Annotated in this window: 100 protein-coding genes, 1 tRNA gene, 1 other RNA gene and 1 pseudogene (2 of these 103 cut by a window edge); 51 read left to right on the forward strand and 52 right to left on the reverse strand. The window is 41.6% G+C overall.

Annotation, left to right across the window (positions count from 1 at the left end; genetic code table 11):
* The 5 genes from ACXAC4_RS02205 to ACXAC4_RS02225 all read left to right on the forward strand — a co-directional run.
* Positions 1 to 370, forward strand: the 3' end of a protein-coding gene (locus ACXAC4_RS02205; protein WP_475158696.1) for a phosphoglycerate kinase. It extends 809 nt beyond the left edge of the window; 370 of the gene's 1,179 nt are visible here — the last part of the coding sequence; the start codon falls outside the window, past its left edge; the stop codon is at positions 368 to 370.
* 155 nt (positions 371 to 525) lie between these two features.
* A complete protein-coding gene (fba, locus tag ACXAC4_RS02210) occupies positions 526 to 1,590 on the forward strand; it encodes a class II fructose-bisphosphate aldolase (protein WP_058028826.1) in 1,065 nt (354 codons plus the stop codon).
* A 543-nt stretch (positions 1,591 to 2,133) separates the two neighbouring features.
* Positions 2,134 to 2,823, forward strand: a complete 690-nt coding sequence (phoB, locus tag ACXAC4_RS02215; protein ID WP_058028827.1) for a phosphate regulon transcriptional regulator PhoB — start codon at positions 2,134 to 2,136, stop codon at positions 2,821 to 2,823.
* A gap of 27 nt (positions 2,824 to 2,850) precedes the next feature.
* Positions 2,851 to 4,158, forward strand: a complete 1,308-nt coding sequence (gene phoR, locus ACXAC4_RS02220) for a phosphate regulon sensor histidine kinase PhoR (RefSeq protein WP_390446820.1) — start codon at positions 2,851 to 2,853, stop codon at positions 4,156 to 4,158.
* A 104-nt stretch (positions 4,159 to 4,262) separates the two neighbouring features.
* Positions 4,263 to 5,231 carry a PstS family phosphate ABC transporter substrate-binding protein gene (locus tag ACXAC4_RS02225; protein ID WP_058028829.1) on the forward strand — a complete coding sequence of 323 codons (969 nt, stop codon included), beginning with the start codon at positions 4,263 to 4,265 and terminating at the stop codon, positions 5,229 to 5,231.
* Positions 5,232 to 5,295: 64 nt separating this feature from the next.
* Here ACXAC4_RS02225 and ACXAC4_RS02230 read toward each other — a convergent pair whose 3' ends face one another.
* The 8 genes from ACXAC4_RS02230 to sfsA all read right to left on the reverse strand — a co-directional run bounded on the left by ACXAC4_RS02230 (position 5,296) and on the right by sfsA (position 11,714).
* Complete coding sequence (locus tag ACXAC4_RS02230) at positions 5,296 to 5,520, reverse strand: hypothetical protein (protein ID WP_349284539.1); 225 nt, start codon at positions 5,518 to 5,520, stop codon at positions 5,296 to 5,298.
* A 14-nt stretch (positions 5,521 to 5,534) separates the two neighbouring features.
* Positions 5,535 to 6,383: a pantoate--beta-alanine ligase gene (gene panC, locus ACXAC4_RS02235; RefSeq protein ID WP_475158703.1), complete on the reverse strand. Its 849-nt coding sequence runs from the start codon at positions 6,381 to 6,383 to the stop codon at positions 5,535 to 5,537.
* The gene (gene panB, locus ACXAC4_RS02240; protein ID WP_349284537.1) at positions 6,383 to 7,177 is read right to left on the reverse strand and encodes a 3-methyl-2-oxobutanoate hydroxymethyltransferase; all 795 of its coding nucleotides are present in this window, start codon (positions 7,175 to 7,177) and stop codon (positions 6,383 to 6,385) included. The genes panC and panB overlap by 1 nt, the downstream gene beginning before the upstream one ends.
* A 21-nt stretch (positions 7,178 to 7,198) precedes the next feature.
* Positions 7,199 to 7,687, reverse strand: coding sequence for a 2-amino-4-hydroxy-6-hydroxymethyldihydropteridine diphosphokinase (folK, locus tag ACXAC4_RS02245; RefSeq protein ID WP_475158704.1), 489 nt, complete (start codon positions 7,685 to 7,687; stop codon positions 7,199 to 7,201).
* Positions 7,684 to 9,051, reverse strand: a complete 1,368-nt coding sequence (pcnB, locus tag ACXAC4_RS02250; RefSeq protein WP_475158706.1) for a polynucleotide adenylyltransferase PcnB — start codon at positions 9,049 to 9,051, stop codon at positions 7,684 to 7,686. The genes folK and pcnB overlap by 4 nt, the downstream gene beginning before the upstream one ends.
* A 439-nt stretch (positions 9,052 to 9,490) precedes the next feature.
* Positions 9,491 to 10,384, reverse strand: coding sequence for a tRNA glutamyl-Q(34) synthetase GluQRS (gene gluQRS / locus ACXAC4_RS02255; protein ID WP_475158708.1), 894 nt, complete (start codon positions 10,382 to 10,384; stop codon positions 9,491 to 9,493).
* A 9-nt stretch (positions 10,385 to 10,393) separates the two neighbouring features.
* Positions 10,394 to 10,837 carry an RNA polymerase-binding protein DksA gene (dksA, locus tag ACXAC4_RS02260; RefSeq protein ID WP_138479827.1) on the reverse strand — a complete coding sequence of 148 codons (444 nt, stop codon included), beginning with the start codon at positions 10,835 to 10,837 and terminating at the stop codon, positions 10,394 to 10,396.
* Positions 10,838 to 11,009: 172 nt separating this feature from the next.
* Entirely contained in the window at positions 11,010 to 11,714 is a 705-nt protein-coding gene (sfsA, locus tag ACXAC4_RS02265; protein WP_475158711.1) for a DNA/RNA nuclease SfsA, read from the reverse strand.
* An 82-nt stretch (positions 11,715 to 11,796) separates the two neighbouring features.
* Between sfsA and pepB the strand changes: the two genes are divergently transcribed.
* The gene (gene pepB / locus ACXAC4_RS02270) at positions 11,797 to 13,092 is read left to right on the forward strand and encodes an aminopeptidase PepB (RefSeq protein ID WP_404391476.1); all 1,296 of its coding nucleotides are present in this window, start codon (positions 11,797 to 11,799) and stop codon (positions 13,090 to 13,092) included.
* A 90-nt stretch (positions 13,093 to 13,182) separates the two neighbouring features.
* Here pepB and ACXAC4_RS02275 read toward each other — a convergent pair whose 3' ends face one another.
* The 5 genes from ACXAC4_RS02275 to gpmM form a co-directional block, all read right to left on the reverse strand.
* Positions 13,183 to 13,602 (reverse strand): CBS domain-containing protein, encoded by a 420-nt coding sequence (locus ACXAC4_RS02275; protein WP_475158712.1) that lies wholly within the window; start codon positions 13,600 to 13,602, stop codon positions 13,183 to 13,185.
* Between the two features lie 79 nt (positions 13,603 to 13,681).
* Positions 13,682 to 14,452: a divergent polysaccharide deacetylase family protein gene (locus tag ACXAC4_RS02280; protein ID WP_475158714.1), complete on the reverse strand. Its 771-nt coding sequence runs from the start codon at positions 14,450 to 14,452 to the stop codon at positions 13,682 to 13,684.
* Positions 14,453 to 14,503: 51 nt separating this feature from the next.
* Positions 14,504 to 15,733, reverse strand: coding sequence for a S41 family peptidase (locus ACXAC4_RS02285; protein WP_475158715.1), 1,230 nt, complete (start codon positions 15,731 to 15,733; stop codon positions 14,504 to 14,506).
* Between the two features lie 40 nt (positions 15,734 to 15,773).
* Positions 15,774 to 16,907, reverse strand: a complete 1,134-nt coding sequence (locus ACXAC4_RS02290; RefSeq protein WP_475158717.1) for a murein hydrolase activator EnvC family protein — start codon at positions 16,905 to 16,907, stop codon at positions 15,774 to 15,776.
* Positions 16,907 to 18,451: a 2,3-bisphosphoglycerate-independent phosphoglycerate mutase gene (gene gpmM / locus ACXAC4_RS02295; protein ID WP_475158718.1), complete on the reverse strand. Its 1,545-nt coding sequence runs from the start codon at positions 18,449 to 18,451 to the stop codon at positions 16,907 to 16,909. Before gpmM ends, ACXAC4_RS02290 begins: the two co-directional genes overlap by 1 nt.
* Positions 18,452 to 18,666: 215 nt before the next feature.
* Between gpmM and ACXAC4_RS02300 the strand changes: the two genes are divergently transcribed.
* The 4 genes from ACXAC4_RS02300 to gpsA are packed head-to-tail and all read left to right on the forward strand — an operon-like array spanning position 18,667 to position 20,900.
* Complete coding sequence (locus tag ACXAC4_RS02300) at positions 18,667 to 19,098, forward strand: rhodanese-like domain-containing protein (RefSeq protein WP_475158720.1); 432 nt, start codon at positions 18,667 to 18,669, stop codon at positions 19,096 to 19,098.
* Positions 19,099 to 19,111: 13 nt separating this feature from the next.
* A complete protein-coding gene (gene grxC, locus ACXAC4_RS02305; protein ID WP_349284526.1) occupies positions 19,112 to 19,369 on the forward strand; it encodes a glutaredoxin 3 in 258 nt (85 codons plus the stop codon).
* Positions 19,370 to 19,405: 36 nt separating this feature from the next.
* Positions 19,406 to 19,888, forward strand: coding sequence for a protein-export chaperone SecB (secB, locus tag ACXAC4_RS02310; protein ID WP_138479843.1), 483 nt, complete (start codon positions 19,406 to 19,408; stop codon positions 19,886 to 19,888).
* A gap of 4 nt (positions 19,889 to 19,892) precedes the next feature.
* Complete coding sequence (gene gpsA / locus ACXAC4_RS02315) at positions 19,893 to 20,900, forward strand: NAD(P)H-dependent glycerol-3-phosphate dehydrogenase (RefSeq protein WP_475158723.1); 1,008 nt, start codon at positions 19,893 to 19,895, stop codon at positions 20,898 to 20,900.
* A gap of 79 nt (positions 20,901 to 20,979) precedes the next feature.
* On the opposite strand, the gene ACXAC4_RS02320 is transcribed toward gpsA, so the two are convergent.
* Entirely contained in the window at positions 20,980 to 24,636 is a 3,657-nt protein-coding gene (locus ACXAC4_RS02320; RefSeq protein WP_475158724.1) for an EAL domain-containing protein, read from the reverse strand.
* Positions 24,637 to 24,724: 88 nt separating this feature from the next.
* Positions 24,725 to 25,189, reverse strand: coding sequence for a tRNA (uridine(34)/cytosine(34)/5-carboxymethylaminomethyluridine(34)-2'-O)-methyltransferase TrmL (gene trmL, locus ACXAC4_RS02325; protein ID WP_138479849.1), 465 nt, complete (start codon positions 25,187 to 25,189; stop codon positions 24,725 to 24,727).
* 102 nt (positions 25,190 to 25,291) lie between these two features.
* Here trmL and ACXAC4_RS02330 point away from each other — a divergent pair, with 102 nt between their 5' ends.
* Positions 25,292 to 26,191, forward strand: coding sequence for a cation diffusion facilitator family transporter (locus tag ACXAC4_RS02330; protein ID WP_421963619.1), 900 nt, complete (start codon positions 25,292 to 25,294; stop codon positions 26,189 to 26,191).
* On the opposite strand, the gene ACXAC4_RS02335 is transcribed toward ACXAC4_RS02330, so the two are convergent.
* The 3 genes from ACXAC4_RS02335 to ACXAC4_RS02345 are packed head-to-tail and all read right to left on the reverse strand — an operon-like array spanning position 26,143 to position 29,166.
* On the reverse strand, positions 26,143 to 27,108 hold the full coding sequence (locus ACXAC4_RS02335) for an alpha/beta fold hydrolase (RefSeq protein WP_475158727.1): 966 nt from the start codon (positions 27,106 to 27,108) through the stop codon (positions 26,143 to 26,145). The genes ACXAC4_RS02330 and ACXAC4_RS02335 overlap by 49 nt on opposite strands.
* On the reverse strand, positions 27,105 to 28,502 hold the full coding sequence (locus tag ACXAC4_RS02340) for an ATP-binding protein (protein WP_475158728.1): 1,398 nt from the start codon (positions 28,500 to 28,502) through the stop codon (positions 27,105 to 27,107). Before ACXAC4_RS02340 ends, ACXAC4_RS02335 begins: the two co-directional genes overlap by 4 nt.
* On the reverse strand, positions 28,483 to 29,166 hold the full coding sequence (locus ACXAC4_RS02345; RefSeq protein ID WP_475158731.1) for a response regulator: 684 nt from the start codon (positions 29,164 to 29,166) through the stop codon (positions 28,483 to 28,485). The genes ACXAC4_RS02340 and ACXAC4_RS02345 overlap by 20 nt, the downstream gene beginning before the upstream one ends.
* A gap of 150 nt (positions 29,167 to 29,316) precedes the next feature.
* On the opposite strand from ACXAC4_RS02345, the gene ACXAC4_RS02350 reads away from it, so the two are divergent.
* Positions 29,317 to 29,757 carry a Spy/CpxP family protein refolding chaperone gene (locus ACXAC4_RS02350; RefSeq protein WP_475158732.1) on the forward strand — a complete coding sequence of 147 codons (441 nt, stop codon included), beginning with the start codon at positions 29,317 to 29,319 and terminating at the stop codon, positions 29,755 to 29,757.
* A 268-nt stretch (positions 29,758 to 30,025) separates the two neighbouring features.
* On the opposite strand, the gene yacG is transcribed toward ACXAC4_RS02350, so the two are convergent.
* The 7 genes from yacG to nadC form a co-directional block, all read right to left on the reverse strand.
* Positions 30,026 to 30,265 carry a DNA gyrase inhibitor YacG gene (yacG, locus tag ACXAC4_RS02355; protein WP_138479860.1) on the reverse strand — a complete coding sequence of 80 codons (240 nt, stop codon included), beginning with the start codon at positions 30,263 to 30,265 and terminating at the stop codon, positions 30,026 to 30,028.
* Positions 30,266 to 30,359: 94 nt separating this feature from the next.
* The gene (pilB, locus tag ACXAC4_RS02360) at positions 30,360 to 32,042 is read right to left on the reverse strand and encodes a type IV-A pilus assembly ATPase PilB (RefSeq protein WP_475158734.1); all 1,683 of its coding nucleotides are present in this window, start codon (positions 32,040 to 32,042) and stop codon (positions 30,360 to 30,362) included.
* Between the two features lie 135 nt (positions 32,043 to 32,177).
* Entirely contained in the window at positions 32,178 to 32,786 is a 609-nt protein-coding gene (gene coaE / locus ACXAC4_RS02365; RefSeq protein WP_475158735.1) for a dephospho-CoA kinase, read from the reverse strand.
* A 27-nt stretch (positions 32,787 to 32,813) separates the two neighbouring features.
* A complete protein-coding gene (locus ACXAC4_RS02370; protein WP_475158737.1) occupies positions 32,814 to 33,704 on the reverse strand; it encodes a prepilin peptidase in 891 nt (296 codons plus the stop codon).
* 35 nt (positions 33,705 to 33,739) lie between these two features.
* Positions 33,740 to 34,975: a type II secretion system F family protein gene (locus ACXAC4_RS02375; RefSeq protein ID WP_475158738.1), complete on the reverse strand. Its 1,236-nt coding sequence runs from the start codon at positions 34,973 to 34,975 to the stop codon at positions 33,740 to 33,742.
* 51 nt (positions 34,976 to 35,026) lie between these two features.
* Positions 35,027 to 35,527, reverse strand: a complete 501-nt coding sequence (locus tag ACXAC4_RS02380) for a pilin (RefSeq protein WP_475158740.1) — start codon at positions 35,525 to 35,527, stop codon at positions 35,027 to 35,029.
* Positions 35,528 to 36,087: 560 nt separating this feature from the next.
* Positions 36,088 to 36,954 carry a carboxylating nicotinate-nucleotide diphosphorylase gene (gene nadC, locus ACXAC4_RS02385; protein WP_475158741.1) on the reverse strand — a complete coding sequence of 289 codons (867 nt, stop codon included), beginning with the start codon at positions 36,952 to 36,954 and terminating at the stop codon, positions 36,088 to 36,090.
* 128 nt (positions 36,955 to 37,082) lie between these two features.
* Between nadC and ampD the strand changes: the two genes are divergently transcribed.
* Positions 37,083 to 37,652 (forward strand): 1,6-anhydro-N-acetylmuramyl-L-alanine amidase AmpD, encoded by a 570-nt coding sequence (ampD, locus tag ACXAC4_RS02390; protein WP_475164034.1) that lies wholly within the window; start codon positions 37,083 to 37,085, stop codon positions 37,650 to 37,652.
* A 7-nt stretch (positions 37,653 to 37,659) separates the two neighbouring features.
* Positions 37,660 to 38,511 carry a beta-lactamase regulator AmpE gene (gene ampE, locus ACXAC4_RS02395; protein WP_475158744.1) on the forward strand — a complete coding sequence of 284 codons (852 nt, stop codon included), beginning with the start codon at positions 37,660 to 37,662 and terminating at the stop codon, positions 38,509 to 38,511.
* A gap of 28 nt (positions 38,512 to 38,539) precedes the next feature.
* Here ampE and ACXAC4_RS02400 read toward each other — a convergent pair whose 3' ends face one another.
* Positions 38,540 to 41,044, reverse strand: coding sequence for a PilZ domain-containing protein (locus tag ACXAC4_RS02400; protein ID WP_475158745.1), 2,505 nt, complete (start codon positions 41,042 to 41,044; stop codon positions 38,540 to 38,542).
* A 203-nt stretch (positions 41,045 to 41,247) separates the two neighbouring features.
* On the opposite strand from ACXAC4_RS02400, the gene radA reads away from it, so the two are divergent.
* Positions 41,248 to 42,618, forward strand: a complete 1,371-nt coding sequence (gene radA / locus ACXAC4_RS02405; RefSeq protein ID WP_475164036.1) for a DNA repair protein RadA — start codon at positions 41,248 to 41,250, stop codon at positions 42,616 to 42,618.
* Positions 42,619 to 42,633: 15 nt separating this feature from the next.
* The gene (locus ACXAC4_RS02410; RefSeq protein WP_475158747.1) at positions 42,634 to 43,557 is read left to right on the forward strand and encodes a hypothetical protein; all 924 of its coding nucleotides are present in this window, start codon (positions 42,634 to 42,636) and stop codon (positions 43,555 to 43,557) included.
* A gap of 76 nt (positions 43,558 to 43,633) precedes the next feature.
* On the opposite strand, the gene ACXAC4_RS02415 is transcribed toward ACXAC4_RS02410, so the two are convergent.
* A complete protein-coding gene (locus ACXAC4_RS02415; protein WP_475158749.1) occupies positions 43,634 to 44,131 on the reverse strand; it encodes an RDD family protein in 498 nt (165 codons plus the stop codon).
* Between the two features lie 252 nt (positions 44,132 to 44,383).
* Here ACXAC4_RS02415 and ACXAC4_RS02420 point away from each other — a divergent pair.
* A tRNA-Leu gene (locus tag ACXAC4_RS02420) sits at positions 44,384 to 44,468 on the forward strand.
* A gap of 294 nt (positions 44,469 to 44,762) precedes the next feature.
* Here the strand turns inward: ACXAC4_RS02420 and fldB are convergent.
* A complete protein-coding gene (gene fldB, locus ACXAC4_RS02425) occupies positions 44,763 to 45,284 on the reverse strand; it encodes a flavodoxin FldB (protein WP_475158751.1) in 522 nt (173 codons plus the stop codon).
* Between the two features lie 79 nt (positions 45,285 to 45,363).
* On the opposite strand from fldB, the gene xerD reads away from it, so the two are divergent.
* Positions 45,364 to 46,290 carry a site-specific tyrosine recombinase XerD gene (xerD, locus tag ACXAC4_RS02430; protein ID WP_475158753.1) on the forward strand — a complete coding sequence of 309 codons (927 nt, stop codon included), beginning with the start codon at positions 45,364 to 45,366 and terminating at the stop codon, positions 46,288 to 46,290.
* A 59-nt stretch (positions 46,291 to 46,349) separates the two neighbouring features.
* Here the strand turns inward: xerD and ACXAC4_RS02435 are convergent, their stop codons facing one another.
* Positions 46,350 to 47,498, reverse strand: a complete 1,149-nt coding sequence (locus ACXAC4_RS02435) for a hypothetical protein (protein WP_475158755.1) — start codon at positions 47,496 to 47,498, stop codon at positions 46,350 to 46,352.
* A 109-nt stretch (positions 47,499 to 47,607) separates the two neighbouring features.
* Here ACXAC4_RS02435 and ACXAC4_RS02440 point away from each other — a divergent pair.
* The 5 genes and pseudogenes from ACXAC4_RS02440 to lysS form a co-directional block, all read left to right on the forward strand.
* A pseudogene (locus ACXAC4_RS02440) lies at positions 47,608 to 47,832 on the forward strand (tyrosine-type recombinase/integrase); the annotation flags it as partial.
* A gap of 59 nt (positions 47,833 to 47,891) precedes the next feature.
* On the forward strand, positions 47,892 to 48,629 hold the full coding sequence (gene dsbC / locus ACXAC4_RS02445; protein WP_138562678.1) for a bifunctional protein-disulfide isomerase/oxidoreductase DsbC: 738 nt from the start codon (positions 47,892 to 47,894) through the stop codon (positions 48,627 to 48,629).
* Positions 48,630 to 48,773: 144 nt separating this feature from the next.
* Entirely contained in the window at positions 48,774 to 50,501 is a 1,728-nt protein-coding gene (gene recJ, locus ACXAC4_RS02450; RefSeq protein WP_475158756.1) for a single-stranded-DNA-specific exonuclease RecJ, read from the forward strand.
* A gap of 295 nt (positions 50,502 to 50,796) precedes the next feature.
* A protein-coding gene (prfB, locus tag ACXAC4_RS02455) for a peptide chain release factor 2 (protein ID WP_130256774.1) occupies positions 50,797 to 51,895 on the forward strand; the annotation gives its coding sequence in 2 pieces (ribosomal slippage) (positions 50,797 to 50,871 and positions 50,873 to 51,895; 1,098 coding nt in all).
* A 27-nt stretch (positions 51,896 to 51,922) separates the two neighbouring features.
* A complete protein-coding gene (lysS, locus tag ACXAC4_RS02460; RefSeq protein WP_475158758.1) occupies positions 51,923 to 53,464 on the forward strand; it encodes a lysine--tRNA ligase in 1,542 nt (513 codons plus the stop codon).
* 133 nt (positions 53,465 to 53,597) lie between these two features.
* On the opposite strand, the gene ACXAC4_RS02465 is transcribed toward lysS, so the two are convergent.
* From ACXAC4_RS02465 to ssrS, 3 genes are all read right to left on the reverse strand, one after another.
* Complete coding sequence (locus ACXAC4_RS02465) at positions 53,598 to 53,819, reverse strand: hypothetical protein (protein ID WP_475158761.1); 222 nt, start codon at positions 53,817 to 53,819, stop codon at positions 53,598 to 53,600.
* A gap of 28 nt (positions 53,820 to 53,847) precedes the next feature.
* Positions 53,848 to 54,075, reverse strand: coding sequence for a hypothetical protein (locus ACXAC4_RS02470; RefSeq protein WP_475158762.1), 228 nt, complete (start codon positions 54,073 to 54,075; stop codon positions 53,848 to 53,850).
* Between the two features lie 157 nt (positions 54,076 to 54,232).
* Positions 54,233 to 54,415, reverse strand: a non-coding RNA gene (gene ssrS / locus ACXAC4_RS02475) — 6S RNA.
* 241 nt (positions 54,416 to 54,656) lie between these two features.
* Between ssrS and ACXAC4_RS02480 the strand changes: the two genes are divergently transcribed.
* Genes ACXAC4_RS02480 through ACXAC4_RS02495 form a run of 4 tightly spaced genes read left to right on the forward strand, consistent with a single transcriptional unit; the run spans position 54,657 to position 58,881 of the window.
* Entirely contained in the window at positions 54,657 to 55,214 is a 558-nt protein-coding gene (locus ACXAC4_RS02480) for a UPF0149 family protein (RefSeq protein WP_475158763.1), read from the forward strand.
* Positions 55,214 to 56,524: a Xaa-Pro aminopeptidase gene (gene pepP, locus ACXAC4_RS02485; protein ID WP_475158764.1), complete on the forward strand. Its 1,311-nt coding sequence runs from the start codon at positions 55,214 to 55,216 to the stop codon at positions 56,522 to 56,524. Before ACXAC4_RS02480 ends, pepP begins: the two co-directional genes overlap by 1 nt.
* A gap of 9 nt (positions 56,525 to 56,533) precedes the next feature.
* Positions 56,534 to 57,715 (forward strand): 2-octaprenyl-6-methoxyphenyl hydroxylase, encoded by a 1,182-nt coding sequence (gene ubiH, locus ACXAC4_RS02490; protein WP_475158766.1) that lies wholly within the window; start codon positions 56,534 to 56,536, stop codon positions 57,713 to 57,715.
* Positions 57,715 to 58,881 carry an FAD-dependent monooxygenase gene (locus ACXAC4_RS02495; RefSeq protein ID WP_475158767.1) on the forward strand — a complete coding sequence of 389 codons (1,167 nt, stop codon included), beginning with the start codon at positions 57,715 to 57,717 and terminating at the stop codon, positions 58,879 to 58,881. The genes ubiH and ACXAC4_RS02495 overlap by 1 nt, the downstream gene beginning before the upstream one ends.
* A gap of 894 nt (positions 58,882 to 59,775) precedes the next feature.
* Here the strand turns inward: ACXAC4_RS02495 and ACXAC4_RS02500 are convergent.
* Positions 59,776 to 60,621: a LysR family transcriptional regulator gene (locus ACXAC4_RS02500; protein WP_058028876.1), complete on the reverse strand. Its 846-nt coding sequence runs from the start codon at positions 60,619 to 60,621 to the stop codon at positions 59,776 to 59,778.
* Positions 60,622 to 60,749: 128 nt separating this feature from the next.
* On the opposite strand from ACXAC4_RS02500, the gene ACXAC4_RS02505 reads away from it, so the two are divergent.
* The 4 genes from ACXAC4_RS02505 (at position 60,750) to gcvP (ending at position 66,068) form a co-directional block, all read left to right on the forward strand.
* On the forward strand, positions 60,750 to 61,322 hold the full coding sequence (locus ACXAC4_RS02505) for a hypothetical protein (protein ID WP_475158769.1): 573 nt from the start codon (positions 60,750 to 60,752) through the stop codon (positions 61,320 to 61,322).
* A 124-nt stretch (positions 61,323 to 61,446) separates the two neighbouring features.
* Positions 61,447 to 62,529 (forward strand): glycine cleavage system aminomethyltransferase GcvT, encoded by a 1,083-nt coding sequence (gene gcvT / locus ACXAC4_RS02510; protein ID WP_058028878.1) that lies wholly within the window; start codon positions 61,447 to 61,449, stop codon positions 62,527 to 62,529.
* 56 nt (positions 62,530 to 62,585) lie between these two features.
* The gene (gene gcvH, locus ACXAC4_RS02515) at positions 62,586 to 62,975 is read left to right on the forward strand and encodes a glycine cleavage system protein GcvH (protein WP_058028879.1); all 390 of its coding nucleotides are present in this window, start codon (positions 62,586 to 62,588) and stop codon (positions 62,973 to 62,975) included.
* Between the two features lie 201 nt (positions 62,976 to 63,176).
* Positions 63,177 to 66,068, forward strand: coding sequence for an aminomethyl-transferring glycine dehydrogenase (gene gcvP / locus ACXAC4_RS02520; protein ID WP_475158771.1), 2,892 nt, complete (start codon positions 63,177 to 63,179; stop codon positions 66,066 to 66,068).
* 815 nt (positions 66,069 to 66,883) lie between these two features.
* On the opposite strand, the gene ACXAC4_RS02525 is transcribed toward gcvP, so the two are convergent.
* A complete protein-coding gene (locus tag ACXAC4_RS02525) occupies positions 66,884 to 69,172 on the reverse strand; it encodes a tetratricopeptide repeat protein (protein WP_475158772.1) in 2,289 nt (762 codons plus the stop codon).
* 374 nt (positions 69,173 to 69,546) lie between these two features.
* Between ACXAC4_RS02525 and ACXAC4_RS02530 the strand changes: the two genes are divergently transcribed.
* The 3 genes from ACXAC4_RS02530 to ACXAC4_RS02540 all read left to right on the forward strand — a co-directional run bounded on the left by ACXAC4_RS02530 (position 69,547) and on the right by ACXAC4_RS02540 (position 75,716).
* Positions 69,547 to 70,518: a transposase gene (locus ACXAC4_RS02530; protein ID WP_475158774.1), complete on the forward strand. Its 972-nt coding sequence runs from the start codon at positions 69,547 to 69,549 to the stop codon at positions 70,516 to 70,518.
* 363 nt (positions 70,519 to 70,881) lie between these two features.
* Complete coding sequence (locus ACXAC4_RS02535) at positions 70,882 to 72,672, forward strand: hypothetical protein (RefSeq protein ID WP_138562894.1); 1,791 nt, start codon at positions 70,882 to 70,884, stop codon at positions 72,670 to 72,672.
* A 905-nt stretch (positions 72,673 to 73,577) separates the two neighbouring features.
* Positions 73,578 to 75,716 (forward strand): winged helix-turn-helix domain-containing protein, encoded by a 2,139-nt coding sequence (locus ACXAC4_RS02540; RefSeq protein WP_475158775.1) that lies wholly within the window; start codon positions 73,578 to 73,580, stop codon positions 75,714 to 75,716.
* 174 nt (positions 75,717 to 75,890) lie between these two features.
* On the opposite strand, the gene ACXAC4_RS02545 is transcribed toward ACXAC4_RS02540, so the two are convergent.
* Positions 75,891 to 78,740: a M16 family metallopeptidase gene (locus ACXAC4_RS02545; RefSeq protein WP_475158777.1), complete on the reverse strand. Its 2,850-nt coding sequence runs from the start codon at positions 78,738 to 78,740 to the stop codon at positions 75,891 to 75,893.
* Between the two features lie 499 nt (positions 78,741 to 79,239).
* Positions 79,240 to 80,790, reverse strand: coding sequence for a serine hydrolase (locus ACXAC4_RS02550; RefSeq protein ID WP_475158778.1), 1,551 nt, complete (start codon positions 80,788 to 80,790; stop codon positions 79,240 to 79,242).
* A gap of 187 nt (positions 80,791 to 80,977) precedes the next feature.
* On the opposite strand from ACXAC4_RS02550, the gene ACXAC4_RS02555 reads away from it, so the two are divergent.
* From ACXAC4_RS02555 to ACXAC4_RS02565, 3 genes are all read left to right on the forward strand, one after another.
* Complete coding sequence (locus ACXAC4_RS02555) at positions 80,978 to 82,459, forward strand: LytTR family DNA-binding domain-containing protein (protein ID WP_475158779.1); 1,482 nt, start codon at positions 80,978 to 80,980, stop codon at positions 82,457 to 82,459.
* Positions 82,460 to 82,656: 197 nt separating this feature from the next.
* A complete protein-coding gene (locus ACXAC4_RS02560) occupies positions 82,657 to 83,163 on the forward strand; it encodes a P-loop nucleotide/nucleoside kinase family protein (RefSeq protein ID WP_475158781.1) in 507 nt (168 codons plus the stop codon).
* A gap of 116 nt (positions 83,164 to 83,279) precedes the next feature.
* Complete coding sequence (locus ACXAC4_RS02565) at positions 83,280 to 83,756, forward strand: hypothetical protein (RefSeq protein ID WP_475158783.1); 477 nt, start codon at positions 83,280 to 83,282, stop codon at positions 83,754 to 83,756.
* 188 nt (positions 83,757 to 83,944) lie between these two features.
* Here the strand turns inward: ACXAC4_RS02565 and upp are convergent, their stop codons facing one another.
* The gene (gene upp, locus ACXAC4_RS02570) at positions 83,945 to 84,574 is read right to left on the reverse strand and encodes a uracil phosphoribosyltransferase (protein WP_475158785.1); all 630 of its coding nucleotides are present in this window, start codon (positions 84,572 to 84,574) and stop codon (positions 83,945 to 83,947) included.
* 372 nt (positions 84,575 to 84,946) lie between these two features.
* Between upp and ACXAC4_RS02575 the strand changes: the two genes are divergently transcribed.
* The 6 genes from ACXAC4_RS02575 (at position 84,947) to ACXAC4_RS02600 (ending at position 91,972) form a co-directional block, all read left to right on the forward strand.
* Positions 84,947 to 86,011 (forward strand): hypothetical protein, encoded by a 1,065-nt coding sequence (locus ACXAC4_RS02575; RefSeq protein ID WP_475158786.1) that lies wholly within the window; start codon positions 84,947 to 84,949, stop codon positions 86,009 to 86,011.
* 567 nt (positions 86,012 to 86,578) lie between these two features.
* On the forward strand, positions 86,579 to 87,031 hold the full coding sequence (locus ACXAC4_RS02580; RefSeq protein WP_475158788.1) for a hypothetical protein: 453 nt from the start codon (positions 86,579 to 86,581) through the stop codon (positions 87,029 to 87,031).
* Between the two features lie 425 nt (positions 87,032 to 87,456).
* Positions 87,457 to 87,894: an acyl-CoA thioesterase gene (locus tag ACXAC4_RS02585; RefSeq protein ID WP_475158789.1), complete on the forward strand. Its 438-nt coding sequence runs from the start codon at positions 87,457 to 87,459 to the stop codon at positions 87,892 to 87,894.
* Positions 87,895 to 88,259: 365 nt separating this feature from the next.
* Positions 88,260 to 89,255, forward strand: a complete 996-nt coding sequence (locus ACXAC4_RS02590; protein WP_475158790.1) for a fatty acid desaturase — start codon at positions 88,260 to 88,262, stop codon at positions 89,253 to 89,255.
* Positions 89,256 to 89,589: 334 nt separating this feature from the next.
* Positions 89,590 to 90,366 carry a helix-turn-helix domain-containing protein gene (locus tag ACXAC4_RS02595; protein WP_475158792.1) on the forward strand — a complete coding sequence of 259 codons (777 nt, stop codon included), beginning with the start codon at positions 89,590 to 89,592 and terminating at the stop codon, positions 90,364 to 90,366.
* Between the two features lie 70 nt (positions 90,367 to 90,436).
* Positions 90,437 to 91,972 carry a serine hydrolase domain-containing protein gene (locus tag ACXAC4_RS02600; RefSeq protein ID WP_475158793.1) on the forward strand — a complete coding sequence of 512 codons (1,536 nt, stop codon included), beginning with the start codon at positions 90,437 to 90,439 and terminating at the stop codon, positions 91,970 to 91,972.
* Between the two features lie 447 nt (positions 91,973 to 92,419).
* Here the strand turns inward: ACXAC4_RS02600 and ACXAC4_RS02605 are convergent, their stop codons facing one another.
* Positions 92,420 to 92,734 carry a hypothetical protein gene (locus ACXAC4_RS02605; RefSeq protein ID WP_475158795.1) on the reverse strand — a complete coding sequence of 105 codons (315 nt, stop codon included), beginning with the start codon at positions 92,732 to 92,734 and terminating at the stop codon, positions 92,420 to 92,422.
* Between the two features lie 723 nt (positions 92,735 to 93,457).
* Here ACXAC4_RS02605 and ACXAC4_RS02610 point away from each other — a divergent pair.
* The 3 genes from ACXAC4_RS02610 (at position 93,458) to ppiC (ending at position 96,355) form a co-directional block, all read left to right on the forward strand.
* On the forward strand, positions 93,458 to 94,930 hold the full coding sequence (locus tag ACXAC4_RS02610) for a serine hydrolase (protein WP_475158796.1): 1,473 nt from the start codon (positions 93,458 to 93,460) through the stop codon (positions 94,928 to 94,930).
* A gap of 509 nt (positions 94,931 to 95,439) precedes the next feature.
* The gene (locus ACXAC4_RS02615; protein ID WP_475158797.1) at positions 95,440 to 95,985 is read left to right on the forward strand and encodes a hypothetical protein; all 546 of its coding nucleotides are present in this window, start codon (positions 95,440 to 95,442) and stop codon (positions 95,983 to 95,985) included.
* Positions 95,986 to 96,076: 91 nt separating this feature from the next.
* Positions 96,077 to 96,355 (forward strand): peptidylprolyl isomerase PpiC, encoded by a 279-nt coding sequence (ppiC, locus tag ACXAC4_RS02620; protein ID WP_138479960.1) that lies wholly within the window; start codon positions 96,077 to 96,079, stop codon positions 96,353 to 96,355.
* Positions 96,356 to 96,407: 52 nt separating this feature from the next.
* Here ppiC and ACXAC4_RS02625 read toward each other — a convergent pair whose 3' ends face one another.
* On the reverse strand, positions 96,408 to 97,259 hold the full coding sequence (locus ACXAC4_RS02625; protein ID WP_475158799.1) for an alpha/beta hydrolase family protein: 852 nt from the start codon (positions 97,257 to 97,259) through the stop codon (positions 96,408 to 96,410).
* 58 nt (positions 97,260 to 97,317) lie between these two features.
* Between ACXAC4_RS02625 and ACXAC4_RS02630 the strand changes: the two genes are divergently transcribed.
* Entirely contained in the window at positions 97,318 to 97,695 is a 378-nt protein-coding gene (locus ACXAC4_RS02630; protein ID WP_475158800.1) for a MerR family transcriptional regulator, read from the forward strand.
* A 486-nt stretch (positions 97,696 to 98,181) separates the two neighbouring features.
* Positions 98,182 to 98,952 carry a DUF4097 family beta strand repeat-containing protein gene (locus tag ACXAC4_RS02635; protein ID WP_475158802.1) on the forward strand — a complete coding sequence of 257 codons (771 nt, stop codon included), beginning with the start codon at positions 98,182 to 98,184 and terminating at the stop codon, positions 98,950 to 98,952.
* Between the two features lie 93 nt (positions 98,953 to 99,045).
* On the opposite strand, the gene ACXAC4_RS02640 is transcribed toward ACXAC4_RS02635, so the two are convergent.
* The 6 genes from ACXAC4_RS02640 to ACXAC4_RS02665 form a co-directional block, all read right to left on the reverse strand.
* On the reverse strand, positions 99,046 to 100,839 hold the full coding sequence (locus tag ACXAC4_RS02640; protein ID WP_475158803.1) for an ABC transporter ATP-binding protein: 1,794 nt from the start codon (positions 100,837 to 100,839) through the stop codon (positions 99,046 to 99,048).
* 160 nt (positions 100,840 to 100,999) lie between these two features.
* Positions 101,000 to 101,947, reverse strand: a complete 948-nt coding sequence (gene speE, locus ACXAC4_RS02645; RefSeq protein ID WP_475158805.1) for a polyamine aminopropyltransferase — start codon at positions 101,945 to 101,947, stop codon at positions 101,000 to 101,002.
* A gap of 20 nt (positions 101,948 to 101,967) precedes the next feature.
* Positions 101,968 to 102,405 carry an adenosylmethionine decarboxylase gene (gene speD / locus ACXAC4_RS02650; RefSeq protein WP_475158806.1) on the reverse strand — a complete coding sequence of 146 codons (438 nt, stop codon included), beginning with the start codon at positions 102,403 to 102,405 and terminating at the stop codon, positions 101,968 to 101,970.
* Positions 102,406 to 102,602: 197 nt separating this feature from the next.
* The gene (locus ACXAC4_RS02655) at positions 102,603 to 104,342 is read right to left on the reverse strand and encodes a hypothetical protein (protein ID WP_475158808.1); all 1,740 of its coding nucleotides are present in this window, start codon (positions 104,340 to 104,342) and stop codon (positions 102,603 to 102,605) included.
* Between the two features lie 119 nt (positions 104,343 to 104,461).
* Positions 104,462 to 105,310 carry an HAD family hydrolase gene (locus ACXAC4_RS02660; RefSeq protein WP_475158810.1) on the reverse strand — a complete coding sequence of 283 codons (849 nt, stop codon included), beginning with the start codon at positions 105,308 to 105,310 and terminating at the stop codon, positions 104,462 to 104,464.
* Between the two features lie 167 nt (positions 105,311 to 105,477).
* Positions 105,478 to 106,386 (reverse strand): LysR substrate-binding domain-containing protein, encoded by a 909-nt coding sequence (locus ACXAC4_RS02665; RefSeq protein ID WP_475158814.1) that lies wholly within the window; start codon positions 106,384 to 106,386, stop codon positions 105,478 to 105,480.
* A 116-nt stretch (positions 106,387 to 106,502) separates the two neighbouring features.
* Here ACXAC4_RS02665 and ACXAC4_RS02670 point away from each other — a divergent pair, with 116 nt between their 5' ends.
* Complete coding sequence (locus tag ACXAC4_RS02670) at positions 106,503 to 107,369, forward strand: pirin family protein (protein WP_475158816.1); 867 nt, start codon at positions 106,503 to 106,505, stop codon at positions 107,367 to 107,369.
* Positions 107,370 to 107,433: 64 nt separating this feature from the next.
* Here the strand turns inward: ACXAC4_RS02670 and ACXAC4_RS02675 are convergent, their stop codons facing one another.
* Positions 107,434 to 107,640 carry a hypothetical protein gene (locus tag ACXAC4_RS02675; protein WP_475158819.1) on the reverse strand — a complete coding sequence of 69 codons (207 nt, stop codon included), beginning with the start codon at positions 107,638 to 107,640 and terminating at the stop codon, positions 107,434 to 107,436.
* A 219-nt stretch (positions 107,641 to 107,859) separates the two neighbouring features.
* Positions 107,860 to 108,726 carry an AraC family transcriptional regulator gene (locus ACXAC4_RS02680; protein ID WP_475158821.1) on the reverse strand — a complete coding sequence of 289 codons (867 nt, stop codon included), beginning with the start codon at positions 108,724 to 108,726 and terminating at the stop codon, positions 107,860 to 107,862.
* Positions 108,727 to 109,051: 325 nt separating this feature from the next.
* Between ACXAC4_RS02680 and ACXAC4_RS02685 the strand changes: the two genes are divergently transcribed.
* Both ACXAC4_RS02685 and ACXAC4_RS02690 read left to right on the forward strand, forming a co-directional pair.
* Entirely contained in the window at positions 109,052 to 110,101 is a 1,050-nt protein-coding gene (locus ACXAC4_RS02685; RefSeq protein ID WP_475158824.1) for an MBL fold metallo-hydrolase, read from the forward strand.
* Between the two features lie 130 nt (positions 110,102 to 110,231).
* Positions 110,232 to 112,262, forward strand: a complete 2,031-nt coding sequence (locus ACXAC4_RS02690; protein WP_475158827.1) for a winged helix-turn-helix domain-containing protein — start codon at positions 110,232 to 110,234, stop codon at positions 112,260 to 112,262.
* Positions 112,263 to 112,296: 34 nt separating this feature from the next.
* Here the strand turns inward: ACXAC4_RS02690 and ACXAC4_RS02695 are convergent, their stop codons facing one another.
* The 5 genes from ACXAC4_RS02695 to ACXAC4_RS02715 form a co-directional block, all read right to left on the reverse strand.
* Entirely contained in the window at positions 112,297 to 112,605 is a 309-nt protein-coding gene (locus ACXAC4_RS02695) for a DUF6172 family protein (RefSeq protein WP_138628931.1), read from the reverse strand.
* Between the two features lie 264 nt (positions 112,606 to 112,869).
* Positions 112,870 to 113,670 carry a hypothetical protein gene (locus ACXAC4_RS02700; protein WP_475158830.1) on the reverse strand — a complete coding sequence of 267 codons (801 nt, stop codon included), beginning with the start codon at positions 113,668 to 113,670 and terminating at the stop codon, positions 112,870 to 112,872.
* 71 nt (positions 113,671 to 113,741) lie between these two features.
* On the reverse strand, positions 113,742 to 114,212 hold the full coding sequence (locus ACXAC4_RS02705) for a hypothetical protein (RefSeq protein WP_475158831.1): 471 nt from the start codon (positions 114,210 to 114,212) through the stop codon (positions 113,742 to 113,744).
* Positions 114,213 to 114,667: 455 nt separating this feature from the next.
* A complete protein-coding gene (locus ACXAC4_RS02710) occupies positions 114,668 to 115,222 on the reverse strand; it encodes a helix-turn-helix transcriptional regulator (protein ID WP_475158833.1) in 555 nt (184 codons plus the stop codon).
* 90 nt (positions 115,223 to 115,312) lie between these two features.
* Positions 115,313 to 115,343, reverse strand: partial view of an MAPEG family protein gene (locus tag ACXAC4_RS02715; RefSeq protein ID WP_475158834.1) — the final stretch only. Its footprint extends 365 nt past the window's final position; only the last 31 of its 396 coding nucleotides appear in the window; the start codon falls outside the window, past its right edge — the gene reads right to left on this strand; its stop codon occupies positions 115,313 to 115,315.

Here is a 115,343-nt window from a genome sequence, read left to right on the forward strand (position 1 = left end):
ATCAGCAGTGGCGACTATCAAAGATGTGACTGAAGTATCTGATGAAGACATGATCTTCGATATCGGTCCTGATACAGCGCAAACTCTAGCTAAAATCATTGAAAATGCAGGCACGGTTGTGTGGAATGGCCCAGTTGGCGTTTTCGAATTTGACCAGTTTGGTAATGGTACAGAAGCGATTGCCAATGCAATTGCAAAGTCTAATGCCTTCTCAATTGCGGGTGGCGGCGACACGCTAGCAGCAATCGACAAATATGGCGTTGCAGATGAAATTTCTTACATTTCAACGGGCGGTGGTGCTTTCTTAGAGTTCTTAGAAGGGAAAAAACTACCAGCTGTTGCTATGCTTGAGAAAAGAGCAAACGCGTAACAGTTTTTCAGGCCAGCTTTTGCTGGCCTTTTTATCTTAATCACTCTCACTCAGATTAAGGTGAATAAAAAATCAGTAGCAACAAGCGAAAGGCTACTTTCGATATATCCGTTCAAACTAGATAGCAAAGGCTATCGACTATTGGAGAAAGCAAAATGGCTTTAATCAGTATGCGTCAACTTCTTGATCATGCAGCAGAGCATGGTTACGGCGTTCCAGCGTTCAACGTTAACAACCAAGAGCAGATGCGTGCCATCATGGAAGCGGCTGATAAAACAAACAGCCCAGTGATCGTTCAAGGCTCTGCAGGCGCTCGTGCATACGCAGGTGCACCTTTCATTCGTCATATGATTTTAGCGGCTGTTGAAGAGTGGCCACATATCCCAGTTGTTATGCACCAAGACCACGGTACATCTCCAGGTGTATGTCAGCGTTCTATCCAATTAGGTTTCTCATCAGTGATGATGGATGGTTCTTTAATGGAAGATGGTAAAACACCTTCTTCATATGAGTACAATGTAGACGTAACACGTCGTACAGTTGAAATGGCGCATGCATGTGGTGTGTCTGTTGAAGGTGAGCTAGGTGTACTTGGTTCACTAGAAACTGGTGAAGCTGGCGAAGAAGATGGCATTGGTGCTGAAGGTAAACTAACTGAAGATCAACTACTAACAGATCCTGAAGAAGCTGCTGACTTCGTTAAGAAAACAGGCGTAGATGCGCTAGCAATCGCGTGTGGTACATCACACGGTGCTTACAAGTTCACACGTCCACCAACAGGTGACATCTTAGCAATCAACCGCATCAAAGAAATCCACGCTCGTATCCCAGATACGCACTTAGTTATGCACGGTTCTTCTTCAGTACCACAAGAGTGGTTGGCAGTAATCAATGAGTTTGGTGGTGAGATCCCTGAAACTTATGGTGTACCAGTTGATCAAATCGTAGAAGGTATCAAGTACGGTGTGCGTAAAGTAAACATCGATACAGACTTACGTTTAGCATCAACAGGGGCTATCCGTCGTCACCTAGCGCATAACCCGTCTAACTTTGACCCACGTAAATTCTTAGCTGAAGCGACAAAAGCAATGACTGAGATCTGTGTGGCGCGTTATGAAGCGTTTGGCACTGCGGGTAATGCAGCGAAGATCAAACCAATTTCACTAGACGACATGCACCTGAAGTATCTATCAGGTGAGCTTGATCCACAGATCAAGTAATAACCAAGTCTAGCTGATTTTATATTAAGCCCCAGTATTGGGGCTTTTTTGGATCAGTATTTTACTAATTCAGATCTGAATTCCTGATATTTAGGATCAATATCTTACCAACTTATGCGATCTGGGATCGATTTCTTACTAACTTAACGAGTGATTTGCACTCAAAATACCCCAAAAATTGCGTAACAAGATCCAAATTGAGATCCTTAAGACAACTACTCTTGGTATAAAACTGATCTATCCGTGCACTACTTAGTCAAAAGTTGATCTCTATTTAATCAGTACGTATTTGCGTGATCTGATCAAGTCAGCTTGGTGTTAAGTAAATAGATGTAAAAATAGCTGTGATTTAAATATTTCTAAAATAGAGGGGGCTTATTAGTTTAATATCCATAAATTATTGTTCTTTATGGAATAATGTATTTTTTCATTTATATGACCTGATAAATATTTCTTTTTAAGATCGGATTATTTTTTCATAAAACTGTCATACTAAGTCATAATAATGAAACCAACTTGGGTAAATCGAAGAGAACTGTGGGAATGTCACGTAAAGTACTTGTAGTTGATGATGAAGCACCAATCAGAGAAATGTTGGTTTTCGTATTGGAGCAAAATGGATTTCAGGCAATAGAAGCTGAAGATTATGATTCGGCTATGGCTGCAATGGTAGAGCCATACCCTGATATGGTTTTATTAGACTGGATGCTTCCGGGCGGCAGCGGTATTCAAATTGCGAAAAAGTTTAAGCAAAGCGAATTCACGCGTCAGATCCCTATCATCATGTTAACTGCACGCGGTGAAGAAGAAGACAAAGTAAAAGGACTTGAGGTAGGTGCAGACGATTATGTGACTAAACCTTTCTCTCCTAAAGAATTAATGGCACGTATTAAGGCGGTTATTCGTCGTGTGTCTCCAACCTCACTTGAAGAAGCCATTGAAGTACACGGTTTGCGTTTAGATCCTATTTCTCACCGAGTCACATCGGCGGGCAATGAATTAGACATGGGTCCAACAGAGTTCCGTTTACTACACTTCTTTATGACGCACCCTGAGCGTGTTTACAGCCGTGAGCAATTATTAGATCATGTGTGGGGCACTAACGTGTATGTTGAAGATCGCACTGTGGATGTGCATATTAGACGTCTGCGTAAGGCAATTGCACCGCTAGGTCATGATAGACTAGTGCAAACAGTTCGCGGTGCTGGTTACCGCTTTTCTAGTAAAATGTAAGCACTCAGCTTTGGATACACTGTATTTATGTATCGAGTAATAAATAAACAGGCGTTAGTTAAACGCCTGTTTTTGTATTTTATACCACTGGCTTTGGTGGGCGTTTTAATCGGCGCACCTTTCATCTTGCTGTTTTTAGGCGCGCTCGCGCTGCTACTTTGGCATTATCATCAACTCTACCGACTCAGTGATTGGCTGCTCAACCAACGTAGTTTCAATCCGCCAGAAGGCGAAGGTGCTTGGGAGCAGATCTTTGAAGGGATCTACCATCTTCAGCATCGTAATCGTAAAAAGCGTAATGAGTTGGCTGAGTTGATCCGTCGTTTTCGTGAAGGTGCAGAAGCGGTGCCTGATGCGGTCGTCGTATTACAAACTGATTTAAGCATTATTTGGTGTAATCAGCTTGCGCTGAAAGTATTGGGGCTACAATGGCCAACCGATCATGGTCAGCGCTTAGATAACCTCGTGCGGGATCCAAAATTTGCTAAATACATGAACAAGCAAAAGTTCGATGAGCCATTAGAACTAGAGGTATCGCATAATCAAGAGCAAACTCTTGAGTTTAGGGTAATGCCTTATGCGGGCCAGCTTATGATGGTGGTTCGCGACATTTCTCGGCTGAAGCAGCTCGAGCAGATGCGCAAAGATTTTGTTGCTAATGTATCCCATGAACTTCGCACGCCGCTAACGGTGGTGACTGGCTACCTAGAAATGATGGACGAGGATAACCTGCCACCGCCATCAATGTGGGCGAAAGCGCATCAAACCATGATTGAACAATGTCATCGCATGGATAGCTTAGTTAATCAGTTACTGTCACTTTCTCGTATAGAAGGGGCGCGTAAATATGATAATGATAAACCAGTCAGAGTACCTGATATGTTGGCACTGATTGCGACCGAAGCGAATTCACTCAATAAAGAAAAAGGGCATGAGATCAGTTTTGATGTTAACCCTGATCTTGATATTGTCGGTGCTCCAGATGAGTTGCGTAGCGCCTTTTCGAATTTGGTGTTCAATGCGGTTCACTACACCAAACCAAACGGCAATATTCATGTTCAATGGCAAATGAAAGATGAGCAGGCGTATTTCTCTGTGACTGATAATGGTGATGGCATAGCCCCTGAGCATATCAATCGACTGACTGAGCGCTTTTATCGAGTTGATAAGGCAAGAAGTCGTAAAACCGGCGGCTCAGGCTTAGGTTTAGCAATCACTAAACATGTATTAACGCGTCATGATTCACATTTAGATATCAGCAGTGAAGTAGGTAAAGGTTCTTGTTTTTCTTTTGCTTTTCCAAAAACACGTATTGCTGATTATGACAATAAATAAAACAGTGGTCATAAAAGTGTCATTTTTAAGTAATTTAACTGTCATTTAATCGCTGCAAAATGAACCTCGTTAACTAATTGGGACGAACAACTGGAGAAACCCAAATGAAATTTAAAAGTTTAGTAGCTGCAATGGGTGTAGCGGTAACAACTCTTTTATCAACACCAGCATCAGCTTTAGATGAAAAGCTACCTATGTACAATAAAACAAGTGGCATCTCAGGTAACTTCTCATCTGTAGGTTCTGATACGCTTGCAAACATGATGACTTTTTGGGCTGAAGAATATAAGCGTATTTACCCTAACGTAAATATCCAAATTCAAGCAGCGGGTTCTTCAACTGCGCCACCGGCATTAACTGAGGCAACTGCAAACTTCGGTCCTATGAGCCGTAAGATGAAATCTAAAGAAATCGAAGCGTTCGAAAAGCGCTACGGTTACAAGCCAACTGAAGTACGTGTAGCAATCGATGCACTAGCAGTATTTGTACACAAAGATAACCCAATCAAAGGTCTACGTATTGACCAAGTTGATGCAATCTTCTCTTCAACACGTAAGTGTGGTGCTGACGGTGAAATCAATCGTTGGGGTGATGTAGGTCTTAACGGTGACTGGTCTGGTAAAGACGTACAGCTTTATGGTCGTAACTCAGTATCAGGTACTTATGGTTACTTTAAAAAGAAAGCACTATGTAAAGGTGACTTCCGTAACAACGTAAATGAGCAACCAGGTTCTGCATCAGTAGTACAGTCAATTTCTTCTTCAATCAATGCTATTGGTTACTCAGGCATTGGTTATAAGACTTCAGGTGTTCGTACTGTACCACTAGCGAAAAAAGGCGATAAGTTTGTAGATGCAACTTTAGATAACGTTTCTAAGGGCAAATACCCACTATCACGTTTCCTATATGTTTACGTGAACAAGCACCCTAACAAGCCGCTTTCACCAATCGAAGCTGAATTCTTAAAGATGGTACTTTCTCAAGAAGGTCAGCAAATCGTAGAGAAAGATGGTTATGTACCACTTCCTAGCAAGGTTGCGGCTGCTGAAATGAAGAAGTTAGGTCTTCTTTAATTTAGGCAAATAGATTAAAAATAAAAAACCGCTGAAGTTCAGCGGTTTTTTTGTGTTTGAACAATTAATTTAAAGTTTTATTTAGTAAAGCTTCGGTTTCAGCCTTACAGCTGTTGTAGTCGTCAATACACTCATTGCTACAGATCTGATGCCCTAAGGTGTTTTCTGTATGACGTTGTGCACAGTTACTTTCACATTGATAGTTTTGTTGTGCACATTGATTGAGTTCACTGCTGGTTGCGCCACAGCCAACTAACAATACAGAGGCGACAATAAGCAAAGCTTTCATTTTTAATTATCCTTCTACGCAGAAACTTGTAAGTTATCGATCAGTCTCACTTTACCTAAGAAAGCGGCCGCAAGAATAACAAACTCTTTTGTTTCAAGTGTAGCAGGTTTTAAATTGTCTTTTTCAGCAATGGCAAAGTAATCAGGTTTCAAACCGGCCTGTTCAAGTGCTTGTTTTGCTTCTTGTTCAACAGTATCGAACGCTTTATTACCTTGCTCAAGTGATTGACCCGCATTTAACAGCGTTTGATATAACACCTTGGCCGTGTCTTTCTCTTGCTCAGATAAGTAACCATTACGAGAGCTCATCGCCAGTCCAGATACTTCTCGCTGTGTTGGTACACCAATGATTTCAATTGGCATAGACAGGTCTCGAACCATAGCGCGAATGACTTGTAACTGTTGAAAGTCTTTCTCGCCAAAACAAGCAAAGTCTGGCTGTACCATGTTGAACAGTTTGGTGACGACGGTTGCTACGCCTTTGAAATGACCAGGGCGCGCACCACCGCAATAACCCATAGAAATATCAGGTACGTCTACATAACTTTGCGCATCCAAGCCATTTGGATACATAACATCAACGGTCGGCGTAAACACGAGCGCAGTGCCAATTTCAGCAAGACCTTGTTTGTCGGCGTCTAATGTTCTTGGGTAGTTGTCTAAATCTTCGTTGGCACCAAATTGCATTGGATTGACGAAAATACTTACAACTACTTTATCCGCAAGCGTTTTTGCTTTTTCAACAAGTGAAAAGTGGCCTTGATGAAGATTACCCATGGTTGGCACAAACGCAATACTTAAGCCTTGTTGACGCCAAGCCTTAATTTGGCTGCGAAGCGATTTTATTTCACTGACTGACTGCATTAGTTAAACTCGTGCTCACTACTAGGGAAGGCACCTGACTTAACGTCATCACAGTATTTTTTAACTGCATCGTGCATGTTGCCTGTTTCGGCTAAGAAGTTTTTCGAAAACTTAGGAATGTAACCCGCTGAAATACCCACAAGGTCATGCATCACTAAGATTTGACCATCGGTGTCTTTGCCAGCACCAATACCAATCACAGGAATGTTTACAGACTCAGTGATGCGCTTAGCCAGCGCAGAAGGAATACACTCAATGACGAGTAGTTGTGCGCCAGCAGCTTCTAGTGCTTGCGCGTCTGCAACCATTTTATCTGCTTGCTCAGACTCTCGGCCCTGAATCTTAAAACCGCCGAATACGTGAACAGACTGCGGTGTTAAGCCTAAATGACCACATACTGGAATGCCTTGCTGAGTAAGCGCACGAATGCTGTCGTGTAACCACTCACCACCTTCTAACTTCACCATGTTTGCACCGGCACGCATCAACTGTGCAGCATTGTTACAAGCTTGTTCTACGTTGGCATAGCTCATAAATGGCATATCTGCGATCACAAATAAATCTTTTGATCCTGCACGAACACACTTGGTGTGATAGGCAATATCATCAGTGGTAACTGCAAGCGTGTCATCACCGCCTTGCAAAACCATACCCAGTGAATCACCAACCAAAACAACATCAACACCTTGGTTGTGAAAAAGCTGAGAGAAACTCGCATCATAAGCCGTTAATGCGGTAATTTTTTGTTTTTCTTGTTTCATTTTAGCCAGTGTAGAGACGGTCACTTTAGCCATGTTGTTCCTCTTGGGGTTAATTTAATTCAACTCTAATGGCGTTAAACCATTGAGTGGCACTTGCTGAGCAATGTCAGCGAGTGTGTTGCCATTAGGCAGCTTAAGTTCAGGTGAGATTTCTAATAGTGGATATACTACAAACTCACGTTCACATAGACCATAGTGCGGCACGGTTAAGCGCTCAGTGTCTATGGTTTGCTCGCCAAATAGCAAAATATCTAAATCTAGGGTTCTTGGGCCCCAGCGTTCATCTTTACGCTGACGACCTTGTTCAAGTTCAATACGTTGTAATTCATCAAGCAGAGCTTCTGGTGCAAGCGTGGTATTGAGTAATGCGACGGCATTAAAATAATCAGGCTGGTCTTGCGGCCCCATAGGCTTAGATGAATAAAACTGTGAAACTTTTTCAAGCTCACAGTCAGCAAGTGTACTGAGGGCTTTAACCGCGTTGTGCAGCTGTGCAACAGGTGCTTCAAGGTTGGCGCCTAAGCCAATATAAACTGGGATCATGCATCACCTGTTTTTTTCTTTGGCTTTCTGCGGTAACGGCGACGCGGCTTTTTGCCATCAGATTGACCTAAGTTTTTAACAAGCTCTTTTTGACCGGTGACATCTGATTTTAAGTATTCAGTCCACCAATCAGCTAACGTTTGTTGAGCGTCTTCACCACTTTCTACACGCAGTAGTAAGAAATCATAAGCGGCTTTAAAGCGAGGCTGAAGGCTTAAGCGATAAGCGCGTTGGCCTGAACGTTTGTCTAAACGCATTTGAATATGCCATATATCACGCGCACCTAACGTAAAGCGTTTTGGTACAGACACATGCTGGGCGTTTTGACTTAAAACTTGGTTCATCGCCTGATTGAAGGCGTCAAATTCTGACATACCTTGTTGTTCAATAATCTGTTGAGTACGTTGTTGCAGCGGGAACCAAAGTAATGCTGCATAGACAAACGCTGGCGTGACTTTTTTATCTTGATTAATACGCGTATCGGTATTGGCAAACATTTGCTCAATAAAACGCGCTTCAAAGCCGGTTTCGCTCTGCTCTAAGATTTCATCTAGTGCAGGGAATAGCTGTTTAAATAAGCCAAACTCGCGAAGCTGAAGATAGTTTTCAACGGCTTTGCCATTTAAAAATAGTTTTAGTGTTTCTTCGAACAAGCGGGCAGGTGGAATATTGCCCAGTAAATCTGCAAGCTTATAAATAGGCTTTTTCGTGCCAGGCGCAATTTCCATGTCGAGCTTGGTTGCAAATCGAACCGCGCGTAGCATGCGCACTGGATCTTCACGATAACGGGTTTCAGGGTCGCCAATCAGTTCAATTTTACGGGCTTTGATGGCTTCCACGCCGCGAGCGAAATCATGAATGCTAAAATCATTAATCGAGTAGTACAGGGCGTTTATAGAGAAGTCGCGACGCTGAGCGTCTTCTTCAATGGTGCCGTATACATTGTCACGGAGCAGTTGGCCATGTTCGCTTGATTGACTGGTCGCATTTTTTCGCTCATCGGCTTCATGGTGACCACGCATGGTGGCAACTTCGATGATTTCACGACCAAAAACGATGTGTGCCAGACGGAATCTGCGGCCGATCAGGCGACAGTTTCTAAATAATTTTTTGATTTCTTCTGGCGTCGCATTGGTAACAACGTCGAAATCTTTTGGCTGGATCCCCATTAAAATATCACGAATACAACCACCAACTAGGTAAGCGTCGTAGCCACCATCTTTCAAGCGATACAAAACTTTGATGGCATTCGGGCTAAATTGCTTGCGCGAGATACCATGCTCGGCACGAGTGATTAATGCGGGTGTTGCCGAGGTTGTATGGTGTGCATCTGCAGAGTCTGGCTTGACCCACTTTTTGCACATGTTAATTAGCTTGGAAATAATGACCCGTCTCCTAAAACGCTCTGTTGGTAACCTATTTAATAACCTGAGCTCTGGATAATAAATCTATCTCCAGCGGTTACTTTTAACGCTAACTACGTTGAATTTACTCGCAATAGGCCAGCTATTGACGCGTAAATTCGCCTTGCCTACATGGATGTAGGTACCTTAGTGATAGCAGGACGCGTGAACGGTGTTATCCCTAAAAGTTTTCGGCTGCAGACTTGAAAAAACGTTTACGAATTCAATATTAATAAATTAGTAAATTGATTAATTATAGCTCAGCTTAAATAGGTAAAATCAAAGTGGCTAATAATATACTAGCGTCACTAAAAAATTAAGCTAGGAGTAGAAATAAACTGATCTAAAAGTGGCTTTTGTGTGCCGTTATTTGGTGTGAATGTGCTTGAATTGCGACCTGTTATAGTTTGATGCTTTTTTCGAGTTCTTGTGGAATGGCGGCAAGAGAAAACTGTGTGCTTGCCCAAGTCAAAATTTCTTCAACATTACTGAGTTTCATGTCATCTGTAACATCAAGCCCTAAAAAGCTTAATGCACGCAATAACTCCGGGATCGGATCATCTATATTAATGGCAGGGGCATGATTCTGTTTCGAGAGTTTAAAGCCAGGTTCAGTCACAGCCAAAGGTACATGGGCATACTCTGGCACTGTGTGACCGAGTTGTTTAAACAAGCTAATTTGTCTTGCTGTGGGCTCTAATAAATCGGCACCACGTACAACGCGACTGATCTTTTGCTCGATATCATCAACCACGACCACTAACTGATAGGCAAATAAGCCATCGCGACGTTTGACAATATAGTCTTCGTTGGCCAAATCGTGAGGCACATGTACCTGACCTTGCAGTAAATCAGTAAATTGATAAACCGGATGCGTTTGCGTTAAACGAATAGCATGCTCATTAAAATCCAGTGCCAGTGATTTACAATGACCTTGATACAACCCACCTGCTTGTTTGATCATTTTACGCGTGCAGTTACAGGCGTAAAGATCGGGTTTAAGCTGTGTTAAGGTGTCTTGGTACAGTGCGTGACGCTGACTTTGGTATTCGACTTGTTCGTCCCAATGTAAACCAAACTTCTCAAGAGCAGTTAAGATAGCACTGTCAGCACCTTGCACGACTCGAGGTGTATCTATGTCTTCCATACGTACAAGCCAAACGCCTTGATGTGCTTTAGCGTCTAGATAACTTGCAAGGGCGGCAACGAGTGAGCCAAAGTGTAGTGGGCCAGAAGGCGAAGGGGCAAATCGGCCTCGATAGCCCCTTGAAATGGACAATGCTTCGTTATGCATATACCGTAATTAAGCGCGGCCGTTCTGTTTTTCTTTAATTTCAGCCAGCGTTTTACAGTCTACGCATAGGTCGGCAGTTGGACGAGCTTCAAGACGGCGAATACCAATCTCAATGCCGCACGACTCACAGTAACCGAAGTCATCTTCTTCGATTAAGTTAAGTGTTTTTTCGATTTTCTTGATGAGTTTTCTTTCTCTATCACGGGTGCGTAACTCTAAAGAGAACTCTTCTTCTTGCGCAGCACGGTCAACCGGATCAGGGAAGTTTGCCGCTTCATCCTGCATATGGTTCATTGTTCTGTCTACTTCATTACGAAGGTCTAAACGCCATGCTTCTAAAATCTTTTTGAAATGCGCACGTTGTGCATCATTCATGTATTCTTCGCCCGGTTGTTCTTGATATGGTTGTAAACCGGCTTGAGCCAATAACCCTAATTTTTTTTGGTCTGGCATAGCATTCTCCTAAATCCTTAACATAACGGCGGCTATCGCCGGCGGCTATAAATAGCAAAATATGCTCCCCTAAGCAAACCTTTTTTACTGTGGGTTGGTTAAAATACAGTAGGTGCCAGATTAAGAGAACAACTTAATATTGGCTGGCTATATGGGGGCATAGATGACTAATTCAAGAGCATAGTACGGGAATTTTATGATTTAGGATTATTTCCTCAGGGCTTATTTCACAGTTATAAGCGATAACTTCTACGCCTGCAGTCTGTGCGTCATTCAGTAATTGCGCGTATTTAGGATCAAGATGGGCTGCAGCCTTAACAGACTCTATACCCGTATGCATCACCATAAATAGTAGTACAGCGCGATGTCCTTGTTGGGTAATGTCTATTAATTCTCTGAGGTGTTTTTGACCGCGCACAGTTTGAGTGTCGGGAAAGTAACCTTGTCCGTTTTCTAATAAGGTGACTGATTTGACTTCAACATAGCAAAGTGGCTTGTGTTCATCTTTAAGCAAGATATCAATGCGGCTATTTTCTTGTCCGTATTTCACTTCGGGTTGCAAATGCGCATAGCCTTGCAATTCAGAAATTGTACCTTGTTCTATGCCTTCAATCGCCAGTTTGTTTGCAATCGCAGTATTCACACAAATGAGGTCGCCCGCTGAATTCTCAGTGAGTTCCAACGAGTGCGCATACTTTCGTTTTGGATTATCACTGGTTGAGTAGTAAGCATTAAAACCCGGATCAGCACAGCCGGTCATTTTACCTGTATTGGCACAATGAACTGTAAATGCTTGATTAGGTGTTTCTAGGTCGACTAAAAAGCGTTTATAGCGCTTTATTAAAGTGGCTTTTTCGAGCTTTGGCGTGAACTTCATTGTTTAATCGCAATAGGTTGGGTGATACTCGGTGCTAGTGTACACTTAATGCTACTAATAAGCGTATAAGAGAACACAATCTATGTCTGATAAATTCATTGTTCGTATCAGTGAACAAGCGCCTACAGCGCCGTGGAGTGCTGATGCATTGCTATCGTTTGATCAACTTGGTGCCATTGTCCACCTGCAGCAAAACGAAACACTTAAATTAGTGCAAAAAGCAGCGCGTAGCCTTTCTCAACAAGGTGTGAAGCAAGTTGTATTACAAGGCGATGCTTGGTGCACAGAGTCTCAGTGGGCGTTCTATCAAGGCTTTGTGACTGCTAAGCAACTTGATGGTGTTGAGTTTGTTGACAATGAACAGTCAGATTTAGCTGAGCTTGCAGCATTAAAAAATGCAGCAACTTGGACGCGCCAGATGATTAACGGCACGGCTGAAGATGTTTACCCTGAAAGCCTAGCTAGCAAAGCGGCTGAGTTTATCCAATCTCTAGCGCCTGAGCATGTGAGCTACAACATCATCAAAGGCAATGCACTACTTGAGCAACAGTGGATCGGTATTCACGAAGTTGGTCGTGGTAGCGAACGCCCACCGGTATTACTTGAGCTTGATTACAACCCAACAGGTGACGAAGACGCGCCTGTAAGCGCTGCGCTTGTAGGTAAAGGTATTACGTTTGATTCAGGTGGTTACTCAATCAAACCTAGCGAAGGCATGTTATCAATGAAGTGTGACATGGGTGGTGCGGCGACTGTGACTGCAGGTCTGGCGATTGCAATTCAGCGTGGCATCGACAAGCGCATCAAATTATTCTTATGCTGTGCTGAAAACTTAATTTCAGGCCATGCTTACAAGCTAGGTGATATCCTAACTTATAAAAATGGCACAACAGTTGAGATCGTAAATACGGACGCTGAAGGCCGTTTAGTTCTGGCCGATGGTCTAATGGCTGCTGGTGAAACGGGCGCACCATTAATCATCGATGCGGCAACGCTAACGGGTGCTGCACTGGTTGCTGTAGGTCAAGAGTACAATGCATTATTCGGTCTTGATAAAGCATTAGTATCAGAAGTTCAGCAGTTCGCTGAAGAAGAGTTTGAAGCGGCTTGGCCACTTCCACTTGAAAAGTGGCACCAAAACAACTGCCCTTCACCTTACGCTGACACAGCTAACAGCCGAGCGCAAAAAGGTGGCGGTTACGGTGGCGCATCGAATGCAGCAGGTTTCTTATCGCGCTTTGTACCAAATGAAGGTCAAGGTTGGGTACACATAGATCTAGCAGCTTCATTCCAAAACAGCGCTGGTAGCTTATGGTCTGCTGGTGCGACAACGCTAGGTATGCGTACCGTAGCAAGAACATTACAAGCAAAAGCGTAAGTTTTTAGCTATATACACTTTATAAGGAGGCTCAGCCTCCTTTTTTGTATTTGTTTTATATCTGATGCAATCAAGAGCTTAGTAGAAGTATTAAGACAAAAGGGCCGCTGCAAGTCTAACAAAATCAGATGAGGTTAAAATGCCCAATAATTTTCCTTCTTCGTCGACAACAGGCATACAACCATGACGGTTTTCGACAAAAAACTGTGCCACTTCACTAAGAGATTGCTCTGGTCGAATACTGGCAAAGTCAGTTGCCATAATATCTTGAGCAATACTCTGCTTTTCCTTTCTTTCAATCGCATTGGGCCCGTAGGTTGCCATAATTTTCATTACTTGTGCGACCATGATCTTTTGTGTCAGCATACCTTTTAAAATACCTTGATCATCGATCACAGGAATATGGCGAATATTTTTTTCGCGCATCAAGTCGTGCACTTCTTTAATGGTTGATTGATGGTGTACTGCAAATGGATCGGCAGTCATGAGATCAGAAACAATATGAAGCATATTAAACAGTCCTAATTTGGATCAATGTATAAACTTATAACCCATTTTGTTAGAGCTTGCTTAAATCGAGATCAAAGTTTTATTTTTCAGCGATGCTTGGTACGACTGCACCCGTGTTTTTGGCGAGTTGAATGTAGCGAGTGCGAACGAGTTGCGATAGAGGAACGAGCTCGTAGCCTTGTTCAAGTAGAAGCGGGATCTGTGCATGTAAAAATGCCACGGTTTCAGGATATGGGTGCGCGATGAGTACGCTTTGGCCATTTCTTAACGCGATGCTTTTTGCTTCATTTAATTGTTGAGCAAAGTAGGTCTCTTGTTTTTCGTTATCGAGAAAAACCTGGCGAGCAATATTAGCCACACCGTATAAGTCAGCCACAGTTTGTGCTTGTGACTCATTAGTTGTTCGACTATCAAGAAAATATAAATCGCGTTTGCGTAAGACTTCCATCGTCCATTTCATGGGATCACTATATTGAGTCAGTGCCGATCCCATATGATTATTCACGCCACTGACTTGAGGTAAACTGGCTAGCGCGTGACCCAGCGTCATTTGTAGCGTTTGTTTATCCATGTCTAAAGTCAGTGCACCGGGTCCGAGCGCTTTGTCTTCAATTGCTTGCATAGGTACATGCAAAAGAAGCTCTTTACTCTGTTGACTGGCTAGGTATGCAAACTTTTGAGAATAGGGGGTGTGCGGCAAAATGGCAAAAGTCAGCTCACCGGGGAGAGAAAGTAAATTGAGATCTCGCTGGTGGTTTCCCACATCGTCGATCACAATGGCAATTTGTTTAGCATGCAAAGGTATTGCTAAGTAAAAAACACTTAGCAATAACCATAATAATGAGCGCACAGTGTATTCTTCTATTTATAAGCCTGTAGCTGAGAGTAAGCACTCTCTTATTTAATTTTTATCTTTGTAATAACTTTTCGCGTCGACTAAATGCTTGTCTAGCAAAGCTAAATTAGCCATGTTGTTCGAAAGTTCACCAGCCATTATAGCGCGTTTATTTAAATGTGAAAGTCCTTGTTCAGCTAGTAAAATATTAGGCTTGATACCCACACCATCTATAGAGCGACCAGAAGGTGTAAAGTATTTTGCGGTTGTGAGTTTCAGTGCGGTAGTGCCATCGCCGATGGGGATCAGTGACTGGACTGAACCTTTACCATACGACTTACTACCAACGACGATTGCGCGTTGGTTATCTTGCAAAGCACCAGCTAAAATCTCCGCCGCAGAAGCCGACTGCTCGTTGATTAACACCACAATCGGCGCGCCATTTAAAATATCACCATGTTGTGCAACAAATTGTTGGTTAGCATCATAAAAGCGTCCTTTGGTGGTGACTATGGTGCCAGCTTGCAAAAATAAATCTGAAATCGCCACTGCGCTGCTTAAAGTGCCACCGGGATTATCGCGTAGATCGATGATCAATCCTGAAAGTGGTCCACCATTATTTGAAATCAGTTTATTGATGTGACGAGCAACGTCATGGTAGCTGTGGTTATTAAAGCTCTGAAGAGAAATATAGGCATTTTGATTGGTTAAAAGCTGGCTAAATACACTCTCTACATTAATTTCTTCGCGTCTTAAAGCCAAAGTCAGTTCGCTTTTAGCGCGTTCGACAGTGATGTAGATGGTTTTTAGTGCCGCTTCTTTGAGTAGTTTCGACACATGAGCTATATCTCTTTTTGTGACATCTTCAGAATTTATTGCTACCAGCTTATCGCCGCCTTCAATGCCAGCTTGTTCGGCGGGTGAGCCGGGTAATGTTCCTAAGATCACAATGCGATCGTCGACTTCTTCTACTTCAATACCAATCCCTGTATAACGGCCATTCGCGGCACTGAACAAGCTTTCAAGTTCGCTGGCACTTAAATATTTTGAGTAAGGATCAAGTTGTTCAAAGACGTCGGTTAAGTTGCTTTTGTGATACTGACTTAATGGCACATCATCCACATAATAAGTGTGAATATGATAAAGAATTTCGTTGGTTTGTTGCTGAGTAAATTGTGTCGCGGATGCAATTGATGCAAAGCTGATATACAAACTGAGCATCGTAAACACGCATAAAAAAATAAATTTAGATTTTAGGTAATCTAACGATTTCGAATTGATTAAAAATGAATTCATGTGCTGCTCCTAGTCAGGTGCAGCAAGGTTATTCTTTAACTTATTTGCACCATTTTACTGGATCGACAGCGCTTCCTTTATGCCGTAACTCAAAGTATAGACCAGGATCAGCTTGTCCGCCGCTCTGACCTACTAGTGCAATACTTTCGCCGCTTCGGACTTGATCACCGACATCTTTTAAAAGCGTTTGTGCGTGACCATATAAACTCATATAGCCAAGACCATGATCGACGACAATGACCCACCCAAAGCCATTGAGCCAATCGGCAAAAACAACTTGGCCTTGTTGTACGGCTTTAACGTTATCTCCTGTTTTTGCTGCAATAAATACTCCTTTCCAATTCATGCCAGCATGTTTGCGTTGGCCAAAGCGATGTTTTAGGCGGCCTTTACTCGGCCAAGGCAGTTTCCCTTTTTTATTGCGTAACCCAATTAATTCTACTGGCACCAATGACTCGCTTTGCTGTTCATTTAATTGCGAGAGTGTGGTGATTAAGGTTTGTTCATTCTCTTTCAAATAAGCGATGGCGCTTTGTGTTTGTTTTAATGCGCTATTAAGTTGTGAAAGGCTGTTTTGACGCTGTTCTTTGGTGGCCTTGAGAGCGGCTAAACGCTCTGTTTGTTGTGTAAATAAATCGTTGAGTTGCAGTTGCTTCTGTTCAAGTGTTTGTTGGTTTTCAGCTAGTTGTTCTATGACTTTCTTTAAAGCTTCAATTTGTGTGATGCGGGCTTTATTGAAGTAATCGTAATAGCTCAAGGTACGCTCAAGCGTAGCACTATGCTCTTGATTGAGTAACATTTTTGAATAGTCATGACTGCCAGTCATGTAAGCGCTTTTTAATTGCCCTGCGAGAAGTGTTTGTAGATTACTTTTTTGTTGTTCTAAGCTTTTGTTCTCACTTTCGAGGGTATATTGTTGTTGGCGATTCTCATTGATCCCTTGCTCGGTCAATGACAGTGCTTTAGCGTGCTGTGCAATTTGTAACTCGAAGTCACGTAACTTGCGTTTGAGTTTATTGAATCTTTCGTTTTGTTGTTGATAGCTTTTCTGGCTTTTTTCTAGTTCTTTTTGTACTGCGTCTAAATCTTGCTTAGTACGAGACTCGTTGGCATTGGCAAAAGCCAATACCAACATAGTCGTTATGCCGAAAATAATGCGTAAGCTTGTGCGCATTACTTAACGGTCATAATAGGTGAACCTGTCATTTCTGCAGGTTGTTCCATACCAAGTAGGTGTAGCATAGTTGGCGCTACATCACTTAATGTTTTACCTGCGTGTGGTTGTGCATCACGACCTACATAAATGAATGGTACCGGCTCGCTAGTGTGAGCTGTATGAGCTTGACCCGTTTTTGCATTGGTCATTTGTTCAGCGTTACCGTGATCAGCTGTGATCAGTGCTTCACCACCGACTTTTTCTAACGATTCAACAACACGACCAATACATGCATCAACTGCTTCACAGGCTTTTACTGCCGCTTCAAATACACCTGAGTGGCCAACCATGTCACCGTTCGGATAGTTACAGATGATCACATCGTGTTCACCGCTTTCAATTGCTTCAACCAGCTTGTCAGTCAACATCGTTGAATTCATCTCTGGTTGAAGGTCATAAGTGGCAACCTGTGGAGAAGGGATCAGCTCACGCTTTTCACCAGCAAATAACTCTTCACGACCACCACTGAAGAAGAAGGTTACATGTGCGTATTTTTCTGTTTCAGAAATACGTAGTTGTGTCTTATCGTGTTTCGCTAACCATTCACCAAGCACGTTATGTAGTTTTTCAGGTGCGAAGGCAATAGGTGCGTTAATGTCTGCAGCATATTCAGTCATCATCACAAAGGCGCTTAACTCTGGTGTTTGTTTCTTTTCGAACCCTGCAAAGTCAGCATCGACAAACGCACGTGTCATTTGACGGGCACGGTCAGCACGGAAGTTCATGAAAATAACCGTGTCACCATCATTAATAGTAGAAGCAGGCGCAGCATCAGGCTGAACCAGTGATGCTGCAACAAACTCGTCGTTTTCATCACGCTCGTAAGCGGCTAACAACGCTTCAATGCCAGTGTTGTAAGTATATTGACCTTCAGCACACACCATTAGATTGTAAGCTGATTCTACACGCTCCCAGCGGTTATCACGGTCCATTGCATAATAACGACCCACAATTGAAGCTAGACGGCCACAGTTTAACTCTGCGAATAGCGCTTCGATCTTTTCGATTGAAGCTTGTGCACTACGAGGTGGTGTATCACGACCATCTAAGAAGGCATGGAAGTAAACAGCTTTTGCACCACGCTTTGCTGCAAGCTTAATAGCCGCAATAATATGATCTTCGTGGCTATGAACGCCACCTGGGCTCAACAGACCCATTAAATGTACAGCTTTACCAGCGTTAACGGCTTTATCGATGTTTTCTACTAACACTGGATTGTGTTCAAATTCGCCATCGTCGATTGCTTTAGTAATGCGGGTAAAGTCTTGATAAACAATACGGCCAGCACCTAAATTTACGTGACCGACTTCAGAGTTACCCATCTGTCCATCTGGTAGACCCACATCTAAACCTGAACCTGAAATGAGTGTACGAGGGCGGGTGGCCCATAAGTTATCTAACACGGGCGTGTTTGCAGCTAAAATTGCGTTGCTTTCGCTTTCTTCTCTGTATCCCCAACCATCTAAAATCATTAGAACAAGTGGTTTTTTCTGTGCAGTCATTTGGGCTCCTAAACTAAGGCACGAACTCTGCGCGTAGCATACCGTGTTTTGTATGAATATTCAGCCCTTTGAAACGGAATAATCTTCATATTAGCGTCTAGCAATCGACGCTTTTATAAAAGGGTATACCCAAACAATTGCAAACGGTATACTGCCGAGTCATTGAACATTAAGACAAGATCTAAATCATTAGATCCAAAGTAGTTGGAATTTTCATGGAACAATATATTGAATTTATCGGCAATAATGCTGTGCTAAGCATTATTTGGTTAGCCCTTGTTGCGATGATTGTAATGAGCTGGTTTAAAAGCAAATTTTCTGCAATTCGCCAAATTAACCCACAGCAACTAACCCTGTTGGTTAATAAAGAAGATGGTCAAGTCGTTGATATTCGTCCGGCAAAAGAGTTTAACGTAGGCCGTATTGCGGGTGCTGTTCAATTGAGCGCTGAAAAAGCCAAACAAAGTGACTTTGCAGGCCTTGAAAAGTTTAAATCTAAGCCCATTATATTGGTATGTACAACAGGCATGACAGCAAATGGCATCGCAAACAACGTATCAAAAGCGGGTTTCGAGCATGTTTATGTACTAAGCGGTGGTATGGGCGCATGGCAAAATGCTAACCTGCCTGTAGCAACCGGTAAATAATCAAGAGGATTTTATGAGCAACGTTGTTATTTATACTAAAGATTACTGCCCGTATTGCCACAGAGCAAAGGCACTACTAGACAGTAAAGGTGTAACATACACTGAGTATGATATTGCTGCTCAGCCTGAATTACGCGACGAAATGATTGAAAAAGCAAATGGTGGCACGACAGTTCCACAGATCTTTATCAATAACACGCATATTGGCGGTTGCGATGATATGATGGCAATCGAAGCGCAGGGTAAACTAGATACCCTATTAAACGCATAATAATTACATTAAGAAATACAAGTTTTAGGAACACTCATGACAGAACAAGCAAATCAAGCTGCAGCTCCGCAGGAAGGCCCACAATTCACAATTCAGCGTATTTACACAAAAGACGTGTCTTTTGAAACGCCTAACTCTCCTGCTATTTTCCAAAAAGAGTGGACGCCTGAAGTAAAATTAGACATGGATACACGCTCTAACAAGTTAGACGAAGGTATCTTTGAAGTTGTACTAGCACTGACTGTAACCGCTTCTATCGGTGAAGAAACAGCATTCCTATGTGAAATTCAGCAAGCAGGTATTTTCCAAATCGCTGAACTTGAAGAGCTACAAATGGCACACATGCTAGGTGCATTCTGCCCGAACATTCTTTTCCCATATGCACGTGAAGCAGTAGCTGGTTTAGTGAACAAGGGTACTTTCCCACAACTTAACCTAGCGCCTGTAAACTTCGACGCGCTATTTGCTCAGTACATGCAGCAACGTGCAGCACAAGCAGAGCAACCAGCTGACGCATAATTATATGAAAACAGAACAATCAGTTGTATCTGTACTAGGGGCGGGGTCGTATGGCACCGCCCTTGCTATTAGTTTTGCCCGAAATGGACACGCAGTAACCTTATGGGGTCGAAACGCCGATGATGTTGAGATGCTAGCAACTGAGCGTAAAAATCAACGTTATCTTCCCGACATTACTTTCCCTGAAACTTTAAAGCTTGAGAGTGATTTAGCAAAAGCAGTTAAGGCTAGTCAGATCATCTTAGTGGTTGTGCCAAGCCATGCTTTTGCAAAAACATTAGAGCAAATTCAACCTATGCTCAATGCGGGTGCTAAAGTGGTGTGGGCAACAAAAGGGTTAGAACCGAATACCGGGCGCTTACTTCAAGAAGTCGCAGTTGAAAAACTCGGTGAAACAGTACCTTTAGCTGTGCTATCAGGACCTACTTTTGCCAAAGAAATGGCGGCAGGTTTGCCGACGGCTATTTCTGTGTCTGCCACTGAAACAGAGTTTGCCAGTGATTTAGCTAAATTACTGCACTGTGGTCGTTCATTTCGTGTCTACAGCAATGATGACTTCATTGGTATTCAATTAGGTGGCGCGGTTAAAAATGTTATCGCCATTGGTGCCGGTATGTCAGATGGCTTTGGCTTTGGCGCAAACACACGTACAGCATTAATTACCCGTGGCCTTGCCGAGCTTTGTCGTTTAGGCTGCGCACTGGGTGCCAAATCTGAAACCTTTATGGGTATGGCAGGTTTGGGAGACTTGATCCTTACCTGTACAGATAATCAATCTCGTAACCGTCGCTTTGGCCTTGCTCTAGGAAAAGGGTTAGGTGTTGATGAAGCGATGGAAAGCATTGGCCAAGTCGTTGAAGGTTATCGTAATACCAAAGAAGTTTACTTACTCGCAAAACGCAGTGGTATCGAAATGCCAATCTGCGAGCAAATCTACCAAGTACTTTATGAAAATAAAGATGTAAAAGAGGCAGCCATGGCGCTGTTAGGTAGAGAGCAAAAGTCTGAGTAACACTCAAAGAAGTCATAACAAAAAACGGCGCTTAATAGCGCCGTTTTTTTTACGTTATAAGTTTAATAAGGTGCGCACGCTAGCTTAGCGTTGCGGTTTCTTCGAGCGCATTTTCTAACAGTTGAGTTGCTTTATCAGTTGGAAGCGGCTTAGAGAAATAATACCCCTGCAAAATGCCACAACCCATGACGTTTAATAGATAAGCTTGTCTTTCATTTTCGACCCCTTCAGCGACTACAGTAATGTTGAGGTATTTGGCCAAGCGAATGATGGTGGCGGTGATATTTCTATCTTGATCTGATTGCTCAATATCCATGATAAACGAGCGATCAATTTTGAGGATATCAATCGGAAAGCGTTTTAAGTAGCCAAGTGATGAATGGCCAGTCCCAAAGTCATCAAGTGCAATCGTCACGCCCAGCGCTTTAAGGCGATGCATAATTTTAAGGGCTTGCTCGGGGTCGGCCATCATGGCGCTTTCAGTGATCTCAAGCTCTAAACATTGAGCTGGGATATGATGCCTCAGAAGGCATTCACGGACTGTGTCGACTAAAAAGTCACTTTCAAAATGCTTAGCTGAAATATTGATCGCCACATGATTACCAGAAAGCCCCATCATGCGCCAATGACTAATTTGCTTACACGCAACATCCAATAAGTAATTCGTCATAGGAATAATCGCGCTACACTCCTCAGCAAAAGGAATAAAATTAGCAGGGTTTTCTATGCTGCCATCGTCCTGCTGCCACCTAACTAACCCTTCAAAACCTACGAGCTTTCTACTTTCAGCTTGATATTTAGGCTGATAAAACAGTTTAAATTGCTGATCGTCTATGGCCCTCAACAGGGCAGATTCTCGGGATAAGATAGTGGGATCTAATTGATGACGCTGTTTATCAAAAAACTGGTAGCTGTTATTACCTTTATGTTTTGCGTGATCTAATGCAGAGTCTGCACAGCGGATCAGATGCTCACTATCAATTGCATCGTCAGGATAGATAGCTAAACCACAAGAAGCGCTGACTGAGGTCTCTACGCCTTGATGCGTAAAGGGATGATTAATACATTTTAAAATGTCATCAGCGAGTTTTTTAGCAAAGAAAATCGTCATACCAGAAAACAGGTAAGGCGGTATCAGTACTGCAAATTCATCACTACTGACACGTGCCAGAGTAAAGCCTTTATCAAGGTGTTGGGATAAACGATTAGCGACTTCTTTTAACAGTGCATCACCACTTTCATGACCCATGAGATCGTTAATTTTTCTGAAGTGATCGATATCAATCAACACCAGTAATAAGGATGGAAACGCCTTATTACAGCTCGCTATGGCTTGATTCAGTGATTCAATAAAAAGCGTACGATTGGCAAGTCCGGTTATTGAATCTCGCGTTGATAAGTTCAGTAACGCTTTTTCATTGGCTTTACGCTCTGAAATGTTTGTCAGTACACCAAGATAAAATACCTCTGAAGGATGATCTTCATGGGTCAACTTAGTCACTGTTACATCGAGCGCGAGTTTTTGATGATTAGCGCCAAGCGTCCAGATTTCGCCAGTCCAATAATCGTTTAACTGGCTCTCTGCAACAATATGTTGTTCAAGTCTGCGGTCTCTGCCTTGCTCGGTATAAATTTTCGGTTTATGACCTACTAATGCATCAGCAGAGTAACCTGTAATATCACTATATGCTTGGTTCACTTTGAGAACATTAAAGTGTTCGTCGGCAAGCCAAATAGCATCTTTTGAATGGGTCATGAGCATGTCGCTGAAATGCTCTGTCAGTTTTGATTTAGAAGTACGTAGCTGCTTGTTTAGCAACCAGTAAACACAGCCAGCGCTCATGACTAGGGCTAACACCCAGTGCCACCAAACTTGCTTTGGTTTTGAGGCTGTCACCGTCAACGTTTTCGACATACTTTGACTAGACGAAACAACTTCTAATGCCGACATTTCTGTGGGAGTCAGGGTGAGCTTATTGTTTTCAAGTAATTGCCATGGCGCACCTTCGGATAAACGATAGCTTAGCTGGCAGGTTTCGCAGGTGTTAAACCATAAACTAAAACGCTTTACATCCGCTTCTATGGTAAGCGGTAATTTTGGTGAAAATGACTCAGTGATTTTATCTCGGTAATGGTAGCGCACATGCGACAGCGCAAGTGTTGGAGATTGAACATGCGCTTGCTCAGCGATAAGAGAGAAACTGTCATTCAATAACATCAGCTTTTGTCTAAAACTCAGTACTTGGCGTTGTGCTTTAAATGGCGCAATCAAGCGTTTGGTGACGCGATTTTTATAATGCGCGATCCCTTGTTTATCAAATTGCCAAATCCCTTCTTCTGCATGGGCTAAATATTTACCGGCAAATTGATTACGCTGTATGAAGCCTGTTATTTGTTTATTGACCAAAGTCAGCGCAAACAAACCCGATTCGGTACTAAGCAGGAGTGTATTATTATGCTTAGTGTAGAGCACATCATGGAATGTTAGGCTTTTAAAAGGTAATGACAACTTTTGTGCAGAGCCTTGTTCAAGCAACCATAATGCATTGGTCGTCGAAGCGATAAATTCATTATCTGATAACTGTGTGATGCTATGGATACTTTCAATATCATAGCGGTGTAAAAGCGTTTTACTACCTATATCAAACTGGCTCAAACCACTGTTGTCTCTGACCCATAAATTACCATCATGGGTGAAATAGAGCGCCTGTGTATTTTGTTTATCAATAAAAGGAGTGAAACTCCCTTTCTCGCCGCTAAAAATAAAAATTTGTTGTTCAGTTGCGACTGCCCAGCGTCCACCATCAATATAACGTACTGCATTAACGGGCTGACTTTTAGCAAATTGCTGAAAAGCTCGCATACCTATTTGGTAAAGCTTTAATTCTTCAGAATTTTCAATATCGGTTTGTAAGTTTAATTGAGTAGGTTGAAATTTGCGCCATTGACCTAGTTGAGAAAGCCAGATTGATTGGTTTGACACTTTTAAATCGTCAATCGGCAAGTTATTAACTTGGTATTGATACTGGGTCTGTGTGTTTAAGTTGTAGCTGTTGATAAAGCTATCTTTGAAACTCAATAATTTAGAATCAAAAACAACAAGATTGTCAGCTGAAAAAAGAGGCTGAGTTTGTAAAGTTTTATCAAACAGGAAAACCTCGCCAGCTAAAGATTTAAAGATGACTTTATCTTGATGCAGTAATAAGGTGTCAGCGTCAAATGGCAAGGTTGCGAATTGTTGCTTGCCATTCATCATGTCCCAACGCATAAGGGCATTGTCTTCAGAGACATAGACCACACCTTGTGGTGAGGTCTGCCAAAGTTGCTGCTTTAAATCGATAGGCAAAACAGATAATGTCGTATTCACCAGTTGATAAAGGCGTTCATTGCTTTGAAAAATAATGCCATTGTCAGTCTGACTGATTTTTGTGACAGGGGTTTGTAGCCAGGTGCGTGTTTCACCTGTCACTGTATTGATCTTAGTTAGGCCATTTTGATGACCTACCCAAAGTAAAGGTGCTTGACTTAAAATACTTAAAAACGGTGCTGTGAGGTCATGAGTGAGTTGCTGAGCATTAAACTCGTGATGGCCGTCGAATTTAATAATATCATCAGCATATAAAAACCAATGCTGATTATTGGCCTGACTTGCTATGGCTTGGGTAGTGCGCTGCGATGCAAAAACTGAGTTGCACAATATTACGAGACACAACAGCAATGAATGCCATAACTTCATAATATTTAATATCCTCCTCAGTCCTTTTAATATTTAATATTAGTGAATTATTCATCGCTGTGCGAGTAAAATGTTAAAAAACGGCTAACTATTTTGAGTTTGGAAAGCCGAGTTGACGCCATGACTCGTAAACGAATACTGATACCGCATTTGATAGGTTCATACTACGACTGTCAGGTTTCATCGGAATACGCACTCTTTGCTCTGCTGGCAGAGAAAAGATGATGTCTTCGGGCAACCCGCGTGTTTCAGGCCCAAACATTAAACAATCACCGGCTTGGTACTCTGGCTCATGATGATACGTGCTGCCTTTGGTGGTACAAGCAAAGACGCGCTTAGGTTGTTCAGTTTCTAAATAGCTTTCAAAAGAAGGGTGACGTTTTACTTCACTGAACTCATGATAATCAAGGCCTGCACGACGAATACGCTTATCATCCCACTCAAAGCCCAACGGCTCTATTAAGTGTAATGTGTAACCAGTATTAGCACATAAACGAATGATATTTCCCGTATTTGGTGGGATCTCAGGTTGGTATAAAACAATATCTAACATAATCACCTCTAAAGTTATTGAGCTAAGTATACCGAAAAGTATACTGAGCAATAAGTCATTTAGGTGTCTATACCCAATGAGAATCAATTAAGGAGTGAGTTTATGACGCGTCAGTACGATGTGCTAGTACGTTTTTCAAGTCTATTTACCATGGCAGTGGTGAGTATCATGATAGCGGCAAAGGCTTGGGCTTGGTTAGCATCTGGTAGCGCGGCTATGCTTGGCTCGCTTACGGACTCCTTATTAGATATCTCAGCATCAATGATGAGCTTCTTAGTTTTAAGCTACGCGCTCAGACCTGCTGATGATGACCACCGCTTTGGGCATGGAAAAGCAGAAGCTTTGGCTGGGCTCGGTCAAGCCGCGTTTATTTCTGGTTCGGCATGCTTTTTGGCATTTCATGGCATTGAGCGTTTAATTAATCCCGTTCCTTTACCTCACTCCATGTTGGGCGTTTGGGTCAGTGGTTTCGCAATACTGTGCACATTATTGGTTGTGGCGGTTCAGCAATATGTTGTGAAGCATACTGAGTCTATCGCTGTAAAAGCGGATTCACTGCACTACAAAGGAGACCTATTATTAAACGCTGCCGTGCTAGTGGGTATTTACTTAGCATCAATAGGTTATTTATTCGCAGATTCCGTGTTTGCCATTGGGGTGGCGTTCTATCTATTATTTAACTGCTGGGAAATCGCCAAAGAAAGTGCCAATCATCTAATGGATAAAGAAATCTCAGATGAAGAAAAAGTCCGCCTAGTTTCTATAATTTCAAAACACCCCGACGTACAAGGGGTTCATGATTTAAGAACACGGCAAAGCGGTAAACTTAAATTTGTACAGTTTCATATCGAGCTTGATAAGCAGCTAAGCTTGCAGCAAGCACATGCTATTTCAGCTGAAGTTTGCGAAAAAATTCGCGCTGTATTTGGCGAGCATATAGATATTATGGTGCATCAAGATCCGGTTGCCTTAAATGAGCGGTGTGAATCACAAAACCCATAAAACTGCTGCATCAGTGGGTGGCGAATAGAATCAATTTCATTTAGCAGCTCGTGTTTCGCCATGGGAAATTCAGAAATACCGATGTTTTTTTGTTGTTGTGCCCACTTTTTTGTTGCTAGGTTATCAACAATACTGTCTTGCTCTGCAAGTGCAATATGGATCGGCGTAGGGTTTAGAAGTTCAGGCAATAAGAAAGTCCAATTGAGTGCCGCTTGTAACCACGCAAAGCTTACTCCGCCTAATTGAAGATGTGCTTGATTTGCATATAACGCTCGAAAATGCGTATATCTTTCAGCGCTATTGGTTAACTCGTTTTCAGAGAAGGGCTTTTCTACATAACTTGCTTGACCAAACGCATAGCGCTGTGAAAAACCTAGACGACATGCTGAGCGTGCGACCCAGAGAGCGACTTTACTTGGGAAAGGTGCAGTGTTTATTCCCAGCATAGGCGCACATATAAAGGCAGCTTGTGCGTTCACCGGATACCTCGCCATATAATCACAGCAAATCGCGCCGCCCATAGAGTGCGCTAATAAAAAGTAATCGCAGTTAATTTGAGGTTTTACGATGCTTTCAATGAATAGGTGTAAGTCGTCAGCAAAGTCTTCAAATTGCTCAATATATCCTAGCTGTTGATCGGCTGTGAGACGCGCAGATTGCCCTTGCCCAATATGGTCACAGCAGTACACGGCAATATTGTTCTGATTGAGCTCCCAGATTAACTCTCTATATTTATGACTTGCTTCAATGCGCCCAGAAATCAGCACTACCGCATAATCAATGTGTTCAGGCTGATGAATGGTGTAAAACAAATTGCCATTTTTACCGGCAAATTGGCTATGTGTACCTGACTGCCAATGCTGCTCTATGGTATTGATATTGTCGTTAAGTTGATCTGAATAGCTGTAAAACGTCATAGTGGTAATGTAATTGTGACCGTTAACCCGTGTGGCTGGTGGTTAGCAAAGTGAATATCACCTTGGTGGGCGAATAGTGCCCGCTTAGCAATGGCTAAACCTAAACCAATCCCACCAGATTGTCGAGCTCGAGCACTATCGGTGCGGTAAAACGCATTACCAAGTTCAGTCAATGCCGCGTCATCAACACCTTGACCGTCATCCTTAATGCGAATGATCAGATTATCTGCTTGCTGCTTGATGTCGAATTCAATACAAGAGTCGGCATATTTGATGGCGTTTCTGGTGATATTTTCAATTGCAGATGTCAACAAGGCAGCATCACAATTTAATTCTAGATCGGGGATTGTATTGTTCGATAGAGTCTTATTGTGTTGATGGGCTTCAAATTTGGCATTTTGAAGTAATTCTTGTAGCAAGCTAGAGAGTGGGATTGGCTCAATGTTAAGTTGATGATCAGCATATTCTAAGCGTGACAAGGTCAGTACATCAGCGAGCATTTTATCTAAACATTGAGACTCTTTTTCTATCCGAGCTAAATAGCTTTGCGTTGCATCTCCGGCGGTATCTTGTGCCATGGCATTGGCTAGGTTTAAGCGCGTCAGCGGCGTGCGTAACTCATGAGACACATCGGCCAGTAACTGTTTATGTGCTTGTATGCTGTGAGTGAGTTTATCGGCCATAAAGTTAAAGTCATGAATAAGCTGACCGACTTCATCTTTGCGTTGGGACTCTGATGGAGCACGTACATTAAGCTCGCCTTGTGCAAGGCGTCTTGCACTTCGACTGAGCGTATTTAATGGTGTAATTAAATAAATGGTTAAGAAGACGCTCAAAATCACAGAAGGAATAAATATTGCGAGTAATTTCATCCACACAGGTAGCATGCGGATGGAATGGAAAAGCATAGGTCTGCGCAGAGGCTTAATTTGATATAAACGATATGCTTCTTGGTTAAGGGATATATCAACAGGCCCGTAAGCAACATAGCGCTCAGTTCTAATTTGGCTCGGCACGTTCTCATCGCCAAGGTCATTTAATACCGATAAATTTAAATTACGGTCGTTATTTTCGGTCGCAATAGTTTTATCGATATTGTCATGGACCAATAAAATCATACTGTGGCGAGATAAACGCGGGTGGTCTACGGCTTGTTGTAACGTTTTATTATGATCTTCAACCAGCCTAACAATGTTACGTTTCAAATGATTAAGGCTGTCTAACTGTCTGCCATGAAGCGGGTCATTATCTAACAGCTCGCCTTGCAGGCGGGTGAATAAAACCAATAATAAAAATATACAAACTATGGTCAGCCAAAATCCAGCGAATGCTTTATAAAATAGCCGACTATTAAGAGCTTGTTTAAAGTTATTTTTACTGAGCCAAAAAGACATAACCGCTGCCTCGCATGGTCTGAATACAATTCGCATCGCTATGTTGCGCGATTTTTTTTCGTAAGTTACTGACATGCATGTCAATAGAGCGATCAAATGGGGCTAACCGACGGCCCAGCACTTCTTGGCTAATTGTTTCTTTGGTAACTACTTTACCGACTTGAGTCATCAGTAGTTGCAACACGGCGAACTCAGTCCCAGTGAGTGTCAGTTGTGCTTTGTTAACGTGCACGGTTCGCGCAGCCATGTTCAGAGCAACACGATTGTATTCGATGACCTCAGCGATTTCAGCTTGCTTTACAAACTCGACACGTCGGGTAATGGCATTGATGCGAGCCAATAATTCTCTGTGATTGAAAGGCTTGGAAATATAATCGTCGGCACCTAACTCAAGTCCAAATATGCGATCAAAATCATCGCCTTTGGCGGTCAACATGATCACGGGAGTCAGGTGAGTTTGGCGAAGCTGTTTGAGTACTTCGAAGCCATCGAGTTTAGGCAGCATGATATCAAGTAAGATGACGTCGAAGTTATCTGCTTTAGCCATTGCTAAGCCCGATTCTCCATCAAACGCTTGGCTGACAGTATGATTCTGACTTTGCAGGTATTCGCAAAGTAAATTACTTAATTCAATATCGTCTTCTATTAGTAATAATTGGCTCATGAGGCACCTGACAGCATTGTACTTCTTATCTCTAGTGTACTGATAATCACATTGTATTGCAGAACTTTACACACTCTTTACGTTCGCTTGCGTTACTTTGCATTGCAGTGATTAGACTTGTAAGCAAGTTAACCCGAGAGAGAAATTATTATGAAATTATCAACTTTATTAAGCGCCATCGTTTTATCAGGCAGCATTTTAGTGTCGCTGACAGCCAGCGCAAAAGGTCATTCAGAGCACCGCGGAGATTTTTTACTTTCTAAGCGTGCAGTGGCTGCACTGGATCTAACGGTCGATCAGCAAACACAAATCAAGTCGATTATTACAGAATTAAAAGCGGATAAAAAAGATAGAACGCTAGAGCGTAAAGAAAATCGTGAAGCATTTCGCGCTTTAGTCGAAGCCGAAAGCTTTGACGAAGATAAAGCAAAAGCCCTGATGTCAGACATTAAAGCTGAGCGTTCAGAAAAAGTGTTAGCACACCTCAAAAGCCGTCATCAGATATGGCAGCTACTGACCGTAGAGCAAAGAGAAAAATTAACAGAGATGCGTGAAAAGCGTAAAAACAAGCAGCGTCGCCACCGCGACTAACTAGCAGCTACAAGATAACTTCAACATAATACCAATCCTCAATAATACTCAATCATTTTGAGGGACTAAAACTGACGCTAACTTCGTTGGAAATTTCTTATTTAGAACAACTAAATAGCAAAATTTTCGCCTCGTTATCGACTAGTTTTTCTTGCCTCAAAATAGACCGCTTAATTAAGAGGATTGGTATAAAAAGGCGACTATCAATTTAAGATAGCCGCCATTTTTTATGTTCTTTCAAGCTTTTTGAGCGAGTTATAGAAAGAGATTATTGAAAGAAGTCATCGTTTTTAGCCAGCATGGCTTCAATGTCTTCAATCATATTTTGTTTAGCTTGCTCATCGAGTTCTTCGTTTGCAGAGATCTTGCTGGATATCTTGTTATTTTCTTCAGACCATTCGCCTAAATCAATTAACTGACAACGCTTTGAACAAAAAGGGCGGTGTGGACTTTGCTCACCCCATACGACATCGGCTTGGCAAGTCGGGCATTTTACAACTGTGGCCATCATCATTCTCTATTGACTTGGTTTGGCCACAGTGTAATTAAAACTAATGCGCTTTGCTACCTGATACTCGCACCTAGGTTTGAGTATCTAGAGTTTAGAAACTGGTGACTCGGTTTATTTCGGCAAGAGAAGTCACACCAGCAGCGGCTTTTTTCAGACCCGAAATACGTAAATTAGCGAATCCTGCTTTTGCAGCCATTTCAGCGATTTGAATCGAGTTACCACCTTCCATAATGACTTGTGCGATTTCAGGCGTGATCTTCACCACTTCATATACACCAACACGGCCTTTGTAGCCTTCGGTACAGTGATCGCAGCCATTGGCTTTGTATAGCGTTATGTCGTTGATCCCTGCTTTGACAAAACCTTGGCGATTGAGCTCTTCTTCAGGCAAGGTTTCAGGCGTTTTACACTTAGGGCACAAACGACGCGCTAGACGCTGTGCGATGATCAAGCTGATCGAGCTTGCCACGTTATAAGCGGGTACACCCATATTCAATAGACGGGTTAAGGTTTCAGGTGCTGAGTTGGTGTGAAGTGTACTCATTACCAAGTGACCCGTTTGTGCTGCCTTAATAGAGATCTCAGCGGTTTCTAAGTCACGGATCTCACCAACCATGACCACATCTGGATCTTGACGTAAGAAGGCTTTGAGCGCATTGGCAAAGGTCATCTCTGCTTTTGGATTGATCTGAACTTGGTTGATACCTTCAAGGTTAATTTCAACCGGATCTTCCGCAGTACTGATATTGCGCTCTGGTTTATTGAGAATATTTAAACCCGTGTAAAGTGAAACAGTTTTACCAGAGCCCGTTGGACCTGTTACTAAGATCATGCCTTGTGGCTGTGCCAGCGCATCCATGTAGAGTGCTTTTTGCTCTGGTTCGTAACCCAACACATCAATGCCTAACATGGCGCTCGATGAGTCAAGAATACGCATTACTATTTTCTCACCCCACAAAGTAGGTAGGGTACTGACACGAAAATCGATACTTTTACGATCTGAGATCTTTAATTTGATACGGCCATCTTGCGGTTTACGCTTTTCGGCGATATCCAAGCGAGACATAACCTTGATACGGGCTGACAAACGCGTTGATAAACTGGTTGGCGGGCTTGCCATTTCATGGAGCATGCCATCGATACGAAAACGAATGCGGTATTTATGTTCGTAAGGCTCAAAGTGTAAATCTGACGCGCCTTTTTTAATGGCATCCATTAAAATCTTATTGATGTAGACAATGATAGGGGCATCATCTTTGTCTTTTTCATCGTTGGTGTCTTGCTGCTGTTGAGTCTCTTCAACATCCATGCCTGAGAATTCTTTAAAGTCATCCTCACTCATGGATAGGCCGCCATTGGCATCGAATAGTTGATCTATCTTTTGCTCTAACTGTTTGTAATCAACCACCACCACTTCACATTGTAAGCCAGTGCTAAATTCGAAGTTTTCAAATGCACCATAATCAGTGGGATCAGAGGTGGCGATATACAGCTTGCGACCTTTTTTGACTAAGGGCAGTAAATGGTGCTGGCGGATCAGCTTTTCTTTAATAAGCTCTTTTGGTAGCTGCTCAACGTCAAAGTCACTTAGGTCAAACATTGGCACTCTAAAGAGATCTAGGCATTGTTCAGCCAGCTCTTGACCTGTCATCCCACTACATAAACAGATAAGCTCTGCCGTAGACTGTGCTTCGGTCTGCTTTAATTTTAATTGCTCTGCGGTCACACGACCGAGTGTAATAAATTTCCGTAAAAGGGGAGAGTGATGTTCCATAATGCCTCTATGACGACTTGAACTTAGTTTAGCTTAGCAAAAAATATCAAAGCAAAAAATAGACCTAACTCAAAGTATTACTTTTATGCTTAATGAGTGCTCAGTACGAGCTGCCGAATAATAAAGACCAATAAACTATTTACTTATTTCAGCTTGTTGCAAAAAAGCGTGGTGTAATTCTTCAACATCTAAAAGGACTGAACTAATTTCACGATGATTATCAAGAATTGAATCGGCCTTTTGTAACTTATCTTCCCGTGACATTTGTGCGGCAATAATGTTCTTTACTTGCTCAGTACTGACTGAATCTCTGTTTGCTGTGCGTGCTAGTTGCACCTCAACAGGCACATCCACCAATAAAGTGTGGTCGCAGAGTGCATCGAGTTTGTTTTCGAAAAGTAGCGGTGCACTTAACACCACGTAAGGACTTTTGGCGTTGGTTAGCTGCTTTGTAATATTTTGACGGATCAGTGGGTGTAGCAAATTATTTAACCAGCTTTTTTGTTCTGAATCGGCAAAAATAATTTCACGTAACTTAGCTCGGTTGAGTGAGCCATCATCTAACAAAATAGCGCTACCAAAGTGCTGCTCGATGGCGCTTAGACCATCACTGCCAATTGCTACGACATCTCGTGCAATGACATCGGCATCGACAATTTCAATATCCAGAGAAGCAAGGTGATTAGAGACAAGAGTTTTACCTGCGCCAATGCCCCCTGTTAGTCCTAAAATCCAGTTACTCATACTTGTTTACCTGAAAAATGGGCTGACTTAGCCTAAAAGAGAAAAGTACCAAGTTTGAATCTCGGTGCCATAGAGCATAGCGAGCCAGCCCGCGATGGCTAAATATGGGCCAAATGGAATAGGTGTGCTGTGCTCTTTACCTTGCACAGCTAATTGAATGCTGCCTATTACAGCGCCAACAACACTGGATAATAAAACAATGGTCAAAATTGCTTGCCAACCTAATAGTGCACCAAAAATAGCTAACAGCTTAAAGTCACCATACCCCATGCCTTCTTTACCTGTAAGTAGCTTAAATACCCAAAACACCGTCCATAAACTTAAGTAGCCTACCGCAGCACCGACAATGGCTTCGCTGGGTGGAAGGGTATAGCCCAAAACACTAGCAATTAACGCTAACCAGACTAAAGGAAGCGTGAGTTGGTCGGGCAATAACATGTGATCGATATCGATAAAAATAAGCGCCACGAGTACCCAGGTGATAAAAATATAAAGCAAGCCCAGCTCAGTTGCACCAAACTGCAATGCAATCCAAAGAGAGGCAAGGGCAGTGCCTAACTCTACTAGTGGATAACGAACAGATATTTTTGCTGAGCAACTGGCGCATTTGCCTTTTAACATCAGCCAGCCCAATAATGGAATATTATGCCAGGCTTTAATTGGAGTTTTGCAGTGTGGGCAAGTCGAGTTAGGTTTAATCAGGTTGAAAGTGTCGTTGCTTGATGCTGTTTGCTTGCTAGAGTTTGCCAATTCATCGACCAGTGAGATACGGCACTCTTGCTGCCACTCTCGTTGCATCATGAGCGGTAGACGGTAAATCACCACATTTAAAAAGCTACCAATACACAAACTCACTAAACCAACGGTCAAAAGAAAAAACCACTGCTGGTTTTGCATTAAATAAATTACTTCTTGCATTAAAATGTCACTTTCTAAAAGGTAGAAAACTGGGCTTAAACCACAGAACCCAGTTGGAAGATAGGTAAGTACATGGCAATAATAAGGCCACCTACAAGCACAGCAAGCACACTCATAATTAACGGCTCTAACAGGCTAGATAGGCCATCAACTGCATCATCGACTTCTTGTTCGTAAATGTTAGCCACTTTTTCTAACATGCCATCGAGTGAGCCAGACTCTTCACCGATAGAGACCATCTGTACCACCATATCTGGAAAGAGTTTTGAATTGCGCATCGCCCAGTTCATTTGGTTACCTGAACTAACCTCGGCTTTGATTTCAGTAATAGCATTTTTATAGATCACGTTACCCGATGCGCCTGCGGCTGAATCTAGTGCATCAACGAGAGGCACACCTGCTGCAAATGTCGTAGAGAGTGTACGCGCGTAACGTGCTACAGCAGCCTTGTGTAAGATCATACCGACAACGGGTAATTGCAATACCAAGCGGTCATTGAAATGGCGCACGGCAGATGAGCGGATCAAAGCCTCTTTATACGAATATATACTGACCCCGATAACCAACAAGAACACCCACCAGGCATCTTGCATAAACTCTGATATACCAATCACAAATAGGGTAAAGGCAGGGAGTTCAGCACCAAAACTGCTGAAGATATCTTGGAACTGCGGTACCACGAAAATTAGTAGGATAGACGTTACTATCAGTGCGACCACAACGACCGCAATAGGGTAGAACATGGCTTTTTTAATTTTTGACTTTAACGCTTCGGCTTTTTCTTTATAAACGGCAACACGGTCAAAAATTTTATCAAGGGCACCAGACTGCTCCCCTGAGTGAATGAGGTCACAATACAGCTCGTCGAAATAACGCGGGTAAGCACGCAGAGATTTCGCCAGTGGCTGACCGGCTTTTACCTCATCGGCAATGCCGCCAATGAGTTTACTTAAACTTTTGTTTTTTGCCCCAGATGAAATCATTTCTAAAGACTGAATAAGCGGTACGCCCGCAGTCAACATGGTGGCAATTTGTCGGGTGAAAATCGCAATGTCTTTGGCGGTAATTTTTTGACCGCCTGCACCTATGCCAAACAAAGGTTTAGGCTTACGTTTAACTTTTGAAGGGGTAATGCCTTGTTTACGAAGCTGGGCTTTAACAAGGGCAATGCTGGTACCGGTCATTTCACCTTCGAGCTTTTTGCCTCGGGCACTTAAACCAGTCCATTGAAAGGTATCGAGTTTATCGGCGGTATCTTTATCTGTTTTCATAAACAACCAAAAAGGGCTGAATAAACAGCCCTTTAAGTTAGTGCGTTAAGATTAACGGCAGCTAGCTGGTAAGTATTTGGCTTCAACACCATTAGTACCAGCTGAAGCACAAACCCAAGCTCTCACAGCAGATAATTCACCACCAGTAGCTGTGTGAAAGTTTTTTGCAGCAGCAGCAGTACTAGCGTCAGCATTTAGGTAAGGAGTTAGAGTAATGTTTACGTTAGTACCTAGCTGAGGAATATTTTGAGCTGCGATAGTGATTACACCGTCAGCTGAAGTTTGAACTGATGCTACATACTGTGAAATACCACCAGTAGGTGCAGCTTCACCACAACCAAAGCCATTGGCACTTGGAGCTGCTCTTAAACCTGTTTGAGAAACTTCTGAAATCGCTGTTTTACAAGTCGTACCTGCAAGAATTACTTCACTCACTTTAGCGCGAGCTGTGTAATCTTGATAAGCTGGCAATGCGATTGCAGCTAGAATACCGATGATTGCAACTACAATCATTAGTTCGATTAGGGTAAAACCCTTTTGATTTTGCGTCATGATGTGTCTCCTAAAGGAAAAATGCTAACTCACCGTGGTAAGCTAGGTTATTAAATAGTTATAAAGTTTGTATCAATGGATAAAGTTTACACCCATTGTATTGCAAATTTATAGTGCTAACTCATTTAATGGGGCTCCCACTATGATGGCTGTTGATTGTTTGTAAAAAATACCTAAAACAATGCGCCATACATGGGTTGTTAGCGTACGTATCACCCTTCTTTAAGGTTCAACGCATTACCACCATCTCAATTAAAGTTTAGATTTTTTATTTAATTAAAATCACCAATATTAGGTTATCGGCAATTTTGTATTTAAATAAACGACAAACTTAATTATTTGCTACTCTAATTGTTAAACTTGATATTAACAAGAGTAAATAAGAATTAATTCTTATTTTAAGAGCTGGGGCTAATTATTTTATACAGGTAATGAACTATATTAATATATATCTCAAGGAAAAAATTAATAATTTGTTACCAGCATATCAAAACCCGCTCATTAAATTCTCTTTAAAATCAATTGTCAACATTTATGCACTTATCTTAGATTACAGCCAATTACACTTGCGTGTTATTGAAGCGCATTGATAGGTCGATACTCTGCACATTTTTAGTCAGTGCACCACTTGAAATATAGTCGACACCCGCCTGTGCGTATTCGGCTAAGATTTCTATGGTCATATTACCCGAGACTTCAAGTTTAGCGCGCTGTGCTGTCACTTCTACGGCTTGTTGAATTTGTGGTACGCTAAAGTTGTCTAGCATGATGATGTCGCTACCAGCTTCAATGGCTTGCTGTAGCTCGTCTAGATTTTCAACTTCTACTTCAACTGGTTTAGCTGGGTGATTTAATTTAGCTTGTTTAACTGCAGCTGCAATACCGCCACAGGCTGCAATGTGGTTTTCTTTAATTAAGAATGCATCAAACAAACCAATACGGTGGTTTTTACCGCCACCACAAGCCACGGCATATTTTTGTAATGCACGAAGACCCGGCACAGTTTTGCGTGTATCAAGGAGTTGAGTATTACTGTTTGCCAAAGCTTTTACATAATGAGCTGTGGTTGTTGCGGTGCCTGAAAGCGTTTGTACAAAGTTCAAGGCGGTACGCTCAGCGGTTAAAATGGCACGTGCTGAGCCTTTAGCGGTAAATAGTTGGCTATTCGCTGCAACAAAATCCCCATCATTGACGAGTACTTCAACTTCAACGCTTGCATCAACCTGTTTAAATACCTCTAAAATTAGGGCTTTACCACAGAATACACAGTCTTCACGGGTGATCACATAAGCGTTGGCTTGCTGCGCTTCAGGTATTAACTGCGCTGTAATATCACCATCGGCAGCCGATTGAAAGTTGAGGTCTTCATTTAAAGCTTGTGTGACTAATTCACTAATAAGAGCAGGCGTAAGAAGTTGGTTTTGCATACTAAGCGTCACTTATGTTGTCTAATTGCATTGTGCGAGAATTAAATTTTACTGCTTCCAAGAGTTTAAGACAATCGCGCTAGTGAAATTTCGTAAAGCTTGTTAAGGTTAGCCTATTATTGAAGCAAATGGTTTTAACCGTGAAACACACAGAGTTTTGCTTGCCAAATTCAAGCTTTAGGGTGACGCAAAGGCCTTGTACTTTTTTTGATGAGAGACCGAATGAGCAAGATGTCAACTTGCTGGTGGTTCATAATATTTCTCTGCCCGCGGGGGAATTTGGTACTGAACATGTAGATGCGCTATTTATTGGTAATATAGATTGTGCAGCACATCCTAGCTTTACCGATTTAGAAGGGCTAAAAGTGTCAGCACATTGCTTTATTAGACGAGATGGGCAAGTGCTGCAGTATGTGCCATTTAATAAGCGAGCATGGCATGCAGGTGTGTCGGAGTTTAAAGGTCGACAAAGGTGTAATGATTTTAGCATTGGTATTGAATTAGAAGGCACAGATACAACGCCTTATACCGATGCACAATATGTCGCTTTGACTGCCTGCACGCGTTACATCATGCAGCTGTATCCTGACATTTCTCCAGATCGCATCGTTGGGCATTGTGATATTGCACCAGGTCGAAAGACAGATCCTGGAGAAGCTTTTGATTGGCAGAAATTTTTTAAGTTGTTAAGTGAATGAGTAAATTATGATTTTGATCTCAATAATTTTAGCGCTGGCCATTGAGCGGCTAGGTGCCCGAGATGCGCATTGGCAGATTGATCATTACAGTAATAGCTACCTCAATATGAGTCAGTCGTTATTGCAGAATAGTTCATTATTAAAATCGCCATTTGCATTTGCGTTATGGGTTTTATTACCTGCTTTAGGTGTGTATTTTGTGATGGACTTTGCCGACTTCTTCCTCTTTGAGTTGGTATTAAATGCGCTATTATTACTTGTCTGTTTTGGCTGTGCTAAACCACGCGCTTTGTATAAGGGCTATTTAAATGCGCTTACGCGAGGTGACAGTGAAGGTGCAACGTTATATGCACTTCAGTTAGGCCAACACCGTACTGAAGATCAACAAGGCGGTGAATGGGTTGGTCAAACGCTAGCTTGGGTCAACTTTAGACATTACTGTGCGGTAATTTTTTGGTTTGTTGTGTTCGGTGCCCCAGGCGCAGTGATGTATGCTGTTACGCGCAGCTTATTCGACCAAGCTCAGCAAAGTGAACAAAGTATATTGACTGCGCGCAGTAGCGTATTAGCCGACATGCTTTATTGGTTGAACTGGTTACCTGCGCGTATTACCAGTTTTGGTTATCTGATAATTGGTAACTTTTCAAAGGGCACGGGCTGTTGGCTGAAATATGCGTTAGATTTCAAAACCCCAAACCGTAAAGTAGTGACCAGTACAGCGCTTGCCGCTGAGCAAATTGAGCAGCAATACGCGGGCTGTACTTACGAAGCCACCTGTATGATGCGTTTGGTTAAGCGTAATATTTTGTTTTACTTGGCACTGATTGCCTTACTTACACTGTTTGGTGGCGTTGCTTAAAACGTCTTACTGAGACGGTGAGTAATAATTACATAGGAAGTGACTCAAACCAGAGTCGCTTTTTTTCTGTCATTTTTTCGATTAAGTTCTCTTCAACCTCAAGTGTCGGGATCACTTCATCGGTAATATCGATAAGATCGCAGACTCCTGCTACATTCCACAATGATTCTTCTAAATCTTTTGCCTTGTGAAGTGCATAATGGCTTACATATTTCAGTTCATTTGCTAGGTAGTCGGTATCAGGGCGACCTGTTTTAGATACCTGTAGTTGGAATACAAATAAGATCTCTTTTCTAAGCGCTTTTTTGATAAATAAAAACAGGCTATCAAGTGAGTCTTCATCCCTCAAAACTTGGCTTTTGACGGCGTCAACTAGGGTTTTCTTGTCTGGATCAAAGCGTATAAATAGAGTGTATTTGAGCGGCTTATTTTGTCGTGTTTGTTTACGCAGCGCTTCTGAAAGTTCATCTTCAATAAAATTAGCAGGGAAAACCGGCGCGATTTCTATTTGTTCATCACTACTTTGGTTGAAGTGCTCTAAAACTTTGTGCAGCTTAGTCGAGTATAGGCCTCGGCCTACAGCACCAATGTTAAAGTGCGCCGATTCTTTATGTAAGTATAAAGGAAACTGGCACACACTCTTGGTGATCATATTACGCAGTGCTGTAGATAACCCTGGGATCTTTGGCGTCTCTTCACAGGCTTGCAGCTTGCTTTTGTTTTTATCAATGAGTTGCGTAAAAAACTCAATAGCTGGGTGCTTATTTTCAGATACCTTATGTACTTTTAAATTAATGATCGTTTTTGATTTACTGACCGCCATGACTTGATAGCGTAAGTGTTTTAAATCATGTTTCTTGGTGATTTTCTGCAATTCTGGCAAGTCGATATAAACTAAATCTCCTTTTTTCGCATCAGTGGGAGAATTAAGCTCGACTTGAAGGCCCATAACAGACAAATCACGTGTATGGCCTTCGATTAAAGTGTGGCTGTCGACATGAAAAGTGGTGCCTGTTTTATATAGGTAGCGTTTATGTGCGCGCAGATTTACATATTCTAGCGCTACAACTTCCAATGCTGGCGGAGTGGATGACTTACCATGGCCAAAGTGTTTGAGTAAATTGACTTGCCCAGCATCATATTGATGCTTTTTATATTCTGCGGTGCGACGCAGATCTGTGATATCAGTCAGTAGCATTAGGTTTTGTACGTCTTGAATAAAACCTTGTACTCGAGGTGTTGGCCTTTTATTCAATTTTTCGAGCGACTTGCCGGCACTGGCAGGAAGTGACAGCGGAATAAAAGCATCTTCATGGTAGCTTGGCATGAGCTGTACTTTAAAAGCGCGCCAGCTGTCTTTTTGGGCGCCAAACCCAAAGAATAACGAATTAAGGCTTGGCTCTTGCTTTAGTTCGAAATCAAAGGCCGAATAATAGTAAATTTTACCGCCGTTTGAGTGAGTAAAAGTATACAGCACCGCCTCTTTTACTGGGCTATGAAGGCTATTTAAATAGGCCAGTCGCTTTTGATTAAAAATACTATATAAACACGACTTTTTTCTTTCATCTTCAAAGTAATAATGAATGAAAGCATTGTTTTCGTTGGTTAGCACCATTGAAGGGAGTATGAGTTTGTTATTAACCTTGCTGAGAAATACAAACAATGAGCTGACTCGTGGTAAATAATACTGCTCATAGCCTTTGCACACAACCGCATCCATGGTGTTATCTAAATTGATTTTATAACGGCGCTTGTTACCGTGTATGAAGCTATTTAAGAAATCATCAAAGCCCTGATTGTTCTCAACAAATGTTCGCTTTAAGCGTACAAATTGATATTCATTATTTACTGGTTCTACAGCAACGACTTCATATTGAATACCGTCTTTGAGGCCAAGCTCAAAATCTTGTTCAAGTCCTACTAATCGAATGCTCAGTAATTGGCCTTTCTCAAAAACGGCTTTCGGGTGCACTTTGATCTTCGCACCGCTTAAGGAAATATCTGATGTATTGGCAGAAATAATATTATTCTTAGATACTTCAACCGTTATTTTGATTGAGTAATTCATTCGCTCTTCAATACGACTTTCATAAGAAGCGAATTTGATTAACTTAGCCCCATGCGTGAGTGTGGGCGTTGGCGTGTCAGCATCATCTTGCGCTTGTTGTTGCGCGCGCTTTTGCATGACTCTATAGTTATTGTCGGTATGCGTGACTGCTTCATATACCGCGAGGGTATACTTACCGTGCTTAGCAATCTCTTGCTCAAAAACAGCGATGGCTAAATCGTCCATAAAGTGCTGCTTGCCATCGTGAATATAGGGTTTTACTTCACCAGAAACCTGCCCGCGTAAATCGATAAATCGAGCGATAGGTTGGGATAGGCGAGACATTTCCATTTTGATCAAAAACTGATCTGGCTTAGACAGGTGGGCTGTTTTTTGCGCAAAGAGCCCATCAAAGCCAGGCGAGCCTAACTGTTGCTTGAGTTCTTCTATCAAAGGTTGATATTGTTGCAGCTTATCTTCAGCCATATAAAACCATTTTACTTACCGTGTTTTGTAATCGTACAAATACCGGCATTAATTTTCTTTTAGATTTCTTAGTTAATACTATGACAATAATTAGACATAGTTAACTTATTCTTGAGCAATAAATGAGTAAAGTGCCAGATTTATATGACAAAACTGAATATAATTTTACTCAGCAAATTTTAAAGCAAAAAGTGTGCCTTAGTATGGGAAAGAAAAAAACAGCATTTGTATGTAGTGAGTGTGGTGCCGAATTTGCCAGATGGCAGGGCCAATGCTCTGAATGTAAGGCTTGGAATACCGTCACTGAATTTAGGGTGCCGAGTGTTAAGTCAGCACCTCGCAGCTCAGCGATGGCAGGCTATGCGGGCATGATTGATGCTAAGGTGCAGACGCTTGATGAAGTAAACCTTGAGAGCTTACCGCGTTTTTCGACTGGCTTTAAAGAGTTTGATCGTGTGCTTGGCGGTGGCGTTGTTCCCGGCAGTGCAATTTTGATCGGTGGTTCACCGGGGGCAGGTAAAAGTACCGTTTTACTGCAAACCATGTGTTTACTTGCCGAGTCGATGAATACCTTGTACGTCACTGGTGAAGAGTCACTGCAACAAGTTGCCATGCGTGCCCACCGTTTGGGGCTACCAACTAACAAATTGAAAACCCTTGCAGAAACCAATGTTGAGACAATTTGCCAACTGGCTTTACAAGAAAAGCCGAGCATCATGGTGATTGACTCAATTCAGGTGATGCATATGAGCGATGTGCAATCGGCGCCGGGCAGTGTCTCTCAAGTTCGTGAAAGTGCCGCCTACTTGACGCGTTTTGCGAAACAGAATCAAGTCGCCATTATTATGGTAGGTCATGTAACCAAAGACGGTACTTTGGCGGGCCCTAAAGTATTAGAGCACTGTATTGATTGTTCTATTTTATTAGAAGGCAGTAGTGACAGCCGTTTTAGAACATTACGCGGTAATAAAAACCGTTTTGGTGCAGTGAATGAATTAGGCGTGTTTGCTATGACAGGGCAAGGTCTAAAAGAAGTATCTAACCCATCGGCTATTTTCTTGAACCGGGGTGAAGAGCAAACGCCGGGCTCTTTGGTTATGGTCATTTGGGAGGGCACACGCCCGCTACTTGTTGAAGTACAAGCCTTGGTTGATTATTCCCAGCTAGCCAACCCGCGCCGTGTTACCGTTGGTTTAGAACAAAACCGTTTAGCGATGTTATTAGCCGTATTGCACCGCCATGGTGGTTTGCAAGTGTCAGATCAGGATGTGTTTGTGAATGTAGTTGGTGGCGTTAAAGTGTCTGAAACCAGTGCCGACTTGGCTTTGATCACCGCGCTGGTATCGAGCTTTAAGAACTTCTCACTCGATAGACAACTGGTTGTTTTCGGCGAAGTCGGACTAGGTGGCGAAATTCGCCCGGTACCAAGTGGTCAAGAAAGATTAAGAGAAGCCGCGAAACATGGTTTTAAACGTGCTATTGTACCTAATGCCAATAAGCCAAAAGAGCTTATTGAAGGGATGGAAGTTATAGGCGTGAACAGTCTAAGCGAAGCCCTGGATGCGTTATTTTAATCAGGAAGTTAAAACATGAAAAAACCGCTTATCGCGATTGCTGTTATTGGCACAATAGCAGCGGGTTACGGTGTAACTCAATATAAAGCCAATGAAAAACTAAATAACGAGATTGCCAAGCAGATCTCTGTTTTTGAAGAAACATCAGGTTTTTCTGTTGATTACAAAGAAGCAAATTACTCATTGCTTAGCCAAGAAGTCAGCCTGAAAGACATTCAGTTTAAAGGCCCGGAAGGTGAAGACCTCGCTGTGATTAGCCAAATCATCATTGAAGGCTATGAAACTGACAAGATTAGTCCATATACATCAATGGATTTACAAGGTTTACGTTTTGCGCAGCCTCTCATTGAGCAAGCACAGCAAACGGCACCGTCAGAGTTATTAAATGCAAGCTATGACATCACTTCAAGCTTAAAGTATGACGAAGCCAGCGGTAAAAGCGACTTCGACATTGGCTTTGTTGCTGGAGAAGTTGCCTCTATGGATATGGCCTTCTCGTTAGGTAACTCTAAGTCATTTATGGAAGTGTCTCTAGAGTCGCAAAAACTGCAATCTCAAAGTCCACTGACTATGGAGCAAGAGCTGCAACTTCAAAGTAAAATGATGATGGCAATGCAAGAGCTGCAACCGCAATCATTCAACTTTACGTTTAATAACAAAGGTCAGTTCGATACTGTTGTTGAGAAACAACTGTCTGCGGTTCAATTAGATAAACTGACGTTTGTGCAACAAGCACAGATGCAAGTAGATATGCTGCCGCTTGCTGAAGATTCAAAGTCTGAATTAATGAACTTTGTAAATGGCTTAAATAGCTTAAATATTTCAATGCAACTAAACGAAAACAAAGCGGTATCGCAACTTGCAATGGAATTGGCTGGCCTAGCTCAGCAGCCTGAAAAGTTAGCAGAGTTTCTTAACTTACAAGTTAAAGGTAGTTAAGCAACTGCATTACTTTAGCTTAATATTAAAAAAGGCTTCAGATTTGAAGCCTTTTTTGTTTCTTTCGTTTTTAGATCTAATCTAAGCTGTTATAGACTCGCTTGTTTTCTTCTTTGCTTAGTAATAATACTTCTGTGCCACAGATCATATCTTGCAGCGCACGCTTTTGTTTAAAGTCGACGAGTACCAGTAAATTACCTAAACCTAATAATGCGAATAAACTACGCGCCATGGCCTTCGGCCAAGACAGTAATTGACCGTCGGGAGTTTGAACTTTTAAACGCCATGCTCGCATACCAATGGTTTGACCGCTTTTAGTCCAAAAGTAGCTGAAGAAAACCATACTGACTAAAACTAACAATACACTGCGAAGACCGTATAGCAGAGGAGTGGATTGAATCAGTGCAGACACATCTTCATGATCGCCTAATGAAATCATACCTAGTGAAATGAAGCCCTGAATAATGAGCAGATAAGCCACGGTAGTTAGCATAGCAAACGCGATCACGACTAAACCGTCATACATTAAAGAAGCAAGTCGGCGCATTAATCCAGCGCGAGGAAATTCAGACATCTTAGCCAACACTTAAATAAGAAAATAATGCAGCTATTTTACACAAAGCCAATGAAAATGGCGAAACTGCTGTTTATAAAAGTTAAGCGATTAAAATATCAGCAGTTAAATGAAGCAATAAAAAAATTGCTTGCTCCCACTAGGGGATGTTTGTATAGTGTTTTGCACAGAGATGAGGGCATAGAAAAAAAGCCTGAGCTCAAAGTGGTTTTTCTTTATTTTCTCTTGGTTAGAAGATCAAAGAAAAATTATGCCAGTGTGATGGAATTGGTAGACATGACGGATTCAAAATCCGTTGCCTTCGGGCGTGGCGGTTCAAGTCCGCCCACTGGTACCACTTTTTATATAACCCTAACCGTTTGGTTAGGGTTTTTTTATGCCTGAAATTTGTTGAAAGCATCGCACTTTAAAACTTCGGTAGCACCGACTTTACGTCGGGTCATTTATTTTACTATTTAGTGAAGTGAACTTGAGCGCCACGTGGGTGGCGCTAATACAGTTTCAGAGCCCGCCTATTTGTACCCGTTTTTATATAACCCTAACCGTTTGGTTAGGTTTTTTATGCTTGAAATTCGCGTAACAAAAAGCCGCGATAAATAACGCGGCTTCAACTAAACTTTTTGGCTTTTTCTTACAACGTCTCACTATACTCAGTAAGTACTTGCTCAACCCAAGTAGCAATGCGTTTGTCACTTTTTTCGTACTGGCTGTCTTCATCTAAAGCCAAGCCAACAAAGTGCGACTTATCTTCGGTCAGTGCTTTTGAGGCCTCAAACTCGTATTCATCGCTATTTGGCCAGTAGCCTAAAAAGGTCACACCCTGTGGTGTGATTTTATCGTGTAGCATGCCTAGGGCGTCTTGGAACCACTGGCCATAACCCTGCTGATCGCCCATACCGAATAGCGCGATGGTTTTACCTGCTAGGTTGACGTTTTCGATGTCGTCCCAGATTGATTCCCAATCTTCTTGTAGTTCACCAAAGTCCCATGTCGAGATGCCGAAGATTAAAAAATCGAAATTTTCAGCGTCTTTTAAGTTCACATCTTTAATGTTGAACATAGATAGGGTGTCTTTGCCGATGATGTCTTGAATTTTTTCAGCGGCCATTTCGGTATAGCAGGTGGTTGAACCATAGAATAAGCCAATTTGCATGCGGTTTATCACTTCTTATAAGGCTGATATGATGGGGCAAATTTTACCTGATGACACTTTAAATTGATACAGGCGACCAGTGAGCGATTTAGCAGATTTTGAAAATGACATAACCGAGCAAGAAGATGTGATAGAAGCATTTATCGATGTGCTTTTTCTTGAGCATGGTTTGAGTGAAAATACCTTAGCTGCTTATCGCACCGATTTAGAAAAGTGCGATGCTTTTATGAAAGCAGAACAAGGTAGAGAGAATCTACTTGAAGTAACGCAACAAGATATTGAGCAATACTTGGCGCACCGAGTCGATTTGGGTTTAAAGCCTCGTAGCACCGCCAGAGCGATCAGTGCGTTAAAACGTTTTTACTTGCACTGGGTGAAGACGCAAAAAATCTCAGCATCACCTATGGTCAATATCGCATTACCAAAGACTGGGCAGGCAATCCCTAAAACACTCACCGAGAACGAAGTCGAAGCCTTACTTGATGCGCCTAATGTTGAAGACCCTATGGGGCTTAGAGACAAAGCCATGTTAGAGCTATTATATGCAACAGGTTTACGTGTCACTGAGCTGGTGGGTTTACGTATGGAGCAAATTAATTTGCGCCAAGCCGTGGTGTTAGTGCGTGGTAAAGGTGGTAAAGAGCGCATGGTGCCGATGGGAGAAGAAGCGCAGCACTGGATAGAGCTATTTATTCAGCAAGGTCGTGCTTTAATGATTAAGCATGCCACTGACTTTGTTTTCCCATCAAAACGTGGGATAGGTATGACTCGTCAAACTTTTTGGCATAGAATCAAACACTATGCTATTTTGGCAAACATAACGTCGCCATTATCGCCACATACGTTGCGTCATGCCTTTGCAACACATTTGTTGAATCATGGTGCTGACTTACGAGTCGTGCAAATGATGTTAGGCCACAGCGACTTATCGACGACACAAATTTATACTCATGTAGCGAGTGAAAGATTGAAATCGCTGCATCAAGAACATCATCCAAGAGCTTAAAGCTTAGGGTAAATATTGCCAGAGTAACTATATAAATCTGGCAATATGAGTTAACACTTTTAGTCGCTAGGACATGGGCCCTCAAAAGAAAACAATTCATTTCCATGTAAATCGTAATAAGTGTGCTTACAAAACGAGCCTCCGTCACCCCCTCCACTTAAAGGATAGTGATTTAAGCTCGGTCCTGTATACCCAGAGTCATCAGGGGTTGAATATTTGTTTCCTGTTGGGCTAGAAACTGTCTTTGCAAAGGTTTTATCAATGGCTTCAGCTAAGCATTTTGAAAAAGAATTTGCGTTTAAAATACCATTTTTACCACCACTTGATCTGAGAATACCTAGCGGGTACCCCCCAATAGATGTTGCTCTTTCATTTGTAGAGACTTTAACCCAACCATCAATTAACTTTAGGTCAAAAACAACTTGGTTCTTTTTGCCTTGGCCATAATATTCAGATTTATACGTAAAATCAGTAATCACGTTTTTTGTTTTGTCGACATACTCAACAGTTCCGCCAATACCAAAAGAGCTTAAAGAAGCTTCAAAGTTGGCTCCTATTATTCTTATGTATTGAAAAGTGCCTTTAAAGTTTTCATCTATTACAACTTTATCATTCGCTTCAACTTGAATGTTTGCTTTTGCTGTTAGGTTATGAGCTAAATTCATCGCCTTCATCTCAGGGCTGTTGGCACAGCTACTCATTATTCCCACTGAGTTTTCATCAGTAATGGGGTGAATTGATTGAGATGTGTTAGCAGAAGAGGTGTACGTATTGATTTTAAAGTTACGATTAAGACTACGGGTTACATTTGTGAGTACTTTATAGCCATTGGTCGTACTAGTCAGTAATGTACGTATTTCATTTGGAATATTGTTTAGGTCTTGAACATATGGGGTTAAGTCATATCTAGGCTGGCCCTGATTATTATGACCCACTTTAAAAGCATAGGTTTTATCTTGTTGAACATCGTGAATGACCAGCTTTTTTGGGGTTGACCAACATTGTTCATGCACAATATCTTCAAAATTATTGCCTACATCGTTACGACATTGCATTTGAGGTTGATATTTAAATCGCTGGGCTATCTTTTTAGCTTCAACATAGCTGCAATCATCACAAATAACGGCTTCATAGAAGTTGCTAGGTTTAGCTTCTGAACTTAGAGGCATTAAAAATAGCAATAAGAGTGGTATAACAAAAAATTTCATAAGAGTTCCTTCTTAAATGAATGTTTGTGGAAATATGAAGCTTATGTGACATTTTGGGTTTTACAAATATTTTCTGTGGGTTTAATACTCTAGAAATTGGCGAGACGTTTGGCATAGAATCAAACACTATGCTATTTTGGCAAACATAACGTCGCCATTATCGCCACATACGTTACGTCATGCCTTTGCAAAACATTTGTTGAATCATGGTGCAGACTTACGAGTCGTGCAAATGATTTTAGGCCACAGCGACTTATCGACGACACAAATTTATACCCATGTAGCGAGTGAAAGATTGAAATCGCTGCATCAAGAACATCATCCACGTGCGTGATGGAATTTTTTTGAATTTATCCGGTCATACTGGGTAGCAACGAAATTTATGAGAACAGAATGAAAAAGTTAATTTTAGCTGCAGCAATGGCGTTATCTACAGGCGCAATGGCTGAGCAAGTGACTGCTCCTTTAGCTGACGCAGTAGAAACAACAGTAAGCCCAATCGAAACTCAGTTAAATAACTTAGGCTTAACAGTTAAAGCAATTCAAGATAGCCCAGTCGCTGGCTTAAGTACGGTTTTAACTGACAAAGGCGTATTTTACGTAAGTCCAGATGGTCGTTACCTGGTTCAAGGTACGATGATCGATGTTGAGAATCGTGAAAACTTAACTGAATCAGCTTTAAGTGGTGTTCGTAAAGACGGCGTAACTGAGTACGAAGACTCAATGATCGTTTATAAAGCTGAAAACGAAAAGCATCAAATTACAGTATTTACAGATATCACGTGTGGCTACTGCCGTAAGTTACACCGTGAATTAGATGATTACTTAAATGCGGGTATCACAGTTAAGTACCTTGCATTCCCTCGTGGTGGTTTACGTGGCAAGGGCTACAAAGACTTAATGAATGTGTGGTGTTCTGAAGATGCAGCAAAAGCATTAACAGAGGCAAAAGCGGGTGAAGAAGTGGCAGAAGTTAAAAATTGTTCTGCACCTGTGGCTGAGCACTACCAGTTAGGTCAGAGCTTTGGCATTTCTGGTACGCCAGCAATCATTTTAGAAGATGGTTCGATTATTCCTGGTTACCAACCAGCAGCGGCATTGGCGCAAGCGTTAGACGGTAAGAAGTCATAAGCGATAAAATTCGCTATAATCACCGTATTATTAAAAAGGCCTAAGGGCCTTTTTTTGTTGTCTGTTAAATCTTTGTTTTAACGTTTTAATGCTTATCCTCTTAATTCAGTATTATTAAGAGCAGGTATAAGGGTAAAAGAATAAATGCAAACCGTGATAGCAACACGTGAGCGCGTGGATGACAGCCATCTTCCTGCGCATCTTCATCCTGTAATTAAACAAATCTATGCAGCTCGTGGTGTTAGCGACCCTGTTGAGCTCGACAATCGTGCTAGCACCTTATTAAATTTCAACTTATTCAAAGATATGGATAAGGCCTGTGCTTTGTTGGTCGAAGCATTGCAACTGCAAAGTAAAATATTAATCGTGGGTGACTTTGATGCTGATGGCGCAACCAGTACCTCAGTACTGATGGAAGGGTTAGCACTGTTTGGTTTCCAGCATGTCGATTATCTTGTGCCAGACCGCTTTAGTTTGGGTTATGGCTTAAGCCCTGCGTTGGCAGAGCAAATTGTTACTATTGCGCCTGATTTAGTGATCACCGTAGATAATGGTATTTCTTGTATCAGTGGCGTTGAGATTGTCAAAAATGCCGGTATTAAAGTGCTTATCACAGACCACCACTTGCAAGGTGAGCAACTGCCTAATGCCGATGCCATCGTCAACCCAAATCAGCATAGTTGTAATTTCCCTTCAAAAAGCATTGCGGGTGTGGGTGTGGCGTTTTACTTGCTGGTGGCGCTGCGTCATAGTCTTCGTGAGCTGCAATATTTTACGACTCAACAACCTGAACCAAATTTAGCAGAGTTACTCGATATTGTTGCACTAGGCACGGTTGCTGACGTTGTGGCACTCGATGCCAATAATCGCACATTGGTTTATCAGGGCCTAGCACGTATTCGTAGTGGTAAAACCCGACCGGGGATCACCGCACTGATTGAAGTGGCAAAACGCAACGCAGCGCGTTTATCTGCTAGTGACTTTGGTTTTGCACTCGCGCCGCGTCTCAATGCTGCTGGCCGACTCGATGATATGAGTCTAGGTATCGCCTGTTTGTTATCGAAAGACATCAACCAAGCAAGGCGTATTGCGGGCGAACTTGATGCACTTAATCATGAACGCCGTGAAATTGAAGCGGGCATGCAGCAAGAAGCGCAAGCCGTGCTGGAGCGCTTGGTATCGGCACAACAAAGCGTGCCTGATGTTGTCTGTTTGTATCAAGACGATTGGCACCAAGGGGTGATTGGTATTTTAGCCGGGCGCTTGAAAGAGCGTTATCACCGTCCGGCAATTATTTTTGCACAAGGTGACGAGGGTGAAATAAAAGGCTCATGTCGCTCTATCGAAGGGTTGCATATGCGTGACCTACTTGAGCAAATTAACACTCAGCACCCAGACCTAATTGCTAAGTTTGGTGGTCACGCTATGGCGGCAGGTTTAACCATTTTAGAGCGTGACTTTGAACGTTTTAAAACGGCGTTTACTGATGCCGCCAGTGCGATTTTGACCGAAGAGCATAAGCAAAGTGTGCTTCTGACTGATGGTGAGTTGCCTGCGACCTGTTTCAATCTAGACTTTGCGCAACTGCTTCAGCAAGCAGGGCCTTGGGGTCAGCAATTCCCTGAACCTGTATTTGAAGGCGTATTTGAACTCATTCAGCAGCGTATTGTCGGTGAAAAACACCTAAAATTGGTACTAAAACACAGCTCAGGTCAGTTAGTTGATGCCATTGCCTTTAACATTGATGTAAAAGCTTGGCCAAATACAGCTGCACAATACGCCAGATTGGCGTATCAGCTCGATATAAACGAGTTTAGAGGCAAGTTCTCATTGCAATTATTAGTGCGAGAAATTCAAGCACAACCCGCATAAATCCATTTATAGGGCACAGATTGTCTGTTATCATGGCGCGTTTAAAAATCACGCGCCTTTTTTATGAGCTGAAAAAGCATTCAGCCATTGATATTATACCAATTGCATTAAACTTCGAGTCGTTTATTGCGACAGAAAAAAAGGTTAATAACGAGGATGAAATTTCGACATATAGTAGTTCTATATTAGAAGTTTCAGACAAAGTTAGTGGCCTTTTTAGCTCGCTAGAATGACTAGCCAGTTAATAAAATTGGTATTACGTGTGATTCACGTTAATTTTTTTGGAGTAGTGAGCATGTTTGAAGTGAATCCTGTGATTAACCAAATCAAGGAAATTCGCGAACGCACTGAGCTGCTTAGGGGGTATCTTTGACTACGCTCTAAAACAAGAGCGCTTAGAAGAAGTAAACGCAGAGTTAGAAGACCCAGCAGTATGGAACGAGCCTGAAAAAGCACAAGCATTAGGCCGTGAAAAATCGAATCTAGAAGCAATTGTTGAAACCATTGATAACCTTGTTGGTGGTGCAGATGATGCAGAAGGCCTAGTAGAACTAGCCGTTGAAGCCGAAGACGAAGAAACCTTTGAAGAAGCACAAGCTGAAGTAGAAGGTCTAGTTGGTCAATTAGAAAAGCTAGAGTTCCGTCGTATGTTCTCTGGTGAACAAGATGCTAACGATGCCTACATTGACTTACAGTCAGGTTCGGGCGGTACTGAAGCGCAAGACTGGTGTAACATGCTATTGCGTATGTACTTACGATGGGCTGAAGCGAAAGGCTTTAAAGTTGAAATCGTTGAAGCAACAGATGGTGATGTTGCCGGTATTAAAGGCGCAACCGTGCGCGTATCTGGTGAATATGCTTACGGTTGGTTACGTACAGAAACAGGCGTACACCGTTTAGTGCGTAAGAGCCCATTTGATTCAACAGGTCGTCGTCATACTTCATTTGCGTCTGCGTTTATTTACCCAGAAATTGACGACAACATCGAAATTGATATTAACCCAGCTGATTTACGTATCGACGTATATCGTGCATCGGGTGCCGGTGGTCAGCACGTTAACCGTACAGAATCTGCGGTACGTATTACCCACTTACCAACGAATACCGTTGTGCAGTGTCAGAATGACCGCTCACAACACAAAAACAAAGCGCAAGCAATGAAGCAGTTAAAAGCGAAGTTGTTTGAACTTGAAATGAAAAAACAAAACGCCGAAAAGCAGTCTCAAGAAGATGCTAAATCAGATATTGGTTGGGGCAGTCAAATTCGTTCATACGTATTAGATGACTCACGTATCAAAGATTTACGTACTGGCGTTGAAAACCGTAATACCCAAGCGGTATTAGACGGTGATTTAGACAAATTTATCGAAGCCAGCCTGAAATCAGGCCTTTAATCAACAAGCTAAACTAAGAGCTAAAAAATGACAGATCAAATCCAAGACGAAAATAAACTCATTGCTGAGCGTCGTGCTAAATTGGATACAATTCGTGAGAATTGTGATGCCAATGGCCACCCGAACACCTTCCGCCGTGAAGACTATACGGCTGATCTACAGGCTAAGTTTGGTGATAAATCGAAGGAAGAGCTTGTTGAGTTAGACCATCAGGTATCGGTTGCAGGTCGTATCCTTGCTAAACGTGGTCCTTTCCTTGTGTTACAAGACATGAAAGGTCGCATTCAAGCATATGCATCAAAAGACGTGCAAAAAACGCTTAAAGAAAAATATGGTCAACTAGATATCGGTGACATCATCGGTGTGTCTGGTCCACTTCATAAGTCAGGTAAAGGCGACCTTTACGTAGACATGGTTCAGTACGAGCTACTGACTAAGTCACTTCGTCCGTTACCAGAGAAGTTCCACGGTCTAACAGACCAAGAAGCTAAGTACCGTCAGCGTTACGTTGACCTGATCACAAACATGGACACGCGTGAAACGTTCCGTATCCGTTCAAAAGTGATCGAAGGCATTCGTCGTTTCTTAGCTGAGCGTGACTTCATGGAAGTTGAAACGCCAATGCTTCAGGTTATTCCTGGTGGTGCAACGGCGCGTCCATTCGTGACGCACCACAATGCACTAGATATCGACATGTACCTACGTATCGCGCCTGAGCTTTACCTTAAGCGTCTAGTAGTAGGTGGTTTTGACCGTGTATTCGAGATCAACCGTAACTTCCGTAACGAAGGTCTTTCAACGCGTCACAACCCAGAATTCACGATGATCGAATTCTACCAAGCGTATGCTGACTACAACGACCTAATGAACTTAACTGAAGACATGTTACGTACTGTTGCACAAGACGTTCTTGGTACAACAACCGTGATTAACACAGTTAAGAACGCAGAAGGTGAAGTAACTGAGACGATTGAATATGACTTCGGTAAGCAGTTCGAGCGTCTATCTATGGCTGATGCCATCATCAAGTATGGTCCTGACGCTGAAGAAATCGCGCATATCTTCAAAGATCCTGAAAACCACTTCGATGAGCTAGTCGCTTACGCGAAGAAAGTACACGTTAAGATCCCAGAAAAATGTGTATGGGGTGCAGGTAAGTTCTTATGTGAGATCTTCGAAGAAACTGCTGAGCATAAGCTAATTCAACCGACTTTCATTACAGAGTACCCGTGGGAAGTGTCGCCACTTGCTCGTCGTAACGATGAAAACCCATTCATCACTGACCGTTTCGAATTCTTCGTAGGTGGTCGTGAGCTTGCTAATGGTTTCTCTGAGCTTAATGATGCACAAGACCAAGCTGAACGTTTTGCACGTCAGGTTGAAGAAAAAGATGCCGGTGATGATGAAGCAATGCACTTCGATGCTGACTACATTCAAGCGCTTGAGTATGGTTTACCACCAACAGCGGGTGAAGGTATCGGTATTGACCGTCTAGTGATGCTTTTCACTGACTCACCAACAATCAAAGACGTTATCTTGTTCCCGCACATGCGTCCACAAGCTGACTAATCTCGATTGAGTTTATCGATAAGAGCCTTGGCAAATGCCAGGGCTTTTTTTTGCCTAAATTTTTATCAATGCAATTAGCTCAAACAAAAACGGCTTTCAAAAGAAAGCCGTTAGCAGAATATACTACATATTATTAAAATACTTTTTCTACAGTTGGTGAGCCAGCATCGGCATAGCAACGGCTTACTGCTGCATCGCGAGATTTACTGCTGTAAGTCATTTCCATCCAAAGGAAACTACCGTTGTTTTTTGAGCACTCGACTAACCAAAAGTCATAACCGTAAGCTTGTGATGGCATAGACAAGGATGCTGTTACAGCAACAATTGCACCGAATAAAATTGATTTAATTTTCACTATTAATTTCCTTGTTTAATTATTTTTCTTATTGAACTCTTTCAACGAATGCACTACCGCCAAGACTTGAACAGCGACTGATAAGCGAGCTTACTTGAGCGCGGCTGTATACCATTTGGAAGAAAAGAGGTTTATTTGTTGCGTCGTCATAACATTCAACAAAATATGACTCATTTTCGAACCAAGCGCTTGCTTGCATAGAAGTAGCTAGGGTAATGGCAGAAACTGCGCCTAATAGGATTGCTTTAATTTTCAAACTCCTTGATTATTTTTTGTATAAAGCGCTAATACAAATATCACTAGAGTTATTTAATTGTAAATAAAAAATTAATAGCGTGTATTTTTTATGAAATATTTCATTAATTGATTAAAGGCATTAATTGAATTAAGAAGTGGGCTCGAATATAAGATAAGACTTCCCCGGCTTCGCGGATGCTGATGTCAGCCCTTGAACCCTAAGGTTCAAGGCGGAGTGTAACAGCTCACCGTAGGCTTCTCGGTACATGCCAAGCTTGCGCAATAGTAAGCAAACTACACCCCTAGATAAAGTTTATCGGCTCAGGGACTTAATCTGCTGTCCTACGAGCTAGGGAATTAAGTTCAGTATATAAGACTTGCAGCAGAGGTAAACCATAAATCAAAAAATATCAGTTCAACTGCTGGCAAATTAAACGTCGCTGCCGACATTAACAACAATTGCTTATAAATGAAGCCCTTTAAAGACAATTGTTTGGAGTTGCTATACTGTGAGTGTTAGCATTGATAGCAATTAAATTAAGACACACTTTTTAAATTGAGTATGTTCTTATAGTGAAGATTCTTTGACGAGCATTAGCAATGACAGAAATGACCGATTACACACAAGCACAACTGCTGCTTGAAAAGCATGATATTTTCGTATCGCCTTCAGAAGCTCACGGCACCATCAGTGGTTTGCTGGCTTGTGGCTTAAACATTGATGAAAAAGATTACCTGATCATGTTAAGTGACGTGTTTAACGACGGACAAAGTTTCTCAAATGAATTAAAAGGTCTATTTGGCCAAATGTTTACGCATGTTATGTCATGCTTCAACAGCGAGGAGCCAAACTTTGAGCTGTATTTACCAAATGAAGACGAAACCCTACTAGATAAAGCCAATGCGCTAGTGGCATGGGTGTCGGGCTTTTTATTGGGCTTTGGCTTAAAGCAAAAAGATTATGGCAAGCTGTCGGCTGATGTCAAAGAAGTGATCAACGATTTTAGTGAAATCACTAAACTCGACACTGACTTCGGTGAAGAAGAAGAAGACCAACAAGCTTTCCATGAAATTGTTGAATATATTCGTGTTTCAGCACTGTTATGTTTTGCTGAAATGGGTAGAGAAACGGTTACTCCATCAAAGACGTTACACTAATGATCAGCATTCAAGAATTTGTTCAGCGCAGAAGCAAATTACTTGCGCAACTCGACAACCATAGCGTAGCGATTATTCCTGCTGCGGTTGAGATCACCCGTAGTCGCGATACCGAATTCCCGTTTCGCCAAGACAGTGACTTTTTCTACCTAACCGGTTTTAAAGAGCCAGATGCCGTTTTAGTCTTGTCAAAAGACAAGCAAGGTGAAGGTAAAAGCACGTTATTCTGTCGTAACAAAGATAAAACCGCTGAGATTTGGCACGGCCGCCGAGTGGGTTATGAAAGGGCCAAGTCTGACTACTTGTTTGATGAAACTTACCCGTTAAGTGAGTTAGACGATGAGCTACTGCAGTTAGTGAATGGCAATCGCACTTTATTTTATGCGCAAGGCACTTACAGTGCATTTGATGACAAGGTATGGGCTTTGTTAAATACCCTGCGCGGTGCACCGAAAAAAGGTTATCGCGCGCCAGAGATCATCAAAGATACACGACCGCTTATTCACGAAATGCGTTTGTTTAAATCAGACGCAGAAATTGCCGTGATGCGCAAAGCGGGTCAAATAAGTGCTGAAGGTCATGTGCGTGCAATGCAGTTTGCCAAGCCTGATGCCACAGAATATCAACTAGAAGCCGAGCTTCACCATCATTATGCAATGAATGGCGCACGCTACCCGGCGTATGGCACCATTGTCGGCTCAGGCAATAATGCCAATATTCTGCATTACACAGAAAACAGCGATACCTTAAAATCAGGCGACTTAGTGTTGATTGACTCTGGGTGTGAGCTTGAAGGTTATGCCGCTGATATCACCCGTACTTTCCCAGTGTCTGGTAAATTCAGTGAGCCACAAAAGATCATTTATGAGCTGGTGTTAAAAGCCCAAGCTGCGGCATTTGAGCATGTGAAGCCGGGCGGTACTTTGGTTGCTGCTAATAAAGCAGTGATGACAGTAATGACCCAAGGTTTGATCGAGCTCGGCATTTTATCTGGCGAGTTAGATACACTTGTTGAAAAACAAGCATGCAAAGCGTTCTACATGCATGGTTTAGGTCACTGGTTAGGCCTTGATGTTCACGATGTGGGTGAGTACAAGCTCGATGAAGCTGACAGGCCATTTGCACCGGGTATGGTGTTGACCATAGAGCCAGGTTTGTACTTCGATGAAGATGCGCAAGTGCCAGAACAATACAAAGGTATCGGCATTCGTATTGAAGATGACCTATTGGTAACTGAAAATGGTCACGAAAATCTGACCCAAGACGTGCCGAAAACCGTAGCAGAAATAGAAGCGTTAATGCAGCAGTAGGAGAATGCGTTGCAGCACTTTGATGTTGTGATTGTAGGCGGCGGTATGGCAGGGGCCACCGCTGCTTTGGCAATCAAAAAGACCAGCCCAACTTTGCAGATTGCCGTGATTGAGGCATTTGCACCAAAAAGCCAAGCACACCCCAGTTTTGACGACCGCTCAATCGCCTTGGCCGATCAGTCTGTGCAGTATTTAAAGCAATTTAACTTGTTTAATGCCGACTGGCCGTTTGCCGAAGCCATTAAGCAAGTGCACGTGTCTGATAGAGGTCACTTTGGTAAAACCTCATTGCACCACCAAGACTATAAAACGAATGCCCTTGGTTATGTGGTGGAAGTGAACCCATTTGGTGCTTATTTACATCAACAGCTAGCAAAAACTGACATTCAACTATACTGCCCTGCGACCATTAATGAATTAAAGCAAACCCAAGACAGTGTTGAGCTGATCTTAAACGACGAAACTCAGTTAAGTGGAAAGTTGTTGGTTGTTGCCGATGGTGCACAGTCCCCCACGCGCAAACAGCTAAACATAGGTTTTGATAGTCTGGCTTATGAGCAAGGGGCGCTAATCGCCAACATCGAAGTTGAAGGCGGTCATAGCGGCCAAGCGTTTGAACGTTTTACCGAGCATGGGCCAATGGCACTGCTGCCTCTGACACAAAACCGCTACTCGCTGGTGTGGTGTATGCCTAACGCACACCTTGAACATTATAAAACGCTTGAACCTGACGCCTTTATTGCTGAGCTGCAAACTGCCTTTGGCTATCGCGCAGGGGTATTCAAACAGGTTGGTATGCGCGCACAATACCCATTGGTACTAGGTCGAGTCGAGCAGCTCGTTCATCACCGTAGCGTATTAATTGGTAATGCCGCGCATGCGATTCACCCAATTGCTGGGCAGGGGTTTAATTTGGGTTTAAGAGACATTCAAGCCTTGGTTGAGCTGATTGCATCAGAGCAACATGATTTGGGTGAACATGCCTTTACGCAAGCTTATAATCGTGCGCGTGCACAAGACATCAAAACGGTGATGACACTGACCGATGCGCTCGTGCGACTATTCTCAAATTCTTCTCGTTTAATGGCACTCGGTCGCAGCTGCGGTTTGCTTGCCATGTCACTGTCTGAAAATTTAAAAGCACCGTTAGCCAAGCAACTAATGGGTCATGTTATTAAAGGAAAAAGCTGATGCAACAAGCGCAAGTATGTATTGTCGGTGGTGGCTGTGTAGGCCTCACTTTGGCGTTAGGTCTGGCAAAAAATAACATTAGCGTGCACGTGATTGATGCGGGCAGTGAACCTATGCTACTTACTGAGCAGTTTGCTAATCGCGTGAGTGCTATCAGTCTTGCCAGTCAAACGTTATTTACTGAGCTAGGTGCATGGGATGATATTTTAGCGCAGCGAACTTGTGCGTATACGCATATGGACGTCAGAGACAAAGACAGTTTTGGCAAAATCGCGTTTAACAGCACCGAACTAGATTTACCTGAACTTGGCCACATCATTGAAAATGATGCCATTCGTTATGCGCTGTTTCAGCAGTTAAAACAGTATTCATCTGCAACGCTTAGCTTTAATACTCGTTATCAAGCTATTCATCAAACCGACACTGACGTGTTAATCACCTTAGAATCAGGCATGCCGGTTATGGCAAAGCTATTAGTTGCAGCAGATGGCGCAAATTCGGGTATTCGTACTCAGTTTAAAATGCCCATTACGTTTTGGGACTACGACCACCACGCTATCGTCGCAACGGTTAAGACGCAAGAGACACACAGCCATACTGCAAGACAAGTATTTTTACCAACTGGACCTTTGGCGTTTTTACCACTCAGCGATGAACATAGCCAATCAATCGTGTGGTCAACGTCACCTGAGCAAGCACAGCATTTAATGTCGCTAGATAAAACTGAGTTCAATAAAGCATTGAATGTTGCCATCGACGGTCAGTGCGGTTTATGTGAAGTACAAGACGACCGAGCGGTGTTCCCGTTGAAAATGCGTTACGCTCAACAGTGGGTAAACGGCAAGATTGCATTAATGGGTGATGCTGCACACACCATCCATCCGCTGGCTGGATTAGGTATGAACCTAGGCCTTAAAGATGCAGCGCTTTTAATTAAATTACTCACCGACAGCAAGCAAGAATTTGCCAGTACCCGTGTGCTGCGTGAATACGAACGTGCCCGTAAACTCGATGCGCAAAAGCACATAGCCATGATGCAAGGTTTAAAAGAGCTGTTTGAAGGTGATAACCCGCTGAAGAAACTGATCCGCGGTGTTGGCTTGAGTATGGTTGATAACCTAGGGCCGATTAAAACTCTGTTTGCCAAAGAGGCTGTTGGGAAGTAAGTGCAAAATACACTTTGCGAAGCAAAGTTACTTTTGCGCAAGGGCGAAACGTGTCTTGAGGCTTGCGAGTGCGCGCAGCAAGACTAGCGTTGAGCGTGAGGCCTTGGATGGCCGAACCGGACCCAGGCTACATGGACGTAATATACTCACCAAACATTATTAAGACCGAAACGAAGTTTCGCAGCGCGAGGAGGTGAGGGTATGGATACCCGATGGGCGTAGCTACATGGATGTAATACAACACCAATCTATTTTAAAAATTGTTTTGCACTAGTCTTCAATCTAACTCTTTGTCGCGTTGGCGACGGTAACCAAAGAGGGGCTGACGCTGGTCGCTCGGGTGCGACCTTCGCTCTGGACTCTCCCTGCACCCCTCCATCACACTTAATCTTCAAATAAATAATTGATGTGAACGTAAGCGGCTGAATAGTCCATCCATGGACTAAGTCAGCCTTACATTTCATCCATGAAATGAATTACTCATCAATTACTTATTTTCAGGCGTGATAGAAGGGGGTAGGGCGTAGCCTGTTAGATTTATATTTACCCTGTAGGCGCTGACTTTATGTCGCGCTCTTTGAACCATCACAAATACACAACTTGTTATCCTGACGAAGGTCAGGATCCAGTAGATAAAAATAGACCCTGAAATAAATTCAGGGTGACGGGTAGGCCGAACCACATTTATTAGCGCGGGGTAAACCCGCGCCTACAAAGCAAATTTTTACATCCTGTAGGCGCTGACTTTACGTCGCGCTTTTAGAATCATCTTGATAACTCGTAACTCGTAACTCGTAACTCGTAACTCGTAACTCGTAACTCGTAACTCGTAACTCGTAACTCGCAAACTATTGTACGCTTACCGCTTACCGCTTACCGCTTACCGCTTACCGCTTACCCCAATCTCAATTCAATAAACTCAGCCAGCTTATCAACGGCATGTACAGATTCGGGTGAATTTTTTACCAAGCAAATACCGATTTGGCCGAGCTCGGGTAGGTTAGGGGTGTGTGACTGGTAGTTTAAATCGCTTGGTACGGTACTTTTAGCCAACACAGTGACGCCTAGGTCTTCTTTAATCGCGGCGATTAACCCGGTCAAATCGGCGTTGCTGTAGACAATACGGTATTTTAAACCGGCTTGCTGTAGGGCTTCGATGGCGCGACGGCGGTAGATACAGCCCTCAGGTGCGGTTACTAGAGTTACCACATCGTTCTTGGCGAGGTTTAAATTACCGACCCACACCAATTGGTCTTGCATGAATACAGGGAACTGATCTGAATTCAGCTCTTCATTCAATGCCAGCACTAAATCGAATTGATCTTGGCGTGAAACAGACAACAGGTGTTTGCTCAAACGTGATTTCACTTCTAGGGCAACATCAGGGTAAAGAGAAACGAAGTCACCAATAATAGACGGCAAAATGCGCGCTGCAAACTCACTCGGAATACCTAAGCGCACTTTACCGGTCACACTCTCTGAGGTGAACTGCTGTAAGATGGCGTCGTTTTGTTGCAGCATTTGTTTCGCCAGCGGCAGTAAAAGCTCACCATATTGATTGATAACTTGTCGTTGACCTTGTTTTTTAAACAGTCGACAGCCGAGCATTTCTTCGAGTCGTTTAATTTGTAATGACACCGCAGGTTGCGATAATCCCAGTAGTTCACCGGCCTTGGCAAAGCCACCTAATTCAACCACAGTAACAAATGTGCGTAAGCCGTCGTTCGATAAGTTCTTCATATTTAAAAAATCAATTTATAAAACCAAGTTACATAAGCATTATTTATCAATGTATAAATAAATACAATTTGTTGTTGCCCAAATGCACTCATATACTGCACAAATTAAAGTTTTATTAAGGTGTGGTTATGACATTTTCAGCCAGTATGTTTGCAAAACATCGTCAAGGCACAGCGCCTGCGCTAAACACGTTAGCGTTAGACAGCGCACAATTGGTCTTAGACTTCAGTGGCTTCGAAACCACACCATTTTTAAACCAAGTTTTAGGTATTAACCTAAATAAACTATTAGCACCAGGTTTAGGGATTAAAGGCCAGTTAGTATCAGGTGCGGCATTTACGGTTTACTATTTCAGCGAAACGGCTTACCGCTTTGTGATTGAACAAAATCACGCTGATGAGCTACAAAACTTGGTTGAAGCCCACCACAGCGATTACGACATTGAGTTGGTGGCGCGCAAAGATTTAAGCATGAGCACATTAAGCGGTGAGCAAGCGTTTGATACCATCATCAAACAGTTTGGCTTAACACCGGGTCTGCGTTTATCAGACGAGCAAGTGTGCTACGGCCGTCAAAGTGGTGAAGTGTTCGTCACTTCATTACTTGCAGACGACTTGCAGCAGTATCAGTTGATTGCCCAAACAGACACTCTGAATAAGTGGCACCAACAGTTGCAAGAACAAGGCTTTAGCCTAAACTAGATTTCAAATAAAATTTGCTAAGGCACTCAATACGGGTGCCTTAGCTGTTATTGCATTAACCCCGCCTCGAAGAGGCAATCTTGTAGCCATACACTACAAGGTCAGTAATTAGTGAAGGAATGATATGACTTCTAAAACTGTACTACACGCTAAGCACGTAGAAGCTGGCGCAAAAATGGTTGACTTCCACGGTTGGGAAATGCCAATCAACTATGGTTCACAAATCGAAGAGCACAACGCAGTACGTACTGATGCAGGTATGTTCGACGTATCTCACATGACGATTGTGGACGTTAAAGGCGCAGACGCAAAAGCATTCTTACGTAAGCTTGTAGCGAACGATGTAGCTAAACTAGAAGTACCTGGTAAAGCACTTTACACAGGCATGTTAAATGAAGAAGGCGGCGTAATTGACGACCTTATCATCTACTTCTTCTCTGACACTGAATACCGCCTAGTTGTTAACTCAGCAACGCGTGAAAAAGATTTAGCGCACATTGCTAAAGTTGCGGCTGATTTCGCAGTAGAAATCACTGAGCGTCCTGAATTTGCGATGATCGCAGTACAAGGCCCTAACGCAAAAGAAAAAACAGCTAAAGTTCTTGATGACGCGCAAAACGCAGCAGTTGAAGGTATGAAACCATTCTTCGGTGTACAAGCGGGCAATCTATTCATTGCAACGACTGGTTACACAGGCGAAGCAGGCTACGAAATCGTTGTACACAACGATGATGCAGCAGACCTTTGGCAAAAATTATTAGACGCAGGCGTCGCTCCAGCTGGCCTTGGCGCACGTGATACGCTACGTTTAGAAGCGGGCATGAACCTATACGGTTCAGATATGGATGAAACTGTATCTCCACTTGCTGCAAACATGGCTTGGACGATTGCATGGGAACCTGAAGATCGTGACTTCATCGGTCGTGAAGCGGTTGCTAAGCAACGTGCTGAAAAGAGCACACACAAGCTAGTTGGTCTAGTACTTGAAAGCAAAGGTGTTCTACGTGGTGGCTCTAAAGTTGTCGTAGAAGGTGGCGAAGGTATCATTACTTCTGGTACATTCTCTCCGACATTAGGCTTTAGTGTTGCACTAGCGCGTGTTCCTCGTTCAACGGGCGAAACAGCGCAAGTAGAAATGCGTAAAAAGTTAGTTGACGTTAAAGTAGTGAAGCCTTGCTTCGTACGTAACGGCAAGTCAGTTATTTAATATTAATAAGGGCGAACCATCGCCCAGTTATTACACCGAACCAAAGGAACAAAAAGATGAGCAACATTCCTAGCGAGTTAAAATACGCGTCTTCACACGAGTGGGTTCGCGCTGAAGGCGACGGCGTTTACACTGTAGGTATCACAGAGCACGCACAAGAGCTTCTAGGCGACATGGTATTCGTTGAATTACCAGAAGTTGGTGACGAAGTTGACGCTGGTGAAGACTGTGCAGTAGCAGAGTCTGTAAAAGCAGCATCTGACATCTACGCACCTATCACTGGTGAAGTTGTAGCAATCAACGAAGACCTTGAAGATTCACCAGAAAACGTTAACAACGACGCATACGGTGACGGTTGGTTGTTCAAAGTTAAAGCTTCTGACGAGTCAGAGCTTGCGAACCTTCTTGACGCTGAAGGTTACGAAAACGCAATCGACGAAGACTAATTACTTCGTTGATCACAAAAGCCCCCAGCGGGGCTTTTGTTGTTTAATCTGATTTAAAAAAAGGTCCGTACTAAACCATACAGAGTACAGAACTTTTTCATCAACTTAGCGATAAGTTGGTAAAGCTGAAGCCAGAGCAGTACCCGCAGCAGGAATCAGCACTAACCCCCTAAATTTTTTGGATCATAGGAATCTAGACTAATGTCAAACGCTAAATCTCTTGAGCAATTAGAGCAAAAGCAAGATTTTATCCGCCGCCATATTGGCCCTACACCGGCACAAGTGAGCGACATGCTATCGGCACTTAACGTATCAAGCGTTGAAGAGCTAATCACGCAAACAGTACCAGCTGGTATTCGTTTAGAGCAGGGTTTAGCAGTGGGTGAGAGCCGCACAGAAGTTGAAGCACTAAGCTACCTAAAGTCTGTTGCTAGCCAAAATAAAATCTTCAAATCTTACATCGGTCAGGGCTACCACCCAACACACGTACCGAATGTAATTTTACGTAACGTATTAGAAAATCCAGGTTGGTACACAGCATATACGCCTTACCAGCCTGAGATCGCTCAAGGTCGTTTAGAATCACTATTAAACTTCCAAACGTTGACGATTGACATCACAGGTCTAGACCTAGCATCTGCATCTCTATTGGATGAATCAACTGCAGCAGCAGAAGCAATGGCACTTGCTAAGCGCGTATCAAAAGCGAAAAAAGCAAACATCTTCTTCATCGCTGATGACGTTCATACACAAACAATCGACGTTGTAACAACACGTGCAGAGCAGTTTGGTTTCGAAGTGGTAGTAGGTCCTGCGGCAGATGCAGCTAACCATGAAATTTTCGGTGCATTATTCCAGTATCCAACAACATCAGGTGAAGTGGTAGACATCACTGACCTAATCGCACAAGTACAAGACAAAAAAGCGATTGCCTGTGTTGCAGCTGACATCATGAGCTTAATGCTACTTAAAGCACCAGGTAAACTAGGCGCTGACGTAGTGCTTGGTTCTGCACAGCGTTTTGGTGTACCTATGGGTTACGGTGGTCCACACGCGGCATTCTTCGCAACACGCGACAAGTACAAGCGTTCACTACCAGGTCGTATCATCGGTGTATCTAAAGACCGTTTAGGTAACGACGCACTTCGTATGGCGATGCAGACTCGTGAGCAGCACATCCGTCGTGAAAAAGCGAACTCAAACATCTGTACAGCTCAGGTTCTACTTGCGAACATGGCTGCGTTCTACGCGGTTTACCACGGTCCACAAGGCCTTAAGACAATTGCACAGCGCATCAACCGCTTCGCTAGCATCTTAGCGACAGGTCTTAAAGCGAAAGGTGTGAGCCTTAAGCATGACACTTGGTTCGACACAATCACAGTGGTAGCTGACAACAAAGAAGAGATCGTTGCACGCGCAATCGCGGCAGAGACTAACTTTGCAACGAACCACGCGGGTGAGTTCTCAGTATCTGTGAACGAAACAACAACACGTGCTGACGTACTAGCATTATTCGACATCATCCTAGGTGAAGGCCACGGTCTTGACGTTGCAGCACTTGACGCACAAGTATCTGCAGATGACATCACCGGTATTCCTGCAAGCCTAGTACGCGACGACGAAATCTTAACGCACCCTAACTTCAACTCGTACCACAGCGAGACTGAAATGCTGCGTTATATCAAGCGTCTTGAAAACAAAGATTTAGCGCTTAACCATTCAATGATCTCGTTAGGTTCATGCACCATGAAACTAAACGCGACCGCTGAGATGATCCCAGTAACTTGGCCTGAGTTTGCAGAGCTTCACCCGTTCTGCCCACTAGACCAAGCGCAAGGTTACCAAACAATGATTGGTGAGCTTCACGACTGGTTAGTAAACATCACAGGTTACGACGCAGTATCTATGCAGCCTAACTCAGGTGCACAAGGTGAATACGCAGGTCTTATCGCTATTCGTAAATACCACGAGTCACGTGGCGAAGGCCACCGTAACGTCTGTTTGATCCCAAGCTCAGCACACGGCACTAACCCGGCATCTGCACAAATGGCAAGCATGAAAGTTGTGGTTGTTGCATGTGACGACGACGGTAACATCGACATGGCTGACCTTAAAGCGAAAGCGGAAGAAGTATCAGAGAACCTATCTTGTATCATGGTTACTTACCCGTCTACACACGGTGTATACGAAGAGTCTATCCGTGAAGTATGTGAGATTGTTCACCAGCACGGCGGCCAAGTTTACATGGACGGCGCGAACATGAACGCGCAAGTAGGTGTAACTAGCCCAGGTTCAATCGGTTCAGACGTATCGCACTTAAACCTACACAAAACATTCTGTATCCCACACGGTGGCGGTGGCCCAGGTGTTGGTCCTATCGGTGTTAAATCGCATCTAGCGCCATTTATGCCTAACCACAGCGTTATCAACGTACCGGGTACAACTGAAGGCAATGGTGCAGTATCAGCAGCGCCTTACGGTTCAGCGGCTATCTTACCTATCTCTTGGGCATACATCACAATGATGGGCAGCCAAGGCTTAAAAGACGCAACTGAAATGGCTATCGTGAACGCAAACTACCTAACTGAGAAGTTAAGCGAGCACTACCCAATTCTTTATCGTGGTCAAAACAACCGTGTTGCGCACGAGTGTATCGTTGACTTACGTCCACTTAAAGATGCGTCTGGCATCACTGAGATGGACATTGCTAAGCGTTTAATGGACTACGGCTTCCACGCACCGACTATGTCGTTCCCAGTAGCGGGCACGTTAATGATCGAGCCTACTGAGTCTGAGTCTAAGGTTGAGATTGACCGCTTCATCGAAGCCATGGTTTCAATCCGTGAAGAAGTACGCAAAGTTGAAAACGGCGAGTGGTCTGTTGAAAACAACCCACTAGTATTCGCACCGCACACGCAAGCTGACGTACTAGGTAACGAGTGGGATCGTGCATACGACCGTTTCTACGCTGCATTCCCAGTGAAAGCAGTTGCTAAAGATAAGTTCTGGCCAACAGTGACGCGTATCGACGATGTACTAGGTGACCGTAACCTTATCTGTTCTTGCCCTGCAGTTGAGACTTATGCAGAGTAATGAATGGTAGGTCGGGCTAATCCCCGACTTAGATTTTTGAAAACCGCCTTAAGCAATTAAGGCGGTTTTTTTGTGGGTGTAGATAGTCATTTATGGCGGGATTCTAATACCTGTAGGTCGTGCTTTAGCGCGACAATCTGACAACATTGTCGCCGTAAACGACGACCTACAAGAGAATAAAGCACCTCGGTAGCTGCGACTTTATGCCACGACTTTGTTATCGCCTGTAGGTCGTGCTTTAGCGCGACAAGCTAAAACATTGTCGTCGTAAACGACGACCTACAGGAGAGTAAAACACCTCGGTAGCAGCGGTTTTATATCGCGTCTTGTGATGGTCTGTAGGTCGTGCTTTAGCGCGACATGTTTGAAGTCAGCCTTCAATTTGACTCCTTGTCGCGTTGGCGACGGCAACCAAGGGGCGGCTGCCGCCGACCGCCCCTTGGAACCCCACGGCGCCCCTCCATCACGCTTAATCTTCAAAACGCTATTGATGTGAACGTAAACGCCATGTATTCGCCATCCTTGGCGAAATCACGGCTTAGCTCGCATCCATGCGAGCACATTACTCATCAATTGCTTATTTTCAGGCGTGATAGAAGGGGGAGTGGAGTTGTCTGTTGGTTTTGTTTTTAGGGTTGCAAAATGCAAGACCTGAGTCTGTGAATTTAACACAACAAAGCTAAAAATTATCAATTAACAGAATAACGATGAGAAAAATTGAATCATTATATTCCACGTAATTAAACTTCGAACTGAAGTTAGAATGTCATTCACAAAGCTTAACGATCAACAAGACCGCTAAACTTTAAACCTAATTATAGCAAGGAGAAACATTGATAGGTTGCATATGCATATGGGTGTTTGAACATAGATATTGTACCATTCTTATTATCAATCATGGCCTTTTGATGTTCATTATCTTTGTCTAGTATATTTAATAGAGAACTTTCAGTGACTGAAACTAGTTCAGCAATAGAAGCTGAAAAAGCTCTTTCTACATCTCTAAATCGAATTAGATTTTTCGAAAACTGATGAGACAGAACATATGAAAACTTATCAAACGTTTTCCATGAAGATGCTATACATCTTGATTTTCTATTAATCAATAAGCTAGTAGATAAACTAAATGTGTCGTGGCTTCTAATATTATTTAATTTTGGAGCACGCTCAGATAAACTAACCTGTCGACGAAGTAAATTAGATGAACTATGACAGGAATTTAATAATGCTATCTTGTAGTTTAGCTTATATAACTTAGTCTGAATGCTATGAATATCAATAACGTGCCCTTTGTGTAACAAAGACACATGGCACGGATCACTATAAAAATCTATTGGCTCACCATGCGTAGTAACATGTATTATATCTGAATCCTCTACTTCAATTCGAAATGTTTCATCATCATTTTTTTCAATCATGCATATATTTTTTACTTTAAGGTTATTCGAGAAGTTCTCTATCTCTAGCCGAGACAATACTAAATCTGAATTATCGCATATACCTATAACTTTTGAGTATTGATTGTCAATATATTGGTCTTGATATATAAACATGATTGGCACACTTTTTATGAAAAAATTCCCCTGCACCATCTTTTTGTTCAATGACTCGTTACAATAAAATACAGAGGTTATAGGAAAATCAGAAAACCTATCAGGAAAGTAAACTACTGAGCCCACTTCTTCTTTATCTACATCAATAATAAATTCATTCAGCAAGCTGGACATATATTGATGAACTTCCTCTAACTTTCGTGCGAACTTTTGGCTGCTGAGTTCTTCTGATTTATACCTAATAAAACTTGATATGTAATCTGAAAAAACCTCTTCATCAATAGTGATAACTCTAAATTTCCCTCTATTAACTAATAGCAACTTCCTTTGTATAGATAAGAAACTAATCATTAAAGCCGAGTGATCTAAAAAGCCCCAAATCTCTCTAAAAACATCGTAAATACCTTCGTGAAAAAATGGAGTCTGAACATTGTATTTTGAAACAATTGAATTTATAGATTCGTTTAGTCCATTCCATCTCCAAGCGTGATATATATCATTATGATCATCATACTTCTCTATCATGCCATAGAGAAAGGGTGCCCCATTCTCAGCTACAGCCTGAATATTCTCTTTTATGTCAATGATGTCCTTTTCAGGCACTCCCCATTCATAAAGATTGTCACACCAACATAATAATCTCATCCAATCAGACAGCTGATTTGAACGGCTAAATGAAAGTATAAAAAGTACATCCTCTGTCATATACTCTTCAGGAATGCTAAGTATTAGGTTCTCTAATCTTGCAACATACTTTTCACGAATCCCCCTTCGATAATGAACCTTAATTACCTCTTCCATTTGATGTTGGATTATACTCACAGCGTTACATAGCCTTGATATTGCCTCTCTATAATTAAAACAGTATATCAATGACTTAGCATATATTAACTCATATTCAATTAAAGCTTCTTTATTATGAACACTGGAAGTATTTGCACTTTCCAGTAAAGACACCGATCTTTCTGGCTCACCTTTTTCTCGATAACATATAGCAAGATTTGACTTGACAATTAATTGAAGTGAGGGTTCTTCTACAATTATGGATTCGAAAATATCTATTGCATCACTATAAAGCTCTTTTTGCATATATATAGTAGCCAAGTTAGCCATCAACCTCGGTTCCATCTGCACATTTAGTGAACACTCTCTTATCCTTTCATAGCACTCTAAAGCACTATCAAGGTCTTCATTCTCGTAGCACGCCGCTAACAGTAACTCTAAGAGATTTATATAATCTCGCCAGCGCGAATGTAAAATTGCAACTTCCATAGCCTCTTCAATAGCTCTATAAGCCGCCTGAATCTGATTATAATCCAAGTAAAGATTTGCTAAATATTTAAGGTGTTTAATGTTTTCATTCACGAAGTTAAAATCACGATAAAAATTGCAACATAAGCCCAATAGCCGAATAATAATATCGTTAGTTAGTCCATCTTTACTAGTTATGTATTTATGTATTTTCTTGACTGTTTTGAGGCCCTGCTTTCTATTCCGATGAGAAACATTCCTTTTTAATTCGATTTCCAGTTTTTCTATTTTAGTCTTCAAATAAAACTCCTTATTGCATTAAAATGAAAAACCTAACTTAAAGTTTAAGATATACCATATTTATCATATCAAAAAATCAATGGGGTCAGAGTCGTTGATTTTTAAAAATAAACAGGACACCCACCTCAAAAATTGACCAATAAACATCCATCGCCTACTTTTAAACTCAAGACATTCAAGTAGGCACATACAATGACAAAGGCACGAGAGCAGCAGGTGAGCTTGCAAAATACCAAGTACCAATCAAAGGGGTCAGAGTCGTTGATTTTGGAATCAATTAAAAAATAAAATAATCAGGACACCCACCTCAAAAATTGACCAATAAACACCCATCGCCTACTTTTAAACTTAAGACTTTCAAGTAGGCACATACAATGACAAAGGCACGAGAGCAGCAGGTGAGCTTGCAAGATACCAAGTACTACCACTGTATTTCACGTTGTGTACGTCGTGCCTATTTGTGTGGTGAAGATGCGCATACGGGAAAATCTTACGAGCATCGCAGACAGTGGATAGAAGATAAACTGCAACAGATATCTAAAGTATTTTGTATTGATGTATGTGCGTATGCAGTTATGAGCAATCACACCCACTTTGTATTGTACGCAGACGATAAAAAAGCAAACAGGCTTAGTGATAAAGCAGTGCTAATCCGTTGGCATAAACTGTTTAAAGGCACGCTCCATACCCAGAAGTTTTTGGCTGGTGAAAAGTTAGATAAAGGTCAGCAGTTCTTTTTAGCAAAAGAAATAAAAGAGTTTAGGCAGCGCTTGTCTGATATCAGTTGGTTTATGCGGGTTTTAAATGAGCATATCGCCCGAAAAGCCAATAAAGAAGACAGCTGCACAGGCCGATTTTGGGAAGGCCGCTTTAAATCACAAGCGCTATTAGATGAAGCCGCCTTAGCTGCGTGTATGGCTTATGTAGATTTAAATCCTATTCGCGCTAAGATGGCGAAAACGCCAGAAACATCAGAGCATACGAGCATTAAAAAACGTATTGAATCAGCAAAAGAGGGAAAGCAGCCCAAGAGTTTACTTCGCTTCTCTGGTAGTCCCAGAAAACATATGTCTAAAGGTCTGCCTTTTGAATTTAAGAATTATCTACAGCTGGTAGAACAAACAGGGCAGTGCATACGTGTAGATAAAAGAGGTTCAATCGACTCCTCTCAGCCTATTTTAGCTAGGTTAAATATTTGCCCTGAAAACTGGCTAAAACTTACCACGCAATTTACCAAGTCTTTTAGAGGAGCTGTAGGGCGTGAACAGTCACTGCAAAGCTATTGTGACCACGTACAATTACAGCGGCGCAGCAATTTGACCCAATGCCAAAGGCTTTTTGCCTAAATATCTCATACTCTTCTTTGTACTTACTTGGTTGTTTATCGATAGGCACGTTGCTTAATTATACTTTTACGTCACCCCCCTTAGTTTTTAATCATTTACTTACCTTTTTGGGTTTAGGTTTAGATATTTGAATTGGTTAGTCTGCATACAGACTTTGTTGTTGGCTTTCTGTTTTTAAAAATTAAAGTGGCTGTCCTCTTAAAACATTCCCAAGGCGCAAATTGCGGTGAAAAAGGCCGGGTTCAAGGTCGCCCTGGAGGGGATGATGCTCAAATTGTGATCGTAGTTTTACACGAGTAATCAAGGTGTATTGAACCTAGCATGACGGTTGATGACGTGATCAACTAAAAACGGAGACTATTCATGCTGATTTTTATTACACCGAAAGCACAGGACTATAATGCCATTAAGCAACCTGACAAAGAAATCATCCGGAAAACCGAGATAAAGTGGAATCCCATTAAAACCCCGGTTTTGGTTGCCTGGTACGAGATCTGGTCCGAGCCGATGGATTTTGCGAAAGATGTGCTTATTGTTGCTGAAAACGATGTGGTTTGCCGGGCGTTATTGAACATGGCATCCGAAAAAAGCCAGATCGACCACTGTATTGATGACGGTGCATTTAAAGAGAAAGATCTACAAGACAAATATCTGTCAATGTTGAGAAACTGGTTGTCGCCTCTATCCGGCAACGTGACCAAGAAAGCCTATACGGCGCATGCTGCCGATTTTGCGACCCAGTACGAAGAAGTATGGCTAAATCCCCCTTTTTCGTTTGACGAAAAAACAATGGCACAGGTTGCCGATCTGGCTTTTTTCAAAGGACAACGAAACAACGGGCGCAGGGATAGGGCCCAAATCTATCGCAATATTACCGAGGTCGCCCGGGCACTGGTTGGTGAAATGACTTGCTGGGCCGCGCGCAAGGCCGAAAAAGTACTGGCCTATAGGCTGTTGCGAAGCCCGGGATTGGCCAATTGTCAACGCTTGATGTTGGCGGAACTCGTTAAGAAAAACGTTAAGTTAAAAACCTCCATGTGGGAGTATTTACCCTATTTTCTTTATGGTGTTGCCGGGGATAGAAATAAAAGTGCACCGCATGCTGAATTGGTGTGGGGAGCCATCTATGATGTACTTAAGGATGATGAATCGACCGGCGGGTTGGCAGACGATGAAATATGGCTGGCATTCAAATCCAGTGCAGATATGTACCGGCGCTGGCGCGAGTTACCCCGGGTAGTCAGGTATCAAACGTTAATAAGCGATATCGCCCGAATGACCAACGTGGCCAAGATAGACAGTGCCCATTGCCGGGTGCAATTTCCATCTGCGCTATTTGAGTTTGAAAACTTTTCACCGAAACCGCAAGTGTGGGACAAAAAGGAAGCCTACGTTGTCGAGCATAAACTGCCTAACCCGCATGATCCTGGGAAAGAGTTCCCTTTTGCCTACAACTGGACCCGTAATGAATTTTGCCCAAACGTGATAACCGCCCGGCTATTGATGGCGCCATTGTATGCCGGTACATCCGGGCATACGCAAGGACGCATATTGGGCTGGATTCAATTTTTAAAAACAATCGAATCTGACTTAGCCTCGAAGATTCCGATTCACTTGATCATACCGGCCGGGTATTTTGCCCTTTGGCGGCTGTATTACGACAAGCGGGTTAGCGGTTTTCATACGCCGTTTGAAACTTTACAAGGGGCATACGTCGCCCAAATACAAATGCAAGATACACAAGTTAACCCCATTGACAAAACCTGGACCGAGATAGTGCATGTGCTGGGGGGCCAATTGCGGCTTGATGAGTTGTGGCGGGGCTGGATGGATGAGCTTTGCCCCAAAGGAACTGCACGTATTGCCAAACTTGAACAGTTGCTGGTAGAAGAGCGGGCCGCGGTGATGAATAACGAGCCAGGGGTTTCGATTCCCCGCTGGAGCGGGGAAATGAACCCGGCGACGACCGGCACCGACGTCAACCCGTGGAGCGATAATATGCTCAACAGGGCCAGTGACAGCGCCTCGTTGAAAATTCTGCTTGAAGGTATGAAACACTCCGAGCCCTTGACCGAAGAAGATTTCGAGACAATGGCGTTTGAGCTCGAGCAGGCAAGAAACGTGCCCTTGCCCGATGACGAGGAATTCGTTTGATTTTGATAAATTTTTTGCAAATGTTTGGGGTAATTACTAAATATGTTAGTCAGGATTTTAGTTAATAGTTTTAACTGAGAAATTAAGGGGGCAGGATTTTAGTTAATAGTTTTAATTGGTCATTTAGATTCGGATCAACATCAATACGGCTTTTCAAGGCATAGAAGTCAAGTTGTGAGTTAATAGCTTTATCCACACAAACACAAAAAGCCCCAGCAAATGCCAGGGCTTTTCTAAGTACATTTATACAGCCGCAAAGCGACCATATAATTACTGCTCAGCAGTAATTATGTACAATCAAAGGTGTCAGAGTCATTGATTTCTGGCTTTGATTGCATTTACAAGAAACTACAGATTCAGGTTTTGCATCTGTAGTATTTATAGTCAAAGGGTTCGACCTGACCCCATTATATCTACATTAAACCCCAACCACTAAAGCGCTTGCCTCAACAATATAACTGCCTTTTTTAACCACAAACAGCGCTCATAGCTGTTAATTTTCAAGGGTATAAGGAATAACTACTGAATATTCTTTTAAAATCTTTGATAATATCGATATTAGGATCTGTTTATCATCAACTGTGTTGTTGCAGTAGTTTGAGTGGTATTTATACAAGGCAATGTCTGCGTAGAGTAGTCATTCTATGTAAGTCAGTCGATAAGACTATGTACTCCTAAAAAGTCACCTTACCCTACTTCCATGTGGAGCAACACAGTAGAAGTGCTTATCGAGCGCAGCCCTTTGGATTTACCTGAGTTGGCATTGTTCATTGTTGCTTAAGTTTTACCTAGATCACGAGGCGGAAAACTGCGCGACACGACCAAAAAACACGAAAAAAGTTAAACAGCAAAGCTCAACAGACCCTAAACAAGTTGATATTACTCGTCACTAATTTGGAATTTTCATGGATCTCGAAACAACGCACCCGAACTATATTGATATTGGATGCTGGAAACTGAATACAGCCACGCAAAGCATCAGTAATGCCCAAGAAAGTAAGGAGCTAGAACCATTACTTTTTAAAGCACTGATGTATTTTATTAAAAATCAAAACCGGATCATAACTCGCCAAGAGCTTGCACAAAACGTGTGGCAACTTAATTTTGTTGATGATAATACAATTAACCGTGTCATATTTGAGCTAAGAAAGCAGCTGGCTTCTGATCTGCAACCAAAACCAGTGATTAAAACACATTACCGAAAAGGCTATAGCTTTACTGTACCGCTAGAAGATGCAACGGAGCTATCAGCTGAAGCAGAGACTCCAATTTGCAAAAAAAGCAAAGTATCAAAGCCTTATAAATATTATCTTATTGCATTTACCTGTTTTTTCTTGGTAGTTATTGCCATCACTCTATATGTAGTGATGCCCCGTAAAACTACTGAGCATAACCATCAGCCACCACAAGCTACAACATTTAACAATCAAATTCTCTCGTGGTATCGAGGCCATCACGGCAAATTATACAACTCTCCAGATCAGCGCTACCTTGCTTATAGCTTTAAATCCGCGACCAATGAAGCGAATGCACTAGGAGAGATAAGACTAATGGATCTCACCACCCAACATGAGAAGGAACTAAGCATACCGACAAACAGCTCTATTTTAGGGTGGTCCGCCGACAGTAATTGGATTTACTATTTACATCAAGCTAAACAAGACTCAGAGCAATCGGTGTGCGAATATCGCAAACATCGCCTATCTACTAACACCAGTGACCGCGATCAAGTTTTATTCCCTTGCTCTGGCGGTTCTATTAACGCAATATTTGATTTTGGCCAAGCACAAATTGTGTATAGCCGACGAGGTTATTTAGGGGTACCCAATCTCGGAGCCATTTATCGTTATGACCTTAATACTCAACAAGAAACTCGGATCACGACACCCAGCAATCATGGTTTTGGTGATCGCCTGCTTGCAATCATCCCCGAAACACAACAGTTGATTTTTACGCGTAACATTGGTGATAAGGTTGAGCTATTAGTCACCACTCTAAATGGCCATAAAACTTTGAAATTAGCTGAATATACATATTTGTTATGGGCTGCAAATTGGGATCCTAAGCAAAAAACGGTGTTGTGGTTTGACCATGACCGCAGCGAAATAAAGCGTTATTCAATGCAAACTTTAACAGAGCTACCACCTGTGAAAGTAGCAGTAGAACCAACATCGTACGTTTTACCTATGTCAAAGAGCCAGCTACTTATGACCACTTATGGCTATGATCATGATAGTTATGTCATTGATTTAAAAACGGGCGAGTCAACAGCTTTTGCTAAACCTAAGATCTATGAAGTGATTATGGCCTATCTTGGAGAGGGGGAGTTTGCCTACACGGATTCGCTTTTTAAGGACACCGAGTCATATAGTGTAATTCGAATCGACCAACATCATAGATATAGTCCTATCTCACAGCTGAGTGCTGGATATTCCATCACAGACTCCGATCCTACCGAGCGGCAAATATTGGTTAAGCAGACAGTGAATAAAGTCGCTCAAGTAAGAGCTTTAGGCTCACTCGATATACTATACACGATGCCAGATAACGAAAAGAATGGTGACACCCGCCTACACAATAATCGAGTGGCACAGTTGCGCGCCCATGAAATAACGGATGATAAAATAATTGAAGTGATCTCTATCAGAGATCAACAAAGCAAAACTCTTCCTGCTAGCAATATTGTCGGTATTGACTGGTATGACGATACCCAGCTTGTCACTCTATCGAGCAATCGAGACATTGCACTATTAAACGTTGTAACCAACGAAGTCACCCCGTTAATATCGGGAGAAGCCCTGCACCATAGTTTGAACGGTGAACAGGTTAGACCCATGATCACGGCAGCGAACGGTGATATATACCTTTATAATCGACAGTCTGTATTTAAGCTTAATGGCGATAACACCCTTGAAACCGTTTGGGATATAAAGTCCGCAGTCAATGCCGACTCTGGCATCTACTATTTAGATGCACATGGTGACAAACTGCTGATTTCTTACATCACTCGATACCATAATGAAATTAAGTTATATCAACGCTAGGACATGTCAGCACAAATAATAGATTGCATCGTATTGGTACTCCGTTGCCAAGTGTTTGCCGTCTTCCCAGTAACTAGTAAAAATACAAATTGGATATGCGCTTATTTGTCAAAAGTCGAGTAAAAAAATGGCGAGCACAGAGTGTTCGCCACGGTTGGGATCAATTTGTTTAACTTATTGGATGGTTAATGTTTTAACGTTAAAGCCCTTGGCCTCTAGTTGCGTTGTCAATGAAGGCGCGTCACCCACTACAATGTAAGTCATATTTGTTGGTACAAGGTGTTTAGCAGCCAATTGGTTTAGTTCTTTTTTAGTCACCTTTTCGATAATGTTAGCCTGTGTTTCTACAATACTTGAATCAACATTATGTGCGTGCATCATCGCAAAGAAGCTTAATTTTGCAGCTGGTGTTTCATATTTCAGTGCATCTCTTTGGGCAATGGCATTTTTTGTGAACTCCACTTCTTTGTCTGTAAGTCCCGATCTATTAACCAAGTTTAATTCATGTTGAATTTCGTTTAGTGCATCTGCCACATTTTCAGCATTAATGCCTGAAGAAATCACATAGTGTCCAGTGTCTCGATTTCCAGAGAAAATGCCACGGATACCATAGGTGAAGCCTTTATCTTCTCGCAAGTTTTGCGTCATACGGCTGTTAAAACTATTTGAGAACGCAAAGTTCATAATCTGATTTTTAAAATGCTCACCCGTTAAGTCTGCAGCCACAGTATGCGTTGCCACCCTAATCTGCGCCTGTGGTGCTTTTTCTTTGTGCACAAGGTAAATCGTGTTGCTGTCTAACTGCGCAGGTGTTGGTTTAGCCATGGTAAGCTCACCTTTACCCTGCCACTTAGATAATGCTCCTTCCAATGCGGTAATCAGTTTAGATTGTGCCATATCAGACACTACTGACAATTTGCTGCCTTGCGGGCGAACTTGTTTGGCGTAATAAGATTTAATATCGGTAAGCTCTAGTTTTGCAAGCTCGTCAACAGTAGGTAACCAAGGTTTTCTGTAGTTTCCTCTTGCATACATCACTTCATTTAATGCACTATCCGCTAAAAAGTCAGCACTATCGCGCTCTGCTTTACTGTACTCCATGACAAGGCCTTTCACGCGTTCAAAATCTGATTCAGCAAATTTAGGTTGCAATAACTTCTCTGCCAACACCGCTAATGTTTGCGTTAGATTCTTGGTTAAAGTCGACACTTCAACTTCAATGTGCTCAGGCTTAGCATCAAATGATATTTCCGCACCAAGTTTAGCTAACTGCTGAGCGAGTTCTGATTTTGTATGTTGGGTTGTGGCTTCAGTTAGCATTTCCACCGTTAATAATGCAAGACCTGGTAATTGCTCGGGGTCATATAAGCGACCGGCTGGAATTTGTAATAGTAAGGTTGTAGTAGGCGTTTCAGCATCTTCTGTACCTAACACTTCAATACCATTCAAAGTTTTTGTTTTCCAAAGCTTTGGTAATTTAAGCGTTTTTGCAGCACCTGAGGTAGGCTTTATACTGCGGTCAAAAGTATCTACGATAACCGGTAACTCTACCTCAGCTTTTGCCGTTTCAGTGCCTGCTGGTTCGAAAAATGTTGGTGTATAATTGTCTGGTTTCGCCACTGTCTCCGGCTTGCCTTTAGGTACAATGCTGAGCACAGTATGTGGTTTGTTAGCAACATATTGAGCATATACACGCTTAATATCATCTACTTTTAGCGCTCTAATACTTGCTAGCTGCTGACTCAAGTAGTCAGGACTGTTATGGAAAGTCTCAAATTCGGCAAGCATTGACACTTTACCTTGCACACTTTGCAGCGCTCTAACAATTTCTGCTTCTCGTTTGGTAATAAATAGCTCAATGTCATTTTGAGTCAGGTCATTTTCAATGTAGTCACTCACTAAGGTTTCAATATCTTGGTTTAGCGCCGTCAACGTTTTACCACTTACAGGGTGTGGCAGTGCGACAATAATCATCTGACAAGATAATTCAAAACACATATGCGTAGAGCTTGCATGGACAGCTTGCTGAGTATCAACTAACTTTTGACGCAGCATTGAACTTTCACCTTGGCCAATAAAATAACCCAGCGCATCTAATGCGGCTTCGTCTTGGTGCCCCATATAGGCCGTCGGATAGGTTTTTCTGATCAGTGGCAGTGACACATTATCTTCGTACGACACAAAACGAGTTTCACTTAATGTACCTGGCTGTTTTGCAGCGCTGGTCACGGCCTCGCCTCGTGGTATTGAACCAAAGTATTTTTGTACCAATTGCAACACGTCATCGCGACTAATTGCTCCACCAATCGTTAGTGTCGCGTTATTTGGGCCATACCAACGTTTAAAGAAGGCTTTTAAATCGTTGGCATCAGCTCTATTTAGATCCGACATATATCCAATTGGCATCCAAGAATAAGGGTGTCCATAGCCATACAGGGCTTGATGCGACTTTTCGGTACCTTGCCCATAAGGCACATTGTCATAACGCATCATACGTTCATTTTTTACCGCAGCACGTTGAACTTCAAACTTTTCTTGGGTAATACCTTGAGCAAAAAAACCCATACGGTCTGACTCTAACCACAGCATCTTCTCTAATTGATTTACTGGGACGGTTTGGAAGTAGTTAGTTCTATCTAAATTCGTTGTGGCATTTAGCTTTCCACCCGCTTCAGTCACCATTTTGATATGTTCTTCATCTGCCACATGCTTTGAGCCTTGAAACATCATGTGTTCAAATAAATGAGCAAACCCTGACTTACCCAGCTCTTCTCGTGCAGAGCCAACATGATAAGTCACATCAACATGCACTAATGGGTCAGAATGGTCTTCATGTAGAATAACGGTTAGGCCATTATCCAATTCAAACTTTTCATATGCGATACCAATATCACCGCGCTCAACCTGTTTTTGTTCAACAAATTCTGCACCTGCATATTTTATGTTTTCAGACGATTGAAACTGACTACAGCCATTTAATGTTGCAGCCATAATTACTGCCATTGCTACTTTGTTTAAAAGCATAAGAAAATCCTTATATCAACTTTATTATTTTAACTATCTGTTTAGAGGAGCTCGCTTGCAGGCTGTCTCCTCTGCTGTTGACGACAAGATTAACTATCTCTGCTCGGTGAGTCGCTTATGAAGTTATCATGAATTCATTTTGAATTTATTAGCAATAAAATCATGTGGTTAAAATTATTATTGAAATATTCCACAGCGGCTTTTCGTTATTTCGAGGCTTTTTACAGCAGTATATAGGCATAATGTCGCTACATGTGGCTCGGTAATCTTTATTAATCTGCTTCTGTTAGGAATACGTGAAGAGTCGGTGGTTACGGTCGCCCGCCTAGAATCAAAGGGGGCAGAGTCGTTGATTTTCATAAAAGGGTCAGAGTCGCTGACTTTGGACTCTGACTTCATTTGTGTTTGTGGGTAAGTTGCAATGACCCCCACTTTAAATTTACCTAATTAGTTGAATTTCAGGGGGGCTGTACTTAGTAATTAATATCTAACTTTACTTCTACTCGCTTACCCTTTTTAGGTCTAAATCATGAAAGTTATAAGAAAAATCAGTGCTTGCACTTATCGCTTTCATTTTAAATCCACTCACCTTACCGTCGAAGTCGACTTCAAAGTTAACAAACGCGTCTGCATTCAATGTTCGGTCGTACCATTTTGCAACAAATCGGTTGCCTTTTAGGTGTTTAAGCTCACCAGTTAACGCGTTACCACGAGAAAACTTAATGTTAAGCTCTGAGCCTGTAGCTGTGAGATCAACCGTGCCATACCAGTTATCCTTGTAAGTGCCGGCATATTGAGTAAGCTTCATAGGTGGTTTGGTTGTGCCCGGTTGCAAAGGCTTTTCTGTTCTCTTTTGCTGTTTTATATAGGCTTCATATCGTTTTCTACCTTCAATGTATACATCAATGTAATTTGTGGGTTCTGATTCAATGTAGTGCTCTAGAATAGTCGCGGTGAGACCTTGTGCTGCTCGTGACCATTGATTTGTCAGCGCTATAACCGCTACATCTTTTTCAGGTAAAAATGCGATATGCGAGGTCATGCCTTGTACCGCACCGCCATGAGAGACATGCAAGTGGCCATGAAAGTCCATCAAATTCCAGCCTAATCCATATGCTTGAAAATGTGCTTGCGCGTATTTTTTATCAACATAAGAGACTTTTTTTAAAGTAACGGGTTTCCACATTTCTGCATGTTGCTCCTCAGAGAGCAAATCTTGTCCACCTGGTAGTTTACCTTTGCTAAGAAAGAGCTGTGCCCACTTTGCCATACCCGCTATGTCACAGTTAATTTGGTTATCATCTTTGAAAAACGTGGTCTTGAGCTCGCCGTCAACTTCCATATGCGGTATAGCACGCTTACTTGGTATTTTAATTCGAGCTGGGTTTGCTACACAGTGGGTCATTTGCAGCGGGGCAATTAATGCTTTTTCGACATATTGGTCCCAAGGCATCTTGGTTATTTCGCGTATAACCTCTTCGGCGACAATATACATTAAATTGACATAGGAATAGTCAGAACGAAATGAACTGGTTGGTTTTAAATGTTTGAGTGCTGAGATGATTTCATCTGGCGTTGCATGTGCTGCTGCATCAGGCCATTGTAATAAGTCCCCAGCACCTTGTGGCAAACCAGAACGATGAGTTAACAAGTCGCGAATAGTAAACTCTCTTGTTACCCAAGGATCATACATTTGAAAATGTGGGAGGTAGTCAATGACCTTGTCGTCCCAGCTGAGTTTATTTTCATCTACGAGTTTTGCCAATGCCGCAGTGACAAATGATTTTGAAATTGAGGCGACCTGAAATAGGGTATCGGTGTTTACTGGTGTGTTGCTTTCAATAGATTGAACGCCATAACCTTTTGCATGGACCACTTCACCACTTTTCACAACTGCCAATGCTACCCCTGGTACATTAAGCTCGTCTGATGCTTTTTCAACAAGTGCATCTATTTGTTTTGGGGTTAACTGCGCACTTAGACAGAGTGGGGCAAACACTAACTGAGATAAGACGATTCCTGTATAAACAGATTTTTTGATATAGTTCATAAAAAATGAGCCCTTTAAAGCGATATATTAATTGATAAGGACATTACCAATTACTTCTTACTTTTCTAGCACTTATATGCAAGCGGTGGCGTTTCTTCTGCAAAAGGTAGTAAAAATTATAAGGATGAGTGTTCGGCCCTTCATGAATCAGACTGTGATAAATATTAATCACATATGTGGTTGCTTTTTGGCTATTTTTACCATGATATTCTCTACGCAACTCGCCGCGGATGAATTTAATAAGTATTTTATTCAAGAGGTTAGGGTTTGTTATGATGAAAATGAAAAGATTTCTTCAAAGTCCTTCTTCTTACAAAACTGCAAAGCGATGCCTTTGAGCGAGGTAAAGACGGGCAATAAATTAACTTGGATAGGCACCACGTTTGACTTAGGCGACCCCGAGCGCATTGATAAACCCGTAGGGCTGTTTTTTTCTGCTCAAGCAGCGGCTGAGTTTTACTTTAATGGCGAATTAATTGGCCGAAATGGTTACCCGTCTCTCCAAGCTGGAGAAGAGCAGCCTGGTGTGATGGACTTTGTAACCTATATACCTAAAGGGCTACTTAAACAGCATCAAAATGAGCTAGTGATTAAACTGTCATCTCATCATAAAGCTTTTGATATCAGTCGTTCAATCCCGCTTGCGATAGTTACATATTATGACTCACCTCAAGATATCGTATTGCACCACTATCTACCCACATTGGTGCCGTTAGGTGTTTTGATAATCGGTTTGATTTTCTCAAGCGTGTTGGTGTGGCAAGACTTGAGTCCAAGACGAGGCACTTTTTGGCTGCCTATACTCTCTTTGTTAGTGGTACTGCAATTGCTGACTGAGGTATCAAGAGGATTAGTTGCATACGAATACCCTTATCATGAAGTTCGGTTGATGGTTATCTTACTGCTAGGGACGTTAAGCGGGCTAAGCTTGCTGTTGTATATCATAAATGGGTTTGTGCAAAATCATCGCAAGGCTTGCTTCTTGCTCTCAATGTTATTTACGCTGGTATGTATTTATTTGGGAAATACGATAGAAAATAAAACCGTGTTCGCCATACAAGTGCCTGCTGGTGTCAGCTTTTTAATTACCGCTTTTCAAGCATTCAATAGGCAGGAAAATGCGAGAAAACATGCCTGTGCACTTTTTATATTTTTTATCATAATTGCAGTAAATCCTAATCAATTTCTCGATCTTTATTTTTATTATTTTGTTGCAGCGCTTTTGTTATTCTTTTTTGTTCAGCATGCCATTGCATATAAACACGAGCAGTCTCAAAAGCAGCTTGCACAGCAAAGAGCTGCTCAGCTGCAACAAGCACTAGATGAATATAGTGAGCAGCAGACGCCATCCAAAATAAAGCTAAACCTTGCAGACAAAAGCGAGTGGATATCATGTGAGAATATCTGTTTTGTGAAAGGCGCGAGAGATTATGTGGAGATCAGCCTATTGGATAGACGTAATGTGTTGCACAACGAGACCCTGACTCTCATGGAAGAAAAATTGCCTGCAACGTTTTTGCGTATACACCGCTCATATATTGTAAACAAGCAGTTGATTCAGTCTCTTGAAAAGCTGCCATCAGGCGGTGGAAATCTGATACTGAGCTCGGGTGACACCGTGCCCGTCAGTAGGCGAATAATGCCAAAGATTAGAAAGCAACTTGGTTAATTAACCTATCTACAGAATCAATACTGACCTCATTGTTCATTTGGATGCTAAACAAATAGCAGTTAGGTGTTAAGTGAGTTCAGAACGGTATACATTAAAGTTGGCGTTAAAAACTCATAGGCAAAGTGCAACTCAGATACGCATGACAAAGCAGCAAAGACGCTTTGTGCATGTTCAATTAGTGACGAGGGAAAGGAATGAACAGTAAGGCTCAGTTATTTTTATTTTGTGGGAAGATGGGAGCGGGGAAATCAACTTATTCGCAAGTTATTGCTAAGCAGAAGCAGGCGGTTTTATTGAGTGAAGACGCCTGGTTGGCAGCACATTACCCTCATCAAATCACGACGTTTAATGACTATATACATTACTCGAATCTAATTAAACCATTTGTAAAACAACATGTTCAGCAATTACTTAGCCTTGGTCTTAGTGTTGTGATGGATTTCCCTGCAAATACAGTAAAACAACGGGCTTGGTTAGTGTCATTGGCAAATGAAGTTCAGTGCGAACATACGCTTTTTTATTTACAAGTTAGTGACGAAGTATGTTTATCTCGGATTGCTAAACGCAGATTGGCACAGCCCAAGCGAGCGCATTTCGATACGCCTGAGGTATTTCATCAAGTGACTCAATTTTTTGAGCCTCCAAAAACGAGTGAGCAGCTTGCGGTAGAAGATGTAGCTGAGTCTTCTACCGCAAGTTAGAATGTAATTCAAAGATCTTAAAAGTTATTTAATGTAAACAGTGGTTTATCTGTGTACCTCTGCTAGGTATGATGGTTTTTAGTAAATTATATGAATTTCTTAAATAGGATGTTGAGATGAATCTAAAAGCTATCGGCTTAGTATTATTGAGTGCATTACATGTTAGTGGTTGCGGTAGTGATGCCCACGCAGGAAATGAAATTGAAATTCCACCTGTTGAAGGCGGAAAAAATACTTGTACAGGGTTTGGCTCACCTCATATGAATGTATTTATTAGAGAGTCATTGAACAGTGATGTACTGATTGAAAACGCATCTGTACGTGTAGTGATGGAAAGTGAAAATGAAGAGAGCACCGTGGAACCATTGTTTATTTCGTCAGATGATCGTAATGAGGATACAAAAACGGGTGCGTACCATGCAATTTTAGAACATAACAACTTAGCATTTGATGTGAGTATTGTGGCGTTTGCAGAGGGGTACCACCCATTTGTGACTAAACAAATTAATTTTGAAGTGAATACAGGGTGTGGTGCCTCAAATGATCTAACCTATGAGGTTTATCTTTGCCCCATAGGGACAACTTGTTTGTGAAACAGAAATAGGTCATGCGCTGTGCATTAATAGCACTCAGAGAGCCGAAAGCAGTCATGAAGACATATAGATTCTGAAATAAGTTCAAAATGACTAAATTTGATAATCCTTCATATAAAACAGTAGCGGCATAAAGCCGCTACTACAGATTAAAGCTGTTTATTTCGCTGCCTCTTTTTAACAGACCTTTACTTCTTAGTCCCAAATATCTTATCACCTGCATCACCAAGACCTGGCAAGATATAGCCTTGCTCATTGAGCTTTTCATCAACACTGGCTGTATACAGTGTGACATCTGGGTGAGCCTCTTCAAGTGCTTGAATACCCTCTGGAGCGGCCACTAAAACCATGGCTTTTATGTCTTTTACGCCATGCTTTTTTAATAAATCAATGGTCGCGATCATTGAGCCTCCCGTTGCTAGCATTGGGTCAACGACTAGAGCAACACGTTTATCTAAATCAGAAGTAAGTTTTTCAAAGTAAGGCACAGGCTCTAGGGTTTCTTCATCTCGATAAAGGCCAACTACTGATACTCTGGCACACGGAATTATTGAGAGCACACCTTCATTTAACCCCAGTCCCGCTCTTAAGATCGGAACTAAGGTTAGCTTTTTACCAGCTAGTTGTTGCGTAGTGATATCACCTTGCCAAGAGGCGGTAGTGGTATTTTCTAGCGGTAGGTCTCGTGTTGCTTCAAAGGTTAATAAACTGCCAATTTCAGATACCAATTCACGAAATGCTTTAACGCTAATATCGTGTGTTCGCAACAGTCCCATCTTGTGAGAAATCAGTGGGTGCTTAACTTCAACTACGCTCATGTTGTGCCCTAAACAAGTTTTAATAATTTGGTTAAGTTTAACAAGAGCGAGAAGAATAGATAAAATTTTTATTTGGTAGAAAGTTAATAGATACCTTAAAAGCGAATCAATGAATGTTTTTTGCTTGCTTTGAAATATTGAAAATATGGGAGCAGGTTGAGGGTTGCAATACTTACCCCTGTGATTTCGGTTCTATAAATTTAAAATGGCTGTTTTAATAAGTCTTGTTTCAGCTCTTTTTCTTTCAACCTGTAAATCCCAATTGTGCCCTTTTTCTTGAAGGTTACCACCGAGTTACCAACTTAACTGAACGCTAAAATTTAGGCCTCTATCAAACACGATCCAACCGCAAAAATAGAAACGAGGCCAGCAATGAGTTATAACAAAGCACAATTTATTTCTTATCAACTAAATACTTTTACCTCCTATATCAATGGCAGTAATTGGAGTTATTTGGGGAATTCAGACAGTGACAGCGACATCAACTACCGCGTAGGTGTGATGATTAAATGTATCGAAGAAGCGAAAAAATCAAGCAAAATAGATGCTGATAGCACTACTTTGAAGATTTTCATGGCACCGGAGTTCTACTTTCGTGGTAATGCCGGTGCCTACCCGATCGAAAAGATCTCCACTATTTTAGAAAAGCTCCGAGCACACACCAAGTCAAGCGATTACAGAGATTGGCTGTTTGTGTTCGGCACAGCGATTGGCTGGATGGAAGTACCGGGAAAACCTAATACCAAAGAGATTGTCAATGCCGCATTGGTGCAAAAAGGGGGGGTTGCCAACGCTCATAACGACACTTGTAAAATCGTTATGAAGGAATACATCTCTCATATTGACTTTGCCCGAACATTCAATGGCGATTGGAGTAATCCTTCCCATAGAGTTGGTGTGGTTGACGGCAATCCACTCACCAAATTAGCACCGACAAGCGGTTCTAGAGATCTTAATGTTCAACCTAGCAGTGCAATTAATAAAACCAATGAGCGCTCAGCTTCCGGCTACGGTGGGGGTTGTTTATTTTCTATTGACGGCGTTGAATTTGCGCTGGAGATTTGTTTGGACCATTATAAAGAACGCGTTAAGACCTATGCAGACACTACGCAAGGTTTACAGGTGCCACAAATACACCTGATCACCTCAGCAGGTGCGGAAATTGTTGAAGATAGCGTGTTCACCGTGCCAAATGGGTTAATGTTTAATGTTGATGGCCGTGGTAGCTCCGACATCAACATCAATATTGGCAATGACCACAAACCAGCTAAGTGTTTAAATGACGAAGTAATAAAAAACACTTTCTACATCGCGGATGCGATTCACCTTTACGGTGTCAACGACGTCTATCCATTGGATTGGAATAATTACTATAAGGACAAAGGTGCGATTGTTGTTTATAAATCGCTGCCTTTTCCAAATTCTATGATTAGGTAGTACGCAGTAAGAAATAACTTATGATCAGATTAAATAATTAACCCGAGCTTTGGTTAAGAGATTTACTAAAGTATTGATATTGAATCAATAAGTGTTTTTTTAATTCTTCAGCCGGAAACTTTTAGAGATAACACCGCTCACGCGTCCTGCTATCGCTAAGGTACCTACATCCATATAGGCAAGGCGAATTTACGCGTCAATAGCTGGCCTATTGCAAGTAAATTCAACGCAGTTAGCGTTGAAAGTAGCCGCTGGAGATAGATTTATTATCCAGAGTTCAGGTTACTTAACATTATGATGTATTAGGATCGTTTTCCTAAGGGGGGAGGTTAACCAAACCAAGCTATGTTGTTGAGCTTGGTTTTTGGCAGTATTTACTTAAAGGGGTACAGTGGAATGAAAATATAACATTAAATTTCAATTGTTTGTGCTGTTACTTTTATGTTTATTAATGGGGGCTTTTATATTGGTGCCTTTTTTTAAAAAACTTTTCTGATTTTTACAATAAGTGTGGCTCGATTTTTGAAACATATATGGATGTGATAAGCAAATTACAAGGAACACACTATGTTGATGTACAAAGCCGCAGGCACTAGCCCATTATTGACCCAAAATCATATTGAAGGTGGGCAAAAGTTGTCGCATAGCGGCAATGATGAAAGGCAATTTAGCCAAGCAATTGCCGCTGAGATGCCGATGCAACAGGCTTCTTCAGTTAGCCAGCAATATCAACAAAAAGAGCTACAAACGACCATACGTAACGAAGGTTTTTTAGGGCAAATGCAAGAAGCCATTTTAATGCAAAGACTTGGCGTTGATATGGAGAAAATAAAACAGTTGAGAGAGAAGCTCGATGAACAAAAAGAACAGTTTGATGCAGGTGAAATTTCTGAGAAAGATTTTAATGAAAAAACCTCAGAAATAGAGAAGATGATTGCTGAAGAGTACCAAAAAGGACAGGAGCGAGCGCGGGCATATGAGCAAGAGAAAGAGAGTTTAAAAGAAAATAATATTACATAGCCATAGAGCTTTGAGCTTAGTAATCAATGTTATGTAAACCGAGAGGCATCCATATTTAAAATTACAGCTAATAAGCTCGTTGTTTAGCATTCATCTTGCATAAAGAGAATATTAAAACATAGAAGGCGTAGTATTACGTCCATGTAGCCTGGGTCCGGTTCGGCCATCCAAGGGCCTCACGCTCAACGCTAGTCTTGCTGCGCGCACTGTAAATGAAAAGTTTAAGAGCAGTGCTGTATTACATCCATGTAGCTAGGTGCAGTTTCAGCAGCATTTAAAATGGCTCATTTCACCTTGCGCAAAGGGAATGTACTCGCTTCGCTCGCAGTCATAAACCCTTTGCACCTTCAACGTGTATTTTGCACTTTGTGCTGGTACGATGAGTTTTCACTCTAAATATAAATAACCATAACAAAGGCAACATCATGCAGGAATTTTTTGAGAAGTTCGCAATCAACACTAAGGTCAATGTGGTGTGGGGTGAAATGGATGCGTTGGGACATGTAAACAACGTGTCGTATTTCCGATACTTTGAAACCGCGCGGATCGACTTTTTAAAACAAACAGGGCTTTTATCTATTTTATCTGAGCCGACGCATAGTCCTGTGTTACGCGACACTTATGCGCAATATAAGCGCCCAGTGACTTTTCCTGATACTTTGTATATTGGCTCTTATATTACCGATATAAAAGAAGATCGTTTTACTATGCGTTATGAAGCGTTTAGCGAATCGCAACAAGCAATCTGTACAACAGGTTATGCGAATGTGGTGATGTTTAATATGAAAACAGGTCAAAAATCGCCAATTCCAGAGAATATGATGGCTATATTAAAGCAGTATGAGATGGATGTTACTCAATAGGCTTAGCTGATGGAGGAGGGGGTTACTCATTGAGCTATGCTAATTAGATATCCTTATTCTCACCTCTTCAGGCTAAGTTGCTTCGTTTCGGGTTCAGTGAATGAAAATAACTCTAGTAAGATTGCTCAAAGAGCATATTAAAACATAGGAAGGCGAAGTATTACGTCCATGTAGATCTATGCTGTGTCAACTGCTTTTAAAATTGCTTATTTCACATTGCGCAAAGAGAATGTACTCGCTGCGCTCGCAGTCATAAACCCTTTGCATCTACAACGTGTATTTTGCACTTATTTCCACCGCATTTAGTCGAGGGAATGTTGCCTTTACGCTATGATCTCGGCACCAAAAAGTTAGCTATTTTTTTAATGTCAAAATTAACCGCGAAGCAGAACATAAAAAGCATTGTGACTGCGATTAAAGCCGAAGAGCAATCTCTCCGAGCCCGTTTTCCTATTCTTAACCAGCAAAATAGCATTGCGATGGCAATGATGTTGCTGTCACTTTTTTCACTCATTGGCGTTGGTACGCTGTATTATTTTTCACTTATACCTGCGTGGTTATGTATTATTTTAGCGGCTTTAATCACGTCTATCTCCCATGAGTTAGAGCATGATCTAATTCACAAACAGTATTTTAGTAATCGACCATTTATACATAATTTTATGATGCTGACTGTGTGGTTGATGCGCCCTAATACGGTGAACCCTTGGTATCGTAGACAAATTCACCTACACCATCACAAAGTGTCAGGCACTGAGCAAGATTTAGAAGAACGCTTAGTCGGTAATGGCATTAAGTCGCCATTTTTAAGAGCGGTGGTGATTATGGATGGATTGCTCGGTTTACTGATTAACTCCAAGCGTTTTAGCAAAGAGATTAAAGGCTTTAAATTTCTACAGGTGTTTAATGCCGGTTTTCCTATCACCTCGGCTTATTTTGCGATCTTATATGGCGTGATTGCTTATCATGTAGTGCAATTTATTCAGCCATTTGAACTACCAGTTTGGGGCGCGGATATACTTTCAGTCGCTGAGTTTTTAATGGTGGTACTGATTGTACCGAACATGATCCGCTCAACGTCGCTGAACTTTGTGACTTCTTCAATGCATTACTACGGTGGTGTGACCAACTTGTTAGAGCAAACGCATGTGATCAACAGCCGCTGGTTTTTGCCTTTCCAGCTGTTCTGTTTTGATTTTGGTCGTACGCATACCATTCATCATTTTGTGCCCAATCAACCTTTTTATATTCGTCAGTTAATCAGCAAGAAGATACAGCCGGTTATGGCTGAGCATGGTGTGCGCTTTAATGACTTGCAAAGTTTAAAGCATGCTAACCGATATTTAGTTAAGGCTGAGTAGGGTAGCTTTATGATTGCGTAAGTTGTTCGATTTGCGCTGGTTGGTTAAGCGCGAAATAAAGTCGGTGCCTACAGTGGAGTAAAGGTTGGGTTTGTAGACGCGGGTTTATCCCGCGCTAAAGTGAATTAGCCTAACAAGTATTGGCTTTATCAATTTTTAAAATAGCTTATTTCAACTTGCGCAAAGAGAATGTACTCGCTGCGCTCGCAGTCATAACCCCTTTGCACCTTCAACGTGTATTTTGCACGATAGAATAAACTGTTACATAGTTGAGATTGCGGCTAAGAGGGCTTTTAATTAGTCTAACAGCATCAGAACTACACCTATAATCCAAATGAATGAAGTAAAGCAAAAGCGTGTCGATATTTCGTCTGGTCAGTATGCGAGCTTAACTTACTACCCCGCAAATACTGAAATGGCGATGCATGAGCATCAAGGTCATCAGGTATCAATTGTTCTATCCGGCGCTTTGGCTGAGTCTGATAACAGGCAGCAGCAACACGTATTCACACCAAGTTTATGTACTAAACCCGCAGAGTTTGGTCATGCTAACCAATATGGAAAGCAAGGAGCGTTGATATTCTCATTGAACTTTAGCAAGCAAACTTTTGTTGAATATGCTGATGGTATAGATATTGATTGGCATTGGCAGCCATTAACTGCCAAGCCGTTGCTGCAAATGGTTAAGCAGTCAGTACAGGGAATGATGATAAATAATGAGTCATTTCAGCAGCAGTTATTGTGGGATTTGCTGGCAATTAGACAAGGGGCTGCTTTAGCTTCTGAACGCCATAAAGTGTCTTGGCTCGTAAAAGCCAAACAATATATTGAACATGCGCCAGACAATCTTAATCTAACTCAGTTAGCAGCAGAGCTTGGCATTCATCCTGTGTACTTTTCGCGGAGCTTTCACAAACACTTTGGTTGCACACCTAGCCTATATCAGCAGCGCTGTAAGGTATCTCGTGCAATACGCCTTTTATCAAAAAACAAAATGCTCGTTGATATTGCGCATGACAGCGGCTTTACTGATCAAAGTCACTTAACACGATTATTTAAGCAAGAGGTTGGTTTTACACCACGACAACTCAAACAATTAATTGCAGGTTAAATCTATACAATAAAATAGCGAGCACAATGGCTATGCTGTTGCTGATATTTTTTGAACTAAGGAGTGAGTCATGTATACAAAAAGCAAGGCTATTTTACTATCTACGTTATTAGGTGTGAGCCAGTTGAGCTATGCTATCACGCCACAGCAAGCCGCTGATAAATTAGAGCAGTTTATTGGTAAAGTGCCAAACCTCGGGCCTGGTTATGCAATCGTAGCTGTCAGCAAAGATGAAGTGCTGCTAAATCATGTTCAAGGCATTAGAAATATCGACACTAAACTGCCATTGACGGTCGATACACCGATATATATCGCATCTCAAACTAAAGCATATCTGGGTCTTCTGGCGGCTAAGTTAGATAAGCAAGGCATATTGAAGCTTGACGACACCATTGCCAAGCACTGGCCAAATATCACCCTGCCAGAAGGGGTTGATCCTAACCAGTGGACGTTACGAGATTTATTGACTCACCAGTTTCCTATTGACGCCGATCAGATTGTTATTTTAGAAGCTTATGTGACAGAGGTTGATTATAAAGATTATCCTGCCTTAATCGCAAAACATGCAAGCAAGCGCGAAGAGGGCTACGACTACACTAATCTTGGTTACAATATCTATGGTGCAATTTTGCATCAAGCCACGGGCAAAGCTTGGCAAGATTGGCTACAAGATGAAATCTTTACGCCGATGGATATGGCAAATAGCTCTGCGCGCACTTCAGACTTTTCAATGAAGCACCTATCTTGGAATCATATCTGGCAAGGTGAAGAAAAAGGCTGGCATTTAGTGCCGCCTAAAACAGACGGTAAAATGCAGTCAGCGGGGGGCTTGGTGGTTTCGGCTAATGATATGGGTAAATGGCTACAGTTACAGTTAAGCCCGGAGCTGGCCAATAAGTCAGGCTTTAACCCTGAGACTATGAAGCTGGCTCATACACCAGTGGCGAAATTAGATCCCAAAGCCAGAAACCCTTATGAGTTGCCATGTCATGGTTATGCGCTAGGGTGGAGTGTTTGTGATATTTATGGACACACCCTGTATGCCCACGGTGGAGGTTATACAGGCGCTCGTACTATGATGGCATTTTCTCCAGACTTAGGTGTGGGAATTGGGGTGTTCTCTAATTCAGATAATATGACGGGTTGGTTAACCAGCAGAACCATGGTGCAGTTTTTCCAGTATTTAACAGAGCATGAAAAAGCTGAGCATATGGCCAATGTTCGTCAGCAGGGTTACCAAGAGCGAATTGATTGGTTATTAAATAGAAGAGTGAAAAAAAATAGTGACACGCTAGCAAAGTTTACTCAGCAATCAGGTACAGAAAATTATCAAGCAACAAAAGCTGACTTGGTTAGGCTGGTGGGTAATTATCAAGGTGATGATAAGTATAGTAAACTGGCCATTTCAATGTCTTCAAATGGAGACTTGAAAGGTAAGCAATTCGACTATGAGTTTGATATAACAGCAATCTCTTCAACTTTAATGTTGGAGCAAAGCACGCCGTTTAGTTCATTGAGCCCGATTAATGTGAAGTTTGATGACAGCTCAAAGCAGGTAAAGAGTCTGATTTGGCAAGATGTTGAGTACCAAAAAATCAGTGAGTAGATACTGTGCACATAGTGGAGTTTGGTGAGCGCTAAGTCAAAAAGCGCGATATAAAGCCAGCGCCTTCAAAGAGATCAGATTTTGTAGGCGCGGGTTTACCCCGCGCAAAAGTAAATCAGCTTCACGGGGGTTGGCTGTATCAGTTTTTACAGTTGCTTATTTCAGCTTGCGCAAAACGAATGTTGAAAAATAGATTGATGTTGTATTACATCCATGTAGCCTGAGTCCGGTTCGGCCATCCAAGACCTCACGCTCAACGCTAGTCTTGCTGCGCGCACTTTAAATGAAAAATTTAAGAGCAGTGCTGTATTACATCCATGTAGCTACGCCCATCGGGTATCCATACCCTCACTTCCTCGTGCTGCGAAACTTCGTTTCGGTCACTCGTCACCCTTGCGCAAAGAGAATGTGTTCGCTTCGCTCTCTGTCATTAACCCTTTGCACGATTTAATGCACAGTGATCGGTAGATCGTTTACTACTAAAGACTGGCCGTTTTGTTTGGCGCGGATAAAGCTTGAGATTAAAACATCATTCGACAAAGTGTTAATGTCTTCAACTTCTTCAACCAAACAGAAAGAAATAGAATCCCATCCTAAATTTTTAATGAAAGTTTCATGCTTATTGATGTTGTCTTGATAGTTTTCATCTGTAGTTAGTAAGCCTATAGAGTGTTTATTGCCTAGCTTGTATTTGCCATTGTTAGCGGTTGCACATTTAGCATATCCGCTTAAAACATAAATTGTGTTTTCGTTTTTATTCATTGTGGTGTCATGCATAAGTGAGTTTAATTTCTATATGCATTTTTCAAACCAGAGTATTTGATGAGAATTGATTTAAGATATTTATTTTAAAAACAGTGGTTAACATGCTTTTGTCTACTTGAATCTTAGTATAGTTCTACGAGCGTCAAGTTTTTGAAAGTGATCACTTCTTTTTTGCTTTCCAAGTCCCGCCATATTGATATGTTTCGCAATACTGCTTCTTGATGACGAGTAAGCAAGGGCCACAGACAAATTGCCATTCAATGTTGCCGTTATAGCGGCATCGGTACATAACAGGCTTGTTTTGTTGGCACTGTGCGCAGAGTTTGTGGCGTATTCTCATTAATCTCATCCTCATGATTAATCTTTTGATACGAAATGTGAGTTCGTTCGATCAAAACTAAAATCGCAGCACTATGATCCCCCTCATTATGGGAATACCTCTGTTTAGTTTATTTAGAGGTAATTCATTTTATCTTTGGTTTGACAGTGTCGATTTTGGTACATAAGCAACAAATTATATTGCTGTAAATACACTCTTAAGTGGCCTCAAAGTGTGTCCCGAAAGTGACACACCGCACATGTTTTATGTTCCGATATAGCGACATTAAAAAAGGTATAAAGAATAAGGCTATATGTAAGTTTTTGATAAGTAACATTTAAAATGTTGGTCTGATACTTGTTATTTGATCACTACGAATTCAATAATAATCGAGAACTAATATGAACAAGTTTATCCTTTCTAGCTTAGTAAGCAGTGTTATGTTTTTTAGCAGTCAATCAGCAATGGCTGAGCAGGACTCAAGAGTTGAAACATTAAAATCCTATTTTAAACAGTGTCATAAGGCGCAACTTTGTAATGGAAGTTTCTTGGTGGCTGAAGACGGAAAAGTGTTATATCACCAAGCTATGGGTGTTAATCATAAAGTTGATACGCCGCTTTCAACTTCACATCAATTCGATATTGGCTCAATTTCGAAGCAGTTTACAGCGGTCGCAATTATGATGCTACAAGAGCAGGGCAAACTTAATTTTGAAGATAAAGTCATTCAGCATATCCCTGATTTTCCTTATGAGCAGATCACCATCAAACATCTGCTTAATCATACATCTGGTATTGCTGATATGATGCCATATTTAACAAGTTTGTACCGTCAGGGGAAAGTCACAGCGAGTCTTGACCAAAACACCGTGCTAGATGCATTAATTGAGCAAGCCCCAGAGATGATGTTTCAGCCAGGCGCTCAGTGGCGTTACAGTAATACCGGATATGTCGTTCTGGCAACTTTGGTTTCTAAGATCTCAAAGCAAAGTTATGGCGAGTTTTTACAAAGCAACATTTTTACACCTCTTAAAATGACACAGTCGGTAAGCCGTACAAGCAAAACTGAGCATAGATTAACTGAGCGTGCATACGGTTTTCGTCAGCAAATTAATGGCACTCAACGTACATTTGACCAAATTCCATTTTTTGATATCGAAGGAATGGGAGGGATCTATTCAACAACCAGTGACCTCTATGCTTGGGACCAAGCGTTACATGGTCATAAACTTTTAAGCCCAAAGACTTGGCAAGCGGCTACGCAATTGACTAAAACAACTGATGGCAAAACCAAAGAATATGGCTTTGGGTTTATGTTAAAACCAGATGCTTTTAATCAGCAAAAGGTGGGGCACAGTGGTCATTGGCGTGCATTTAAATCGATTTATACACGTCAAATTGAAGATAATCGCACAATTATTTTACTGACGAATAATGGGCAAGATGACAGTGTGGATGCCAATGAAAAAGCTGTTGATGCGATTTTGGCAGGTCAGACATATGAATTTATTAAGCAGCCTATTTCACAAGTGCTTTATGGCGTGTTTAAGCAAGATATCAACAAGGCACTGAGTAGGTATCATCAACTAAAGGCAGAGCAAGCCGCAGGATATGATTTCTCTGAAGGTCAATTAAATGACCTAGGTTATGTATTGTTACAAGAAGAGCATGTTCAAGCTGCAATTGCTGCTTTTGAATTAAATGTTGAAGCCTTTCCTAAATCGCCAAATGCATTAGATAGTCTGGCTGAAGCGTTAATTTCAAATGGTCAAAAGAGGGCTGCGACTAAACTTTTAAAGCAAGCATTAGAAATAGACCCAAACTTCGCTTCAGCTAAGCAGCAGTTGGCAAAATTAAATGGCGCGAAGTTATAGCGGGGCAATTCATTTTATTTATAAAGGGTTCAGGTTAATTACTTATTTGTCATTAAAAGGCCGTAACATACTTACGGCCTTTTGGTTTGTAGGCGAGGGTTTCACAGCGCAAAGTAAGTTTGAAATAAAGATTGGTGTTTTGTGACATATATGAAGTTATATGCTCTGTCAGTAGTTTTTAAAATAGCTTGCTTTAGTATTGTTAAAATCAATGTTGAAAATGGGTTGGTGTGGTATTACGTCCATGTAGCCTGAGAATGTCTTTGCACTTTTTAAAATTGCTTACTTCACCTTGCGCAAAAGTAACCTTGCTTCGCAACGTGTATTTTGCACACGTTATCACTTGTACCTAAGTTGGTGTGGCTGTTATATTTGCGCGCGTGAATCATTGCTATTTATCAATTAATAATGATGGGTGGTTTTGGTCTTCTGCATAAGCGTAGCATCGATTCTCTGGACGTCAGCTATGCCTTTGAGCCTCAACAATATTTAAAAGGAAGAAAGGACGCATGAAAAAATTACTTTCAGCAATAGGCCTATGTTTACTCTCTACAGCTGCTCAGGCTGAATATGATAGATATTGGCTGGAATACAGTGAAGGGCTTCAGTATGGCAGCTCGTTTAAAATTAAAGTAAGAGACAACGACAAAGGTTGGGCGTTTGTTCATTCAAATTACACGGAAAAAGAATTCTTCGGGACCACAAATTTGAATCGAGTGACAAAGACACGCCATGATGCTGAATTTAAAGTGTATGGCGTCACTCGATTTGTTTCTATACCTTATAGCTGGGGTTATGTTGATGCGGGTGCTGGGTTAGGTTACGGCGATGGTACATGGTCTAAAAACTGTGAGCACTATCAGGATGGCTTGTTAGGCTCTAGTGATATCTGTGACTTAAAAGAGGGGTCAAGTATAGGTATTCCACTTCATGCCTCTGCCACATTTGGTAAGTTTATCGGTATTGGTGTGAATGTAGATGTATTTTTGTCGTTAGAGCGAGACACAACAGCACAAGTTGGGTTAGTCATACCTTTTGGGTTGTTTACTGAGTAATGTAGCGCAATCATAAGTTAGTGTGGTCATGATTTTTCGTTATAATACACAATATTATTAGAGTTAATTTTAAGTTGTAAATCGAGAGTATATGGCCAGTACAGCACATGCATTGCATATTTTGGTAAAGCATAAAGAGCAAGCAGAAGACATTCTTAAGCAATTAAAAAAAGGCGCTAAGTTTCAGACTTTAGCAAAGAAGTATTCTAACTGTCCGACTGGTAAAAAGGGCGGTGATTTAGGAGAGTTCAGACGCGGAACCATGGTTCCGCAATTTGATAAAGTCTGCTTTTCTTGTGAAGTTTTAACGCCGCAGTTGGTTAAAACTAAGTTTGGTTGGCATGTGCTAAAAGTGCTTTATCGCACCTAATCTATGAGCGGAGTTTCACTCTGCTCACTTAGCTTGCTCATATTTAAATGTTTTAAGTCAGTTTACTGAGTATGAGCTGCTGCCATATGTGTTCATTGTTCGCTTTAAAAAATCCGAAATGGCCAATTGATTTTCTCTGAAACTGGTAGGGTTCAAAAATCTCTATTTTTGAATGGGCGCTGGTGAAACGCTTTACTAAATCGTCTATAGTTTTTTTAGGTGAAAACCCGTTATCATCACTAAAACCAATTGCATCTAACTGGCCTTTGTAACTCGCGTAGAAGTGCTCCCCAAGGCTATTATCTCCAAATAAATAATTTTTATCTAAGCTCCATTTTCTCCAATCTCGAGCGACACCTTTTGGGAGCGCATGACCAATGCCAAATTTATTTGGCACATAGCCAATGGTTTTGTATAAAAGCGGAAAAACAAGATGCCATGCAAGTAACAATTTGGGCTGGTGGACTTTTGGGTATAAATGCCAGGCGCACGTGCCTGAGCAAATTAAAATCACTTTTTGAAGGTATTTGATGCGAGGGCATAAACCAATTAAGTGACCTCCAGCGCTATGGCCGATTAGCGTAATGTTTTGCCAATCAGCCCATTGCTTTGCCGCGATTAAATCTAGAAGCGCTGTTAAGTCTAATTGCCCCCATTCCCTTAATTTTGATTGATCGTTTTTAATATTACTTTGGCTCGATAACCCGATACCTCTTGGGTCCCAAGTTATGACAGTAAATCCATGTTCGCTCAGGTACATAGCCAAAGGCTCATAAAAAGACTGTTTAACGCCTAACGCTGAGTTGATCACAATGAGTTTATGAGTGTTTATTTTGTCAGGTGTGTATTTAGAAGCGGCAAGCTTCTTATCGTCTGTACAAGAAATTGTGAAATTTATTTTCATATTCGCTCCTTTTATTTCTATCATAAACCGTGGAGTACACTCTATGGTCAAGAGGGTTATGAGAATTAAAGCAATATGTTTAAAGACAGGACTGAGCAAAGACACCATTCGTTTTTATGAAAAGCTGGGATTATTAAGCAATGTAGAGAAAGGCTTAAATGGCTATAAAAATTATACTGATACCCATGTTGAGCAACTTAATTTGATAAAGCATGCAAAAGAACTTGGCTTTACCTTAGAAGAAATAAAGCAACTAGCCGCTTTGTTATTCTCAAGGCAACTGACTATGTCTGAAATGAGTAGTTTCTTAAAGCAAAAAGAGCAAGAGATTGATAATAAAATTAAAAAGTTGCATGAATTTAAAGTACACATCAGAGAGACGTTAGAGGGAAGTTGTGAGTATAGAACGCAGTTAGAGAAATTATCGGGTAAATGAGGGTCTTATCTTGGCGGCTATGAGAGTGGTTTATTTATGATGCGAAAAGTAATGTTGCCCGCAAAGTGTATTTTGCACGATTTGGCCTCACGCTCAACGCTAGTCTTGCTGCGCGCACTGAAAATGAAAAGTTTTAAGGCTATGTTGTTTACATCCATGTAGCTACGCCCATCGGGTATCCATACCCTCACCTCCTCGCGCTGCGAAACTTCGTTTCGGTCGCTCGTCGCCCTTGTGCAAAATAACCTTGCTTCGAAGGAGTTAATCGCAGCGTTATTTAAAATTGCTTATTTCACGTTGCGCAAAAGTAATCTTGCTCCGCAAGATGTATATCTTATCGCTTGTTAAGATGGCTTTCTTCACCTTGCGCAAAGAGAATGTGCTCGCTTCGCTTGCTGTCATTAACTCTTTGCACTTTATTTAAACCTTTCCTTTACGGGTTGCGTCTTATTGGGTAATACAGGTGATTAAGAGAAAGGAAAGGCCATGAACTTATTAAAACCAACTTTAGCATTCGCGCTTTGTGCACTAACTTCTGTAAGTGTATTTGCTCATAACGGTCAGCGTTACACTGAAACTGTGGAGAAGACGTTCTCTGCAGATGCAGGCACGCAATTACAAATCGAAAATATCAATGGCAAAGTAGAGATTGAAGCATGGAACAAGGACGAAGTGCTTGTAACTGCAACTATCTACAGTAAAGACAAAGAGGGCAGGGAAAGGGTTGAGGTTGAGCTATCACAAAGAGGCAATATCATTGATATCGAAACGCACTTTGCTAAGCAGTTTGGCTGGAATAATAACGGCTATGCCAAGGTAGATTACTTTATTAATGTGCCTGCGCACATTGAGTTAGATGACGTAGAGCTAAATAATGGTTCGTTATCTATCAAAGGCGTGACCGGAGCTGTTAATGCATCTTTAAATAATGGCAGCATGGTGGCGACAGGGCTTGCTGGTAATACGCGTGTAGAGAGCAACAATGGCTCTGTTAAATTATCGTTTAGCGATGTATTAACAGACCTGACAGATGTGGATGTTGAATCGCAAAATGGGTCGATTACGGTTTATTTCCCTGATTCGATTGATGCCAGCATTAAAGCCAAATCGAATAATGGCTCAATTAGCAATAACTTTGGTTTAGAGGTAGATAAAAGTCGTTCGAACCGCAAAACGCTGTCTGGCGAAATAGGTTCGGGCAAGGCCAAAGTTACACTGTCGAGTAATAACGGCTCTATTCGTATTAAAAATCTTTGATAAGGTAACGAGCAAGAAGGGAAGGTCAGTGACATAATTCACTGACCTTTTTGGTTTTATAAGCGATTTAATCTTATCGAAACTGGTTTTAAATTAAGTTACAGCAGTGAGAATCTCTTCTGGTTTTCCGTCTCTAGTAATCTTGCCATCTTTAATTTCAATAATGCGGTCCATCATTGTGAGCACATCATAGGAATGGGCAATTGAAATAACCGTTTTTCCTTTCATAAGTGTCTTTAAAGAATGAATGAATTCGGCTTTTAGGGCAGGGTCCAACGCGCTATTTGCTTCATCTAACAAGAGCAGTTTTTTATCTCTTAAAATGGCTCTGGCAAGTGCTAAACGTTGTCGTTGGCCTCCTGATAATTGTCCGCCATTTTCACCAATAAAAGCATCAAGCCCTTGTCGACCCTGTGCGTCTTTGTATTGCAGTACAAAGTTCAAAGCATTGGCTTTTTCAAGTGCTAGGTATACATCTGCTTTTTTTATGTGATTTAAGCCAAATACAACGTTGTTGTAGATACTTTGATTAAATAGCCCGATGTCTTGATTGAGAAAGCTAATCTCACCACAGATACTGCCTGTTTCATAGTCTTCAATATTTTTGCCATCGATATAAATTGCGCCTTTTTCAATTTCGTCGATACCGCTGAGCATATTAAGTAATGATGATTTGCCTGCACCAGATGGGCCTATGATCCCCACCTTCTCTCCGGGTTTTATTTTTAAAGAGAAATCGCTGAATAAAGGCGCTTTATTTTCATAGCCAAACTCGACATTCTTAAACGTAATTTTGCCTCGGCTGATACGGAAAGTTCCTTCTTCTTCATCATATTCGACCTCTTCGAGGAATTCATTGATGACATTTCTTCCAACTGTTATTTGACCCCAAGACACGAAGAAAGCATCAAACTCTTCTAGGCACCATTCAGATAGAGAAATCACACGATATACGAGGGCTAAAACCATTGAAAACTCACCAATGGTGAGACTGTTATTCGTCCAGAGTTCTAAACATAGTATGCCAGTGCCAACAATTAATACGCCATTGAGTAGACCCACCATAGAGGCAAAACTTGAGAATACGCGAAACTCTTTTGCCACCACTCTGCGATGTCTGTTTGCCCATTTTTCAGCAAACTTTTGTTCGTATTGCGAGTTAGAGAGCATTTTAACGGTGCGGATCCGAGCAAAGCGCTCGGTAAATTTTCCAGTGATCTCCGCGCAGCTTTGTGCTTCTAAGCGGTTGGTGATTCTTGCATTTGGGATCCACCGGCCAATTAATAGGGCGATAAATATGCTTGTCCAAGCGATAAAAGGGATTACAAGCCAACCATCAATATTACCAATATACAGTAGTAATGCTCCTAAAAAGGCCAGTAAGAAACCTGCGACACCACAAAACTGCAACACAGTATCAATAATGGCTTCAGAGGTATCGACAATGACAATGGCTGTTTCGCCGGGGTCATCCTCTTCGTGATAGCTCGCAGGGGAGGCAATTAAAGTTCTGTACAACTTTATAAGGGTATTCTTTTGTAAATTAGGACCTAGTAGTTGCTGAAAAATAAGGTTTTTTAACAGCGTGATTAGCGGAATAATAACGGCAATGGTGAAGGCTACCAGTGTGAGTTCAAGCCCTTTCTCATTCAATTGGGTACGATCATGCGTCATGTCTAGCCAATCAATAAGATCGCCTAAAAAATCGAACGTCACAATCTGTAATACCCCACCGAAAAGAGCAATACAGAAGGCGATGACTATCCACCCAGAAAATTCTTTAGTGCATTGACGAATAAAGGCAAAGTTATGAGCGGTCTCACGTAACTGACTGTCAAAGGTGTCTTTGTGGCCTAGTTTTTCAAATAGTGTAAATAGTGCTTTCATCGAATTGTGTGATACCTAAGAGCGAAATGTGGCACTTGAGGTGAATGCTTAAGGATTAAATGAGTAAAGCCACTGAGGTGGTTTTAACCCTATCTCAGTGGCTTTAAATCGCTTATCTATACGCATCTGCACATGGTGTTATAAACCTGCAGCGCGTTTTTTAGAGATGAGATGTCTCTGGTGTATAGTCATCCCAATCACCAGCTTCTGGCATCGACAATTGATCGACATTCTCACATTTTACTGCTTGATTTACGTACTCACGCATGTCTTTTGATAAGAAAAATGAGCCAAAATGCGCTTCTGGTGAGTAGTATTTAGTTTGAATATCAGCTTTATTAAAGCGAGATTCAATCTCTTCGAGTGATAACGTATTAATGGTGCCGCTGCGCGTTGCCCAGATAAAAGCATGAGAGCCACCAAAGTAATCAAAACATCCACCCATATAAATACCTGCAGGGTTATTAAAGGCCTGAGTTAAGCGCGACACCATTGATTGCATCATATAAGGTTCGAAGTAAGGTGTGCCACCTTGCGCAACTAAGATACCATCTGATTTAAGTGCAGATAGACAGTTATTAAAAAAGCTTTGTGTGAATAAGGTTTCTGAAGCGCCGCCATCTGGGTCGGCTGCATCTAGCACGATCAGATCAAAGCAGTCACTGTACTGTGGAATAATTTCCGCGCCATCGCCAATGCGCAGTTCAAATCTTGGGTCGTCAAAGGCGCCGTTATTGATTTCAGGTAAAAACTCGCGACTAAGCTCAATAATTTGTTCATCAATATCAAGCATAACGACTTTTTCTACGTCGTGATGCTTTAGTATTTCGCGGGCACTACCACCATCTCCACCGCCAACAATTAATACATTTTTCACTTTGTTATGTACCAAAGTTGGTACATGGACCATCATTTCGTGATAGATATGCTCACCGCGGGTTGTCACTTGAATACCATCATCAATACGCATCACTTTACCTAAGTGACGAGTTTCAAAGATGCTAACGTCTTGGAACTCAGTTTCTACATTTGCCAATTCTTTTTCTGAACGAAGTGCCACGTGAACGCCACTTGTCATCTGTTCATAATGCCATTTAATTTTAGTCATTGCGTGCATACTCCGTGTTGTTATGCGGTTTTGAGTGTTGTATTTAGTTGCGGATTTAACAATGGTTCAAACTGACCTAAGCGATTGACATTACCGCCTCGCGTTAAAGTGTTTATCATCATTTTCTTAGGTTTAAAGCATTGCTCAATAACTGATAAGCAGAGTTCAGGATTTGCATCGCCACACATAAAAATATCCATGGCTGCAAAGTGATATTCAGGCCATGTGTGAATAGAAATATGGCTTTCAGCCAAAATGATCATGCCAGATACGCCACCATTGGTTTCGAATGGGTGTAAGTGTGTTTTTAAAATTGTGGCTTTAGCTGCATTAGCGCAGTCAATCATCATGTTTTCAATATGTTGTTCGCCAACAAGATTTGACGCTTCAAAAATATCGACCGTGATATGCTGTCCTAAAGGTTGGACAGAGTGTGCTCCAAAAGGTGGTTTATTCATTCTTTTACCTGCGCTCTGTTTTGAACGCAGACATTGCAGCATTGAAATGTGCAATGATTGTGGAGTCGCGTTGACTATAAAAAGTAAACGGTTGGAAGTTGTTTGGTGTGTGTAGTGAAACGGTAAGGCTAAATATGTTTAAAAGACGTCACTTTGTGTGAGCTTGAAAGCTACACAAAGTGACGGTACTCGAAGAGTTACAGCTTTTTAATCATAATTTGGGTGTCAGTAACCACCCCTTTCTCTGCAACATCAAGGTTAATTTGCATTTGTGTATTTTGACCAATGAACTGTTCAAATTCGTCACCTAATTCTTCACCTGCAATTTCGGCGCCCTTTAAGAGTGCTTTAAAGAATTTATCGGAATTCATTGAAAATGCCATCATGCCGTTTGCTTCAACGGTTTGTTTAGTTAAAGTGTCAGCAAACTTTTTGCCTTGCTCTCCAGTGTAAAAAGTTAAATGATTACCTTTTAATGCAAGGTAGATTGGTGCATCTAACTCAAACCCAGCAGGAAGGAACTCATTTACTTCAATGGCAGAGCCATCTGCAGGTAAGGTGACTCCTGCGAGTGTAGGCTCGAAGCTTTTCGCAATATTAAATAAAGCTTCAGCATCATCGGCAGAAATTGTCGCAAGTACATTGAGTGATTTGAAATCAGGTTGCCCAGGGTTTTGCGCATGCTCCACAATTTCGACATCAAAAAGACTTACACTGACACCCTTCAAAGAGCCAAGCATGCCGGTCATCATTGCGAGTGCCGCAGGGTTGGCGTCTTTACTTTGCGCTTGCGCTGCAACGAGAGGTTGGCAACTAAATTCAGCCGAAGCAAAACGTGCCCACACTGTATTAACCATAGGGGAAATCTTCGACGCATTGAGGCCATATGCAAAAGAAATCATCGCCTCCCCCATATTTTTTGCGTGCTCAGGGATAAAACCGCGAGCGTTGCTCATCGCATCAAGCACTTTCTTGTCTGTCGATGCGAATACAGTAGATACTTGAATATCAGCATAGTTATGTGTGATTTCAACTTTTTGTGTACCAGATACAATCGCAGGCCAATTACTAGCCATATCAGCAAAATCTTGTTGGCAAGCTTCATTTCGGATGAGTGCTAGGTCGTCTTCACTCCCTAATAAAGCAAGCAAACCATCAAGCATTCTTGTGGTATTGCTTTGCGGGTTTTTCGCAGTAAGGGCATCAACTAGAAGGGTTGTGTCAAGGTAAGCAAGAGATTGGCCATCTAATTGATAGTCATTAATGTATTGTTCAACACGATTCGTTTCACTGAGTGCTTTTGCTGGCTTTGTGGCTGCCAGTGCCACCTTTAAGTCTTCTTCGGTATTAAAGGCCGTGTCTAAAGTGAGTGTGACCCAGTCACCTTTGGTTGAGACAACAATATCAAATAGCTTTTCATCTCCCTGCTCGATAACAAAGCGGGTAATAGGCAGGCCAGCTAATTCAGCCGTTTCATAACGCACACCAGATTGTTCTGCGGCTGTTTTAATCGTTTGTACAAAGGTTTCAACATTGGCTAATTTAGCTCTGCCGACAGGCAGAAGCCCCACTGAATAACTTAACATTTTAAAGTCATTGTCAGCGCCCCACGTTTTGGCAAAGGCTTCTGATGAATTTAAGCTCTTAGTATAGCTTTCCATAAGTCTAACGAAGAAACGCTCATTGCTAGAGGCATCGCTTTGCTGCATCAGCTCAACTAGATCATCAAATTGATGCGTATTCTTGAATGCATCAGGCAATACGTCTAGATATTCAAGGTATGGAAACCCTTCAAGCTGCGACCAAAAAAAGACAGTATCGGCAGGTACATAATCTAGTTGTGGTAATGGGGTGTATGAATTGTTTTGGTTAGAAACAAAATATGCGCCAGAGGCAACAGCGGTCCCCGTGACTGCTGCTAATATTAGTTTTTTCATATTCTTACTCCATAAGAATTATTATTATCCAAGTTCCTTTTAGGATAACAGGATATTACCTGTCAAAGTAGCAAAAATAGGGGCTAGTTACGGCTTTTTAGCCTAAATAATCATACGCTTTACAGTGAAAAGCGTTGAGTTAAAAACTTCGCCACACCATCTTCGTTATGGTGACCTATCACAGCAGTGGCGGCTTGTTTATTTTCAATGTTAGCATTCTCTGGTGCATAACATTCGTCTGCAATTTCGAACATACTTAAATCGTTGTCACCATCACCAAAACAAATGATTGATTCAATATTGTGTAACTCTTTTAATTTAGCGATTGCAGTACCCTTGGTCGCTTTTACATGATGCACATCTATCCAGCGGTACGCCTCATGTTCTATGGCTTGCCCTGAATAAGCGATTAAATGGTTGAGTTCATCAATGGTGTTGTGAACTGAAATAACTTCATCACGCGGGCCAATCATACTGATATTGGTAATTTGAAAGTCGTGATTCAACTTGCTTAAAGGCAACATGCGCGTTTTTGGTGATAACCCAAATTGCTCTAACAAGGCTTGTTCAAATCGGTTTTTATATTCGCCGTGAAAAACAATGCGCTCTCCTTGGTCGTTGAGTGCATTAATAAATGGGTGCGCAGAGTTCGATATCATTACTTCAGTTGCAGCTAATGCTTCATCGAGGCCTAAACAATTATCAAAGCTAAAACGCTGCTGTGTCGGGCAATAAGTAACAACGCCATTGGTATATATCTGAGGCAGAGAAAAAGTGTGACCCTTTAAAATGTCTTCTGCAGATAAAAAGCTTCTGCCTGTGGCAATGGTGTAGTGAATACCTCGCTTGTCCATTTCTCGAAGTGTTTTAAGCGTAAATGGTGTTAGCTGCGAGTGTTTGTTAAGCAAAGTTCTATCAAGGTCAAATACGACGAGTTGTTTTATTTCTTGCTGGGTATGTATATTCAAGCTGAGGATCCTAGGTTGAAATATCAAAGAACATAATTTTATGCTGATTTAAGTTTCTACTTGCAAAAGCCTAACATAGATCATTGCTAGGTGATTGAAGTCACAGTCCAATAGCAATACTTAAAAGTATGTCTAAAGATTATGACAAAGCTTTTACTCAGGCTTAGTTACCCATTCATCACACTGGGTAGCTTGTCACGAATAAAGTCGGCTAATACTTTAATGTGGGCGGGAACACCAAGCCTTGATGGCATCACTAAACTTAAATTTGCTGCTTGTGTTAGGTATTCAGGCAATACACGAACAAGTTCTCCGCTTTTTAGTTCTGATTTGCAGACATAATTAGGCAGTGAGGTAACACCAAGCCCAGCAACGGCTGCGCGTTTGAGTGTGCTCATATCTTCAGAGCAAAGTTTGGCTATCACCGTTTGCGATATGTTTTGGCCATTGCCATCAAGGAGGTTAATGGTGTTCGCTTGATTAAAGCGACCAACCTTTAAGAAGTTGAGCTGAGCCAAGTCAGAGGCATCTTTTAAATATGTCACTTTTTCTAACAGAGCGGGAGAGGCGAATAACGGCCAGTCGACTCGTGCAATAAAACGTTGGATCAAGCTTGAGTCGGGTAGGTCACAGCTATGCCCCCGAATTGCCAAATCGACGCCTTCTGCGATCAGGTTAGTCATGCTGTTTGAAACGCGCTGTTCTATTTTTACCTGCGGATGTCGCTCGGCGAACTCAATCAATAACTCCCCTAGAGCGTATTGAGCAACTCCGGTTGAGCAGCTGATCACAGCTTTGCCAGAGAGTTCACCTTGGGTATTCTTCATGGCAGACTCAGCCAGCTCCATGGCATCAACGAGCTTACGAGCATGCTCATAGAAGTGCAGGCCTTCTTGTGTCACCGCGACATGTCGAGAAGTGCGTTGCAGTAGTCTAACTCCAAGGCGGGCTTCAAGCTGTGCGACATGTCTGCTCAACCGAGACTTTGGCATTTGTAGTGCTACAGCCGCAGCCGTGTAACCTTGCTTTTCCACGACGTGTACGAAGTAGTAATAGTCGTTGAGGTCTAATTTCATGAATACTTTAGATTGTTCTAAATATGGAACGGTAAGTTCGATTGTTGTCTATTTTTGTGCCAATTCCAAGTTGTTATAGTTATTTCATCGCAAAGAGTTCAACAGGAAATAGTAAAATGACGACTTATGAAAACAAAAATGAAACAATTGATTTCTCACCAGTGACAGGTAACCCACTTAATATTGGCGAAGGCTTTACCGGTTTAGGCTTTCGCCACAAACAATTTAACGGTGTGATGGACCCCTTGATCATGGCGGATCATTATACGATGACAGTACCGACCTTTGGCGCACATCCTCATGCCGGTATCTCAGCGGTATCTGTACTGTTTGAAGACACTGAGGGAAAGTTTAATAACCGTGATTCGCTGGGCAATGACTTTGATATTGAAGCGGGGGATTTATATTGGCTCAATGCCGGTAGCGGTGCAATTCATGATGAAGCGCCAAGGCCGGGGGCCAAAATTCATGGCTTACAGGTTTTTGTAAACCTACCTGCAAAGCTAAAACATGCAGCACCAAGTTCACTGCATATAAAGCGTGAAGACATGCCAACTCTTGAGGGGCTAGGTTATAGAATTCGTTTGGTATTAGGAGAAAGTAATGGACACTCTTCACAAGACAATGCCGTTTGGCCTGTGACTATTTTAGATGGTTATGCTGATAACCAAGCTCAGTTTATTCATCAAGTTCAAAGCGGATTTAATACTTGGCTATATGCCGTAGAGGGCGATATTGAGTATCAGTTAGGTGGTTATTGGGCAAGCTTAAAGCAAGGGTTATCAATTGCACTCACTTTTGAGCAGTTACAACAATTAACTGTGAGAGGTACAGCGTCTAAACAAAGTCACTTTGTGGTGATGTCGGGCGAACCAATCAAAGAAGCGTTTGTTCAACAAGGTCCATTTGCCATGACAACGCAACAAGAAATTGATGATGTTGTGGCTAAGTATGAAGCGGGTGAGTTGGGTAGTATTGTTTAGCTCGTTCGTTACAAAGGGGAGTTTACTCCCCTTGTGTCATTACTAAACAACTGAGTATATGAATTTAGAAATACCCTATTCTCGGTGAGCCACCTTCATTCTCACAGCGGTAGTATGCAGCCTGAGCAGAACGCGAGTTGTAATGTTCTTCATACCAAGCCAGTTGTCCACCTTTTTCACAAAATACATAAGTTGCAGTGCGAGCTTCTGAAACTGGCGACATAGAAGCGACAAATAAGGTTGCAAGTGCGATTAATGTTGTTTTAATCATTTTGATTTCCTTTCATTTATTAATATAAGTTTTGAATGCTTTTTAAACACACGAAACTGATACTATAGAATGTTATTTATTTGTAAATACTGATTTTCTTTATTGGGTACGTGGGTTTCAGATGATGTAAAAGGAAACGTTGCATGCAGTAGAACCTATAAGCGCTATTCGTGAAAGAAAACTAGGGTGTTTGATTAATTTAACACCCTAGTTTAATGATTACTCTACCAAGCAATAAATACGTGTAAGCAGGTCTTGCGGTGCAACTTCTCGCAGATCGTTTAAGTACTCTTCAAACGGTGGAAAGTCTTTTAATTGATATTGGCTAGTTGGTAAATATTCACCAAACAACCAGTCATAAGGCTTTTCAAGTTCTGGATAATCCCCTTTAAATAATAAAGACACAGAGTTAGAAGCTGGAATGCTCATTACTTCAAATTCATGCTGTTCTGGGAGGGTAGTTGAATCAACCGTAATACAGGCTTTTGATCTTAACTCATCTGCTTTAACGGTTTTAGGGTCGTCGTAGTAAATGCCAAAGTAGCGTGTTTTATCGTTAATTAAACCGAGTTTGCCAGCCATCATTGAAAGCTTTTCAAATGCTTGGCCTATCTGCATATAGTCACCGCTGTGCTCAATGGCGATTAAAGAAAGCGCGGGTGTTGTTTGTTGTTCAACTTGATACATGGTTTTGTATTCCTTATCTGATTTTGGATAAAGCACGGTCACCTGCTTATCAGCTCTTGCTGCACGATATTGGTTTGGTGTTTCTTGATAGTGTTTACTAAACGCTCGGTTAAAAGCTTCAACACTGCCATAGCCAACCTGTTTTGCAATTTGCTGTTGAGACAAGTCACTACGCACTAAATACGCCGCTGCTTTTAATAACCGCATTCTTCTTACCGTGACATTGATGGTCTCTTCGGAAAATTCACGATATATACGATGAAAGTGATAACTAGACATACAGGCCACATCAGCAAGTGCATTGACATCCAGCTCGCCATCCACATGTTCATAGATGTAGTCGATAACTCTAAGCAAGCGTTGCTCATACTGATTTTTGGTAATAAGTTTATGGTTCATGGGTTCACTCAAAATCTAAGTTAAGGTGATGGTTCAGCGACATTGATAAGGTAATGCAAGGCCGTTTGATAATGTTTGCTAACTTTAGTTTGTAACCTAAATCAATACAACAAAATGAAAAATAGGCTAAATAACAATGGAGTTTGTCTTACTTATTTAAATTTTAAATTCATGAATATAAAAGATAAAATTTTTTCTGGATGTTTTTTAAATGTCTTAATCATGGCTGCTATCAGCAAATACCTAGATATTTTCCGTCATTGATTGAGCAAGCGCTAAGACATGCTTGCTAGTTTTTCTACATTTTTATATTCGGAGTTTATATATGTATTACAAAAGTTTAATTGCCCTAGCTTTATTTGGCGCTGCCAGTTTTCAAGCCTGTGCACATAGAGATATTAACTATATGCCTGAGGATGGGTATGCAAGCACTGTTGGGTCAGAGTATGTGGCGCCCTCAATCAAGAGAGTACTTAAATCAAATCAGAAAATTAAAGATCTGGCGAAGCTGAATTTTGATGGAGAAGTAATCGTACAAAGGCTAACTGAGCGAAGTTACTGGCTACAGTATGACTTTTATAGTGTCATTTTTTATGTCGGTGATGAAGGGGTGTTACTACTTGACCCACTCGCGTATGGCAAAGGTAAAAAGGTGTTAGAAGGGATCCGTCGGGTGACGAATAAACCTGTTACTACCTTGGTTTATACCAGTAGCCGAGCCGATCATTTAGAAGATGCAACGGTATTTGTTGAAGCTGCTGAAGCAGAAGGCGTAAAACTTGAGATAATCGCGAGTATAGAGTCAGCAAAGGTCATAAAACAAAATAGGAAAATTCCAGCCCCAACTAAACTAATTTCTCTCGATAAAGGGTCATTTGAATTTGAAGGTGTGACAGTAAAAGCACATGGCTTAATCAGTACGTTAGAAGAGCACGATAGTGCAATTTGGATTATCGAACAAGATAAAGTGGCCCATCAACCACACCTATTGAACCCAGATCAAATTCCGTTTATGAACTTTGCGGGAGCGAGAAGCTACGATAGTTATAAGATGCAATTAGCACAGGTGCAATCATTTGACTGGACATTCTTATCTTCAGGGCATGGAGATATTGGCACAATGGCTGATGTGCAGTTTACCCAGCAGTATATAAATGACATGGAAAAGTCAGTCAGAACGGCGTTTAAAGAGTATCGCGAAAAAGGGTTAGGTGAACGCGAATTTAATAATCATCACGCAATGTTCCATGCGGGCAGAGACTATGTAAATGTGAGAGCTGTAGAGCTTTTAAGAGAAAAGTATGGCGATGTATATGGTTTTGAAGCTGCAGTACAGTCTCATATGAATATGTTTTTAAGCCCTCTATTGAGATAACTGTTTACGCCAGTTTGTAAGGTATTGCGGCACTTATTTAAGGGTCGCTACCTGAGAGGTGTTTTGTGCGATTGCACTTAAGTAATGAGCCCACTATGATGTGGGCTGATTTTGTTTTTACTAATATGCGATGCTTGAAAAACTACAAACAGCTTCTAGCTACCAAATCTCACAGATTAAGGTGTACCCAGATTTAAATACCATTGAAGTGCAAGGGCATAGTCAAAGAGTCGAACCAAAGGTGATGGTTCTCTTAAATTATTTGGCACACCATCAAGGGGAAGTATGTAGTAAGCAGAGTTTAATTGATGCGATCTGGCCCAATCAAATCATCGCAGATGAGGCATTAACTCGACTTATATTTGTTTTGAGAAATGCGTTAAAAGACGATGCTAAATCACCTCAGTACATAGCAACAGTTCCTAAAAAAGGCTATGTGTTGCTACAGCCTATCACTTTGCCAGAGCAGCGTTCAAAGAAGCAGTTACTCATTTTGTTAGCTTCATTGTTTATTGTGTTTGCCAGCTTATGGGCGATGCAACTTCAGCCATCTGCAGAGTACAACATCATTAAAAGCAAGCCAATTACCTTTCAAGAAGGGCGGGAGTATGGCTTAGTTGAAGGGCCGAATTTCTCTGCTTACTTGCATCAATATCAAGGCGAAACTAGGCTTATGGTGGCCGAGCAAGGTGGATCTTATCGTCAGCTAGTCAGTGATGAGTGGCAAAAGCGCAGCTTACAGCTGATTAAGAATACTTTGTTTTATGTGCGTTTCAATGACACAGAAAGCCAGATAGTCAGGCATACTTTATCAGCACAACCAGAAGTACTGTTTACCAGTCAGCGCCCTATCTATTATTTAAGTCTTAATAATGAACAACAAATATTGTTGTTTACGCAATACAATGACACTGTGAATACGGGGTTATACCAGTATTCTTTTATAGACAAGCAAGTATCAGAATTTCAATTTAACACCGCTTATGTCCCCGCTGTTATTGATCAACATTTTTACGATACGAATACTGACAAATTGATATTTGTTGGTGTGCAGGGGCGTTTTCCGGTTATTTATGGTTATCATTCCGAAAATGCGATTTATCAATTTGAAATTAAAGGGTTCGATAGCATAAACAGCATCGCATTAGGAAAGTACGAAAATACACTTCTAGTGGCCGGTAGCTATCAGCTAACTCGAGGTATTTGGTCGGTAAATACCGTTTCTAATGAAGTGACACTGGTACTCAATGCGAATGATGATGTGATCACTTCAGCAACAATGGGAGCTGATCTTCAAAGTGTTTTCTATACTTTAGAGAGTCATCGTCAAGATATTGTGGCGCTAGATTGGCAAGGCCGTAATATAAATTTACCTGAGCTAAATTCGACTCTGAGAGAAGGGCTGGCGCAATATTCGAAAGACAATACACGAATTTTCTTTTTTTCGGATAGAAGTGGCGACAGTGAACTGTATCAATATCAGCTCAGCACCTATGAAGTTCAGCAAGTCACTCATATAAAAGCCAGTGCTATATGGCATTACAGTTTATCAAATGACGGAAAGCATCTTGCCATTGTTTATTCAACTGACAAGATTGAGCTAGGCATAGTGGATGTGAGTAATGGGCAATTAATACAAACAACTCAACTAGATGAAATTAAGTTTCCATTAGCTTGGAGTAAAGATGATCAATTTATCTATGTCAGTGAGCACCGCAGTCAAATAGCGATGTATTTGTATGATTCCAAATCATTGATGATAAAGCAAAAGCAAGCGCATCTAGGGTTGAGTGCGGTAGAAGTGGCACATAAAGAAATCATTGCCTTTGATTACACACGAGATCAGTTTGTTCGCTATAACTTCGATCAAAAAGCAGCTAAACCTGTTAGCCTAGTTTTACCTAAAACGACTCATCTAGCCCCACATAGAGTCTATGTCGATGAGGGTCTAGCATATATTATTGATACAAATGACGACTCACATAGGCTTGATAGAATTCAATTTGCAGAATCAAGTAAAGGTTGGCGCACTAGTTTATTGGGGGAGTTTAATAAAAAAGCACGTATACAAAGTATAAACCCTGAACAGCAAACGTTGCTTTTTTCTAAAGGTTATAGCGCTCAAAGTGGCAGCATTATTGAGCTTGAGTTACAGCCCTAAAAGTTCACTTTGAGTCGCATTAAATTTTAGCTGTTTACTCGTCGTCGTAATCAGCAAAATCTGCTGATTCTCTAAACCCAGGCTTTGCTAGGATCTCAACATAAAATGACGTTAAGTTCTCATCTTGTGTTTTATCAATAAGTTTATTGATTTGTGATAAATGCACAGTTTCGGCTTCAGCTTCAGTGTTACCGAATTTACAGTCAAAGTCCCAGTAATCAACGCCCGCAGGTAGCTTTTTATTACGCTCGCGTTTTACATACTTTTTCAGCTCATGCTTAACCGCGTCAACACGGCGTGCGATTTTGATTTTAGGATGAGTTAGTTCAAATGTTTTTTTCATAATTGCCTTCAAGCAAACAAGGGCTCAAGCAGCCGTTAGCCGGTCGAGTAGGTGCATTGAGAAACGAGTAAACTCGCAATTTCATCAATATTAACTTTAGCCGTTAAGTTTACGCGATAATTATAAGTCGTGCGAGAAGGGAATGAATAATTCTGCCTAGTTAAATTAGTAAGCACCAGGCTTGAATACGTCATAGATTGTAAACATGAACGAGTAAAATAACCAAACTCTATAATCACGATATTTAAATTATGTTGGCACGTATTACTCTAGGTTGAATAACACGATGTTTTTAGGGTCATTGAAGTCAAAGGTGCCATTAGAATTAAGCCAAGCTTCAATAGCATCTCTGACAAGTGCTGAGTTGCTAGATTGACGCAAGTCATCAAAAACACTAATAACATCTAATGTATTATTTGCATTTGAAACTAAACTCAGAGCTTGCCATGCCGCCATGGGATTACTATGAGAATGAGTATCTATAATATTTAATAATTGGCTGGTGTGCTCTTGTCCTATTCCATCGTGTAACGAAAATAATAGTTGATTCACTTTAGTGTTTTGGCTATCACCTGCAATCAGTACACTCTCTAGTACATGACTTATTAATTCTGGCTCTCTAAGCGTGATATCTAATTCAGATATAGTAGAAATGATGTTGGCTATTTCGTCGATGCTGCCAACTTGATAGTGTCTCAATCGGTCTAATATTGCATCTTCAATCTGAGAAAGCTGTGCTATGTGTTCAGCTTGTAATAGTTCGATAGAGTCATTCAGGTTTTCTGCAAAGAGTATTTGCTCATATATATCCTTGTCTAAATTGCGACCATTGGTTTGGCAAGTGAGTGTGCCTTTGTGTACGTCGTCTGAAATGGTTAAATGCGTATTTAAATTAGTGTCTTCATTAGATTGCTTGACCGTATTCAATAACACAATATCAGAACGCGAAGTATGAGCTTCGTTGTGTTCTGGTGTTGAAGTAGGCTTTTTATTCGCAAAGAGGTTTGCACCTAAGGCTAGACCAAAGCTAAAGGACAGCAGCACACTTACAATTAATTTATTCATTTTAACCACTCTTTTTTATGAAAAAAGTCTGATCCTTCAGAGCTGTATCAATCCATAGAAGAAATTTAGTTCTAGCAATTTCTATGTTCGTATGCAGCAGGCCAAGGAGAGCCCATTGCAGCCCACAGTGGATCTTGTGCAATTACGATGCAGCGTTTACTGTCTTTTTTACCTGGTAATTTTGCGAACTTAATTGTTCTCACGCTATCGTATTGCTCAGCTTGTCCGTAGTAATCAATCTGCCACCATCCCATTTTGCTTTTAGGACCCATCCAGCCTAAGTAAGTTTTGACATAAAATTGAATAGTTAAGTCATTTTCATTGTCGCATTTATCAGTATTTAGCTGTCTGGTTTTACTTTCCCAAATAGGATAAGTATCAGAGTCTTTGTGTTTACCTTTACAAAACCATTTCACTTTTATATGAGTTGGAAATGAGTTTTTAATATTTAATTTATGTTGACCAGCTTGTGCTGCTTGGCTTGAAAAAAGTAAACCAAGTAGCATCAGTGTTGAACTAACCGTACTAATTTTGCCTATCATATCGACTCCCGAACTTTGAATTTAATAAAGGAAACTTGTTTTCCTTAAGGGGTACTTTAAAGCTTGGTGAAAGAGCTGCATTCACTTAGATGACAAACTTTGAATTAAATTTATTAGCTTTCATTTCATTGATTTATGTGATTTTTGTCACTTTTCTTAGGGTGTTGCTATTTATGTAAAGTTAAACTTCTTAAAAAAAATTTGCTAAAGAGACGGTGCTAAAAAGTAAAGCTATGTAGAAATGTGCAAATAAATTAATGCACATTTTTTAGTAGACGTTAAAGGGAAAACTTTAGAAATAGAGGGGGTGAGGCCTCTATGATTTTATATAGAAAGAGGGTTACATGGCATATTAAAAGAGCGAGGTGCACCCATTAAGGTAGAGGAATAAGAGGGAAAACAAACAAGAGCTAAAGCTTTACTGGCTCAGCTTACAATCCTTGTTTTTATATAAGTTAATTAGAGATGGATTGTTGAGTTATATACTCTGATGGCGATACACCATAATGTTCTTTAAAGCATTGGCTGAAGTAATTCTGTGAAGAAAATCCAACGTCAAGTGCTGTAACTGTCACTGACTCACCTTGAAGCAACTTATTTGCACCTAGCTTTAAACGATGCAGACGAATATATTCGCTAATTGTCATATTAAAATGTGCTTTCACTTTTCTTTGCAATTGGCGTTCACTCAAGGATAAAACATGGCTAATAGAGGTAATATCAATAGATTGCTCAAAGTAGTTTTGTTCAACAAAAGCTGTAAATTTGGAACGGAACTCATCGTCTAATTTAGGTGTTTTATTCTTGAATTTTTTCTCATTAGTTTTATTTAGCTTGATGGCAGAGGGGTTACGTTCATCTGGTTGCTTAGGTATTTCTATTAATGCGTTTTTACGCAGTTTTTCACTCAGCTCTTTATTTGCTTGTTTAAATGATAAGGCCTTGGCACAAAAGTGGGTGAATAAAGAAACGCTGGCGATTAAAGCACATATGAGAGCAACTTCGATCACACTTTGAGGGACTGCTGATGTACTTGCGAAGACATTACAAGGCACAATGTAAATCAAGGCAGCATAAAACTTAGTCATAAAACTTTTAGATTAGTTGATTACTTGGAAAATTAAGCTGATA

The organism is Pseudoalteromonas sp. AWM4_233, assembly GCF_056158285.1.

Bases quoted from the DNA above. Each gene is read 5' to 3' on its own strand.
- grxC (WP_349284526.1), top strand. From the start codon at position 19,112: ATGAGCAACGTTGTTATTTATACTAAAGATTACTGCCCGTATTGCCAC.
- gpmM (WP_475158718.1), bottom strand. From the start codon at position 18,451: ATGACTGCACAGAAAAAACCACTTGTTCTAATGATTTTAGATGGTTGG.
- ACXAC4_RS02675 (WP_475158819.1), bottom strand. From the start codon at position 107,640: ATGATTAAAACAACATTAATCGCACTTGCAACCTTATTTGTCGCTTCT.
- ACXAC4_RS02605 (WP_475158795.1), bottom strand. From the start codon at position 92,734: ATGAATAAAAACGAAAACACAATTTATGTTTTAAGCGGATATGCTAAA.
- ACXAC4_RS02345 (WP_475158731.1), bottom strand. From the start codon at position 29,166: ATGAGCCAATTATTACTAATAGAAGACGATATTGAATTAAGTAATTTA.
- dksA (WP_138479827.1), bottom strand. From the start codon at position 10,837: ATGCCAGACCAAAAAAAATTAGGGTTATTGGCTCAAGCCGGTTTACAA.
- ACXAC4_RS02370 (WP_475158737.1), bottom strand. From the start codon at position 33,704: ATGCAAGAAGTAATTTATTTAATGCAAAACCAGCAGTGGTTTTTTCTT.
- ACXAC4_RS02530 (WP_475158774.1), top strand. From the start codon at position 69,547: ATGACAAAGGCACGAGAGCAGCAGGTGAGCTTGCAAGATACCAAGTAC.
- ACXAC4_RS02580 (WP_475158788.1), top strand. From the start codon at position 86,579: ATGTTGATGTACAAAGCCGCAGGCACTAGCCCATTATTGACCCAAAAT.
- ACXAC4_RS02545 (WP_475158777.1), bottom strand. From the start codon at position 78,740: ATGCTTTTAAACAAAGTAGCAATGGCAGTAATTATGGCTGCAACATTA.
- ACXAC4_RS02565 (WP_475158783.1), top strand. From the start codon at position 83,280: ATGAATCTAAAAGCTATCGGCTTAGTATTATTGAGTGCATTACATGTT.
- ACXAC4_RS02285 (WP_475158715.1), bottom strand. From the start codon at position 15,733: ATGAATTCATTTTTAATCAATTCGAAATCGTTAGATTACCTAAAATCT.
- sfsA (WP_475158711.1), bottom strand. From the start codon at position 11,714: ATGAAGTTCACGCCAAAGCTCGAAAAAGCCACTTTAATAAAGCGCTAT.
- ACXAC4_RS02380 (WP_475158740.1), bottom strand. From the start codon at position 35,527: ATGACGCAAAATCAAAAGGGTTTTACCCTAATCGAACTAATGATTGTA.
- ACXAC4_RS02635 (WP_475158802.1), top strand. From the start codon at position 98,182: ATGAACTTATTAAAACCAACTTTAGCATTCGCGCTTTGTGCACTAACT.
- ACXAC4_RS02540 (WP_475158775.1), top strand. From the start codon at position 73,578: ATGGATCTCGAAACAACGCACCCGAACTATATTGATATTGGATGCTGG.
- speD (WP_475158806.1), bottom strand. From the start codon at position 102,405: ATGAATAAACCACCTTTTGGAGCACACTCTGTCCAACCTTTAGGACAG.
- ACXAC4_RS02685 (WP_475158824.1), top strand. From the start codon at position 109,052: ATGTATTACAAAAGTTTAATTGCCCTAGCTTTATTTGGCGCTGCCAGT.
- ACXAC4_RS02505 (WP_475158769.1), top strand. From the start codon at position 60,750: ATGACATTTTCAGCCAGTATGTTTGCAAAACATCGTCAAGGCACAGCG.
- ACXAC4_RS02400 (WP_475158745.1), bottom strand. From the start codon at position 41,044: ATGGCTGAAGATAAGCTGCAACAATATCAACCTTTGATAGAAGAACTC.
- ACXAC4_RS02415 (WP_475158749.1), bottom strand. From the start codon at position 44,131: ATGTCTGAATTTCCTCGCGCTGGATTAATGCGCCGACTTGCTTCTTTA.
- ACXAC4_RS02275 (WP_475158712.1), bottom strand. From the start codon at position 13,602: ATGCTTCATATTGTTTCTGATCTCATGACTGCCGATCCATTTGCAGTA.
- fldB (WP_475158751.1), bottom strand. From the start codon at position 45,284: ATGCAAATTGGCTTATTCTATGGTTCAACCACCTGCTATACCGAAATG.
- ACXAC4_RS02340 (WP_475158728.1), bottom strand. From the start codon at position 28,502: ATGTCTTTTTGGCTCAGTAAAAATAACTTTAAACAAGCTCTTAATAGT.
- trmL (WP_138479849.1), bottom strand. From the start codon at position 25,189: ATGTTAGATATTGTTTTATACCAACCTGAGATCCCACCAAATACGGGA.
- ACXAC4_RS02655 (WP_475158808.1), bottom strand. From the start codon at position 104,342: ATGAAAAAACTAATATTAGCAGCAGTCACGGGGACCGCTGTTGCCTCT.
- ampD (WP_475164034.1), top strand. From the start codon at position 37,083: ATGGTTTTAACCGTGAAACACACAGAGTTTTGCTTGCCAAATTCAAGC.
- gcvH (WP_058028879.1), top strand. From the start codon at position 62,586: ATGAGCAACATTCCTAGCGAGTTAAAATACGCGTCTTCACACGAGTGG.
- fba (WP_058028826.1), top strand. From the start codon at position 526: ATGGCTTTAATCAGTATGCGTCAACTTCTTGATCATGCAGCAGAGCAT.
- nadC (WP_475158741.1), bottom strand. From the start codon at position 36,954: ATGCAAAACCAACTTCTTACGCCTGCTCTTATTAGTGAATTAGTCACA.
- ACXAC4_RS02630 (WP_475158800.1), top strand. From the start codon at position 97,318: ATGAGAATTAAAGCAATATGTTTAAAGACAGGACTGAGCAAAGACACC.
- ACXAC4_RS02375 (WP_475158738.1), bottom strand. From the start codon at position 34,975: ATGAAAACAGATAAAGATACCGCCGATAAACTCGATACCTTTCAATGG.
- pepP (WP_475158764.1), top strand. From the start codon at position 55,214: ATGATCAGCATTCAAGAATTTGTTCAGCGCAGAAGCAAATTACTTGCG.
- ACXAC4_RS02335 (WP_475158727.1), bottom strand. From the start codon at position 27,108: ATGACGTTTTACAGCTATTCAGATCAACTTAACGACAATATCAATACC.
- ACXAC4_RS02600 (WP_475158793.1), top strand. From the start codon at position 90,437: ATGTATACAAAAAGCAAGGCTATTTTACTATCTACGTTATTAGGTGTG.
- pcnB (WP_475158706.1), bottom strand. From the start codon at position 9,051: ATGTGCAAAAAGTGGGTCAAGCCAGACTCTGCAGATGCACACCATACA.
- folK (WP_475158704.1), bottom strand. From the start codon at position 7,687: ATGATCCCAGTTTATATTGGCTTAGGCGCCAACCTTGAAGCACCTGTT.
- ACXAC4_RS02225 (WP_058028829.1), top strand. From the start codon at position 4,263: ATGAAATTTAAAAGTTTAGTAGCTGCAATGGGTGTAGCGGTAACAACT.
- gluQRS (WP_475158708.1), bottom strand. From the start codon at position 10,384: ATGCATAACGAAGCATTGTCCATTTCAAGGGGCTATCGAGGCCGATTT.
- ACXAC4_RS02480 (WP_475158763.1), top strand. From the start codon at position 54,657: ATGACAGAAATGACCGATTACACACAAGCACAACTGCTGCTTGAAAAG.
- ACXAC4_RS02665 (WP_475158814.1), bottom strand. From the start codon at position 106,386: ATGAAATTAGACCTCAACGACTATTACTACTTCGTACACGTCGTGGAA.
- ACXAC4_RS02290 (WP_475158717.1), bottom strand. From the start codon at position 16,907: ATGCGCACAAGCTTACGCATTATTTTCGGCATAACGACTATGTTGGTA.
- recJ (WP_475158756.1), top strand. From the start codon at position 48,774: ATGCAAACCGTGATAGCAACACGTGAGCGCGTGGATGACAGCCATCTT.
- pilB (WP_475158734.1), bottom strand. From the start codon at position 32,042: ATGGAACATCACTCTCCCCTTTTACGGAAATTTATTACACTCGGTCGT.
- gcvP (WP_475158771.1), top strand. From the start codon at position 63,177: ATGTCAAACGCTAAATCTCTTGAGCAATTAGAGCAAAAGCAAGATTTT.
- ACXAC4_RS02300 (WP_475158720.1), top strand. From the start codon at position 18,667: ATGGAACAATATATTGAATTTATCGGCAATAATGCTGTGCTAAGCATT.
- ACXAC4_RS02230 (WP_349284539.1), bottom strand. From the start codon at position 5,520: ATGAAAGCTTTGCTTATTGTCGCCTCTGTATTGTTAGTTGGCTGTGGC.
- lysS (WP_475158758.1), top strand. From the start codon at position 51,923: ATGACAGATCAAATCCAAGACGAAAATAAACTCATTGCTGAGCGTCGT.
- ACXAC4_RS02700 (WP_475158830.1), bottom strand. From the start codon at position 113,670: ATGAATAAATTAATTGTAAGTGTGCTGCTGTCCTTTAGCTTTGGTCTA.
- gcvT (WP_058028878.1), top strand. From the start codon at position 61,447: ATGACTTCTAAAACTGTACTACACGCTAAGCACGTAGAAGCTGGCGCA.
- ACXAC4_RS02640 (WP_475158803.1), bottom strand. From the start codon at position 100,839: ATGAAAGCACTATTTACACTATTTGAAAAACTAGGCCACAAAGACACC.
- ACXAC4_RS02680 (WP_475158821.1), bottom strand. From the start codon at position 108,726: ATGAACCATAAACTTATTACCAAAAATCAGTATGAGCAACGCTTGCTT.
- ACXAC4_RS02560 (WP_475158781.1), top strand. From the start codon at position 82,657: ATGAACAGTAAGGCTCAGTTATTTTTATTTTGTGGGAAGATGGGAGCG.
- ACXAC4_RS02670 (WP_475158816.1), top strand. From the start codon at position 106,503: ATGACGACTTATGAAAACAAAAATGAAACAATTGATTTCTCACCAGTG.
- ACXAC4_RS02705 (WP_475158831.1), bottom strand. From the start codon at position 114,212: ATGATAGGCAAAATTAGTACGGTTAGTTCAACACTGATGCTACTTGGT.
- ACXAC4_RS02585 (WP_475158789.1), top strand. From the start codon at position 87,457: ATGCAGGAATTTTTTGAGAAGTTCGCAATCAACACTAAGGTCAATGTG.
- ACXAC4_RS02330 (WP_421963619.1), top strand. From the start codon at position 25,292: ATGACGCGTCAGTACGATGTGCTAGTACGTTTTTCAAGTCTATTTACC.
- ACXAC4_RS02615 (WP_475158797.1), top strand. From the start codon at position 95,440: ATGAAAAAATTACTTTCAGCAATAGGCCTATGTTTACTCTCTACAGCT.
- pepB (WP_404391476.1), top strand. From the start codon at position 11,797: ATGTCTGATAAATTCATTGTTCGTATCAGTGAACAAGCGCCTACAGCG.
- ACXAC4_RS02695 (WP_138628931.1), bottom strand. From the start codon at position 112,605: ATGAAAAAAACATTTGAACTAACTCATCCTAAAATCAAAATCGCACGC.
- ACXAC4_RS02350 (WP_475158732.1), top strand. From the start codon at position 29,317: ATGAAATTATCAACTTTATTAAGCGCCATCGTTTTATCAGGCAGCATT.
- radA (WP_475164036.1), top strand. From the start codon at position 41,248: ATGGGAAAGAAAAAAACAGCATTTGTATGTAGTGAGTGTGGTGCCGAA.
- ppiC (WP_138479960.1), top strand. From the start codon at position 96,077: ATGGCCAGTACAGCACATGCATTGCATATTTTGGTAAAGCATAAAGAG.
- ACXAC4_RS02550 (WP_475158778.1), bottom strand. From the start codon at position 80,790: ATGAACTATATCAAAAAATCTGTTTATACAGGAATCGTCTTATCTCAG.
- phoB (WP_058028827.1), top strand. From the start codon at position 2,134: ATGTCACGTAAAGTACTTGTAGTTGATGATGAAGCACCAATCAGAGAA.
- ACXAC4_RS02500 (WP_058028876.1), bottom strand. From the start codon at position 60,621: ATGAAGAACTTATCGAACGACGGCTTACGCACATTTGTTACTGTGGTT.
- yacG (WP_138479860.1), bottom strand. From the start codon at position 30,265: ATGGCCACAGTTGTAAAATGCCCGACTTGCCAAGCCGATGTCGTATGG.
- ACXAC4_RS02575 (WP_475158786.1), top strand. From the start codon at position 84,947: ATGAGTTATAACAAAGCACAATTTATTTCTTATCAACTAAATACTTTT.
- ampE (WP_475158744.1), top strand. From the start codon at position 37,660: ATGATTTTGATCTCAATAATTTTAGCGCTGGCCATTGAGCGGCTAGGT.
- secB (WP_138479843.1), top strand. From the start codon at position 19,406: ATGACAGAACAAGCAAATCAAGCTGCAGCTCCGCAGGAAGGCCCACAA.
- ACXAC4_RS02495 (WP_475158767.1), top strand. From the start codon at position 57,715: ATGCAACAAGCGCAAGTATGTATTGTCGGTGGTGGCTGTGTAGGCCTC.
- panB (WP_349284537.1), bottom strand. From the start codon at position 7,177: ATGGCTAAAGTGACCGTCTCTACACTGGCTAAAATGAAACAAGAAAAA.
- ACXAC4_RS02535 (WP_138562894.1), top strand. From the start codon at position 70,882: ATGCTGATTTTTATTACACCGAAAGCACAGGACTATAATGCCATTAAG.
- ACXAC4_RS02625 (WP_475158799.1), bottom strand. From the start codon at position 97,259: ATGAAAATAAATTTCACAATTTCTTGTACAGACGATAAGAAGCTTGCC.
- gpsA (WP_475158723.1), top strand. From the start codon at position 19,893: ATGAAAACAGAACAATCAGTTGTATCTGTACTAGGGGCGGGGTCGTAT.
- ACXAC4_RS02590 (WP_475158790.1), top strand. From the start codon at position 88,260: ATGTCAAAATTAACCGCGAAGCAGAACATAAAAAGCATTGTGACTGCG.
- ACXAC4_RS02410 (WP_475158747.1), top strand. From the start codon at position 42,634: ATGAAAAAACCGCTTATCGCGATTGCTGTTATTGGCACAATAGCAGCG.
- ACXAC4_RS02320 (WP_475158724.1), bottom strand. From the start codon at position 24,636: ATGAAGTTATGGCATTCATTGCTGTTGTGTCTCGTAATATTGTGCAAC.
- speE (WP_475158805.1), bottom strand. From the start codon at position 101,947: ATGACTAAAATTAAATGGCATTATGAACAGATGACAAGTGGCGTTCAC.
- ACXAC4_RS02435 (WP_475158755.1), bottom strand. From the start codon at position 47,498: ATGAAATTTTTTGTTATACCACTCTTATTGCTATTTTTAATGCCTCTA.
- ACXAC4_RS02610 (WP_475158796.1), top strand. From the start codon at position 93,458: ATGAACAAGTTTATCCTTTCTAGCTTAGTAAGCAGTGTTATGTTTTTT.
- phoR (WP_390446820.1), top strand. From the start codon at position 2,851: ATGTATCGAGTAATAAATAAACAGGCGTTAGTTAAACGCCTGTTTTTG.
- panC (WP_475158703.1), bottom strand. From the start codon at position 6,383: ATGCAGTCAGTCAGTGAAATAAAATCGCTTCGCAGCCAAATTAAGGCT.
- ACXAC4_RS02690 (WP_475158827.1), top strand. From the start codon at position 110,232: ATGCTTGAAAAACTACAAACAGCTTCTAGCTACCAAATCTCACAGATT.
- coaE (WP_475158735.1), bottom strand. From the start codon at position 32,786: ATGAGTAACTGGATTTTAGGACTAACAGGGGGCATTGGCGCAGGTAAA.
- upp (WP_475158785.1), bottom strand. From the start codon at position 84,574: ATGAGCGTAGTTGAAGTTAAGCACCCACTGATTTCTCACAAGATGGGA.
- dsbC (WP_138562678.1), top strand. From the start codon at position 47,892: ATGAAAAAGTTAATTTTAGCTGCAGCAATGGCGTTATCTACAGGCGCA.
- ACXAC4_RS02595 (WP_475158792.1), top strand. From the start codon at position 89,590: ATGAATGAAGTAAAGCAAAAGCGTGTCGATATTTCGTCTGGTCAGTAT.